The sequence below is a fragment of the Chloroherpetonaceae bacterium genome, from assembly GCA_033763895.1.
GTDB lineage: Bacteria > Bacteroidota > Chlorobiia > Chlorobiales > Thermochlorobacteraceae > JANRJQ01.
In genome coordinates this window covers 1-115,343 of the sequence record JANRJQ010000011.1, presented here as the reverse complement: position 1 = coordinate 115,343, position 115,343 = coordinate 1, and the positions used below count along the sequence as shown (strand labels likewise).

Annotated in this window: 95 protein-coding genes and 1 tRNA gene (1 of these 96 running past the window's edge); 44 read left to right on the top strand and 52 right to left on the bottom strand. The window is 40.5% G+C overall.

From position 1 onward, the window contains the following. The 3 genes from SFU91_12825 to SFU91_12815 all read left to right on the top strand — a co-directional run. A protein-coding gene (locus SFU91_12825; protein MDX2129909.1) for a sugar transferase crosses the window boundary here: on the top strand, positions 1-922 show its 3' portion. The gene continues 665 nt to the left of window position 1, outside the view; 922 of the gene's 1,587 nt are visible here — the last part of the coding sequence; its start codon lies off the left edge, out of view; its stop codon occupies positions 920-922. 120 nt (positions 923-1,042) lie between these two features. Beyond that, on the top strand, positions 1,043-2,503 hold the full coding sequence (locus tag SFU91_12820; GenBank protein MDX2129908.1) for a hypothetical protein: 1,461 nt from the start codon (positions 1,043-1,045) through the stop codon (positions 2,501-2,503). Between the two features lie 357 nt (positions 2,504-2,860). Further along, entirely contained in the window at positions 2,861-5,401 is a 2,541-nt protein-coding gene (locus SFU91_12815) for an ATP-dependent Clp protease ATP-binding subunit (GenBank protein MDX2129907.1), read from the top strand. A gap of 76 nt (positions 5,402-5,477) precedes the next feature. On the opposite strand, the gene SFU91_12810 is transcribed toward SFU91_12815, so the two are convergent. From SFU91_12810 to priA, 4 genes are all read right to left on the bottom strand, one after another. Further along, positions 5,478-6,032 (bottom strand): hypothetical protein, encoded by a 555-nt coding sequence (locus tag SFU91_12810; protein MDX2129906.1) that lies wholly within the window; start codon positions 6,030-6,032, stop codon positions 5,478-5,480. 20 nt (positions 6,033-6,052) lie between these two features. Beyond that, entirely contained in the window at positions 6,053-7,093 is a 1,041-nt protein-coding gene (locus SFU91_12805) for an AAA family ATPase (protein MDX2129905.1), read from the bottom strand. A 28-nt stretch (positions 7,094-7,121) separates the two neighbouring features. Next, on the bottom strand, positions 7,122-10,781 hold the full coding sequence (locus SFU91_12800) for a type ISP restriction/modification enzyme (GenBank protein MDX2129904.1): 3,660 nt from the start codon (positions 10,779-10,781) through the stop codon (positions 7,122-7,124). An 83-nt stretch (positions 10,782-10,864) separates the two neighbouring features. After that, positions 10,865-13,336: a primosomal protein N' gene (priA, locus tag SFU91_12795; protein MDX2129903.1), complete on the bottom strand. Its 2,472-nt coding sequence runs from the start codon at positions 13,334-13,336 to the stop codon at positions 10,865-10,867. Positions 13,337-13,458: 122 nt separating this feature from the next. Here priA and SFU91_12790 point away from each other — a divergent pair, with 122 nt between their 5' ends. From SFU91_12790 to rpoN, 9 genes are all read left to right on the top strand, one after another. Continuing rightward, on the top strand, positions 13,459-14,214 hold the full coding sequence (locus SFU91_12790) for a Fe-Mn family superoxide dismutase (protein ID MDX2129902.1): 756 nt from the start codon (positions 13,459-13,461) through the stop codon (positions 14,212-14,214). Continuing rightward, positions 14,189-14,863, top strand: coding sequence for a glycosyltransferase family 39 protein (locus SFU91_12785; GenBank protein ID MDX2129901.1), 675 nt, complete (start codon positions 14,189-14,191; stop codon positions 14,861-14,863). Before SFU91_12790 ends, SFU91_12785 begins: the two co-directional genes overlap by 26 nt. Before the next feature lie 356 nt (positions 14,864-15,219). After that, positions 15,220-15,780, top strand: coding sequence for a hypothetical protein (locus SFU91_12780; GenBank protein MDX2129900.1), 561 nt, complete (start codon positions 15,220-15,222; stop codon positions 15,778-15,780). A 17-nt stretch (positions 15,781-15,797) separates the two neighbouring features. Continuing rightward, complete coding sequence (locus tag SFU91_12775) at positions 15,798-17,624, top strand: DUF5723 family protein (protein MDX2129899.1); 1,827 nt, start codon at positions 15,798-15,800, stop codon at positions 17,622-17,624. 39 nt (positions 17,625-17,663) lie between these two features. Further along, a complete protein-coding gene (locus tag SFU91_12770; GenBank protein MDX2129898.1) occupies positions 17,664-19,736 on the top strand; it encodes a hypothetical protein in 2,073 nt (690 codons plus the stop codon). A gap of 35 nt (positions 19,737-19,771) precedes the next feature. Continuing rightward, positions 19,772-20,908: a tRNA guanosine(34) transglycosylase Tgt gene (gene tgt, locus SFU91_12765; GenBank protein MDX2129897.1), complete on the top strand. Its 1,137-nt coding sequence runs from the start codon at positions 19,772-19,774 to the stop codon at positions 20,906-20,908. Between the two features lie 18 nt (positions 20,909-20,926). Beyond that, entirely contained in the window at positions 20,927-21,838 is a 912-nt protein-coding gene (locus SFU91_12760; GenBank protein ID MDX2129896.1) for a hypothetical protein, read from the top strand. A 109-nt stretch (positions 21,839-21,947) separates the two neighbouring features. After that, a complete protein-coding gene (locus SFU91_12755) occupies positions 21,948-22,541 on the top strand; it encodes a DUF3109 family protein (protein MDX2129895.1) in 594 nt (197 codons plus the stop codon). 24 nt (positions 22,542-22,565) lie between these two features. Beyond that, positions 22,566-24,143: an RNA polymerase factor sigma-54 gene (gene rpoN, locus SFU91_12750; protein ID MDX2129894.1), complete on the top strand. Its 1,578-nt coding sequence runs from the start codon at positions 22,566-22,568 to the stop codon at positions 24,141-24,143. Between the two features lie 77 nt (positions 24,144-24,220). On the opposite strand, the gene SFU91_12745 is transcribed toward rpoN, so the two are convergent. From SFU91_12745 to SFU91_12730, 4 genes are all read right to left on the bottom strand, one after another. Then, complete coding sequence (locus tag SFU91_12745; protein MDX2129893.1) at positions 24,221-29,044, bottom strand: PAS domain S-box protein; 4,824 nt, start codon at positions 29,042-29,044, stop codon at positions 24,221-24,223. Positions 29,045-29,177: 133 nt separating this feature from the next. Continuing rightward, the gene (locus SFU91_12740) at positions 29,178-30,452 is read right to left on the bottom strand and encodes a response regulator (protein MDX2129892.1); all 1,275 of its coding nucleotides are present in this window, start codon (positions 30,450-30,452) and stop codon (positions 29,178-29,180) included. A 38-nt stretch (positions 30,453-30,490) separates the two neighbouring features. After that, a complete protein-coding gene (locus tag SFU91_12735) occupies positions 30,491-31,186 on the bottom strand; it encodes a hypothetical protein (GenBank protein ID MDX2129891.1) in 696 nt (231 codons plus the stop codon). Between the two features lie 38 nt (positions 31,187-31,224). Continuing rightward, a complete protein-coding gene (locus tag SFU91_12730; protein MDX2129890.1) occupies positions 31,225-32,445 on the bottom strand; it encodes a DUF6588 family protein in 1,221 nt (406 codons plus the stop codon). A 127-nt stretch (positions 32,446-32,572) separates the two neighbouring features. On the opposite strand from SFU91_12730, the gene SFU91_12725 reads away from it, so the two are divergent. The 4 genes from SFU91_12725 (at position 32,573) to SFU91_12710 (ending at position 36,046) form a co-directional block, all read left to right on the top strand. Next, a complete protein-coding gene (locus SFU91_12725) occupies positions 32,573-33,319 on the top strand; it encodes a response regulator (protein MDX2129889.1) in 747 nt (248 codons plus the stop codon). Between the two features lie 159 nt (positions 33,320-33,478). Next, entirely contained in the window at positions 33,479-33,946 is a 468-nt protein-coding gene (locus tag SFU91_12720) for a single-stranded DNA-binding protein (GenBank protein ID MDX2129888.1), read from the top strand. A 73-nt stretch (positions 33,947-34,019) separates the two neighbouring features. Then, positions 34,020-35,369, top strand: a complete 1,350-nt coding sequence (locus SFU91_12715) for a hemolysin family protein (GenBank protein ID MDX2129887.1) — start codon at positions 34,020-34,022, stop codon at positions 35,367-35,369. A 449-nt stretch (positions 35,370-35,818) separates the two neighbouring features. After that, entirely contained in the window at positions 35,819-36,046 is a 228-nt protein-coding gene (locus tag SFU91_12710; protein ID MDX2129886.1) for a hypothetical protein, read from the top strand. 12 nt (positions 36,047-36,058) lie between these two features. Here SFU91_12710 and SFU91_12705 read toward each other — a convergent pair whose 3' ends face one another. Beyond that, positions 36,059-36,523 (bottom strand): hypothetical protein, encoded by a 465-nt coding sequence (locus tag SFU91_12705; GenBank protein ID MDX2129885.1) that lies wholly within the window; start codon positions 36,521-36,523, stop codon positions 36,059-36,061. Between the two features lie 86 nt (positions 36,524-36,609). Between SFU91_12705 and SFU91_12700 the strand changes: the two genes are divergently transcribed. The 4 genes from SFU91_12700 to chlG all read left to right on the top strand — a co-directional run bounded on the left by SFU91_12700 (position 36,610) and on the right by chlG (position 41,317). Further along, positions 36,610-38,337 (top strand): ATP-binding protein, encoded by a 1,728-nt coding sequence (locus SFU91_12700; GenBank protein ID MDX2129884.1) that lies wholly within the window; start codon positions 36,610-36,612, stop codon positions 38,335-38,337. Positions 38,338-38,423: 86 nt separating this feature from the next. Beyond that, positions 38,424-39,290 carry a response regulator gene (locus SFU91_12695; protein ID MDX2129883.1) on the top strand — a complete coding sequence of 289 codons (867 nt, stop codon included), beginning with the start codon at positions 38,424-38,426 and terminating at the stop codon, positions 39,288-39,290. Positions 39,291-39,302: 12 nt separating this feature from the next. Next, complete coding sequence (gene nuoH / locus SFU91_12690; protein MDX2129882.1) at positions 39,303-40,319, top strand: NADH-quinone oxidoreductase subunit NuoH; 1,017 nt, start codon at positions 39,303-39,305, stop codon at positions 40,317-40,319. 11 nt (positions 40,320-40,330) lie between these two features. Next, complete coding sequence (gene chlG / locus SFU91_12685) at positions 40,331-41,317, top strand: chlorophyll synthase ChlG (GenBank protein ID MDX2129881.1); 987 nt, start codon at positions 40,331-40,333, stop codon at positions 41,315-41,317. A gap of 3 nt (positions 41,318-41,320) precedes the next feature. Here chlG and hemG read toward each other — a convergent pair whose 3' ends face one another. Both hemG and SFU91_12675 read right to left on the bottom strand, forming a co-directional pair. Next, positions 41,321-42,694 carry a protoporphyrinogen oxidase gene (hemG, locus tag SFU91_12680; GenBank protein ID MDX2129880.1) on the bottom strand — a complete coding sequence of 458 codons (1,374 nt, stop codon included), beginning with the start codon at positions 42,692-42,694 and terminating at the stop codon, positions 41,321-41,323. A gap of 102 nt (positions 42,695-42,796) precedes the next feature. After that, entirely contained in the window at positions 42,797-44,311 is a 1,515-nt protein-coding gene (locus tag SFU91_12675) for an FAD-binding oxidoreductase (protein MDX2129879.1), read from the bottom strand. Positions 44,312-44,784: 473 nt separating this feature from the next. On the opposite strand from SFU91_12675, the gene SFU91_12670 reads away from it, so the two are divergent. Continuing rightward, entirely contained in the window at positions 44,785-44,967 is a 183-nt protein-coding gene (locus SFU91_12670; protein ID MDX2129878.1) for a hypothetical protein, read from the top strand. A 5-nt stretch (positions 44,968-44,972) separates the two neighbouring features. Further along, positions 44,973-45,668 carry a response regulator transcription factor gene (locus tag SFU91_12665; GenBank protein MDX2129877.1) on the top strand — a complete coding sequence of 232 codons (696 nt, stop codon included), beginning with the start codon at positions 44,973-44,975 and terminating at the stop codon, positions 45,666-45,668. 82 nt (positions 45,669-45,750) lie between these two features. On the opposite strand, the gene SFU91_12660 is transcribed toward SFU91_12665, so the two are convergent. The 4 genes from SFU91_12660 to SFU91_12645 all read right to left on the bottom strand — a co-directional run bounded on the left by SFU91_12660 (position 45,751) and on the right by SFU91_12645 (position 48,534). Next, a complete protein-coding gene (locus tag SFU91_12660; GenBank protein MDX2129876.1) occupies positions 45,751-46,698 on the bottom strand; it encodes an LD-carboxypeptidase in 948 nt (315 codons plus the stop codon). Between the two features lie 25 nt (positions 46,699-46,723). Beyond that, on the bottom strand, positions 46,724-46,990 hold the full coding sequence (locus tag SFU91_12655; protein MDX2129875.1) for a F0F1 ATP synthase subunit epsilon: 267 nt from the start codon (positions 46,988-46,990) through the stop codon (positions 46,724-46,726). A gap of 36 nt (positions 46,991-47,026) precedes the next feature. Continuing rightward, on the bottom strand, positions 47,027-48,421 hold the full coding sequence (gene atpD, locus SFU91_12650; protein ID MDX2129874.1) for a F0F1 ATP synthase subunit beta: 1,395 nt from the start codon (positions 48,419-48,421) through the stop codon (positions 47,027-47,029). Between the two features lie 40 nt (positions 48,422-48,461). Continuing rightward, positions 48,462-48,534 (bottom strand) — tRNA-Thr (locus SFU91_12645). Positions 48,535-48,935: 401 nt separating this feature from the next. Here SFU91_12645 and SFU91_12640 point away from each other — a divergent pair. Then, on the top strand, positions 48,936-50,252 hold the full coding sequence (locus SFU91_12640; GenBank protein ID MDX2129873.1) for a UDP-glucose/GDP-mannose dehydrogenase family protein: 1,317 nt from the start codon (positions 48,936-48,938) through the stop codon (positions 50,250-50,252). 85 nt (positions 50,253-50,337) lie between these two features. Further along, complete coding sequence (locus tag SFU91_12635; GenBank protein ID MDX2129872.1) at positions 50,338-50,922, top strand: Yip1 family protein; 585 nt, start codon at positions 50,338-50,340, stop codon at positions 50,920-50,922. 27 nt (positions 50,923-50,949) lie between these two features. Here the strand turns inward: SFU91_12635 and aroA are convergent, their stop codons facing one another. The 5 genes from aroA to umuD all read right to left on the bottom strand — a co-directional run bounded on the left by aroA (position 50,950) and on the right by umuD (position 55,399). Next, positions 50,950-52,281: a 3-phosphoshikimate 1-carboxyvinyltransferase gene (gene aroA, locus SFU91_12630; protein MDX2129871.1), complete on the bottom strand. Its 1,332-nt coding sequence runs from the start codon at positions 52,279-52,281 to the stop codon at positions 50,950-50,952. Between the two features lie 77 nt (positions 52,282-52,358). Next, entirely contained in the window at positions 52,359-52,556 is a 198-nt protein-coding gene (rpsU, locus tag SFU91_12625) for a 30S ribosomal protein S21 (protein ID MDX2129870.1), read from the bottom strand. Positions 52,557-52,594: 38 nt separating this feature from the next. Beyond that, entirely contained in the window at positions 52,595-53,311 is a 717-nt protein-coding gene (locus tag SFU91_12620) for a hypothetical protein (protein MDX2129869.1), read from the bottom strand. A gap of 121 nt (positions 53,312-53,432) precedes the next feature. Further along, positions 53,433-54,815, bottom strand: a complete 1,383-nt coding sequence (locus SFU91_12615) for a pyridoxal-phosphate dependent enzyme (protein MDX2129868.1) — start codon at positions 54,813-54,815, stop codon at positions 53,433-53,435. 158 nt (positions 54,816-54,973) lie between these two features. Next, positions 54,974-55,399 (bottom strand): translesion error-prone DNA polymerase V autoproteolytic subunit, encoded by a 426-nt coding sequence (gene umuD, locus SFU91_12610; GenBank protein MDX2129867.1) that lies wholly within the window; start codon positions 55,397-55,399, stop codon positions 54,974-54,976. A gap of 212 nt (positions 55,400-55,611) precedes the next feature. On the opposite strand from umuD, the gene SFU91_12605 reads away from it, so the two are divergent. The 4 genes from SFU91_12605 (at position 55,612) to SFU91_12590 (ending at position 61,641) form a co-directional block, all read left to right on the top strand. After that, positions 55,612-57,921: a TonB-dependent receptor gene (locus tag SFU91_12605; protein MDX2129866.1), complete on the top strand. Its 2,310-nt coding sequence runs from the start codon at positions 55,612-55,614 to the stop codon at positions 57,919-57,921. Between the two features lie 136 nt (positions 57,922-58,057). Beyond that, positions 58,058-59,203, top strand: coding sequence for a histidine kinase (locus tag SFU91_12600; protein MDX2129865.1), 1,146 nt, complete (start codon positions 58,058-58,060; stop codon positions 59,201-59,203). Further along, on the top strand, positions 59,200-60,114 hold the full coding sequence (locus SFU91_12595; GenBank protein MDX2129864.1) for an NAD-dependent epimerase/dehydratase family protein: 915 nt from the start codon (positions 59,200-59,202) through the stop codon (positions 60,112-60,114). Before SFU91_12600 ends, SFU91_12595 begins: the two co-directional genes overlap by 4 nt. Positions 60,115-60,159: 45 nt before the next feature. Continuing rightward, on the top strand, positions 60,160-61,641 hold the full coding sequence (locus SFU91_12590) for a tetratricopeptide repeat protein (protein MDX2129863.1): 1,482 nt from the start codon (positions 60,160-60,162) through the stop codon (positions 61,639-61,641). On the opposite strand, the gene SFU91_12585 is transcribed toward SFU91_12590, so the two are convergent. The 9 genes from SFU91_12585 to SFU91_12545 all read right to left on the bottom strand — a co-directional run bounded on the left by SFU91_12585 (position 61,642) and on the right by SFU91_12545 (position 68,562). Next, positions 61,642-62,319, bottom strand: a complete 678-nt coding sequence (locus SFU91_12585) for a DUF4159 domain-containing protein (protein MDX2129862.1) — start codon at positions 62,317-62,319, stop codon at positions 61,642-61,644. 23 nt (positions 62,320-62,342) lie between these two features. Continuing rightward, positions 62,343-62,666, bottom strand: coding sequence for a YciI family protein (locus SFU91_12580; GenBank protein MDX2129861.1), 324 nt, complete (start codon positions 62,664-62,666; stop codon positions 62,343-62,345). A 57-nt stretch (positions 62,667-62,723) separates the two neighbouring features. Next, positions 62,724-63,131 carry a methylmalonyl-CoA epimerase gene (mce, locus tag SFU91_12575; GenBank protein MDX2129860.1) on the bottom strand — a complete coding sequence of 136 codons (408 nt, stop codon included), beginning with the start codon at positions 63,129-63,131 and terminating at the stop codon, positions 62,724-62,726. Next, complete coding sequence (locus SFU91_12570; protein ID MDX2129859.1) at positions 63,125-64,132, bottom strand: GNAT family N-acetyltransferase; 1,008 nt, start codon at positions 64,130-64,132, stop codon at positions 63,125-63,127. Before SFU91_12570 ends, mce begins: the two co-directional genes overlap by 7 nt. 39 nt (positions 64,133-64,171) lie before the next feature. Continuing rightward, positions 64,172-64,777 carry a bifunctional nuclease family protein gene (locus SFU91_12565; protein MDX2129858.1) on the bottom strand — a complete coding sequence of 202 codons (606 nt, stop codon included), beginning with the start codon at positions 64,775-64,777 and terminating at the stop codon, positions 64,172-64,174. 216 nt (positions 64,778-64,993) lie between these two features. Further along, a complete protein-coding gene (locus tag SFU91_12560) occupies positions 64,994-65,959 on the bottom strand; it encodes an electron transfer flavoprotein subunit alpha/FixB family protein (protein MDX2129857.1) in 966 nt (321 codons plus the stop codon). Positions 65,960-66,033: 74 nt separating this feature from the next. Next, a complete protein-coding gene (locus tag SFU91_12555) occupies positions 66,034-67,806 on the bottom strand; it encodes a 2Fe-2S iron-sulfur cluster-binding protein (GenBank protein ID MDX2129856.1) in 1,773 nt (590 codons plus the stop codon). A gap of 36 nt (positions 67,807-67,842) precedes the next feature. After that, positions 67,843-68,163, bottom strand: coding sequence for a hypothetical protein (locus SFU91_12550; protein MDX2129855.1), 321 nt, complete (start codon positions 68,161-68,163; stop codon positions 67,843-67,845). A 57-nt stretch (positions 68,164-68,220) separates the two neighbouring features. Continuing rightward, on the bottom strand, positions 68,221-68,562 hold the full coding sequence (locus tag SFU91_12545) for a hypothetical protein (GenBank protein MDX2129854.1): 342 nt from the start codon (positions 68,560-68,562) through the stop codon (positions 68,221-68,223). 131 nt (positions 68,563-68,693) lie between these two features. Between SFU91_12545 and SFU91_12540 the strand changes: the two genes are divergently transcribed. From SFU91_12540 to porV, 4 genes are all read left to right on the top strand, one after another. Next, positions 68,694-69,368 (top strand): response regulator transcription factor, encoded by a 675-nt coding sequence (locus SFU91_12540; protein MDX2129853.1) that lies wholly within the window; start codon positions 68,694-68,696, stop codon positions 69,366-69,368. Between the two features lie 71 nt (positions 69,369-69,439). Then, positions 69,440-69,580 (top strand): hypothetical protein, encoded by a 141-nt coding sequence (locus tag SFU91_12535; protein MDX2129852.1) that lies wholly within the window; start codon positions 69,440-69,442, stop codon positions 69,578-69,580. A 42-nt stretch (positions 69,581-69,622) separates the two neighbouring features. Continuing rightward, entirely contained in the window at positions 69,623-70,906 is a 1,284-nt protein-coding gene (locus tag SFU91_12530) for an S-adenosylmethionine:tRNA ribosyltransferase-isomerase (protein MDX2129851.1), read from the top strand. Between the two features lie 192 nt (positions 70,907-71,098). Beyond that, complete coding sequence (gene porV, locus SFU91_12525) at positions 71,099-72,271, top strand: type IX secretion system outer membrane channel protein PorV (GenBank protein ID MDX2129850.1); 1,173 nt, start codon at positions 71,099-71,101, stop codon at positions 72,269-72,271. A gap of 399 nt (positions 72,272-72,670) precedes the next feature. Here porV and SFU91_12520 read toward each other — a convergent pair whose 3' ends face one another. The 5 genes from SFU91_12520 to argJ form a co-directional block, all read right to left on the bottom strand. Then, entirely contained in the window at positions 72,671-73,429 is a 759-nt protein-coding gene (locus SFU91_12520; GenBank protein ID MDX2129849.1) for a FecR family protein, read from the bottom strand. 18 nt (positions 73,430-73,447) lie between these two features. Then, a complete protein-coding gene (locus SFU91_12515; GenBank protein ID MDX2129848.1) occupies positions 73,448-74,530 on the bottom strand; it encodes a hypothetical protein in 1,083 nt (360 codons plus the stop codon). A gap of 472 nt (positions 74,531-75,002) precedes the next feature. Next, positions 75,003-76,637 carry a chaperonin GroEL gene (groL, locus tag SFU91_12510; GenBank protein MDX2129847.1) on the bottom strand — a complete coding sequence of 545 codons (1,635 nt, stop codon included), beginning with the start codon at positions 76,635-76,637 and terminating at the stop codon, positions 75,003-75,005. 26 nt (positions 76,638-76,663) lie between these two features. After that, positions 76,664-76,951: a co-chaperone GroES gene (gene groES / locus SFU91_12505; protein ID MDX2129846.1), complete on the bottom strand. Its 288-nt coding sequence runs from the start codon at positions 76,949-76,951 to the stop codon at positions 76,664-76,666. A 243-nt stretch (positions 76,952-77,194) separates the two neighbouring features. Then, positions 77,195-78,397 (bottom strand): bifunctional glutamate N-acetyltransferase/amino-acid acetyltransferase ArgJ, encoded by a 1,203-nt coding sequence (gene argJ / locus SFU91_12500; protein ID MDX2129845.1) that lies wholly within the window; start codon positions 78,395-78,397, stop codon positions 77,195-77,197. A 171-nt stretch (positions 78,398-78,568) separates the two neighbouring features. Here argJ and SFU91_12495 point away from each other — a divergent pair, with 171 nt between their 5' ends. Continuing rightward, the gene (locus SFU91_12495; GenBank protein ID MDX2129844.1) at positions 78,569-79,669 is read left to right on the top strand and encodes a WD40 repeat domain-containing protein; all 1,101 of its coding nucleotides are present in this window, start codon (positions 78,569-78,571) and stop codon (positions 79,667-79,669) included. Between the two features lie 63 nt (positions 79,670-79,732). On the opposite strand, the gene rimO is transcribed toward SFU91_12495, so the two are convergent. Further along, the gene (rimO, locus tag SFU91_12490; protein ID MDX2129843.1) at positions 79,733-81,064 is read right to left on the bottom strand and encodes a 30S ribosomal protein S12 methylthiotransferase RimO; all 1,332 of its coding nucleotides are present in this window, start codon (positions 81,062-81,064) and stop codon (positions 79,733-79,735) included. Positions 81,065-81,666: 602 nt separating this feature from the next. Here rimO and SFU91_12485 point away from each other — a divergent pair. The 11 genes from SFU91_12485 to SFU91_12435 are packed head-to-tail and all read left to right on the top strand — an operon-like array spanning position 81,667 to position 92,753. After that, a complete protein-coding gene (locus tag SFU91_12485; GenBank protein MDX2129842.1) occupies positions 81,667-82,917 on the top strand; it encodes a hypothetical protein in 1,251 nt (416 codons plus the stop codon). Further along, the gene (locus SFU91_12480) at positions 82,917-84,443 is read left to right on the top strand and encodes an O-antigen ligase family protein (protein MDX2129841.1); all 1,527 of its coding nucleotides are present in this window, start codon (positions 82,917-82,919) and stop codon (positions 84,441-84,443) included. Before SFU91_12485 ends, SFU91_12480 begins: the two co-directional genes overlap by 1 nt. After that, positions 84,440-85,375 carry a glycosyltransferase gene (locus SFU91_12475; GenBank protein MDX2129840.1) on the top strand — a complete coding sequence of 312 codons (936 nt, stop codon included), beginning with the start codon at positions 84,440-84,442 and terminating at the stop codon, positions 85,373-85,375. The genes SFU91_12480 and SFU91_12475 overlap by 4 nt, the downstream gene beginning before the upstream one ends. Continuing rightward, positions 85,354-86,667: a flippase gene (locus tag SFU91_12470; GenBank protein ID MDX2129839.1), complete on the top strand. Its 1,314-nt coding sequence runs from the start codon at positions 85,354-85,356 to the stop codon at positions 86,665-86,667. Before SFU91_12475 ends, SFU91_12470 begins: the two co-directional genes overlap by 22 nt. Further along, positions 86,664-87,734 (top strand): glycosyltransferase family 4 protein, encoded by a 1,071-nt coding sequence (locus SFU91_12465; protein MDX2129838.1) that lies wholly within the window; start codon positions 86,664-86,666, stop codon positions 87,732-87,734. Before SFU91_12470 ends, SFU91_12465 begins: the two co-directional genes overlap by 4 nt. Next, positions 87,731-88,522, top strand: coding sequence for a methyltransferase domain-containing protein (locus SFU91_12460; protein MDX2129837.1), 792 nt, complete (start codon positions 87,731-87,733; stop codon positions 88,520-88,522). The genes SFU91_12465 and SFU91_12460 overlap by 4 nt, the downstream gene beginning before the upstream one ends. 14 nt (positions 88,523-88,536) lie before the next feature. Then, entirely contained in the window at positions 88,537-89,451 is a 915-nt protein-coding gene (locus SFU91_12455) for a glycosyltransferase family 2 protein (protein ID MDX2129836.1), read from the top strand. A 13-nt stretch (positions 89,452-89,464) separates the two neighbouring features. Beyond that, complete coding sequence (locus SFU91_12450; GenBank protein ID MDX2129835.1) at positions 89,465-90,406, top strand: phytanoyl-CoA dioxygenase family protein; 942 nt, start codon at positions 89,465-89,467, stop codon at positions 90,404-90,406. 3 nt (positions 90,407-90,409) lie between these two features. Continuing rightward, a complete protein-coding gene (locus tag SFU91_12445; GenBank protein MDX2129834.1) occupies positions 90,410-91,624 on the top strand; it encodes a glycosyltransferase family 4 protein in 1,215 nt (404 codons plus the stop codon). Then, entirely contained in the window at positions 91,621-91,986 is a 366-nt protein-coding gene (locus SFU91_12440; GenBank protein MDX2129833.1) for a phage holin family protein, read from the top strand. The genes SFU91_12445 and SFU91_12440 overlap by 4 nt, the downstream gene beginning before the upstream one ends. 26 nt (positions 91,987-92,012) lie before the next feature. Then, positions 92,013-92,753, top strand: a complete 741-nt coding sequence (locus SFU91_12435) for an SDR family oxidoreductase (protein MDX2129832.1) — start codon at positions 92,013-92,015, stop codon at positions 92,751-92,753. Between the two features lie 68 nt (positions 92,754-92,821). On the opposite strand, the gene SFU91_12430 is transcribed toward SFU91_12435, so the two are convergent. The 17 genes from SFU91_12430 to SFU91_12350 all read right to left on the bottom strand — a co-directional run bounded on the left by SFU91_12430 (position 92,822) and on the right by SFU91_12350 (position 115,213). Continuing rightward, positions 92,822-94,375, bottom strand: a complete 1,554-nt coding sequence (locus SFU91_12430; protein MDX2129831.1) for a pyruvate kinase — start codon at positions 94,373-94,375, stop codon at positions 92,822-92,824. 13 nt (positions 94,376-94,388) lie between these two features. Next, positions 94,389-95,939 (bottom strand): solute:sodium symporter family transporter, encoded by a 1,551-nt coding sequence (locus SFU91_12425; protein ID MDX2129830.1) that lies wholly within the window; start codon positions 95,937-95,939, stop codon positions 94,389-94,391. A gap of 94 nt (positions 95,940-96,033) precedes the next feature. Next, a complete protein-coding gene (gene purN, locus SFU91_12420; protein MDX2129829.1) occupies positions 96,034-96,624 on the bottom strand; it encodes a phosphoribosylglycinamide formyltransferase in 591 nt (196 codons plus the stop codon). A gap of 68 nt (positions 96,625-96,692) precedes the next feature. Further along, positions 96,693-97,592, bottom strand: a complete 900-nt coding sequence (locus SFU91_12415; protein ID MDX2129828.1) for an RNA polymerase sigma factor RpoD/SigA — start codon at positions 97,590-97,592, stop codon at positions 96,693-96,695. A gap of 94 nt (positions 97,593-97,686) precedes the next feature. Continuing rightward, entirely contained in the window at positions 97,687-97,980 is a 294-nt protein-coding gene (locus tag SFU91_12410; GenBank protein ID MDX2129827.1) for a EutN/CcmL family microcompartment protein, read from the bottom strand. 119 nt (positions 97,981-98,099) lie between these two features. Further along, the gene (locus SFU91_12405; protein ID MDX2129826.1) at positions 98,100-98,369 is read right to left on the bottom strand and encodes a EutN/CcmL family microcompartment protein; all 270 of its coding nucleotides are present in this window, start codon (positions 98,367-98,369) and stop codon (positions 98,100-98,102) included. A gap of 9 nt (positions 98,370-98,378) precedes the next feature. Next, positions 98,379-100,088, bottom strand: coding sequence for a diguanylate cyclase (locus SFU91_12400; protein MDX2129825.1), 1,710 nt, complete (start codon positions 100,086-100,088; stop codon positions 98,379-98,381). Positions 100,089-100,368: 280 nt separating this feature from the next. Then, entirely contained in the window at positions 100,369-100,761 is a 393-nt protein-coding gene (locus SFU91_12395) for a TraR/DksA C4-type zinc finger protein (GenBank protein MDX2129824.1), read from the bottom strand. A 382-nt stretch (positions 100,762-101,143) separates the two neighbouring features. Next, on the bottom strand, positions 101,144-104,386 hold the full coding sequence (ileS, locus tag SFU91_12390) for an isoleucine--tRNA ligase (GenBank protein MDX2129823.1): 3,243 nt from the start codon (positions 104,384-104,386) through the stop codon (positions 101,144-101,146). A 628-nt stretch (positions 104,387-105,014) separates the two neighbouring features. Continuing rightward, positions 105,015-107,711, bottom strand: a complete 2,697-nt coding sequence (locus tag SFU91_12385; protein MDX2129822.1) for a hypothetical protein — start codon at positions 107,709-107,711, stop codon at positions 105,015-105,017. Between the two features lie 291 nt (positions 107,712-108,002). Beyond that, positions 108,003-108,461, bottom strand: a complete 459-nt coding sequence (locus tag SFU91_12380; GenBank protein MDX2129821.1) for a hypothetical protein — start codon at positions 108,459-108,461, stop codon at positions 108,003-108,005. Then, on the bottom strand, positions 108,461-110,224 hold the full coding sequence (locus SFU91_12375) for a hypothetical protein (protein MDX2129820.1): 1,764 nt from the start codon (positions 110,222-110,224) through the stop codon (positions 108,461-108,463). The genes SFU91_12380 and SFU91_12375 overlap by 1 nt, the downstream gene beginning before the upstream one ends. Continuing rightward, complete coding sequence (locus SFU91_12370) at positions 110,217-111,329, bottom strand: hypothetical protein (protein ID MDX2129819.1); 1,113 nt, start codon at positions 111,327-111,329, stop codon at positions 110,217-110,219. The genes SFU91_12375 and SFU91_12370 overlap by 8 nt, the downstream gene beginning before the upstream one ends. Further along, a complete protein-coding gene (locus SFU91_12365) occupies positions 111,326-111,628 on the bottom strand; it encodes a hypothetical protein (protein MDX2129818.1) in 303 nt (100 codons plus the stop codon). Before SFU91_12365 ends, SFU91_12370 begins: the two co-directional genes overlap by 4 nt. Then, positions 111,628-114,027 (bottom strand): hypothetical protein, encoded by a 2,400-nt coding sequence (locus SFU91_12360; protein ID MDX2129817.1) that lies wholly within the window; start codon positions 114,025-114,027, stop codon positions 111,628-111,630. Before SFU91_12360 ends, SFU91_12365 begins: the two co-directional genes overlap by 1 nt. 5 nt (positions 114,028-114,032) lie before the next feature. After that, on the bottom strand, positions 114,033-114,788 hold the full coding sequence (locus SFU91_12355; protein ID MDX2129816.1) for a hypothetical protein: 756 nt from the start codon (positions 114,786-114,788) through the stop codon (positions 114,033-114,035). A 5-nt stretch (positions 114,789-114,793) separates the two neighbouring features. Continuing rightward, positions 114,794-115,213 carry a hypothetical protein gene (locus SFU91_12350; protein ID MDX2129815.1) on the bottom strand — a complete coding sequence of 140 codons (420 nt, stop codon included), beginning with the start codon at positions 115,211-115,213 and terminating at the stop codon, positions 114,794-114,796. Positions 115,214-115,343: the final 130 nt, after the last annotated feature.

Genomic DNA, 115,343 nt, shown 5'->3' with positions numbered 1-115,343 from the left:
TTTACTTCAAGCTGACGAAAATCGTATCCCGACCCAAGCCTTACCCCAAAAAATTCATCCCTTAAATGATTCGCTTTCAACCCTAAAGGGCGAATTGAACATCTTAGGAACCATCGACGACCTTGACTCTCTTGTCTCAAAAGAAAGAATCAAAGAAGTCTTAATCGCGGCCGAAACTGCTTCCCATCACGACTTGGTAAAAATTATCGGCAAATGTGAAGGGAAAAATCTTGGTATTAAAGTTCTGCCCGATATGTATGATGTGGTGGCAGGGGTTGTGAAAACCACCCAAATTTACGGGACACCCCTTTTGGATTTAACACCACCGCTTTTATCTCCACTTTCTGAAAATCTAAAAAGACTTTCGGATATCCTTGTGTCTTTACTTGTTTTGATTTGCGGAAGTCCAATTTGGTTGATTATTTCACTCCTTGTTCGATTCGACACAAAAGCTTCTACTTTTTATAAACAAATCCGAATTGGCCTTCACGGAAAAGAATTTTATATCTATAAGTTTCGAACGATGCGTGCCGATGCTGAGAAGGATGGGCCAAAATTGACCACAAAAGATGACCCACGAATTACACCACTTGGCAAACAGCTGCGAAAGTACCGAATTGACGAATTCCCTCAATTTTGGAATGTATTAAAAGGAGATATGTCGCTTGTTGGTCCAAGGCCTGAACGACCACATTTCATAGAACAAATCACGAAGGTTGCCCCTCAGTATCGGCGGCTTCACAGAGTGAAACCGGGAATAACAAGTTGGGGACAGGTAAAATATGGTTATGCCGAAACCGTCGAGGAAATGCTTGAACGGATGAAGTATGACCTTTATTACCTTGAAAATATGAGCCTAAAAATGGATGTAAAAATTATCTTAGCCACCGTATATGTGGTTGTTACGGGAAGAGGCCAATAGTGTGAATCGTATCACCCGCTCGTAAAAATGAATTTGTGGCACACCATTGAACGTGTAACTTTCAGAGTTTCAGAATCACATCATTCACTCAGCATTTCATTTAAATACTAAACCATCGTTATGTCAAAATTTTATCGGAATCAAAAATCATTTAAGCGACTGACCTCGCTACACCTCTTGTTTTTCTTTGCCATAAGTGTTTACTCTCAAACCCTTCCCCCTCCCGGGCAATCTGCATCACCCGAAGCAGGAGTAACTTCATCAATGACTCCGTATGATGCATTTGGTGTGTTTAACGCCGTTTCAAATCCTCAAGCATTTGTTGGAGGGCTTGGAATTACCACCTTTGGAGATAAGGTTTACTATACATTTAACATGTCGCCGGATATTGGCTTAGGAAAGATTGGGATTGGGTTTGACCTTAATCTTCGATTTGGAACGGATGGAACTTTGCGTGCCGAGGATTGGGAAGATGGAATTTCAAGCTATTTGCGAATAATCCGCTATGTTCGATATGGGCTAAAGGATCAAGATTCACTTTATATTCGAGTCGGACAATTAGACGCCACTCGCTTAGGGCACGGAACAACCGTTTTTATGTATCGCAATAATGCAAGTTATGATGCAAGAAGAATAGGAATTGAATTCGACCTTGATTTAGGCAACTTTGGATTCGAATCCTTTATTAATGATGTGAGCACTTTTGGCTTAGTCGGATTCCGAGGATTTTATCGACCTTTGACATCATTATCAATTCCGATTATCAAAGACTTGGAAGTTGGGGCAACTTTTGCGGGAGACTTCAGAAATCGTACCAATTTAATCACCAATGGTATTTCTAATCGATCTCAAATTAACGGTCAAACACCCTTCAATTTCATTACAGCAACGGACAACGGTTCCTTTATTGCCTATGGCGTTGACCTTGGCCTGCCCCTACTTCGATTGCCAATGATTTCATCAGATCTATATGCAGACTTTGTGAAATATGCCAATTATGGAAGCGGCGCTGCTATTGGCGTTAATGTATCGATAAATGCAATTGCTAATGTCTTGGTACTCAGTTCTCGATTTGAACACCGTGTGATTGGCAATCAATTTCAATTTGCCTATTTCGATGCGCTTTATGAACAAGATCGTTTTAGAGCCACAAGTGGCGATAGCGTTGGGGTTACTAGAGCGAATGAAATTGCCGCCCTTGTTTCTCCGGGAGATGGATTTTATATCGATCTTGGCGGCTCAATCTTAAATACAATTCGATTATTAGGAAGCTACCAACGCCTCTATAATTCTGGTCGAGGAGGCCAATTACACCTTGCCGCAAGACTTGATCAAGCCATTCCGAATGTGGTGTTGAGAGCCGATTATTATAAAAGAGATTTGGGATTTGAAACCGAAATCTTTACCCTAGACGACCGCAGCCTCGCCACAGCGGAACTTGGTTACATGCCAATGCCATATTTGCTTGTTTCACTGTTTTACAGTTGGACCTTTGAACCGATACGCGATGGTAGCTCAATAATACGATATGATCCGATTCGTCGCTTAGAACCGAGGGTCACTTTTAACTTTACATTCTAAGTCAATACAGTTTTCTCAGAGATAAAGCCGCCTTATGGGCGGCTTTTTTTCGTTGACTTTGAAAAAATCTCCTTTGGAAATCCCTATTCTTTTGGTTATCGTATATTATTGGTAATTCCGATATGAAGTCTATAAGAATTAATTGACCGATAAGTTGTTGGGCGTGTATTTACTCATAAAACGTTAAGAAAATCTGAACCGTTTTATTAGAAGTCTTACTTTTCAGGCAATTCAACGATTGATAATATCGAATTCACCCTTGAAGAAGTCTATCATGTTATTTCAAACACTTTTTTTTAACCCGCGTTCAGAGTAATAATTAAAGATTTTAAGTTTTCCGCAATCATACAACACTTTATGGAAGGCAATTTTTCAAATAGGGTTCAAGATGTTATTCGATATAGCCGTGAAGAAGCTTTGCGCCTTGGTCACGAGTATATTGGTACCGAGCATCTTTTATTAGGGATTATTAGAGAGGGGGAAGGTATCGCTGTAAGAATTCTGAAAAATTTAGGCTGCGACCTTTACAAACTCAAACGATCAATTGAGGATACGGTTCGCTCAACAGGCGGAACACTTACTTTGGGTAATGTTCCATTGACAAAACAAGCCGAAAAAGTATTAAAAATTACTTACATCGAAGCGAAGATTTGCAAATCTGATATCATCGGTACAGAGCATTTACTTCTTTCACTTTTAAAGGATCAAGAAAATGTGGCGTCACAAATTCTTTCAGCACACGGAATCATGTATGAAAATGTGCGTGAGGAACTTGAGAACATCATGAGCGGTAAATCCGGCAGCCCTCTCACGACCGCTGTTGCAAGCGGCGCGCAAGGAGGCAGCGGGGGACAATATCAACAACAACAAGAGGCACGAAAAATGGAAAAATCAAAGACACCGGTGCTCGATAATTTCGGGCGTGATTTGACCAAGCTTGCAATGGAGGATAAGTTAGACCCCATCATTGGTCGCGAAAAGGAAATTGAACGCGTCGCTCAAGTTCTTAGCCGCAGAAAAAAGAATAATCCGGTACTCATCGGTGAGCCCGGCGTTGGTAAAACCGCTATTGCCGAAGGGCTTGCACTTCGAATCGTTCAACGAAAAGTCTCGCGAGTGCTTTATGACAAACGCGTTGTCGCTCTTGATTTGGCGGCACTAGTTGCCGGTACAAAATACCGTGGCCAATTTGAAGAACGGATGAAAGCCGTAATGAATGAGCTTGAAAAATCAAAAGATGTGATTCTTTTTATCGACGAACTCCACACGATTGTTGGTGCCGGCGGAGCCTCGGGTTCTCTTGATGCCAGCAATATCTTTAAGCCTGCACTTGCTCGTGGCGATCTCCAATGCATTGGTGCTACAACACTTGATGAATACCGTCAGTATATCGAAAAGGACGGCGCACTTGATCGCAGATTCCAAAAGATTATGGTCGAGCCGACAAGCGTTGAGGACACCATCGCTATTCTTCAAAACATTAAAGAAAAGTATGAGTCTCACCACAATGTTCGTTATAGCAAAGAAGCCATTGAATCGGCGGTGAAACTGAGCGACCGTTATATCACCGATCGTCACTTACCCGATAAAGCCATTGATGTAATGGATGAGGCCGGTGCACGAGTTCATCTTTCAAATATTCATGTGCCAAAGGAAATTTTGGAACTCGAAGGGCGAATTGAGGATATAAAGTCACAAAAGAATCAGGTCGTTAAGTCTCAAAATTTTGAAGAAGCGGCACGGCTTCGCGATCAAGAAAAGCGATTAATTGATTCACTTGAAAAAGCAAAGCAGGAATGGGAAAAATCAACCTCCGAGAAGATTTATGATGTTGCGGAAGAAAATGTCGCGGCCGTAGTTGCAATGATGACCGGCATCCCTGTTTTGAAGGTCGCTCAATCTGAATCGGATAAGCTTTTGAAGATGACTGAAATCTTAAAGGCAGAAGTTATTGGGCAAGATGAAGCCATTGAGAAAATATCAAGAGCAATTCAGCGTACGCGTGCGGGCTTGAAAGATCCGAATCGCCCGATTGGTTCTTTTATCTTCTTAGGACCAACCGGTGTTGGAAAAACAGAACTTGCCAAAGCTTTAACTCGGTATCTCTTCGACTCAGAAGATGCAATGATTCGAATTGATATGAGTGAGTATATGGAAAAGTTCTCCGTCTCTCGCCTTGTCGGCGCACCGCCCGGTTATGTTGGGTATGAAGAAGGTGGTCAGCTTACAGAAAAAGTTCGCCGCAAGCCATACAGCGTGGTGCTATTGGATGAAATTGAGAAGGCGCACCCCGATGTCTTTAATATTCTATTGCAGGTTCTCGACGACGGCATTTTGACCGATGGTTTGGGAAGACGGGTGGACTTCCGTAATACGATTATCATTATGACCTCGAATATCGGTGCACGCGATATTAAGAATATGGGAGCCGGAATGGGCTTTTCGAAGCCGGATGAAAAGAGCCGTTACGACAATATGAAATCAACGATTGAAGATGCCTTAAAGCGCGTCTTTAATCCGGAATTCTTAAATCGTATTGATGATGTGGTTGTGTTTCATCAACTTGAAAAGGAACACATCTTCCGCATTATCGATATCACAGCGGATAAGCTTTTCAAGCGTATTCGTGAAATGGGAATTTCGATTGAGATTACAAAGCCGGCCAAAGAATTCCTTGTCAACAAAGGATATGATCAACAGTTTGGCGCACGGCCGCTTCGTCGGGCGTTACAAAAGTATGTTGAGGATCCAATGGCAGAGGAATTGCTTAAAGGAAAATTCACAGAAGGCAGCGGTATCAAAATCAAATACAGCAAGAAAAACGATAACCTTGTGTTTGTGGATGTCACGAAGGAAAACAGTGAGAAAGAAACCGATGAACCGGTGGAAGAAAAGTAACCGAATCACTCTTCTTAAAATGAAAAAGGCGCGGAGAAATCCGCGCTTTTTTTTGTTATAACATTTAAGGTGCCACTCAACCGAATTCGCTTATTTGATTCAACCCTTGTTGAAAATCTTTCACACCCGAGATTCTGCTTAGAATTCTTTCCTTACTCACTTGTGATATATATTCTTTTGCATCAATGGTTTCGATATAACCCTTTTTTAACTTCATGCCAAAAATTCCCCTTATTGCTTTCTTTGGTTTCTGAATTTCTTCAAAGTTTCTCTCCTTTTCTAAACAGCCTGCCAAGAGTACGCTTTCAAGATTTTTCCGAATCACTATCCAAAAAACTCTATTATGGAAATCTACTGGTATTGACCTTTTCATTTTCTCAATGTTTTCGTTCATTTGTTCTTTACTATCCTCTTCGGAATCAATATGAACAAATACATAATCTGCAGAATAAACTTCAAACGACGATTTTATCTCTTTTGGAAGTATTCTCGTAAACCCTCTTTTTCTTCCACCATAGTCGTTGGCGTTGACTTCAAATTTTTTCGTTTTCAGAGTTTGAATTTCTTCCTTTAAAAGAACCTCAAAAGATTCTTTATCTGAAATTCCTTCGAAAAGGAGATTAATTTTCATAAAGGGTTTGGTGGAAAAAATTAACTTTTTTCTTCAAATTTACCCGTCAGCCATAAATCGGATAACGAATACTCATAGCTTTTTAGCAATTGCTCCAGTTCTTTTTTATCGGACGGGCGAATAAACTTTGTTTTTCCATCTTCCCTTTCTAAAGCTACCACATCTTCCAAGTCAAAATAATTCAGAAGTTCCGGTGAATGAGTGGTGATAATGACTTGGCTTTCTTCCGACTTATTCTTTATCATTTCTGCAAGAATGGGTAATACTCTTCTTGGATATAACCCCAATTCAGGTTCATCGATACAAATGAGTTTTGGAGGCTCAACAATGGAATTGGGCAGTAAAATTGCACACAAACAAAGCAGCCGAAGTGTGCCATCGGAAAGGTCGCTTGCGTATAAGTCTCTCTCCAAATTCTTTTCCTTCCAAGTAATGTTGATAAAGTTACCAACCACTTGATCAACATAAATATTCATAAAATCCGGGTTTACTGCTTTCATGATTTTTTTTAATTCACTTCGAAAGGAATCGTCATTAAAATACTTCAGTAAAATGTTAGCTAAATTACTTCCAACATTATTTAGGTATTTAAATGGTGCGGCACTTTGTGGCTGACGAATTGGGGATTGTGAATTTGTATGGATATCCTTGTAGCATAAAATCGGAGAATATAATGGCTTAAAATACCCATAAAATAATTCTCTTATTACAGCCTTAGTAACAGAATCATACTGATATGCTTCCAATTTGACAGGTTCATTTTTGTTATTTTGTTGATAATTAATATCCCATTGCAAGTTTAGACTTGTATTGATACTATCAAATTCTGATTCTAGAAGAATTGATATTTCCGAATTATTCCTTGAAGTACTTCTAGCAATTAATGATGCATCTTCCATAATATATGTGGGATGTATAAAATACTTCCCAACCAATTGAAGTATCTCGATTATATTTGATTTTCCGCTCATATTCCCGCCAATAAGGATATTTCTTTTCCCTAAAGTCAGTTTGCAATCGTGAAGAGTTTTGTACCCTTTAACTGAAATACTTTTAATCATTTGCCATTTCTTTTATTTTTATCGCAATTTACTCTGCCGAAGAAGGCATTCCTTGAACAATCTTCATTGTTTCTACACTTACGGTTGTAACACGCTGCAACAAATCGATGACCTTTTCTTTATACGTTGCAAATTGATAGGTATTGAATTTTTCTGCAATGGTTTTATCTTTTGGGGTTGATTCTTTGTATTGGTCGCAAATCCATTCAAGCGCGCTGCGATTCCCCAATTTATACTCCCACGCTTCTTTTGGAACTCCGGTTAGGGTGGTTTCATCATCGATGATGATCCAACCTCGCTCTTTATCGACCTTTAATTTGGGCTTTTGCTTTTTGGAAGCATCATCACTTTTTACTTCCATTCGTTTAAGGCCAAATGAAGGAGCGGTTTCAAAATTTATATGGAGTTCCATTAAGGTTTTTCCCCAATTCTCCCATTTCCAAAAGTCTTCATAAAATGGCAAGCGCGGAAACTCGCGCTTTAAGTTCAGTTCGTATTTCTTTCGGTAAGCGGGATGATGTAAGACAGCGTAGGTGTAGTGAAAGATGGCTTCTTTGGTGATTGTTTTGCCCTCTCCTAAATCCTCTTTAGAAGGAATTTCACTTGAGACTTTGTCGCTACTCCTGAATTTGCCCTCTCCTAAATCCTCTCCCAGAGGGAGAGGACTTGGATTGCTTACGCTTCTTGAATCATCTTCACTCAGGAGAGGACTAGTAATAATTGGACTTTTTTCCAAGTGCTCAATTATGTTCATCAATACACCTTCGGTATTCGTGAATACTTCGTTATTCCAAAATCGAATCACTCGAATCCCATTTTGGTTCAGCACTTCAGTTCTTGCGGCATCGTACTCGGCCTGATTTTTCTCGGCATGTTGCCCGCCATCGAGTTCAACGCACAGTTTTGACTCGTGACAGTAGAAGTCTAGGATAAAACGTCCAAATGGGTGCTGTCGGCGAAATTTATATCCATTCAGTTGCCGATTCCTTAGCAACGACCACATAAGTTTTTCGGCATCGGTTGCATTTTTGCGAAGTTCTCTTGCTGTTTGGAGTAGATTTTCGGGCAACTTCCTCTTTTTGCCCTCTCCTAAATCCTCTCCCAAAGGGAGAGGACTTGAAATGCTTCCGCTCTTACTCCCTCTCCCGGAGGGAGAGGGCTGGGGAGAGGGTTCATAATGCGCCCGAAATTGTGCCAACCCCCAATCCGTAATGTTATCAACCCGCTCGCCGCTTTCGGTGTAACGATAGAGAGGAAGACATTGTGTTTTTTCTAATAAATCAAGACCGCTTAATGTTTGTGAGGCAATACATGAAAATGGTTTTGAACTTGCTGTACCTGATATACAAATAACCTTGTTATCCTCTCTCCTTCCAATTGGGAAAATCACGTTATTCTGATATAAACGATGCGTGATGATTCTATCGTAGTAAGTGAATTGCTTAACAAATGGGCGGTAAAGCGATTCCCGAATCATTTTCTTATCTAAGTGTAATTCAGAGCCCCTTTCAAGATGCGCTTCAAGTTCTTCTGTCCACTTGATTGTTCTATCCACAAAGTCGTTGAGTGGTAGTTTTTTGTTGGAGCGCTCCCAACGTGCTTTTTCTTTTTCATAAAACTCGCAAAAGAACTTCACTTTTTTTTCTAGATCTTTATCATCAAAATCATACACCCATTCGTCGCGGTTCGTTACCACGCCAAGCGAAAAGAGTTTAAAGACGGCTTTTTCTTGCTTTTTTTCTTTAGCGAGTTTGGTGTTTTTATCGGCAAGAGGCAAGAGCGTGTCGAAATCGGTATCGGCGAGGTTTATCCAATTGCCGTTTTTATCGGGAGAAACCGTTTCAAACTGAATTTTCTCAAATTTATTTTGGCGTAGCCAATCTAATTTTTCTTCTTTTCGCCAGAAGTCATCCAAAGCGACATAATAAATTTTGCAATTGCCGGATTGCTTGTCTTTGCGAACCAAAAACATAATGGCCACGCCGGTTTGGATTCCGAAAACATTATGTGTTGTTCCGGCTATTTTAGGGTTAGCTCGAACATCGCTCTTTGTATCAATGATGTAACACTCGGCAAAGTCGTTCTGTACACATTTCCGAAACCCATCGAATGTTCGGCTATCGATAAAACTGCGATTCGTGATAAAGGCAATTACACCTTTCGAGGTAATCCTATTCATAGCCCAACGGTAAAACCTTGCGTACATATCGTACACTTTGGTTTTTTGTGCTGTGCTCTGTTTAATAAATGTCTCTTTAATTTCTTTATCAATAAAGGGGTATTCACGATTCTTATTGTTGTCATTTTCATTTAATTGATTGGCATTGTAGGGTGGGTTACCAATCACTACCGAAATCTTTTTACTGTTCTGCCGTTTTATCCGCTCTGAGTTTTCGCTGCTTAACGCGAATAAATTATTTTGCTGTTTATTTCCTTCATAGCTCAAAGCCCCAATGTTATCGAGCGTATCGACAAAACATAAATTATTGAATTCTTCGTAACGACCTGTTCGCTGTTTGTAGGTGAATTCGATATTGAGGTTGGCGATGTAATAAGGAAGAATCGCGACTTCATTGGCGTGGATTTCGTGCTTGTATTTATACTCTAAATCGCGGAGCGGAATATGGTCAATCAGCGCGGTAATGAAAGTCCCTGTACCTGTTGCGGGGTCTAAAATTTCGACATCACGATCTGAGAGAGTTTTTCCGAAGTGTTGAAAGAGCAACGCGTCGGTGCTTTCGATCATAAATTTCACAATTTCGTTTGGGGTGTAAACCACACCAAGCTTATCGGCAGCCTTCGGGTTATAGACTTTGTAGAAATTCTCATAAAGCACCTTTAAGAATTTCTGCTTTTCATGATGATCTGAAATGCCGGCAGCGGCGGCGTTGATGGCATCGTAATAATGCTCAATTTGCGTGAGAAGGTTTTTGCGTTCAGTGCGAGAAAAAAGGAGTTCGATGAGCTTTTCGAGTTCACGGGCGATGTTGTTATGTCGATGGAAATCGGCATCGTCAAAAATTTTGTTGAAGATATCGCTCGTAAGAATGTGCTGAATCATCATTTCACGGATATCCGCTTCGGTGATATCGGGGTTAATTTCTGCTTGACAAAGTACAAGGAATTCTTGCCCTGCCTTAAGGAAGGGTTCATTATGTCGGCGTGCTGATTCTATTTTTTCGCGCAGGGCTTCAACAATTGCGGGAATATCGGCTTTGAAATTTTCAAGCGCGGTTTCAAATTGCTCGATGGTTTCATTTTTGAAGGTGATAAATCGCGTTAGTAATTCATCAAGTTTTGTTTCATTGCTAATATCAATGCGCATCACCTCTTCTTGGTATTGAAAGAGAATCGCCGTCGATGAATCTTCGAAGAGAATATTTGAGAAGGGGTAGCCTTTTTGCCGTTTCACCTCGATTTCAGCATCGATATCGTCCTTCTCGTCCTTGCTTTCCCAAAGACCGATATCGATTCCGAATGAGTTTTTGAGGATGCCGTCGGGGCGAACTTGCTTGCCTTTTGTGCCCAAACATGCGGCTTCTGGAATTACTTCGAAATTGCTTTTTTGTGCGTATCCATTCAGGAGATTCCAAAAATGATTTCGGATACTGGTTTCATTGGTGGTTTTCCCGAAATGACGAACTCTTTCAAGATTTTTGTAATAGGTTTGGATGAGGAGTTTCGACATACTTGCAATTGGTTCAATCTGCTTTTTATCCTTTTTTCAATTTACCCTTTCGCTCTGTTATTTCACTTTCTCTGAAGAAAAAGTTACATCATACTCTGTACATCGACATCGATGGCGATGGAGACTTTCCACGGGTTGCGTTCGTGATAAATGCGGTGTACGGCTTTAAAACTCTCTTTTTGAATTCGTGCACCGTCTGTTTGTTTGATAAGAAGTTGATAACGGAATTTATTATTGAGTTTTTCAAGAACCGCGGGAACGGGGCCAAGAAATTCGAATCGTGGGTCGGTGTTTTGCGCGTGAAGGTCGTAGCTGAATCGCTCGGCAACGGTGCGAACATGCTGCTCCACAAGCCCTGAAAACTCTACTTTAACCAATCTCGAAAAGGGTGGATAGCGAAGTTCAGATCGAAGTTTTTTTTCAGCTTCGTAAAAGCTCTTGTAGTCATTTTCTAAAAAGTGTTTAAAGACCGGGTTGTATAAGTCAAATACTTGTAAATACACTTCACCACGTTTCTCCGCGCGGCCGGCTCTTCCGGCCACTTGAGTAAGGAGTGAATAAAGCCGTTCACTTGCTCGGAAATCGGGCAAAGCTAAACCAATATCAGCCGCAAGAACGCCAACTAAGGTTACATTCGGAAAATCCAATCCTTTTGCGACCATCTGCGTGCCTAAAAGCAAGCGCGATTTCCCTTCGCGAAAATCGGATAAAATTTTTGCGTGTGAGCCTTTTTTCGAAGTGCTGTCTAAATCCATCCGAAGAATTTTTTCACTTGGGAAAAGCGAGGCGAGTTCAGTCTCGATTTTCTCGGTTCCGCTTCCTTTATAGAGCAAGTTTTCTGATTTGCAACGCAAGCATGAACGAATCATTGGTTTCACCGCACCGCAATAGTGACATTGCAATTGATTTTGGGTTCGATGATAGACAAGCGGAACATTGCAAGCATCGCAAGTATGAATGTGACCGCAATCGTAGCAGGATACTGAACCGACAAAGCCTCGTCTATTTTGAAATAATATGACTTGCTCATTCCGTTTCATCCGCTCAAAAATTTGATTAAAAAGCGTCTCGGAGATGCTCGGCGTCAATTTTTTTTCACGCGGCATCCAAATGAGTTTGAGTTCCGGCATCTCTGCACCGTCTGCTCGCGTGGGAAGTTCTTGATAGTGATACTTCGATTGCTCGGCATTGAAGAAGGATTCGATGCTTGGGGTTGCGGAGCCTAGCACACAAACGGCCTTTTCGAGTTTAGCTCGAACAAGTGCGACATCGCGGCCGTTGTATCGCGGTGCTGGTTTATCTTGTTTGTATGACCCCTCGTGCTCTTCATCGACAATGATTAATCCCAAATTTGCCAATGGAGCGAATATGGCCGAGCGAGGGCCGAGCGCAATGCTTGCCTTACCGGTTCGCAAGTTTTCCCAAGCGTCATATTTCTCACCATCGCTCATTGCGCTGTGTAAAACTCGGATAAGGTCGCCGAATTCTGCACGAAATCGCGCGGCAGTTTGAGGGGTGAGTGAAATTTCCGGAACAAGGATAATGGCAGATTTACCCTCACGAAGCGCAGACCTTATTGCTTCGATATAAACCCAAGTTTTCCCACTTCCTGTAACCCCGTGTAATAGAATGGATCGAAATTCATTTTTTTCGATTGCATTTGAAATTCGATTTACCGCCTCGCGCTGAATTGATGAAAGCTCAAAGTTTTTTTTGGATTCATAAAAGCCTTCTTGAAAAGCCCGGTCAAGCTCAACCTTGATTTCTTCAAGTACGCCGTCTTTAACCAAACTGCGAAGCAGTGCAGACTTCAAGTTGAGCTGTTCTGGGAAGTAATGGGTGAATTCAAGAGACATCAATTTCTCAAGGGCTGCCGTTTTTTGTTTACTTCTTTTGAATCGTTTGAGTGCTTCGGCCATCATGACTTCAGTTGGTGTTGAAGAATTTGTCTGGGTAATGCGATAAGCCGATTTTGTTTTAGGTTTACCTTTTTGGAGATGGGTTTTTTCGATTTCGATTTCGCCGATTCGCTCAAGTTCAGAGAGGGCACGGCGCAGATTTTTTGAACCGGTCTTTTTTTCAAGTTGGCGTATCGTAAGGCTCCGATTTTTTTCAAGTTCAGAGACAATTTTTCTTCTTAGTTCGGTTTTCACGATAGATTCATCGGCCGAGCTTAGTGTAAATTCTTTCAATCGAACCGTTTCCTTCGGTTCAATCCGTAGCGCCGCGGGAAGCATAGCCCCTAAGGATTCGCTTGGGGAGTTGATGTAGTATGCAGAAATCCACTCCGAAAGTTCAAACATTCTCGGTGAAAAAACCGATTTGCCATCATCAAAAACATCGATGATTTCATCAAGTGAGGTTTCTTCTTGCTCAGAGTGTTCTATACTTCGGATAAAGCCTAAGTATGTTTTGTCGGCCTTCCCAAAGGGAACAAGTACCCGACTACCGACTTGAATGAGCTCGTTAAAATGAGTTGGTATTCGATAGCGAATCGGCTTTTCGAGATAAGGCTGATCGAGATAAACAAAAGCTGTTTTCATGATTCGTTTCATTCGGGAGAACGATTTGTTTATTGATTGCTATTAAATTTATTTTATACCTCATTTGAAAGACTTGAACTTAATCGAATTTCATCTATCTTCAATCAGATTCATAAACCAATCGCCACAAGCCTATGACAAACCGCCGAACATTTTTACAAACGTCTGCTGCAGGGGCAGTCGCATTTGCGTTCTCGGGCACTATTCCAAGTGCGTTAGCAAGTACTTATGAACCCTTCTTTCTTCAAAGTGACTTAGTTGATTCAAATGGGAAATACATTTTGCCCGGATTACCTTATAAATACGAGGCATTAGAGCCGGTTATTGATCGAAAAACGGTAGAAATTCACCATAGCAAGCATCATAAAGGATATGTGGATGGTGCCAATATAGCCGAAGATAACCTTCGTGCAGCGCGTGAAGCAAGTGAGCGTGATTCAAATGCGTTTGCTCTTGTAAAACATTGGGAGCGAGAATTGGCATTTCATGTTTCAGGTCATGTATTACACTCGATTTATTGGGAAACACTACGGACACCTCAAGAAAGCAACCGACCCAAAGATTCATTTCTCAAATCCATTACAGAACACTTCAGCAGCTATGAACGCTTTTGGATGCAGCTTGAAAAAGCCACGATTGCTGTTGAAGGTTCCGGCTGGGGGGTTCTTGCTTATCAACCTTTTTCAAAAAAACTGACCATATTGACCGTAGAAAAGCATCAGGATGTTTTTTCAGTCGGTGCGATTCCCTTATTGGTGATTGATGTTTGGGAACATGCCTATTACCTCAATTACCAAAACCGCCGAGCGGATTATGTCAAAGCGATTCAAAAGATTATCAACTGGGAGAATGTTTCCTTAAGGTATGATTATACCAAAAAATTGGGGTGAAATGCCGTTTACTGCTCGGCTGGATTTTTTGATTAGAGTCATCCTTCTATTATTTGGAGCAGGGTTAGCAATCAATCAGTTTTTGTTTAATCGCAGCATTTGGGGAGACGAGGGTTATTTAGCACTTAATATTATTGATAAATCTTACTTTGAGCTTCTTGGTCCTTTAGATCATTATCAGGTTTCTCCTCCCCTTTTTTTAATTTTATCCAAATTTTTCTTCCGAATTATTCCTCAGCCAGAAATGGCATTAAGATTTCTCCCTTTGATTTTTTTTATCAGTTCTTTGGTTCTTCTTTTTTTCCTAACTCAACGCCTATTTGAAACCCCATTCACTCGAATTGCAACGCTCTCCCTCTTTTCCTTTTCTCATGCACACATATACTTCGCGACAGAGTTTAAGCAATATATAGGCGATGTCTTTTTTGTTTTGCTTGGTATTTATCTTGTGCTTTTTCCCTTTCGATTTCAGAAAGTCAAGTTTTTTTCACTTGGGCTTTATGGCGCGTTTTTTTGTTTGTTTTCCCATAGTTCATTTCTCTTTCTCCCTACTTTAACTTTGTATTTAATCGTTGAGGATTATTCAGAAGATAGCCGGGAAAATTTGAAACCCATTTTTTTCTTGGCGCAATTTGGCTTTCAATTCTAATGTCTATTTATTTTTTACAGGCATTGAATCACCCCTCAACGGATTTCATGAATAGCTTTTGGTCTAACAGAAATGGTTTTCTAAATTTTTATCCTTTTTCAGAGGCAATCGACTTTTTTCAATATCATTTGAAGAGTTTTTTCCTTACAACAGTTTTTTTCTCATCCGTTTTCGCACTGAATATTTTGATTTTCTTAGGGATTCACTTTTTTGGTATTTTCCAAATTTATCTTAAAGGACAAACGAAACTTTATATCCTTTTTTTCCTTCCCTTTTTTCTTAATCTCTTTTTATCAGCTTTCGATAAAATTCCAATTGCCCAAAGAACTGTTCTCTACGCATCTTCACTTTTTTTCTTGTTTTCCGGTTTTGCAATTGAGTGGTTGGAAACTCAAGTTAACAGGCATCAGAAACTCCTACCTAATGTTGCTTTTCTTATTTTAATTATTCCGTTATTTCTTTCTTATCGTTTTTTTACAAAGCCTTTTATTTTAGAGCGGAGTTCGAAAATCAATAAATATCCTTTTCAAAGAGAAGAAATAAAGCCTGCTTTAGAATACTTAGCAAAAAATTCCCAAAAAAACCAAAAACTGTATATACCATATCTTTCAAAATGCAGTTTTTTGTTCTACCAAAAGACGAATTTCAATTATGGTGGTCTTGAATTTGAACTAATGCCTTTACTTACCGGACGATACCGGACAGACCGAATGGATACCAATTTAGTCAAACCCTATTTTGAAAAAATAAATGGTAAGATTTGGGTTCTACTTTCACATACCACTAACACGGAATGTAAGTATGTTGAAAAATACATCGGTAAACGGGGTAAAGGAGGATTAGTATTCGATACTACCAATACTTTTCTGTATTTTTATGAGATTCCTGTGTCTTCAACACAAATAGCCTCCAAATGATAAATGTCAAAATTTTCATGAGAACATCGCTAAAATCGCTTTTTTTTTGCTGCTTTTACTTTCTACTGTATTCCTTTTGTTACTCTCAAATTTCTTCGTTTAATGGTGTCAATACCGGTACACTTTCAAGTGGTTCGGCTGTTCTTACCGGCATTCAAGCCTTGGAGGTTAACCCGTCAAGACTTTCAGCGAAAGACGATTTCAATAGGCGACTCACCATTTTATTTCCTTCATCCACCGCCTATTTAACCAGCAATTCATTTTCCATCTCACTCTTTAATCGCCTTTTTGGCAGGTCTTCCCGCGGTCTTATTGGTGATGAAAATGTGTGGACTAACGAGGACAAAGATTTAATTCTAAACTCGATTGATAAAAGCCTCACACTTGGACATCAAGGAAAAGTTAGTTTTGGTTTTGCTTATGATATTTCAGATCATTTTGGTGCCGTTGCTTTCCTTGTCAATCAAAATTGGGGTGCACGAGGTGAGGTGAATGAAGACATCATCGATTTTGCCCTTAATGGGAATGATAAGTTTTTAGGTCGCGAGGTGCTGTTTGATAATTCCTCCTTATCGGGCTGGTGGAATAGAGAGTACGCTTTGAGCTATTCACGCTTTCTTAAAATTGGAGAAAAATCTGAGCATACGCTCTACTTTGGTTTAACACTTAAAGCAGTAGAAACCTTAACTCATTTCGACGCCCGATTAAACAGCTCGATTTATAACTCTCCTACTGGCGATAGTTTGGCAGCGAAAGTTAATTATCAAACGGTCACCAATGGCGGAAATTCGCTTGGTAATTTCTTTGATAACATTTTCGGATTAAATAATTCAACGGCGGGTTTCAGCTTTTTTCCGGAGGTGGTAGGAAGCGGTTTTGGGGCAGATATTGGTGCCTCACTTGACCTTAAAAACGGAATTCGGTTCGGGGTTTCTTTCCTTGATCTTGGCTCGGTGTCGTTTGACGGAACAGATTTGGTTCGCAATGCCGATACCACCATATCATTTGTGGGAATTACAAACCCTTTGCGTGAAACTGAACGCGAAAATCAATTCGATAGTTTGAAGGCCATTGCTGAATATCAAAATCGGTTCTATCAATCTTCGAGCATTGCCCTGCCAACAAGAATGAGAATTGGTGCTGGGTTTGACTTTGAAAAGTTTAATCGATTCCCCCTTATCCTTTCATTTGATTTATCCTTGGGCTTTAATGACAACTTTGGGAATGGAAATCACTTTCTTGCGCTTTTTGGGGCAGAGTATCGACCTCTTAAATCATTTCCAATTCGAGCCGGTCTTGGAACAGGAGGTGATTTAGGGTTTCGTCTTTCGCTCGGTGCGGGGTATGAAGATCGCAGCATCGCAATAGATGTCTCAACGATGCATTTCCCTTCGCTGGTTTCGCTAACGGGAACCAGTTTTGTTTCTGCTGCCGTCTCATTTCGCTTCAAAGGAATTGACCGCGTAGAACCTATTCTTTTAGAAGATTTTGTTCCGATAGAAATGACGCCCATTCCTGCTGTTCAACCAAAACCGACTATCAAGGTTGATTCGAATTCTACACCAAAACCGGTAGCGAAGCCTGCACCAAAAATTGACCCTGCTCCTGAAAAACCAATTCCGCCACCGACACCGGTGCCTAAGGCGGAAGTGAAAACTGAGCCTGCTCCGACGCCAATCGTAGAACCGAAAGTTGAATCGCAACCGAAAGTTCTTCCACAACCATCGTCGAAATCAAAAGCAACGACATCTAAGAAGGCAACTTCAAAATCGAAAAAAAACAGTTCAGGAACGAGTGGAACATCTCAAACTTCAGGAACACCAACAAAACCTCAAAAAAAATAAGCAAGTCAAATGATGATGATGTTAAAAACGATGACTTCAATGATTCAAAAAATTGGTTGGTTCAGAGGGCTCGCTCTTGGGCTTCTAGCGTTTGGGTCTGTCCATTTTTATTTGGGTTGCGGGCTGATTGAAGAACCGGTTTCGCCCTCGTGGCAAGTTTCGAATACTGTGCCTCTTGTCCGTGCAAACTATTCAATGTCTGAACTTCTTGATAAGCTTTCTGACGATGCCTTTACGATTTTACCGACAGGAAACATTGAATACAACTATCAACGAAGGTTTACGAATCTTTTTTCATTAAAAGATTCACTAAAAATTTCGTTCACCGATATTTTCGAAACTAATTTAGGAACAAGGCTTACCATTCCTTCTTTTACAAGGCAAGCCACTTTTACGATTGGGGATATTGCATCGGCGTCTTCAAGAACCATTCCAACCGGAACAGGAATAAATGTTTCAACGGCGATTACCGGTTTGCAGTCTCCAAATCTCTCGTATAATCTTGGCAGTTTGATTGATAGCGTTCGTGTAAAAGAGGGCAGCCTTATTCTTGACATTCAAAACAACACGGGTCTCAATTTTACTTCAATTACAATTGAATTAAGAGACAGCCTTCAAAATAACTTGTTGCTTTCAACGGGAACGCTTTCTGCTTTGAATAGGAATTCAAGTGGATCAATCACTTTTTCACTTAATAACCGACTTTTCCGCCGTGTAATTCGTGCGCGGATGACCGCATTAACGATTCCTACACAAAACGGCGTAACTGTCGCGACCTCACAGCAACTTGTGACCACTTTAAGACGCGGTGCAACAATGACCTTCAGTTCCGCAAGAGTGTTACCTGAAGCAATTACTTATACCGATTCCGATTCACTTCGAATTAGTGCAGGAAATGTCGAAAAGGTTCGTGAAGCAGAGATTAAAGGCGGAAAAATTCGACTTCAGATCACAAACCCGTATAACATAAGTGGAACCGCAACGGTCACGATTCCCAGCTTAACCCAAGAGCAAACGGCATTCACGCTTGCAATTCCTGTACAAGCCAGCCAAACCACATCCATCCTTTCTCCAAGTCTCTCTGGTTGGAAACTGACGACCATTGGTGATACCGCAATTCGTTACACGGCGCAAGTTTCAACCAATGCCGCAACTTCCTTTGTTAATCTCTCGGAATCGATGCCGCTTCGCGTTTCGGTGATTACCGATAGCTTGAAGCTTTCTTCTCTGACAGGCGTGGTGTGGAATAAAGATCAAAATAAGGCCTTAGACTTTAACATTCGCCTTGACCCCTTACTCATTTCGGGTATTTCAAAAATTTTGAAAGCAAGTGCGACCATCAACCCAACAGCCGTTGTGAACCTTCAAAATTTTCTAGGCTTCGGCGCATTGGCAAATCCAATTTTAACCACATACAATGCTAGAAATAACCAACAAGTGGTTCTTCGAAAAAATAACCAACCCCTTTCTTACACCATCGCTTCAAATGGGCAAGTCACTGATGTTTTTCAAAATTCAAATAGCAACATTTCACCGTTTATTCTCTCACTTCCTGATTCAATTGTGGTTAGTGGAAAGGCGACGTTAAATCCAACGCGCGCATTTGGAACCGTAACCGATACGAGCAGTGTCTCATTTTTATTGGATGTGAAAATGCCATTTTCATTTACAATTGACACGGTATCGGTAGCTGATACATTTTCTGTAAATGATCCGAATTTGGGGACACTGAAATCAGGAACCTTAGAGATGCGATTGACCAACGGCATTTCGATGAACTTTAGCACCAAAATGATTTTTCTGGATACAGATTACAAACCGGTTTATCTTGATACTGTTTCTAAAACCCGTGCATTTGTTTTGCCACGAGCGGATTCTACTTGGCAAATCAGGGCCGCAGGGGTGAATTCGAGTACAGGGCAATCTACCGGCTCAGTGCAAAGTTTGGTTTCTCAAAATCTTTTTACAGAAGAAATTGAAGCCTTGAAGCGTACAAAGTATGCGAGAATGATAATCACCATTGATACAAAGCAATCCGGTTCTGCGCGCTCTGTCATCATTCGAGAAGAGGATCTACTTAATATTCAGTGCGTTGCGAAGTTCGTTTATTGATTCTTCGATTTTTGTTTAACGAGTGAACCATTGCTTTGAAATTTACTTTAATCAAAACCGATATAGATTCTGATGCTCGGGTCGGTGAACTTGAAACTGATCACGGAATAATCGAGACGCCAATTTTTATGCCTGTCGGTACGCGTGCAAGCGTAAAAGCAATTGAACAGCGTGAACTTTATGAAATTGGGGCGCAAATTATTTTAGGCAACACCTATCACCTTTTTTTGCGTCCCGGAATGCCACTCATGAATGAGGCGGGTGGGCTTCACCGATTTATGAATTGGAAGCTTCCAATCCTTACCGATAGTGGTGGATATCAAGTTTTCTCTTTGTCAGAGCTCCGCGAAATTTCTGAAAACGGCGTTGTGTTTCGATCTCATCTTGATGGTTCAAAACATCTTTTCACCCCCGAAAATGTTATCGATACTCAGCGTATTATTGGCAGCGATATTATGATGGTTCTTGATGAATGCCCGCCACATCATGCCGAGCGCTCGTATGTCCAAGAATCCTCAGATCTTACAATTCGCTGGGCAAAACGAGCACAAAATCACCTTCGAGTTACTGAGCCATATTACAATCATACACAAACACTTTTCGCAATTACCCAAGGCGGGACTTTTTTAGACCTTCGCAAAGATTGCACAAAAGCCCTCGTCGATCTCGATTTTGAAGGATATGCCATTGGAGGATTGGCTGTTGGCGAGCCCTCAGAAAAAATGTATGAAGTCATTGAGGTCTCGCACCCCATTTTACCAAAGCATAAGCCCCGATATTTAATGGGCGTTGGAACTCCTGAAAACATTCTAATGGCAATTGAGCGCGGTATTGATATGTTCGATTGTGTAATGCCAACAAGAGAAGGGCGCAATGGAAGGGTTTATACCCGCGAAGGTCCCATCAATCTTCGCTCTGCGAAATTCGCTCGCGACTTTAATCCAATTGACGAAGGATTTGAAAATTATGTATGTCAGAATTTTTCGCGGGCTTATATTCGCCACTTATTGAATGTGGAGGAAATTTTAGGGCTTCAACTTTGCTCTCTTCACAATGTTTCATTTTATTTGTGGCTGACAAAAACTGCTCGCGAAAAAATATTGGACGGCACATTCACCACTTGGAAAAATGAATTTTTAGATCGGTTTTCTGCCGGAAAAACATCTTCTTGAACAACAAAAAAGTTAATCGTGAATTTTCTTACGCTATTCCAAATCGAACTCATCAAAACAACCCGTAGAACTGCCTTTTGGGTAACTAACGGCGTCTTCTTTCTTCTTGCAATTATTGTGCTTTTAGTGATGACAAGCGGCAATGTTCGGGTAAATGAAGAATCTACAACCTTCGCTCTCCCGGAGGGGTGGAGCTTGATGATCAATAATTTTTTCAAGGTATTCAGCACTTTCTTTTTGCCAACGGTATTGATTCTGATTTCCGCCTCGGAATTCACCTTTAAAACCGCACGTCAGAATATTATTGATGGACTTTCAAAAGAAGAGTTTTTTTCTGCAAAGGTTCTTTTAACTTTTGCTTTGGCCTTTCTTTATTTTCTCTTGTACTTCATTCCGGTTTTGCTTTTTGGTTATTTCACAAAAACTGACTCTGCTTTGGTTGAAACTTCGATGATTCGACTTTCAGACCTGACCCTCTTTGGTGCCTTTTTTACTTTTCTTCTTGGTTACGGTTCTATTGCCTTATTCTTTTCATTTCTTATTCGCTCATCTGGTGCAGCGCTTGGGGTGAGTTTGCTGTATCTTTTGGGTGTAGAAGGCGTTTTCCGTTGGATTCTTGCTCTTAAAGATTCCTTGCGCCCTGCAACGAATTACTTTCCTACGGCTATTTTTGAAGACCTCTTAAAACCGCTTCGATACGATACCGAAAAGGCTGAGAAATTAACCCAACAAATCGCAACAGCCCGTGAGCAATTAGAACAAATGAAAGAAGCCGCCCCAGATCAAGCAAAAATGATGGAATTAAGCATCAATAATGCATCACAATCTTTACCCAACACCAGCACAACAGAAGCTTTTCTTTTAGCTTGGGGGATTATCGTGCTCATCTTTTTTGTTACTTACATGATCTACAAAAAGCGCGATTTGTAATTCTTTTTCTGATTAATTTTTTCGTTGCAACTGAATAACCTATACTGAATTTCTTGTAATCTTTATATACAGTTGATTATTTGAATGATCATTTTATCCCTTTTGAGCAATGCTAGAACCTTTCATTGCATACGGCGAAAAATTAATTAACCCTGAAATTCTCACCTCAAAATTTCAGTGCAGTTTGAATCACTGCAAAGGCGCTTGCTGTGTCAGTGGCGAATTAGGCGCGCCGGTAACGGAATCGGAAATCGCTGAAATTGAATCAATCCTTCCGAAAATTCTTCCCACTTTACCTCACATCAACCGAGTTACGATAGAAGCAAATGGCTTTTTTGAACAGGTTCAAGGTGAATTATTTCTTACTGCGGTATCAGGCCGTGAGTGTGTTTTTGCTCAAATTGATGAAAGCGGCATCGCAACTTGCAAACTTGAAGAAGCCTTTTTAAGAGGGGAAACTTCATTTCAAAAGCCCCTCTCTTGTCATTTATTTCCAATTCGTATTAAAAAGAAATTTGGTCAAGATTATCTTACTTATGTCCAAATTTCAGAATGTTCTAGCGGAAGAATCTGTGGCGAATTGGAACATCGATATCTCTCGGATTTTCTTTTCACAGCGCTCAAAAGAAAATATGGCGAAGCTTGGGCTCAATCGTTTTCTCATTTTTGTGAGCGACATCGCGGCGATATCGAACAAGTTTAATCACTCTCAACGATTTTATAACCTGTGGGTCTAAATCTCAGTCAACAGCAAACACAAACGCTTCGGCTTTCACCGCAACAGATTCTTTACACGAAACTGTTGCAGCTTCCACTTTTGCAATTGGAGGCAAGAATGAAAGAAGAGCTTGATATTAACCCAATGCTTGAATTGGAGAGTGAAACCGATGAGGAAAGTAATTCATTACCCACTCTTGAGCCTTCTCCGGATGTACCCCTTTCTTCTATTGAAACGATCAATGCAGAAGTTGAATCTCTTGATTTGAAACAAAAGGAAAAGCCTGCTGAGCGCGATGAACCAGACCCTAATCCAACTGAGAAAGCACTCCAATCCGAAGACCGTGAGGTCGACATTCCGGATTATGGTGTTGATGACGATTCCTATTCACCACCAACTTCATCTTCATCACGAAATGAGGATTTTGAATTTCAACAACCAACGCCGAAAGATTTTTTTGCTTCACTAGAAGAGCAGATTTCATTTCTTGACTTGAGCGAGAAGGAAGTGGAAATCGCCAAAGAAATGATCGGTAATTTGGAAGATGACGGTTATTTGCGTTGCCTATTCACTGATATTCAGGAGGGACTGTTTAACCGGGGGATTTTAATCATCGAAGAGGAATACTTGAAAGTGCTGAAACAGCTTCAAAGTTTAGAGCCCGCCGGAATCGCTGCCCGTTCTCTTCAAGAGTGTCTTCTCATTCAATTGGAACGGTTAATTGGTGAGGATGACGGGGAACATGAAAGCGAACTTGAACTCGCTCGACTGATTCTTCAGAAGCATTACGACGATTTTTCTAGCATGCGTTATCCAAAACTTGTTCAATCACTCTCCGTTTCGACACAAGAAATAAAAAAAGCGCTCGATCTTATCAAGCGCTTAAACCCCAAACCGGCTTCATTTGAAAGCGGAGATACCACAGGTTACGTTCAGCCTGACTTTCAAGTATATTATGACGGTACCTCGTTACAGCTATTTACAAATGATCGTGCCTTACCTGCCATAAGACTTTCTTCTAAATACAAGGATATCTTAAACGATAAATCACAATCAAAGGAAGCAAAGGATTGGGTCAAACAGAAGGCTGACTCTGCAAAAGCATTTATTACCGCAATTGAGATGCGACGCTATACGATGCAGCGTGTTTTAGAAGCCCTCATGAAAAGGCAACATGATTTTTTTATCGAAGGACCTTCGAAACTTCGTCCAATGATTTTGAAAGACATTGCTGATGAAACCGGACTTGATATCTCAACCATCAGCCGTGTCGTCAACGGAAAATATGTCAGAACCGATTTCGGAGTATTCGAATTGCGCAGCTTTTTTACTACAGCAGTTGAAACAGAAAGCGGCGATGAAATTTCAAATCGGATTATCAAACAGACCATCAAAGATTTTATTGAAAAAGAAGAAAGCGGGAAGCCGCTTTCGGATGATAAGCTTGCCGATTTGCTGAACTCAAGGGGGTACAAATTGGCAAGGAGGACAGTTGCGAAATATCGCGAGGAAATGAACATTCCCGTTGCACGCCTCCGAAAGAAATTTGATGCAGAGCCGCGCGAAGATTCTGAAATCATTTCCTGAAAAAATTGATTTCTAAACCGAGTTGCTTAAGCCGGCTCAATCCAAATCACTTTCGAAATCCGATGAATAAACGAGTCCTACTTCTTCTTTATCACCCGCTTCGGTTTTTTTTCTTTCTCTGATTTTTTTTCAGAAATCGATACCGTTGAATTCTTTTTTACTTCTTCTTTTTTTTGCGCGGATTTTAATGGGGCTTTGACAAGATTTTTTTCTTTTGTTTTTTTATCAATTGATGCCCTCCTTGACTTCGTTTCATTTTCATGAAGACTAGGCCGAGAAAGAACTTCGCGAATAATCTTAGAAACCTCTTCAAATTTAAAGGGTTTCGGGACAATGATAATTTTCTCTTGAAGTAATTGATTCTCCTTTTCCAAGTCCATATAACCGGTCATCACAATCGCCCGAAGTTGGGGGTTGATTTTCTTCAATTCCATCAAGAGTCCGAAACCATCTAAAGTGGGCATGCCCATATCGGTTAATACCAAATCGATGGAATCTTCATTTTCTTGATAGACTTGGATGGCTTCCTGACCATTCGACGCTTCAATGATTTCATATCCTTTTGAGCGCAGCATTCTTGAGAGCATTCCTCTCAGATAAGCCTCATCTTCAACTATAAGAATTTTTTCATTACCGCCCGGTTCTAAAGCGACAACCGTTTCCTTGTGTTTTTTTGTCACATTCTCGACAAGAGGAAATTGTAAAATAAAATCTGTTCCTTTTCCAATCGTTGATTCTACTTCGATTGATCCCCCGTGATTCATTACAATACCGTGAACAATCGCGAGCCCAAGTCCAGTCCCTTTACCAACCCCTTTTGTGGTAAAAAAAGGTTCGAAGATTCTTGCTTTTACCTCTGGTGAAATCCCTGATCCTGTATCAGACACCGTTACGCGTAGATACTTAAGGTTATCACTCTCAATTATTTCCGATTTGAACTCAAGTTTTCCTCCGTTGGGCATTGCATCACCTGCATTGATTCCTAAATTAAGAAACACTTGATAGAGTTGCTTGTCATTGGCATCAATCCACGCTTCATTATTTAGCGGAATGGTATCAACCTGAATATTCTTCTTTAAAAGTTGGCGAAGCGTGTGTGAGATTTCATCGATAAATCTCATGAATTCAAGGGGTTCCTTTTCTTTGTACTCCGAGCGTGAAAAATCAAGCAATTGACGCGCAATATGCGCGCCACGTTCCACTGTTTTTTGAATGGTGCTGCTGTTTCGATCGATATGAAGGGCATCTTTATAAATTCTCATTTGCTCATTGGCAAGCTCAATGATAGCCAAGAGATTATTGAATTCGTGAGCGATACCGCTGGCCAAAGTTCCTAATGATTCCATTTTTTGAGCCGCGAGCATCTTCTCTGTAATTCGCTTACGCTCCAAATCAATCTCCTTTTCAAAACTGATATCTTTCATTGCACCAAGCAACTTCACCGGTTTCCCACTTCGATCGCTTCGGTAAACACCATTATCTTCAACCCAAAAATAAGTCCCGTTTTTTCGTTTGTATCGATACTCGGCTTTGAAGTCGCTTCCGGTTTGCAAAGTTTGATTCAGCTTTTCAATAACCTTTTCTTGGTCTTCAGGGTGAATCAGCGTTTCCCATTCATTAAGATCAACCCGGTATTCGTCTTCCTCAAATCCGGTAATCTGTTTGATTGCACCGCTCCACTTGATTAAACCTGTGGTTAAATCGGCATCATAGACCAATTGGCCGGTTTGTTCCAACACGGCTTGATGCCGTTCTTCCTTTTCTCTCAGTAATTTTTCTGACTCAAGCCGATCGGTAATATTTTGCATAACAACCAGTACTTTTTCTATTTCGCCATTTTCTTCATGAATGGGTGAAATGAGATAGTGATAGCTGCTTTCCAAAACAGTTAAATCAAAATTTCTGGGTTCTCCCTTAAATGCTTTTTCAAAATTCTCTTTTATGATTTTGAGGGATTCAGGTAGGTAAATCTGATCGATACGCATTCCAATGATTTCTTTTGGATCGAGCCCATACCGTTTGAATTCCATACCATCGGTAAAAAGCAATCGAAATTCTCGATTGTATATCCCAATCGCTCCATTAGGGTAATTCTCTGCAATCGCACGATAAAACTGCTCGCTTTCACGTAAGCGCGCCGTGCGCTCTTGTATTTGAGCTTCTAGCGATTCGTTTAAAACAATCAGCTTGTTTTCTAATTTTTTGTATTCACTGAGGTCACGAGCATAAAGCCCAACTTCGACAACATTGCCGTTTTTATCGAAAATTGGATTGAGAATATTTTCAAAGTAATAATCACCAAAGTGTGCGGTTGTTACTTTTGAAGATTCTCCTTGAAATGCTTTATCAATGAGAGGTTTCCAAGTGGATTCAGGAGAAATAATCTTAAATAAATTATCTCCCGTTACCGGAGTAAATCCAAGGTCTTTTCTGGTTTCTTCAATAACTTTTTTGCTCAGTAACTGAATCGTGTAGTCTTTTGCAATGGAGAAAATGTAATCATTTGAACAATCAATGACGGCTTTGATACGATCGCGATTTCGCTCCAATTCTGTCTCAAGTTCAATCCGCTCAGTTATATCCTGAAGTGTGGCAACCGCTTGAAACTCTTGATGATCGTCTCCAAAAAATATCTCCGTTTTAAAGACGTAGATATATCGGGTTTCTCCGGAATCAGCGCGTTTAATTCGAAATACAAAAGGGTCATTGGATTCTTGATTACGTGCGTAGGCATCCGATACCTTCTGAATACCGCTTTTTAGAATCTTGATATCTTCCGGATGAGTATATTGACCAATATTTTCAACTTTCATCCATAGACCGCCACCCTTTTTTTCTTGAAGGCCAATTAATTCAAGAACACGATTGGTGTAGAATAACCTTTGATTTTTTATGTCAAAAAGTACCGCGCCAATTTTGGCGATTCGAAGTACCTCATTAAGCTTATTTTCGGTGTTTTTTCTTTCGGAGATATCAAGAATTAATCCTTCAACAAAATTTTTCCCGCCTTCAAATTGTCGCGGTGTAGCGAAAATTTCAACCCAATTAACACGGGTTCCGATAGCGGCACGCCCTTCCCAACGGTAAGGCTTTAGTTGCCGCATCCCTTCCTTTGCGACTTCCCGAAATCCCTCAATGTCATCCGGATGAAATAAGAGCTCTTCTATATTTTCTTTACCAACAAGCTGATCCTGCATCAAACCAAATTCCTGCAACCGTCCTCCTGCAAATGTCAGTTTGCCAATCCCATCGCGATTATCCTCCGATTGGAAAATGAGTCCGGGCAAATTGTTCGCAAGCACAAGCAGCCGCTCTTCATTTAGAATTGCCCGTTGCTCTTCGGCTGCATCAATGCTAACGGCAATTAAGCCAACTCGCTTACCCTTTAAATCTTCAATTGGCTGCAAATAATGTTTGTATGCATGAATCTCACCGCCTATAATATTAAGTGTTGAAAACTCGCGTGTTTCGCCCTCAAGTGCGCGCTTTACATTCTCCATAAACTCGCGATTTTCGCCGTAAAGCGATTCAACCGCAATTCCCACAACCTGACCCGGTTTAAACCCCATCTTTTTCAAACCCCGACCTTCGGAGAGCGTGAATCGACCTTCTAAATTCACCGACCACAGCACAATCGGCGCATTTTGAATTACCAATTTCAGTTGCTCCGAAGATCGCTTGATTTGATTTTCAGCTTCAATTCTTTCTGTAACATTAAATTGAATTCCATCCCAAACCGTATTTCCATTTTCAAGCTTTCGTGGAGAAGCAAATGCTTCAACCCATACTTCTTCTTGATGATGAATGACTCTGCCAAGCCAATAAATCGGACTTAAATCCATTTGAGATTTTCTCAATGCCTTCACAAGCCGAGATAAATCTCTGGGGTGAATGAAACGCAATATCTTTTTTACTGAGTCGAACTCTTCAAACAACGAAATGCCAAATACTTCCTTTGACTTTTGGCTGAGATGGCTGAAATAATAATTGCCGTCGGGCTCAAGGATAAACTGGAAAGCAATTCCGGGAAGATTCTCTGCAATTGCCTGCAATCGTGATCTTGATTCAATCTCCCGTTCCTTCGCCAAAACTTTTTCAGAAATATTATGCGTAACGGTTAAAATTTGCTCAATTTTTCCCTTTTCATTTCTAAGTGGCACCGCCACATTTTCATAAAATTGATTTAAATTCTTGAATTCAAATCGCTCGGTGCTTCCTTCAAACACTTTAGAATAGGCCGCCTTTGTTTCGGTCAAATCCTTTCCTACAAAAATCTCTTCAAGGGTTTTTCCAATCAACTCTTTAGGGTCAATTTTGAAACGGGTGTATTCTTCGCCATCTGTAAATACAAGCCTGAATTGCTTATCAAGTACATTGATTGCACCATTCGGAAAATTTTTTGCTATTGAGCGAAAAAGCTCTTCACTTTCTTTGAGGCTTTGTTGAGATTTAAGCAGATCTTCTTCGATTCTCTTTTGTTCATGAAGCAGTTTTTGAAATTGATCTCTAAGTGCCGTCAGTTCACCCTGTAAGAGTTCTCGTTTTGGGCTTGTTTGTTGCTCCGTAATGTTTTTTATCAGCACAAGGAGTCGCATTTCACCTGCCCAAAGCTCATCATGAAAAGAAATTTCAAGGATAATACTTGAACCATTTTTTCCGAGAAGAGCAAAATGAATGGGGCTTCCAAAATCTGTGGTGAGTGCTTTTTTTATAATCAGTTCCGCCTCAGTTTGTTTATCGGAAGGGAATAAAGACCATAAGAAGGATTGGAAATTCGATTCGGGGACTCGGCTAAAAAGCTTTTCAAACGCCGAGTTATGCCAAAAAACAACTCCCGAACGATTGATGATTGCAATCGCATCCGTGCATTGATCATAAAATTTGGCACGGTTATTCTCCATAGCAATTGGTATTCAAAAATTTAAGTAAAAATTCATCTCAGCAGTGATGACTAACGCTTTATTTTAGTGATTAAAACACCAATTTGAATAACCTTATGATAAGCCTTAAATAAGTTTTGAGTGTTGATCAGATTTAACCTTTCACTCGTGAAGCGATAATCGGCGGCAATGGCGCATCAAGCAATTTTTGAAATGCCGCTTCGGCTTGCTTGACAACGCGCTTTGCCTCAGTGTGGCGGTTTTGAAGTATAAGTGAATCGATTAGGAGAAGGTAGGCAGGCTCAAATAAAGCATCAAGGGAAATCATTTTTCTCGCATAGAGCGCGGCTTCATCAAATTGACTGGCTTTTTTTGAATATTCACCTAAATTGGACAAAGCGGTTAGCGCCGTGTCGCGAAGTTTTTCGCGGTTAAACGAACTCCATTCATCGGCTACATTATTGGCTAAAAAATCATCACTGTAAATTTCTACTGCTTGTTGAAATAACGCATTATTTTTTTCATTTCTGGCTTGCTTAATTAGCTTTTCGAAATGCTCAATGTCATAAAAATAATCAGTTCCGAATTCACCAAAATTGAGCTCATAGCCATTTTCATGACTTATAATATATTTTGATTTTCTCCCTGACTTCAACTCGGGTTCTAATAATCTCCTGATAAATGAAATCGCTGTAAATACCATTACTTCGGCACTTCTGAAGGAAGCACCTTTTCTTAAAGACTCGATGAGCGACTCTGTGGTCACCACTTTTTTATGATTCATTAGCAATATCTTCATCACACCGCCGTTCATAGCATTTTGCCAATCCCGTTCAATAATCTCCCGACCATTTATCATAATTCTCAAAGGGCCAAAAGCCTGCACGTGAATAGGAAGAGATTCGTTGAGATATCCTTTCTTTTTGGAATCCCTCTTCTTGTCTTCTCCATTCTTATTCAGATTAGTTTCAACCCGCCGTGCTGCCGCTTCAAGAACATTGAGAAGTGTGTGAATCGATAGCGGCTTTGGTACAAAATCAGATGCGCCAACACGAAGCGCTTCAATAACCACATTCATATCACCCTCACCTGTAATGAAAATGATCTCTGCTTCCGGGTTTTTTTTCCGAAGGGTTTTTAACAAACTAAACCCATCTAAGTCCGGAAGGTTAATGTCAACCAAAGAGATATGCGGTTTATTTCGATCGAATTCTTTGATTGCATCTTTCGCTGTTCCGGCTGTTGACGGCATATACCCAGAAAGCGCCAAATTTTGAGAGAGTGTTTTCCGAATGAGTTGATCATCATCGACAATTAACACACGGTATCCATTTGGCTCATTGGGTTCGATGCCTATCATCGATTCCCTTTCTAAATTCTTTTCAGAATTCTTCTTGGCTGAAGGTTTTTTTAACAAGGGTCTTTTCATAATCTGGTGGATTAAAAAACTACGACTTGATTTAGCGTTTATTCTTCAAAAATAATGATCAATTTACAATGCCCATCATCAACCACAACTTCATTTTTTTTATTCATGTCTCTAAGTATTCCAATTTCTTGAATCATTTGAGTAAAAATCGCCGAAGAATTTCCAAATCTGTTGCATTTCAAACTGACACGAACATCTTTCTGGAATTGCTTTGTTACAATCTTAACTCGAATCGCCGTGTTCACTTTCGATGTGGGGTGTAAATATTGTTCAGTTATCGCAATAAGTAAAAATGCCCACATCCGATACATCTTTTCAGGAAGACATTCAAGAATGATTTCTTTTTTACATTCGAATGTTACTTGAACTTTATGCTTTCTTAGAAAAGTTTGAAATAATTCAAATACCGCTTCAAATGATTTTTGCAATGAGATTCTTTCTGCTCTCATTTCACTTGAAGTAAAGTAATCTAGAACTTGAACTGAACGCTTATACCGAAGTTCTGCCTCCTTCATTTGTACGGAAAGATCTAAAAGCTCTCGTTTTATATCCGTTGCTTTCCGATGTTCAACTTGCTGAGCAATCAATGAAAGACTTGAAGCCGTGAACCCAAAAGCCGTTATGGCTTGATTAAATTCATGAATTGAAGAACGGAGAGCCGGCTTCAGCCAATCTCTTGGTTGAGACTTTCCGGCATTTGAATTCAATTTTCTTTTTGGTCTTTTTTCCTTCATTGTCTTTTTCGTTATAAAGCGGCTAGTCTCACGTCCTTTTACTTTTCAAAACTCAAATTGGCCATTATTCCTGCTGTGATTGAATTGGTGTTGGCAAAATTATAGTCAACATGAATACTCATTAATAGAAATCGAATACTAAGTCCCACAGTCCATCGTTGAGTATTTCCTCCATCCACTTCAAAAAACACCGGAACCTTAAGCGGCTGCGCTTGAAATGGAACATCAGTTTCGAAATCGTATCCAAATTCGGTCTTGGCTGTTTCTCTTAAATACCCAACATAAGGCACAATATTGAAAAGCGTCATTCCAAATGCCTTGCTAATCATTCCTCCGTAGGCTGTCGATGTCGCCTTTAAGCGCACCGTTCCTGAAGTGACTGCAGAATTTGATTCAAAGGTGATTTTTTGAGTAAAGTAACCAACAGAAATTTCAAATGGAAGGTTAACCCCTAAGGGCGTCAGCCAAACGGCCGGATTATGTTGAAAGCCGTATCCTAACATATCATATTTACCTAATGCTTCTACCCCTTTGATTTGTGGGATATAACGTACAGTGACTTGTGTTCCTAATATTGTTCCAATGGAAACTTGTGGTAAAACTAATGGAAGGCGATTGAACGGTAAATCATTGGGTGAAAGAACACCGCCAAAAGGAAGCGGGATAGTTGATCCTCCAAGTGAAACGGTTGAATCCTTTCTCTGATTGGTTAATGGATCGCGATATGAAATGGTCACCGGTCTTCCTGATAAAGTGATTTTCAAGGAATCATTCTTATCACCAAAAATTGTAGCACCTGAAAAGCCAATGTTAAATGTTTGTCTTGCAATGCTCACCAAGGCAGAGTCAAAAAATTCTCTTTGAAAAGAAGATTGAAAATCAGTCCCTGAGGGCCGACTTAATCCTGATCCTGTTAAAATTGTCGCAGTTTGAATCGAGTCAAAACGAAAAGTACCCGCGGCAGAAAAACGGCGATCGATGTCACGAATGTCGGAGAGCATTCCAACCGCGCCGATTTCAAGAGTGAATCCTAAAAACTTTGCTTGTGGCGATCGGTCGAACCAAGCTCCGTTCAAATTCACGCCTAGGTTTTTTGCAACCGGTCCTGCATATGCCTTTGCGCCATCATTGCTTAATTGAGGTAATACTTCACCAATCGTTTTTGCTTCTTGTGCATGAAGCGATAAATTCAAGGCTGTGAAAAAGAATAAAAATAGAATGAAGGTGCAGTATTTGCGATTGGTAACGATTTCTCTCATAATATATGGTTTAGATTTATGTTCAATCAATACCATTTAAAGTAGTCTTTTTTATCATAAAGCAAGTTTAATTCCATCACACCAAACTGACTTTTTCTGAAAGTTCTTCTTCAATAAATCAAAACTTATGCTTCGCTGTCTTATTGTTGACGATGAACACTTGGCCCGTGAGCGCTTTATCTCGCTCTTAAAGAAAACAGATTTCGAGATTCAAGTCGTTGCAGAGGCAAAAAATGGATCAGAAGCCATTGAACTTATTGCCGCGCATTCTCCTGACCTCATTTTTCTTGACATTCAAATGCCCGGAATGTCGGGCTTCGACGTTTTAGACTTGCTTCCCAAGCCCCTTCCAATGGTAATTTTTGTTACTGCTTTTGATGAATTCGCAATCAAAGCTTTTGAGATTCACGCCATTGATTATTTAACGAAACCCGTCCGATTAGAGCGACTCATTGATTCATTAAATCACGTTTTCGAAAAAATCGCCTCGAAAGAAAATCCCATTCAACTTGAACAATTAAAAAAATCAAGAGAAAACTCCCCGCTTTCAAGGCTTAGTGTTTCGGTAGGAACCAAATTAAAGGTGATTCATCTTGCGGAAGTCATTCGAATCGAAGCCGAGGACAAATTGGTTTATGTCTATTTGAAAGAAGGTAAATTTAGAACAGACTTTACACTGGACGAATTGGAACTTCGGCTTCAAAGCTCCGATTTCTTAAGGGTTCATCGGAGTCATATTGTTCAAATCAATAGCGTCTCTGAATTGATTCCTTGGTTTAATGGAAACATGATGCTAAAACTTTCGGATGGTTCTCAAATTCCAATTGCACGCCGAAGAACCGCTTTCGTTAAAAGTATTTTTGAAGGGAAATAAAACATCCTTCAATTATTCCTTTTGATTAAATCAGGAGATAGTTCTGCGAGTCAATTTGGATGAATGCACTTCAAATTGTTATTTTAATTTGTTACAATTAATTTTTTTTGATAATTACATTAATCTTTTTCCACTTTTAATCCTCTTTCAAAATCAATTATGGCGCGAGACCTGAATAAAGTAATGCTCATCGGCCGCTTAGGCGCCGATCCTGAAACACGAGTCACCCCGAGTGGCTCAACTGTCGTTAATTTCAATATCGCCACCGGAGACAGTTACAAGGATAAAAACGGTCAAACCGTTGAAAAAACTGAGTGGCACCGGATTGTGGTGTGGGATAAACTCGCTGAAATTTGTAAGCAATATCTTACCAAAGGCAAACAAGTTTATATTGAGGGTAAACTTCAAACCCGCTCGTGGGACGATAAAGAGACCGGAAAAAAGAACTACATGACCGAAATCGTTTGTACAGATATGCAAATGTTAGGCGGTATGGGCGGATCAAGCCAACGAGAGTCCTCATCAATGTCTTCGCCGGACGAAGGATTTTCAAAATCATCTTCAAAACCGAAATTTAATCCGGATGATGTTCCACTGGCTCCCGATAAAGATGATCTCCCATTCTGAAGCATTATTTTTTGTGCCAAAATCTAAAAAGGTCACTTTGAATCGTGGCCTCCATTTGGCTAATTAAACGGAGATAACCATCGAAATTATTCTGCAAAACACGCTGATATTATGGGCGGTACCTTTACTACTTGTTTTATCAGCGTTTTTTTCGGGTTCTGAAGTTGCCCTTTTTTCGCTCACCCAAGAAAATCTCAAAATTCGCCTTCGCGAATCCCCTGAAGATCGCTCCCGAATCGAAATGCTTTTGGATATGCAACAAAATCCAAAGAGAATTTTGGTTACACTTTTAATTGGCAATACACTTGTTAATGTCGGTATTTCTGTCATAATGGCAAGTTTTACCCATTCCTTGATTCAGTACTACACGCTTTCTCCCGTAGCCGCATATCTGACGGATATCTTAGGAGTCACCTTTATTATTTTAGTTTTTGGAGAAATCGTCCCAAAAGTTGTTGCCGTTAAGCATTCAGAACGATTCGCAATGATTTCAGCACGAGGCGTTTTGTTTTTTCAAATCTTATTTTATCCTCTTTCAGAAACCGTTTTACTTCTCACCTCTTTTGTTGAAGGGTTTATACTTCGAATTCGCGGCGCTGAGATTCTTGCCGAAAAAACACTCTCAGAGGATGATATAGAAACCATCGCAAAAATTGGCCTTGAACGAACAAACCTTGAAGATACTGAGAAAGAACTCCTAACAAACTTGCTCGATTTTCGCGAAAGGCAAGTCCGTAAAATCATGACGCCAAGAACAGAAATCGTAGCAATCAGTGTTGAAGATTCACTTGCTGAAACGCTTGATATCATTATCGAGCAAAAGCGATCTCGCCTTCCCTTATATGATGGCAATTTGGATAACATCGTTGGGGTTGTGTATGCAAAAGATCTCATTAAGTTTTTGAATTCAAGAAAGAAATTCACTAAAGACGATTGGTTGAAAATTGCACGACAGCCCATTTTTGTCCCCGAAACGCAGCATCTCGACGATGTATTACGAGAGTTCCAAAAACGGAGAATGCACTTGGCAATTGTTGTTGATGAATATGGCGGTACGGCCGGTCTTTTAACACTTGAAGATGTAATACTGACCATCATCGGCGAGGGTGACTTTTCCCCAAATTCACAATCCGCATCACATAAACTTATGCCAGACGGCGCTTTCTGGCTCGATGCATCACTGTCTATCTCAGAAGCAAATGAACTGATCGGAAAATCAGTTTTTCTTGAAGAAGCGGAGGATCAAAGCGGAGACTATACCACCGTAGGAGGACTTGTTTTACATCTTGCCGAAGATATTCCCGACGAAAAATCGAAAATTGATTACCAAAATTATGAAATCGAGATTGAAAAGGTAGAAGGAAATAGAATCGTTAGTATTCTATTGCGCCAAAAAAACAATGCCCCCAACGAAACGGCTTAACATCTTATGCCGATATTTCAAAAATGAAAAAAATCGCCTCTTCCCCTTTTTATTTCACTTTGCCATCCCTTATTCAATTGATTTTTTTGTGTGAATTCTTTTACCCTCATATTCTTCAATCTCAAACTTTTAAGATTAACAATTCAATTGATTTTTCAAGTCAATGGCGAATTCAATTTGCTAACAACCGCTCCTCGAATGATTTCATTGAACAAACCAACAGTGAATTTTCTTCATTAAACATATTTTTAACTCCTGTTTTCACTTCTTCTTCAACTCACTCATTTCATTTTTCACAACAGTCTCCCCTGATCTCCTCAACGCCTACTTTGGACTCAAATTCAATCTCAGTAATAAGTATTTTTCGGCAACCAAACATAAGCTCACTAAAAGTTACCCTTTCACAAAATGAACAATGGCTGGGCACTGATAAATTAAAGCACTTTGGCTTGAGTTTTTTGATGACGCTTGCGGGATATTACTCTGCAAAATCAGCATTATCATTACCAAATAACGATGCGATGCTTCCTTCCGCTGGCGCAACCTTAATGATTGGCTTTGGAAAAGAAATTGCCGATGATTTATCTCCCACAAATATTTTTAGTCTTAAAGATCTTTTTGCCGATATTCTTGGAATTTTATCTGCGATTCTCATTCTTTCCATAATTCACCCATAAATTGAAACTCATTTATTCAAATTGTACATCCCCATAAGTAATTAGCGCCCCGCTTCCATCATAGAAACGCAGCCTAAAAATCTTTCCCTTGAGTTCTGCAAGATTTCCTGTTGCGCTTAAAGATTGCAAATTGAAGGTGTAAAATTGTGTCCCAAAACTTGGCGTATTAAATGATCCAACGAGAACCGGTGTATTTGCAGTAGAAGTAGATAAAATATCTAAACGAATAGGAGAAGGAAGTGAATACCGAATCCCTATACTAACAATTCCATTTGAAGTTGGATTTGGATAAAGTGGGTCTAGACTGATAAAGCCGTTAAAGTTTCTCTGTATTCTCCAATCGTCGGGGTCTTGTTGCAGAACCCTCCCTTGTGCATCCGTTCTAGTGATGCCGCTTACCTCAGAAGTAATTTCGTTGGAAGCAGGTGAAGCACACCCATTAATCAGAAAAATTAGATAAAATAATTTGTATGTCATTTGTCAGTAAGTTGATGCTAATTCGTGAAGTTTTTTCATTTAAGACCTTCTTAAAAATATCCCTTTCTTATATTAGAAATCTAAAAATGAGCATAACTGGATTATCAAAACGAACGCTTTTTAGCGCAATTGAGTCTCAGCATATCGCTCCTCTTTTCAAGATTAAAACAATTGATACCACTATGACTGACTTCAAGAAACTCAAAAAGACCCTCAAAAAAGCACTCAAAGCCGTTGAACAAATGGAAATGATTGATATGATGATGCGCTTTCAATCTGTAGGACAGCTTCCGACAGGTGGGCTCAATTATTTAATGTCCGATTTCCAAAATGCGCTAAATCAATTTCAACAACAGTTAGGTCAAGGCTCAAATTTATCTGAAGGTACCAAACCCGCGCAAATTTCCGGGGGTTCATCTGCCCCACCCCCAATGAATTATGATGAATGGTTGCAAAAACTTGCAAGCCGAAGTGGGTCGCCCGCGACTTCTGCTCCAACGGCACAACCTTCAGCACCTTCTTTAAATTCTGCAAACGCCGATGACGCGGTTCGTCAAAGTGAATCTCGACTCAGAACCATTATTGATGCAACGCCTCTTGGAATTTGTATCACAAATGAAAGTTGTGTTCTTGAATATGTCAACAAAGCTTATAGTGATATTTACGGATATTCCGCTCAGGAATTGATTGGGCAACCCTTCACGAAAATTGTACCATCCGATAAACGTGATTTTTGGATTGATTTACATCAAAAGTACCTCGATGGCTATAAAGAAGTTCGTGGGGAATGGCAAACCGTTCACAAAACTGGAAAGCCGCTCTATATTCTTGCAGATGCAGCACGGATTGTCGGTTCGGACGGTAAGCGCAAAAAGGTGACCTTCGTAATGGAAATCACTGAAATGATGAGCCTAAAAGAGAATGCACGAAATACCGAAGTTCAACTGATGCAAGCAGAAAAAATGTCATCCTTAGGACAAATGGTTGCCGGCTTAGCTCATGAAATGAATACACCACTCGGATTTATACGTAATAATGTTGATCTTTTAGAAACTAAAAATAGAGAAGTCAAAGATTTGGTTGCTGCGTATGATAAACTTCGCGGTCAAATTATGTATGGAAGCCCAAGTGATGTTGCAATGATGCTTTCGCAAATTGATTCGCTCTCCCAAAAAGTTAAAAATCGCGTTTATAATGAATCAGAAAATCTATTTAAGAGTACCCTTGAAGGGATTGACCGAATTCAAGATTTGATTATCAATCTTAAAAATTTCTCTCGGTTAGATGAAGCAACCTTCAAACTAACAAACATTAATGATTCGTTAGAATCAACCTTGAAAATTGCGGGTCACTTGTTCAAAGGCGGAATTTCCATTGAAAAGCACTTTTCATCAATCCCTGATGTAATGTGCTTTCCGGCTCAAATGAATCAGGTTTTTCTCAATTTGGTGACCAATGCTGTTCAAGCCGTTGATGAAAGATCCGGTCGAATCATCATTAAAACGGCTCACCAAGCGGATAAAGTGATAATAAAAATCGCTGATAATGGCGTTGGAATTCCACCCGAAAACCTTAAAAAGATTTTTGAACCTTTCTTTACCACAAAGGAAGTAGGCAAAGGAACCGGTCTAGGCTTATCCATTGTTTTCAAAATTATTGAAAAACATAAGGGCACAATTCATGTTCAAAGCGCGCCGGGTAAAGGCACGGAATTCACAATTGAACTTCCTGTGGCCAACTCAGCCAATCAAACGACAGCATCATCAATCAAACCATTAGCAAATTCTGATTTCGATTCTCCTTTTGCCGAGTAAAGAGAAATGCCCTGTTCAGCATACAATCTGAATAGGGCGTTGCCTTCTCAGTACTTTTTAGATCATCACCACTTTACTGTCTGTATATGAAAGATCACAAAATTCTGTTTCTTGATGACGAACCATTAATTCTTCAATCGCTTGAATTGCTCTTTGATGATTATGATGTATCCACTGCAACACGTGGTGAAGATGCTATTGCAAAACTTAAAACCCATTCGTTTTCGGTTATCGTCAGTGATCAACGTATGCCTTCAATGACAGGCGTTGAAGTTCTAAGAGAGGTTAAAAACCTATCTCCAAATACGATTCGCATTTTAATGACAGGATATGCCGATTTGGATGCGGTTGTTCAATCGGTGAATGTCGGCGAAATATTCCGATATATCAATAAACCTTGGCAGTCCGATAAACTGCGAGAAACCGTTCGATATGCTTGTTCTATTTATAGCCAAAGAACTATGATGAGTACAAATCGTAGCATCCCTGCGGCTTCGGTTTTAGTTCCTCCAATATCCTCCCTGAATCAAGATCTAAAATCTGAGTTTGAACTTATTTTTATTGATAATAATCCCGCTCACTTAAGAGCTTATCATGATTTCTTTTCATCGAAATATACTTGCCGTATTACCTCATCCCCGGAAGAAGCCTTTCAGTGGCTTCAAACCCATTCAATTGCAGTTGTAATCAGTGATATGAATGCTGGAGAAATGGATGGTTCTGATTTTTTAATTTCAGTTAAAAATACATTCCCAAATGTAGTCACTGTTTTAATGACTTCGGCTAAAGATGCCTCTCTTGCAATAAGAATGATAAATGAAGGAAATATTTACCGATATTTGCTTAAACCTTTTCCAAGAGAATCATTGAGGCTCACGATTGAATCAGCAGTTATTCATTATAAAATTCATCGTGATACGCCTATTGTTCCCTTGCGTTTTCCGAAGCGATAATTTTTTTGAAGTATGATTAATGAATTTTTCTTGACGCTTACATTCTTAGACCGGTTAATGGTTTTAGGAATTGTTCTCTTTGTTTTGCTTACCTCGGTTGCATATACCGTTTACGCTGAACGCCGAATTGCTGCGCTGATTCAACACCGTATCGGGCCGAATCGTGTTGGGCCGGCAGGTCTGCTTCAACCGATTGCAGATGTGGTGAAGTTGCTATTCAAAGAGGATATTGTTCCCGCCACTTCCAATCATTTTTTTCATTTACTTGCCCCTATGATTTCGCTTTTTGCTGCCCTAACAACCATTGCCGTTGTTCCTTTTTCAAAAGGCGTTTCGATTGCAGATATCGGTGTTGGGATGCTCTACATCCTTGCCATCACTTCTTTAGGAGTGTATGGAATAACCATTTCAGGATGGTCTTCAAATTCGAAGTACTCCCTTCTCGGAGGACTTCGCTCTTCTGCACAAATGATTAGTTACGAGGTATCAATGGGGCTTGCCGTAGTGAGCGTGGTGGTGCTTTCAAATTCGCTTTCATTGCTTGATATCGTTGAGTCTCAAACAGCCAATCCGCTTCTTTGGAATTGCAGCCGCAATTTCCTCGGTTTTATTGTTTTTACGGTTGCTGCATTTGCGGAAACTAACCGCGCACCTTTTGATTTACCCGAAGCAGAGCAAGAACTTGTCGGTGGATACCATACCGAGTACTCGTCAATGAAATTTGCGCTTTTCTTTTTGGCTGAATATGCCAATATGATTGTTGCTTCAGCCGTCATCTCTACTTTATTTCTCGGAGGATATCAAGTTCCATTTTGGAGTGATGCACCGTGGTATCTTCAAACTGCCGCTTTTGTGACTAAAACCTTATTCATGATTTTCGTTTTTATTTGGGTTCGATGGACAATCCCACGATTCAAATACAATCAATTGATGGATTTAGGTTGGAAAAAACTTTTTCCACTTGCACTATTTAATCTACTCTTCATTTCTGCGGCTGTCCTTATCTATGATTCACTTACAAGTCATTAATTTGTAAGACAATGCCCGAAGTAAATGATTCCAGCCCCCTTCAGGGATCCTCTTCCAATTCCTTTGAATCCCGCTTGTCCGATGCCTCTGGTATTCGGAGAGACAAAGGCGATACCGAACGTCGAAAGCAAAAACCAATTGCTTTGCTGCTTAAATTCCTAAAGCCTATCACTTGGATTCCAGTGATTTGGAGTTTTGTGTGCGGCTCTGTTGCAAGTGGATTATTCACTTGGGTTAACCTTGCTGACTGGAAATTTTGGTTAGGTGTTTTACTTACCGGACCCTTAGTAACGGGCACTTGCCAGATGCTGAATGATTTTTTTGATAGGCACATTGATCAGATTAATGAACCTACTCGACCATTACCGGCTGGCGATATCTCCCTTACTAATGCGGTTTTACTTATCGCTGTATGGTCTCTCCTTTCCATCTTTGCTGCTTGGCTAATTCATCCGTTCGTTGTCACTCACTCGATTCTCGGAATTATCAATGCGCATTTGTACAGTGCAGAGCCAATAAAACTTAAAAAGCGTTTATGGTGGGGCAATATCATTGTCGCCTTCTCTTACTTGGTTTTTCCTTGGCTCGCGGGTGAAGTTGCTTATCGAGGTGAAATTACTTTGCCTTCCATATTGATATCTCTTTTTTACGCGATTGCCAGTACAGGCACAATGACTGTAAATGATTTTAAATCGACTGAAGGAGATATTCGAGTTGGGATCATGACTTTGCCCGTTGTTTTTGGAGAAAAAAAAGCCGCTGTTATCGCATCAATTCTAATTAATGTAGGACAGGTAATGGCAGCGCTTTATCTTTTATTTCTTGGCTTTCCTATTCATGCAATGCTGGTCTTTTTTATGATTTTACCTCAAATTTTCCTTCAAATTAAATTCGTTGAAAACCCGAAAGAGCGCGATGTGTGGTATAATGCAATTGCTCAAAATTTTCTTGTTGGCGGAATGTTTATATCTGCTTTAGCAATTGCTTCTCAACATTAACTTTTATGAGTGGATTACTTTTTTTTCGCTTGATGAATTGAATTTGGCAACTGCTTTATTTGCTGTTCTGATGGCCTCTGCTATCGCATCAGGAACTGAAATTGCACCCTTCCAATTTCCACAAAAGTAAATTCCTTGATAGTCTTCTTCGAATTTTTCGACTTCTTGTAGGGTTTCACGATAACCCACGGTGTATTGTGGTATCGCTTCTCTCCATTGAATACTTTCAGTTTCTTTGGGCTTTGCAGCAAACCCCAATATTCTTTGAAGTTCAGTTAAGGCCAACATTTCTAACTCATCCTTTGCAAGTAAGGCCAAATGCGGCTGCCGTGAGCCTCCAATAAAGACAGATATAACTGTGTTTGAATATCTCTCAGGAAATACATGAGAGTTAAATACCGCTCCTAATATTTTCGCATTTTCATTTTCAGGAATTAAAAATCCAAATCCTTTTTGAGGTGTAAATTCAATTGGATTAAATGAGAAGAAAACTTGTGCAACGGGAACTGTGGCTGTTTGTGATAGTTTTCTTAAATGCACTTCTTTTCCAAAAAGCGATGCCGCTTCTTTTGCCGGTGTTGCAATAATTAAACTCTCTAAATCAATTTGCTTGCTTTTGCCCGCTGCGCCATAATGTAGGGTGTAATACTTTGAGTGGAGATCAATTTTTGATACCGTTTGATGCAATTGAATAGAGTCTCCTAAATCTTCCCCCAGCCGTTCGATAATTCGGTAAATCCCATTATCAAACGAAATCATTTTGCCACTGTATCTCTTTTCGATAAACTTTTGCTTTTTTGCATCTTGGATAAAACCCTTTATGATGCTTCCATACTCACGCTCCAGTGTTTTCAAACGCTTGAAAAGACCTGCCTCAACACTTAATTCTTCCGGTCTTGAGGCATAAGTACCAGCAACAAAAGGATTGATAACAAGTTCAACCAGTTCTTTGCTAAATCGCCTTTTAAAAAAACCAGCAACGCTCTCTTCTTCAGATACTGGCTTCTTAAAGGGTTCAGTTAATATTTTCAGTTTGGTAGAAATCGAAAAAAAATTTCCGAAGAGAAAGGAAAGTGGATTGGTTGGTAATGCTTTTAATTTCCCTTTTGATAAAATAAATCGCGTTGCTGCGCTTTCATCAGCTTTTATTTTTGAATTGTTTAATCCTAATCGTTCAATTAAATCAACGAACTCATTGTTGTTCTCAATAACCGTATTTGGGCCAACATCATACGCGTATTTATTTTTCTTTATTGTGTGAATCTTTCCGCCTAAATGCTCTGAGCTTTCAAAGAGTATAACCTCAAAGCCGGCGCTTTTAAGTTGATACGCCGCCGTAAGTCCCGATATCCCCCCACCAATAATTCCGAAAGTCATTGGCCTGTTCTCCATTATTTTGATATTCTCTGTTTTGTCTATAGAGACATTCCGGTTTATTTTCCTTATCGAAAAATCTGCTGTTCCAAAGTATTAACCCCGTCACCCTAACGAATAAAATCTCTCTGGAATCAAATTCCCAATGTTCATAATTAAATAGGGGTCGAAAGCTTTTTTTAATGCAACCATTTCTTTAATTCCCTCTTCACCGTACATATCTACAAGGAATTCAGATTTTAACTTTCCTACACCGTGCTCAGCAGATATAGTTCCTTTCAATTCAAGGGTCAATTTGATCAAAGTTTTGTAGAGTTCTTTTGCCTTTAGAGCCTCCTCTTGATTTTTTGGTAAAATATTGAGGTGTAGATGTGCGTCACCAATGTGACCAAAAAGAATGTAATCGAAACCCTGATTTTCGCAACCCGTTTTATATGCATTCATTAATTTTGAGAAATTCGCGTAGGGCACTGCCATATCGGTACTGATTTTTCTTTGGCGATACTTCGCATACCACTCATTGACAAGTACAGGAAGCGCATGCCTAAAATCTCTTATCTTCTGTTGTTCATCAGGCGACATCGCGATCCAAGATTCATCGATCATTGCCTCGTGAATTTGCATCAATGAAAACCAATTCTCAAGAAGAGAATTTTCATTACTTGAATTGGTTTCTTGTTCAAAAAAAACTGCGCCTTCAGCTTTCTCAGGAATTTGCGGATACTTCTTTCTTAGAAAATTTAGTGCGTTGCGATCGAAATATTCAACCGCTCTTGCATCAACCTTTTTTTCTCCATCAATTTTTCTTGATTCCTCAACAACTTGTCCAACAAAGCCTAAAAGGTGTTGATCTGAATCGAAGTAAATCAAACCGCTAAAAAGATTATCAGGCTTAGGAAGTAATTTCAATTGTGCTTCAACGATAATTCCAAGCGTTCCTTCAGACCCGATGATAAGATCAATCAAGTCGGTCCGTTTTTCGACAAAATACCCAGCCACATGCTTTGTCGTCTTAGGCATTTCATAATGAGGAACTTGACATACAATTTGTCTTCCATTGTCAGTTTCAAAAGACATAACCCCTCGTTCATCTGAAAAAACTTTTCCTCTTTCAATCGTGAGAAGTTCTCCGGTTGGCAATACGCATTTCAATTGCAATACATATGGCCGTGTTGCGCCATACTTGAAAGTTCGTGCACCTGAAGAGTTATTGGCAATTGTACCGCCAATAAAACAATAGCGCTCAGTAGGGTCAGGCGTATAAATCATTCCTTGCCTTTCAACTTCCGCTTGAAAATCATAAAGCAATACCCCTGTTTGAACCCGAGCAGAGCCACTGCCATCGGGATGTTTCTCTATCGAAATTATTTTATTGAGTTTATCTGTAGCAATGACATAATCGCCATAGGGAATTCTGCCCCCTGTCGTCCCAGTACCATTTCCCGAAAGCGTAATTCGAACCTTCTCACGCGACTTTGCTCGGTTAACGCAATTTTTAGTGATTTCTACCAAATCATTCTCATTTTCAGGGAAATAAACTCCGGCAGCGTATCCATCATAAATGGCACTTGAATCTTCAAGGTAAGATTGTATCTCTGTTGACTCTGTTTTGAAAATCATATTTTTTTTGAATTTGAACTGAAATTTAATTTTTATTTAAGTTCCTCACTACATATTTGTAAGCAATACAAAATTTCTGCTCGCACCCTCACTTTTTTCCACATATGTTTACCCTTTTCTTGCAAATTAAATTTCCGCTCCCTTCCGAAGAAAATGATGAATGCGAATTAATCCAAATGACAAAAGGGCTGATTTTAATTGTTAAGTCTCTAATTTTCTAACATGTTAATAAATATATATTATATTGAGTAGATTGTTATTTATTTTTTTTATTTTCTTCTTCGTTGCTTGAAATAGTAAAAATTGCCGTTATTTCCAGATAAATGAGGAAATCACCTGTTTTTCTTCTTAAATCTTCACTTAACCGTTTGTTAATCTTGAGTTAATGTGTATATTTGCATCGAAATTGATGTTAGATAAAAAAAGACTCAGTTCGTTCTATTTTCTTGAATCAATTTCAAATTAGTTCAATCGTGCCGAAACTCTCCATACAGCAGAGTTTTGCCAAGAGCCTTCCAGTCAGCAAGGAAACAGCGTGGTACGCGATTGGTTCATTATATCATCAGAGAATTCAAGCAGTTCGATTTAATCATCATAGCGAGTTTACATACAGCGTAAGCCCAAAAAGCGTTTTTTATACTCAAACAAACACATAACGATTATGCAAGCGAAAACGATATTAGTAGCGGATGACGAAATGACTTATGCCTCACACTTAAGAACCAATCTTGAGAAAGAAGGCTATAAAGTCATTTGGGTTCAAAGTGCATCCGAAGCAATCAATAAAGTTGGCATTAAGCCTTCTGCACTCATCGTTGATTTAATGCGCCGCGAGCAGGCAGGCTTAGATTTGTGTCGTCAACTTCGGTCAATGCCTGAATCAAAGCATATGCCCATTATTATCCTCACCAGTAGAGATGAGGAATCCGATGAAGTAGTCAGTCTTGAAGTCGGTGCCGATGATTACATTCATAAATCAGCAAGCCCACGGGTTGTGAGTGCAAGACTTCGCAACATTATTCGCCGCTATAACTCACTTCCCATTCAAGCTGAAGAAAGTGAAACCGAAGTTAAAATCGGACCACTTGAAATTGACCGTAAATCCCATACAATTACGCTCGGCGGAAAAAATGTTTTTATGCCACGAAAAGAATTTGAACTTCTTTGGATGCTCGCCACAAATAAAGGAAAGGTATTTTCTCGCGAGATGCTTTTAAGACGCGTTTGGGGTGAAAATATCTTTGTTACCGATCGAACGGTTGATGTGCATGTTTGCAAAGTGCGTCAACGACTCGGAAAATTTGGTCAAGAAAACTTAGAGACCATTAAAGGGGTTGGCTATCGGATCAAGGTCTAATTGTTTTTGGTCACGAATAAAAGGCGGCATTTAATGCCGCTTTTTTTTTACTTGATTTCAATGGCTTGATTTATTTCTAATTTTACTGAATCACAGACTCTTTGAGTTCGAAGTTTATTTTTCCTCGATACGCTTTAATCAAAACTTTAGCACCAATAGGTAAAGTTAATTTCTGACGAATATGACCGTAAGATAAATTTTGAATCGCGGGTTTCCCTTTTCGTAGCATTTTAGCATAATGAGAAATTACTTCATCCATTGATAGAGTTGGCCCATCATCATCGGGTTCACTATCACTAAACTGACCTAATGCAAGGCCATTTAGTTTTTTGAATATTCCTCCATTATACAAATGAGAAAACATTCGATCGATTCGGTAAGGCTCTTCTCCAATATCTTCGAGAAGTAAAATCGCGTTATTGAGTTGTGGCAGAAAAGGGGTTCCGATAAGGCTTGAAACTAAAGAGAAATTGCCACCAATGAGTTTTCCGGTTGATTCACCGGCGATCACAGCTTGCGGTACATGTGCATCAAAGTTTCTTAAGCATCGCGCAGCGACTTTTTCGGTTAACATACTCCAGAAATTTTCTTGTGTGTAGTCATCCGGATGAGCCATATCAGAAGCTATCATCGGCGCTGAAAATGTAATTAGTCCGGTTTTGGTATAAATGGCAAGAGAGAGTGCCGTTATATCAGAGAATCCGGCAAGGATTTTTGGATTTTTTGCGATTACTCGATAGTTGACTAACTGAAGCAGTCGAGGTGTACCATAGCCGCCACGAAGACAGAAAATAGCCTTTACATCTTTATCGGCAAACATCGAATTGATATCATCTGCGCGCTCTTCATCGGTTCCTGCCAAATATCCATAAGTTTTTAGTGTGTTCGCACCGAACTTAACTGAAAACCCAAGCCGCTCAAGAAACTTCACAGCTTGGGTTACTTTTTCTTCCGATGAAACAGGACTAGCAGGGGCGATAACACCGATGACATCCCCGCGTTTCAAACGCTTTGGTTTAATATTTGGCATTTACTCTTCTGAGAGAGAAAAAGAGCTACGCGTTGCCTTCCGTAAGAATTACGGCTTTATTGGCATTGACTTCAAAGAAACCGCCGTCTATTGAAAAACTTTGCTTGGTTTTATCGGTCAATTCGACGGTAACTTCGCCCGAGGTTAAAGAAGATAAATAGGGAGCATGATCTTTTAGGACTTGAAATAAACCGTCGAAACCGGGGGCTGTTACGCTTATTACATCACCGCTGAAAACTTTTTTTGACGGTGAGAGAATTTCAAATTGAAACGGTTGCAACTGTTGAGCCATTTTTTGATTCGTTTGGTGTCTATGTGTTACCCAATATTAGTTACCCAAAGTTTTGGCCTTTTCAATTGCGTCTTCAATTGTACCTACAAGGTGAAACGCCGCTTCAGGAAGATTATCGTGACGGCCTTCCAAAATTTCTTTAAAGCTGCGGATAGTATCTTCAAGTTTAATATACTTACCGGGCATACCTGTAAATTGCTCGGCAACAAAGAATGGTTGAGATAGGAATCTCTGAATTCTTCGTGCTCGATTAACGGTTGCTTTGTCATCGTCAGAGAGTTCATCCATCCCCAAAATGGCAATAATATCTTGAAGATCTTTGTAACGCTGAAGAATTAGTTTCACCCCTTGAGCAACTTCATAGTGCTCTTTTCCAAGAATATTGGGGTCAAGTATTCTTGAGGTTGAATCGAGCGGGTCAACAGCAGGGTAAATCCCCATTTCAGCAATTTGCCGTGAGAGCACGGTTGTCGCATCAAGGTGAGTAAAAGCTGTTGCAGGTGCCGGGTCTGTTAAGTCGTCTGCAGGAACATAAATTGCTTGAACAGAAGTAATTGAGCCCTTATTCGTGGAGACAATTCGATCTTGCAAAGCGCCCATTTCTGTAGCGAGGGTCGGTTGATAACCGACAGCGCTTGGCATACGACCAAGCAAGGCCGATACTTCAGAACCTGCTTGAGTAAAGCGGAAAATGTTATCGATAAAGAGAAGCACATCCCGATTTTCTTCGTCTCTGAAATATTCACAAATGGCTAATCCCGTCAATGCAACTCTTGAACGTGCACCCGGTGGTTCATTCATTTGACCAAATACGAGCGCTGTATTTTTAATAACATTGGATTCCTCCATTTCAAGCATCAAATCATTTCCTTCGCGTGTACGCTCACCAACTCCGGCAAATACTGAATAACCATTATAAAATTTAGCAAGATTATTAATTAACTCTTGAATGATAACCGTTTTACCTACTCCCGCACCTCCGAAAAGACCCGTTTTTCCTCCTCTTGAATAAGGAGCCAAAAGATCGATCACCTTAATTCCGGTTTCAAACATTTGCACACTTGTGGAAAGGTTTTCGAACAAGGGTGAAGGACGGTGAATCGAATATGATTTATCGGATTGAACAGGACCTTTTCCATCAATGGGTTCTCCAACGACATTCAGCAATCTTCCTAACACTCCGCTTCCGACCGGCGTACTAATTGGCTTACCGGTGTTAATCACTTTCATTCCCCGAACCAGTCCTTCCGAGGCATCCATTGCAATGGTTCTTACGCGCTCTTGACCCATATGCTGTTGAACCTCTAAAACTAATTTTTCACCATTAGGCCTGTTTACAACCAAAGCGGTTAGAATTGATGGAAGATCTCCATCGAGAAAATCAACATCGACAACCGGGCCGATAATTTGGGCAATGACACCTTCTTGCATAAGAATGATTCAGTTTAAATAAATTTCAAAACTTTACTTGAGCCACCCAAGGGACTTGAACCCTCGACCTGCTGATTACGAATCAGCTGCTCTACCAACTGAGCTAGGGTGGCATTTGAATCCCGAAAATCAAGCCTTCAGTTGTTCGGGAAAAAAACCTTCCCCACCCAAAATCGGGAATCGTGAAAAAAACAGGGCACAAAAATAGACTTTAAGCGTCTCTTTTGCAAATAAAACCAAGCCTCCTTTACCCTAAATCGACTCTATCCAATTTCTGAAATTTCTCCTTTTTCTTAGGATTGATTCCCGTTTTGTAACTGATATCGGCTCAATTGATTTATTTATCGGCACTTTATGCCGTTTCATCGATTCACAAGCGCCAAGGGAGAATTTTTCTCGGATATTTGCACATGTTCATTTGTGAGTCATATCGCATTGATGTTTCTCGAATTCCTTATCTTTGCGGCTTATTAAAACTCACCCGTAAGTTTTTTCAAACTATTTAATTCATTTTATGGGCTTAAATGTTGCTGTTATTGGAACCGGTTATGTTGGATTAGTGGCCGGTACCTGTTTTGCCGAAACCGGAAATAATGTTATTTGTGTTGATGTCGTGAAAGAGAAAGTTGAAAAGCTTTCGAATGGTGTCATTACAATTTTTGAACCGGGTCTTGAAGTTATTTTCAAACGCAATCTTCGTGAAGGGCGCTTGCATTTTACGACGGATTTAAAATCGGCCGTTGAATCCTCACAAGTCATTTTTTTAGCGTTACCGACGCCTCCGGGTGAAGATGGCTCAGCAGATTTGAAGTATGTGCTTACTGCCGCTCGTGATATTGGGAAAATCATGAATGACTATAAAGTCATCGTTGATAAAAGTACGGTTCCGGTTGGTACCGCTGAAAAGGTTCACAAAGCGCTTTCAGAGCATGCCAAAGTAGAATTTGATGTGGTTAGCAATCCTGAATTTTTACGAGAAGGGGTAGCTGTTGATGACTTTTTAAAACCTGAGCGGGTTGTCATCGGGAGTTCCTCGGAGCGCGCAATTGCGGTTATGAGAGAATTGTATGAACCCTTTGTCCGCCAAGGCAATCCGATTTTGGTGATGGATGAGCGAAGCGCTGAAATGACAAAATATGCCGCAAATGCGATGCTAGCATTGCGCATATCGTTTATGAATGAAATTGCGAATGTTTGCGAACGCGCCGGCGCTAATGTTGATCATGTTCGCCGAGGAATCGGTACAGATTCAAGAATTGGAAAACAATTTTTATATGCCGGAATCGGTTACGGAGGAAGCTGTTTTCCTAAAGATGTTCAAGCTTTGATTAAAACCTCTGAAGAGTTTCATTATGACTTTAGAATTCTGAAAGCCGTAGAAGATGTGAATTATGCACAGAAGCACTCAATTGTCACAAAACTTGATCTTCATTTTGGTGGCAAAGAAAATCTGAAAGGAAAGCACATTGCACTTTGGGGATTAGCCTTTAAGCCAAACACCGATGATATTCGAGAGGCACCGTCTTTGGTAATTATCGATCATCTTCTTGAACGAGGCGCCAAGGTTTCTGCTTACGACCCGGAAGCAGCGATGAAACATGTCCAAGGGATATATGGCGATAAGGTTCAGTTTGCATCGAGCGACTATGAAGCCCTTGAAGGTGCAGATGCATTGGTGATTGTCACAGAATGGAATGAATTTAGAAACCCGGACTTTTCAAAAATGAAATCGTTGATGAAAGCTCCGGTAATTTTTGATGGTAGAAATGTCTATGATCCTCAAAAAATTAGATCAATGGGATTCATTTATTCAAGTGTAGGAAGACAGTAATTCATCATCCCCCAATTCCCCTTTTTATGAATCGCAAAGACTTGTAACTGGGTTTAGACTGAGTTCTAAATTGAAATAGAATGAAATGAAAGTAAGAGAGCTTTTTGGCAGAGTTTTTACGATTTTATTTCGGTCGAATGTGGCTTGGAAAAAAATTCATGAGGAACCGGTTTATGATTCTCAAGACCTTCTGCGTGATTACGCCCTTCCATTGATATTTACGACCGTTTTTTTTCGGCTTGCGTTTTATGGCGGTAGGTATCAAATTTCCTTAAAAGCTGTTATTTATACCCTGATTGCATTTGTGATTTTGATGCTCTCCCTCTTTGTCACAAGCAGTTTTATTCATCATCTCTCTCCAAGGTTTAGATCTACTTTGGATCGATTAAGCGCAACAAAACTCAGTGTTTATGGCTCTACCCCGATTTGGGTAATCCTTTTCTTTTCAGGAACCTCACCAGCCACTTTAGCAGGGTGGTTATTTATCCCAATCGGTTTTGTTTATTCTCTTTATCTATTCTCAACTGGGGTATCAATTATGATGAACACGCCAAAAGAGCGCGAAGCCGGATTTTTAGGAGCGATTTCCATTACCCTTGTTACCATTTATGCAATCTCTTTTTTGCTTCTCAAAGGAGCATCTCGGGCTTTGCTTGAATTTCCGATTTAAATTTTACTTTGTTTGCTCTAACATCAGTTAAGCAACCTTCAATTTTTTTATGACATTAAAAAAGTTTGGAAAAGAAACCGGGATGCTGGCCGTTTCAGATAAATCAATTAATTCACTTTTCGCAACTTTAATAATTTCAAACGCCATTGCAATTCTATGGTCGTGAAAAGTATTAATGGCTACACTTGTTTTTGGTTCTCGATCTCTTTTGATGACCTCGAATCCCTCCGGCCACTCATTACAAATGAATCCCATCGCTTGAAGATTTTGAACTAATGCAGAAATTCTATCGCATTCTTTTGCGCGCAATTCTTTTGCATTCGTTACAAAAAAGGAGCCCGTTGAAAATGCTGAGAGAACTGAAAGCATTGGAATTTCATCAATCACATTAGCTACTTCTGTAGGGTCTTCAAGCCTTAGAGGAGAGGCGATTTTTTGATTTGAAATAATGATATCACCAACCTGTTCTCCAGATTCAATCCGTTTGTTTTCGAAGGTCAGATTAGCACCGCCTCTTTTTACCACTTTTAGAAATCCGGTTCGGGTTTGATTGAGACATACATTACGAATTGCGATATGAGCTTGTGTGGCAAGCAAACCTAATGCAACAAGAAAACATGCAGCAGAAGGATCTGCCGGAATCTTAAATGGCTTCGCTTCAATTTGAAACGGACCTTGAATTGAAATTATTGGCGGTTCAATGGGTGAATCATTTTGATCATTTTGATTGATTTGGTTTTGAATCAGTCCCAACATCAGTTCCGTGTGATTTCGGGTTTGAAGTGGTTCTTGAATTCGTGTTTCACCCTCAGCATGAAGTGCTGCAAAAATAATTGCCGATTTCACTTGTGCAGAGGCAATCGGAAGATTGAATTCTGATGGTATGAGATTTTTTGTGCCGCAGACTTGAACCGGTGCTGTTCCGTTGGGAGAGAGTGAGATTTGAGCACCCATTTGCATCAAAGGCCCTTGAATTCGTTTCATCGGCCGCTTCATCAAAGAGGCATCGCCGACAAGCGTTGTACAAAATGGTTGGGCAGAGAGAATTCCGGCGAGCATACGAATCGTTGAGCCGGAGTTATTGCATTGTAGATATTTTTTTGGCTGCTTAAAGGACCAAAGCCCTTCGGAGTGGATTTCAATGGAATAAGGCTCTTCGGGGCTTGAGAGATTTCGATATTCTCGAATCGTTAGTCCCAATTCTTGTAAAACAGTTAAAGTGGTTTGATTATCCAAGCCTGTCGAAAATCGCTCGATATGTGTCGTACCTTTTGCCAATGCTGCGATTAGGGCAGAGCGATGGGAAATTGATTTATCGGAAGGGAGATCAAGTATTTCTCCTTCAAAACGGTGTGACATTTTCTGAAGTTGTGAATGAAATCTGTAAAAAAAAAGTCCCGTTCGAAGCGGGACTTTTTAACCATTAAGTAAAGAGCTTAAGAATTTGCTTCTTCATTTGCCCTTTGAGCCCTCCGCTTAGAGCGTGAATTCTTGAGGCGAGATTCCACAGAATCTTTTGTGAAATAAGTTCTTTTACGAAATTCTTTCAAAACTCCGGAACGCTCGTACTTCTTTTTGAAGCGCTTGAGCATTTTATCGATAGTTTCGTTATCTAGGATTTGAACGCCGACCAAGTTAGCACCTCCTTTCGAGTCTATTTAATATTAATAATTTATCGTTTCAAAGTTCGTTTCAATTTCAGGCGTTTTTTGCTTTCACCGTCATCTGAAGCTGCGCCACCACTTCGTGGCACATTTTCTAAAAATTGTTTAAGTCCTATTCCTTCGAATTGAACCATAATAGTATGTGATCCACTTGCAGTGGTTTGCTTTGAAGTTACCACGCCGATTTTATCAAGCGCTTTGTGATAAATTGCATCACCTACTACATAAATCCCTTGAGGGGAATAAGCGACACAGTCTTCGGGCTTCAATTCTTCAAGCTTTTTACTGCGGTCCACTTGAATTCTCCATTCTTCAAAAAGCTGAACTTGCCCACAGACTTGACACTTTAGCCAGTACTTCTTATCCTGAACCTCAGTTGTTTCAACTTCATGATCTTTATGCTCTGCCGGTTTCCACTCACCCACGTAAGTTCTTGGGGTTGGTGCGTTGCAAATATCGCAGTACAACGGTTTCACCTTTCCGGCTAAAATCCACTCCTTCTTATCCGATTCTTTCGAAGATTTGGAGCGCGATTCGTTCACTTTCGCTTTAGCAACCACTTTGCCTTCTGACGATTGCGGTTTCGATTTTGAAATTTCTTTGGCTTTAATTGCTTTAACTACAATTGATTTTTTTTGCTGACCATTTGAGTTTGATAATGCCAATTTTTTTGGCGATTTATCCTTCAACTCTTTGGATTCCTTTTTTGAAATTACTTTTTTCACGGTTTGGTGAGTCAAATAATTGAGACTGCCCTCCCCTACGATAAGTAAAAGGGCGTGAATATACAAAAAACCTTACTAAAAATTTGAATTATGACAAGTTCAGACAGAATTTGAATTTCGCTTACGCGGTTATAGCTGCAATTAGATCGGAACGGGTCAAAATGTGAAACTCGTGTGAAGCAAAGTCGCCGATTAATACGGCATTTGTTTCACGGCTAAGTTCTTGAGTTAAATCTGCAAGTAATGTTTCTGGGGCATGAATAGGGAAGGCCTTTTCCATATACCCAATAACCTTGTTATTTTTGGCAGATTCATCGCGAAGTAAAATGTTCAAAATTGTTTTTTCGGAAATGCTCCCGATAGGCGCGCCATCTGATATGACAGGAACTTGAGAGATTTCATGATGCTTCATGAGTTCAAAAGTTTCGAAGAGCGGCGTTTCCGGGGTAACATAAATTAAATCAGCAACTTTTTTTGCTCTAAGAATATCATAAGCGGTCAATTCCGATTTACCGGAAGCAAAGGGCTGAATAAAGTTGTTTTCTTTCATCCATTGATCGTTGTACATTTTGCTAATGTACCTTTCTCCTGAATCGGTAATCATAGCAACAACTACTGCAGAACTTGGAAGTGACTGTGCGATTTGCAGCGCGGCAAAAAGCGTTGCGCCGGACGAGCCTCCTGCGAAAATTCCTTCCATTCTTGAAAGTTTACGGCCGCAGTTAAAGGCATCGAGGTCGCTGACTTGCATTACGTCATCAAGAACGGAAAAGTCAATTGTTTTTGGAATCTTTGATCCACCCATTCCTTCAACTTTGTAGAGACCCATTTCCGCGGGCATTTTTCCTGATTTAAAGAATTCGCGATAAGCTGAGCCGATTGGGTCAACAGCAATGACTTTGATATTAGGGTTTTTTGATTTAAGGAATCGTGCAATCCCTGTTGCAGTTCCCCCTGTACCTGCCGCGGCAAAAACGTGCGTCACCTTTCCTTCGGTTTGTTCCCAAATTTCACGACCGGTTGTTTCGGAATGAATTCTTGGATTTGCGGGGTTTTCAAATTGATTAGGATAAAAGGCGTTCGGAACTGTTTTTGCTAGATGCTCAACAACACTGTACACACTTCTTGGGTCTTCAGGCTTTACGGCTGTTGGTGTAATAACAACTTCAGACCCCAATGCTCTGAGTAAATCAATTTTTTCTTGGGAAACCTTATCGGGCATTACAAAAATGGACTTATATCCTTTTACGGCGCAGACAAGCGCAAGACCGATTCCTGTATTTCCGGCTGTCCATTCAACAATTGTGGCTCCCGGCTTTAAGAGGCCCTTTTGTTCAGCCTCCTCAATCATCGAAACTGCGATACGATCTTTGATACTGCCACCGGGGTTTGTGGTTTCAATTTTTGTCAAAACGGTTGATTGAAATCCTTTGGTAATTCGATTTAATCGGACGAGGGGCGTATTCCCAATAGTTTCTAAGATGCTATTATGCCACATTGTCATTGTCTTTTTCGGTACTGCTTTCAGTAGGTTCGATTCAATTTGAACCAAAGGCAGAAAGTTGTGTAAATGTCTTGTGAGTTAAGAAAAGTCGGGCTTTTATGCAAATCTCTATTTCGAATTATGCAATGAATCAAATGGGGAAACTTTTCATTCTTTTCTTACAATGCTTTTTTGATGACATGCGTTACTACTCCCACAATACGAAAATCCATTTCGTGATCGATACGAATCGGGTCATACTTCGGATTTGCCGGTAGAAGGAACATTTCAGTGTCTTTTATCATCAAGCGTTTGACGGTAACCCCATTTTCAACTGAAGCAATAATAATTTTTCCGTTGCTTGGCTCTTCTTGAGTATCTACAATCAGAATATCGCCTTCAAAAATTCCTGCATTCACCATTGAATCTCCTGAAACTTTGACACAGAAGACCCCTTTCGAATGCTTAACAAGAGAAGCATCGAGAGAAAAGAAAGTATCGACATAGTCATCGGCAAATTGCGCGGCACCGGCTCGAACCAAAGAGGCAAAGAGTGGCACCTCTACGATTTCAGAACTGAATTCTAATTCATCAACAATTTTCATATTAGTCGGGTTTTAGTTTTAAGAAGATAGAGTTCCTTTTGCGCAACACCAAATTCCTAGTGAATTGCACTAGAAAAAATTCTTTACCGTTCAATCTCTCTTTACTACCGTTCATCCAAAAGATTTGCCGTTCAGGCTATTTGCACAAGAAAAATGATTTCTGAGCGTGATTTTTGTTCGCGGTTTTATTTCGTTAACCAAAAAAGAAGATTATGAAATATTTCATCAGTTTGTTTGTGGCATTGTTTATTTCGGGAGCGATTTTTGCGCAAGAGACGGGAGTTATTGAAGGGCAAGTTCTTGACCGAGATACACAGCAAGAAATCATTGGAGCAAAAGTTGAAGTTGTTGGAACAAAACTTGGAACCATCACCAACGCTTTCGGTACATTTCAGCTCAAAGGTCTAACTCCGGGTACCTATCGATTAAGAGTAACAGCACCTGAATATAAATCCACAATACGGAGCGATGTGCGGGTTGGAAGCACACAGAGCACAAAACTATCAATTGAATTAAAGATTGATTCTTATGCGCAAGGTGAGGTGGTTATTACAGCGACGCGTTCCTTCGAACAAAAGGAAGACACCAGAGTGAGTTCGAATGTGTTGACACAAGAAGAAATTCGCCGTGCGCCCGGGTCTGCGGAGGATGTCAGTCGAATGGTACAAGTTTTACCGGGAGTTGTATCGGGTTCTGATGCAAGAAACGATATTATCGCGCGGGGGGGGTCGCCATCTGAAAATTTTCTGATGGTGGATGGAATTGAGGTTCCTAACATCAATCATTATGCGGCACAAGGTGCTTCCGGCGGGCCGATTGGAATGATCAATGTTGATTTTTTAAACGATGTCAATTTTAGTGCCGGAGGATTTGGTGCGAAGTACGGCGATCGGCTTTCTTCCATAATGGATATTAAGTATCGAGACGGCGATAAGCGCGATTTTCACGGCAAGTTTGATATGGGGCTCGGCGGATTTGGGGCAATTGTTGAAGGCCCGATTCAAACTGAAAAGAGCTCTTTCCTTTTTTCAGCGAGGCGGAGTTATTTGGATTTAATTCTTGGAGGAACCGGATTAACCGGCGTGCCTAATTATTGGAATTTTAATTTAAAGGGAACCTTAGAACTTTCTCCAAATCATCAACTTGCTTTAATTGGGTTGGGTGGTATTGATCAAATTCGATTTAAAGATTTTAGCAGCGATAATGTCGCCGCGGTTTCGAATCAAGATTTGAATTACGACGCGTGGCAATTTGTCGCAGGAGTTTCTCATCGCTGGTTGATTAGCAACACCACTTTTGTGCGAACTTCTGTTTCGACGAATACTTACTATCGTGATGTTCGCGGAGATAGTGTTTCACTGAATGCTTCAAATGAAGAAATTGGGCGAACGCTTGACTTTCGTAATGAATCAACCGATCGTGAAAATGTCTTGATTCGTTCAGATTTCTCGCATCGCATTTCTCCGCTTGACCTTGTGGAAGTTGGTTTGGTGATGAGGTCGATAACAAGCAATAATGATATTTTTTTAAGGGCCGGAACTGATGCGTCCGGTTTCAACCCCAATATTTTTATCAACCAAACGACCAATGCATTTAAGGCAGGCGCTTATACTCAGTACACGAGAAATTTTGGTACTCAATTCAGCGTCACAGCGGGAGTAAGATGGGATTACTTTGATTACATCAGTGATCAGCATGCATTCTCACCGCGAATTTCAGCAACTTATGAAATCAGCGAAAACCTAAGGTTCAATGTGGGAGGAGGTTTATATCAACAAGCTCCTTCGCTTTTTTGGCTCATTGCCGACGAGCGGAATCGTCAAGTTGATTGGATGAAAACTTATCAAGCTGTTGCGGGTTTTGAATTTTTCCCGGACGAAGATCTTAAAATTTCGGTGGAAGCATACACAAAAGAGTATCGTGACTATCCTATTAGCGGTGTAAATCCGCAGTTCATTTATTCAAGTGCCGGCGCCGGATTCGATAATCGATTCGAATATATTTTTACCGGTTCAAACGGTTATGCCCGCGGGATTGAATTTTTTATTCAAAAGAAATTAACCGACAAGTTTTATGGGATGCTCAGTTACGGATTTTCAGATATTCGCTTCGTTGATGGCTTCGGTACGGAGCGTTCAAGTGCTTTTGATTACCGTCATGTTCTTACCGCTATTGGAGGATATAAAATTACAGATGCGCTTGAAGTCTCGGCGAAATTCAGATTTGCAGGAGGCCGTCCATACACGCCTTTTGATTTAGCGCAATCTCAATCCTTAAATCGTGGTATTTTAGACTACGCCAATACAAATTCCGCGCGATTTAATGACTATCGGCGGTTGGACATCCGTATTGATTATCGTTTCAATTTAGTCGGTTGGAATATGCTATTCTTTATTGACTTACAAAATGTGGCAAATTTTGAAAATGTTGAGCAAATTATCTGGAATAACAAACAAAATCGCGAAGATCGATTATTACAGTGGCAGTTTTTACCTGTTGGCGGTTTCAAAGCGGAGTTTTAATTCAATTCAAAGGCAATAAAGACGAGTTATTCTTTTAAGAACCCTTGCGATAAAGCGATTGTGGTTGCAAGCTTGGGTCACGTTTCATCTTGTAAGACAAATTCATCGTTTTCAAAATCAACTTCAATCAATTTTTATGTTTGAAAAGAAAGAGAATCAAGATCGCGTCGAAAGAGAAAGTGACCCTTCTTCCCACTTTCTCCTTTTTCCAAGAACGGGTCGGCAATGGTTAATAGCCGTGTTTGTAATGCTATCAATTGCAATTTTAGCTAATGGTTCGATAAATCTTATCAAATGGATTTACGGTGTAACAGATGATACCGACCCAATGTGGAAGGGTTTTCTGATGTCCATTGAATACACTGTCATTCTTTCGATGATGCAGTTAATCACAGGCGAGTTAGCATCAAAGTACTTTCCGCTCCGAAATCGTATTCATGTCATTTATCACATTTTGATTCAAATTCTTTCTACTGTCGTATCCATCTATATTGCACGTGAAATTGAAATTATTTTCATAGGCTCTTGCGTCCTTCCGGCTGAAGTATTTACAGCGGTAATGTCTGTTTCCGTGATTTTTTCCATCATTGGGAATTCTGTCTATTATCTTATTTATTTTTACCGTGAAGCTAAAGATGCGCGACAGCGTGCATTGGAATCGGAGTTAAAAGCACTTCGAGCTCAAATCAATCCGCACTTTTTATTTAATACCCTCAATTCTATTTCTGCACTTATCACCTTGAAACCGGAGGTTGCAGAATCGGTTACACAAAATTTAGCTGACTTATTCCGTTACAGTCTTCGCTCCTCTAAGCATCCCTTAGTTTCACTAAAAGATGAAATTGATTCTGTTCATCTTTATTTAGACATCGAAAAGGTTCGATTTGGGGAGCGACTCCGTTCGTCTGTGATTGTTGATCAAGATTTAGAAAATGCATTGGTTCCAAGCCTCATTTTGCAGCCACTCGTGGAAAATTCAGTTAAGCACGGTGCAAATAAAACGGAAGGGCAATTTTTTATCCACCTTACGGTTTTGAAAAAAGACTCTGAAATTGAAATCATCGTTCATGATTCCGGTGAAGGATTCGACCTGACTTCAAACATCGATTACTTCTCTAAAGGCACCGGACTTCAAAATGTTCGTGAACGACTCCGATTGACTTATAAGGGTGAAGCACGCTTCCATCTTGAAAAAAATGCGGTTATTCTCAATTTTCCATTTATAGAAATTTCTTCAACATCTCCCGAATTAATTTCTACACTTAAATCCACTCCTTTATGAATACCATTTTGGGCGCCGGGGGTTCGATTGGAATTGAACTTGCAAAAGCATTGGCAAGTTATTCCGCCCCAATCCGTTTAGTTTCGAGGAATCCAAAGAAGGTTAATCCAAGCGATACGCTGATGACTTGCAATCTGCTTGATGCAAAACAAACCGAGGACGCCATAAAAGGATCGACGGTTGTTTACCTTACCGTAGGGCTTCCCTACAAGACCTCGGTTTGGCAAGAATCTTGGCCATTGGTGATGAAAAATGTGATTGATGGATGCAAAAAGCATCGTTCTAAACTTGTCTTTTTTGATAATGTTTACATGTATGGATGGGTGGAGGGGAAGATGTCGGAAGACACGCCGTTTAACCCTTGTAGTAAAAAAGGTGAGGTTCGGGCAAAAATTGCCACAATGATTCTTGATGAAATTAAAGCTGGGAATCTTACGGCTTTAATTGCAAGATCGGCTGATTTTTTTGGGCCGAATGTTCAGAACAGTTTATTGCAATCGATGGTCATTGATAACTTCAAAAGGGGAAAACCTGCACAGTGGTTTTGTAATGCAGAGGTCAAGCATGTATTCACCTTTACACCCGATGCCGCTGTCGCGACGGCATTGCTTGGAAATACGCCTTCAGCCTTTCAACAAACGTGGCACTTGCCTTCTCCTGAACCTATTTCCGGTAAGGCGTTGATTAATATCTATTCCAAGGTTATGCAAGCTCAACCGAAAATCACCATTATTGGCCCAACGATGACGTCCCTTTTGGGATTCTTTATCCCAATTCTCAAAGAATTCAAGGAGATGCTTTATCAATATGAACACGATTATTTATTTGACAGCACAAAGTTTAAGCAATCCTTTTCTTTTCAACCCGTGACTTACGAAGATGGAGTCCGTTTAAGCCTTAAGAATTCTTGAGGTAAATTGAGAGGTACAAAAGTTGTTTGCTTAACCAATTGTTTTATGAATTTATACTCTCATCTTCTGCTGATGCGTTCTCAACGCGTTTATTTTTCGGTTCTGATTTTTTTCATTTACACCTTCACTCCGTTATTTGCTCAAGAGTCGCTTGAGACAAAACTTCAAACAGGGAAATTGCTTCTTGATAGAAATGCTTTTCAGGAAGCAATTCAGGTATATTCGGAAACTCTCTTAAGAGATAGCAGCGTTGTAGAGGCTTACCTGAAAAGGGGCTTCGCCAAACAGCGGATTATGGATTCACTTGGCGCACTTGAGGATTTTAACCAAGCCATTCGATTAAAGCCCGAATCTGCAGATGGCTACTTTTACCGCGGTGTTTTCTATCTCGAACGAGCCTCCTACTTTGCTTCATTAGCCGACTTTGTAAGAGCCTCAAAGCATCAACCCAACAACCCAAATATTTGGTACTATCAAGGTTTTCTTAATGCTCTTATTGGAGACCACTCGATCGCTATTGAAAATTTTAAGAAAACGATTTCTCTCTCTCCCGATTTCACCGGCGTTTATTTTGAATTAGGACTCTCTTTGCTAAAGCTATTGCAGTATGACGAAGCCTACGTTGCCTTTGAAACCGCAAACCAAAAAAAAACTGATGCGGAGAATTACCTTTATCTTGGGTTAATTTGTTATGGACAAAAACGGTATGAAGAGTCTATTCAGAATATCTCAGAAGCCATTCGATTAAAACGGCGAGATGTGTACTTTTATCATCGAGCGATGTCTAAAATCAGGCTAAAAAAAATATTCTCCGCTCTACCCGATCTTGACAGTGCCATCATCTTAAACCCCCGCTATGCCGTCGCATATTTTTACAGAGGAAGTGTCAAAATTGAAATGAAATTGATAAACGAGGCCTGTAAAGATTTTGTAGAATCTCGTCTTTTAGGGTATGTCGCCGCTGAAACTCTGCTTGATGAATATTGCAGTTCAGAGGGAAACCCTATTGTCTCGAATTCATCATCAAGCTCTTCAACCAATGAATTAAAGGATGGCGAATATATTGTTCGTGCAGATCCTGCGGCATTTCAAGAAGCCGTTGCGATTTCGAAAAAGATTACAAAACTTGGTTTCAATGTTGTTTCAAATGCATCAATTGCCCTAACCAATGGAAATATCGGTTTAGCACGATCCCGGCAGGCGGAAAGTGTTTTAATCACACCCGATCTTTGCAATTCATTTATGCTAAACACGATGAGAAGTGGACAGATAACACTAGCTTGCTTGAATTATATCCTTAAGCAACAGGCATTGGTGATGAGAGATTCAACCGTTTCAGAAATATCGCTTGAGATTAATCAACGGGTTCAGGAATTCGAGTATATGGGCATTGGCACAGGGCAGGATTCAAACTTTGCTCGCCGTAGAGAGTTACTTGGCGAAATTAATTCCTTTTTGTTAAGGCTTGATGGCTATTTAAAGAAACTTAATACCATATCCGGATCGGGTGCTGTTCCCAAGAAATGATTAGTATGAAATCGCGAAGAGGATGATATTCGTGCCTATTCGAAAGGCTTCTTCGCGCTTTTCGGGAGAGTCGTTATGAACATCAATGTCTGCCCACCCGTCACTCGGGTTACTTTCATACGAGTAAAAAATCACCATTCGATTTCCGATAAAAGCCCCCATTCCTACGGGGGCTTTGCCGTCGTGCTCGTGAATTTTCGGAAGTCCGTTCGGAAACTTGTAGAACTTGTTGTAGATAGGGTGAGTGTAAGGAATTTCAACCAAAGGGCTTTCAGGAAGAAGCCGTTTCATTTCACGCCTAAAGCTCTTATCCATTCCGTAATCGTCATCGGCATAGATAAACCCTCCTGCATTGAGGTATGCACGCAGATTAGCAAGTTCAGATTCAGAAAATTTGATATTCCCGTGCCCGGTCATAAAGAGAACGGCGTATTGGAATATTTGCGGACTTGAGGCATCGACCGTTTCTTCCTTTTCCGGCGTAACGACACCTGTTTTTTCTCGGATAAATCGCATCAAATTTGGCACTGCCGAGGGGTCATTATACCAATCGCCCCCACCGGCATACTTTAATCGAGCAATCCGAAATGAAGAAGGTATTTTTTGGGAAAGCCCTAAACTCACATTGAGACTCAAGAGTAGCAGAAAACCTATGATAAAGCGGCCCCAGTTCGGCATGAGCTTATTCAGTCCACCCATTATTACTTAATGGCTTTTTTGAAAAATGCATCGAATTCCGGCGAGCGGCGAGGAAAGTCTCCGGGCGTAAATTCGATAAGCGAATACCGTGCAATTCCAAGATGGACTAAGGGATCTTCTTCGAAAAGTGTGGTTGCTTGGGCCAGAGAACTGGCTTTCGCCAAAATTAACCCTCCTGTCGGTGGAAACTGGCGACCCGATGCTAAAAAAGCACCGGATTCATAATTTCTAACAAGCCACTCACTATGTTTTGAATAATGAGCTTCTACCTCAGAAAGTGGTTTTAAATATTCGCCTACGGCAACAAACATTTTTTGATCACTCATAACCTTTGCAATTGAATTTTGAAGCCAACTTTTTTTGCCAATTCTAATTCCAATAGGTTACCTTGGATCGCCAACCAATTCAATCAAAACCCGGCTTGTCCCTTTCGGATTAATAAAACTAACGACTTTTCCTTCAGCACCCGGGCGTGGTTCATTTAGTACTTCAAATCCTTTACTTCCAATTCGTGTCACTTCTTGATGGATATCGGTTGTCTCCAAAGCAAGGTGATGAAGCCCTTCACCTCTTTTTTCTAAAAATTTTGCAACCGTACTTTCCGGTGAAAGTGGTTCAAGAAATTCGATTTTTGTATCGCCAATGGTCAAAAAAGCCACTTTAACTTTTTGAGCTTCAACGACCTCTTCACTGACATGAGCCACGCCTTCATCGATGAGCATTTTGTAGGTTGAAAGTGTTTCAGCAATGCTTTTCACTGCTATCGCGATATGATCAATTCTTTTTACCATAACTTGTTACTCCTGTCAGTGTTATTAAAATGCTTGATAAATGTGCTTCTGAGTATTCCGGTTGAGCAGAATTTTTCTTTGAATTCGATTAGTGAATATGCCGGTGTCATTTGGTTTTCTGCGGCGGTATTTTGAGAAACACCAATATCAACGTAACGAAATTTTCGTTGAATTGCCCACTTGGTCACTTTATCCATCACATAGTGGATCGGGTGTAGATAATTGAATTCGTAAAGCAACATATTGTAAAAACAAAGGGTCACCTGTTCATTACTATCAAAAAGCAACGAGCCACCGATCGCTTTTCCTTTATAGCGAACCAAAAATAAGTGAATGGAATTGGGGAAAAATTCTTTGAGTCTTAAAATTTCTTCAAAAGTGTGGGTGGGCTTTGCATTATGTCGGGCCTTATTTTCGAGCAAAATTGGATAGAACTCCTCAAATCCCTTTTGATTTTGAGCAAGTTCAACAATGAGGTCTTGATTCCGCTCACATTGATGAATATAGCGCCGTGCTGTTGGTGAAAAATGCGCTGTAAAGTCAGACGTTTGCTCAAGGGGAATAGCATGAGAAATATAATGACGCTCAAAGTGATATCCTTTGTAAGCCAAAGCATAATCGAGGTTTTGGGTCAGTTTTTTTTGGTAGATAAAGGGTGCAGTGGTTAATCGAATCTTTGTTAACCCGCTACTCACCGCATAGTTTGTGAGAGCATCGACAATCGGCTCGTGCTCATGATACTTCATATCCTTCACCACCAACCCGCCGTAACTTGCCCCAATGGGTGACTCTAGGCAAGTATTTTCTTCGGTCAAAGCCGCGGGCAGAACGGCAACAAGTTTTTCTCTTTGAAAGAAAAGCAAATGATGAAACGCAAAACGATTTTCGGGGTGATAGTCTAAAAACTTAAGTCGATGAAATAAGGTACCGTTATTTGACTCAGCGACAAAATTTTCCCAAAGTTCGTAATACTCCGGGCTGTAAGGAACGACACGAATCATTTGGTACTGACTACAATTTTGAGGATTAATCCTTGGCGGTTAATTGGCTTCTCCACCGAGTTTTTTGATTTCATCTCGAATTCGGGCGGCTTTTTCGTAATCTTCCTGTTGAATCGCCTCTTTGAGTTGTATATTTAATTCGTCAAGTTTATTGGTATTGGGTGCAGGGGTTGTAAGTGCCGGAGTCCCTGATTTCCGCTCCACGCCAATCCCAAACCCTGATTGCGATTCTCCTTTTTCATCAATTATTCCTGCTTCGTTCATGACTTCTTCTGAAACGAAAATTGGGGCGTCGCACCGAACGGCAAGCGCGATTGCGTCGCTTGGGCGAGCATCAATTTCATGAATCATTCCTGAAAGTTCACAAACCACTTTAGCGTAAAATGTTTCATTACGAAGTTCATCTATCATCACCTCCGAAACGGTAATGCTGAAGGTTTCCGTTAAGGATCGAATTAAATCGTGTGTGAACGGTCGAGGAGCTTTAATGTTTTCAAGCTTCAAGGCGATTGCTTGAGCTTCAAAGCCGCCGATAATGATCGGGAGTTTTCTTTTCCCTCCAATTTCAAATAAAATAAGTGCATAAGCCCCTTGGTTGTGGGGGCTTGTTGAAAGCCCCAAAATATCAACTTGGATTTTCTTCATAGGTAAATGTTCAAATCGTCACCAAAATCGATGAATCAATTGAACGGATAAGTTACTTAAGGAATCGCTAAAATGGAATCTGAATTTCAGCCCGATTTTTTCTTCACTTATTGAATTCAAAAACGAACTTCTTTAATGGTAAAAAAGCCAATCTTAATTGTTTCTCTGAATTTGACATAACTCGTTAATCTAAACCAAAGAAATTCGTTTCGTCAATCAGTTTTGCAAAATTTTCTTGAATTCTTCGGTCAGGGCAGGAAGCACTTCGAGCGCATCGCCGACGATTCCGTAATCCGCGATTTGAAATATTGGCGCATCCTTATCTTTATTGATAGCTACAATAACCTTCGAGGCAGTCATTCCCGCAAGGTGTTGAACAGCACCGGAAATTCCCACTGCAATGTACAGCTTTGGAGAAACCACTTTTCCAGTTTGCCCCACTTGCTCTTCATGAGGTCTCCATCCTGCATCGACCACCGCCCGACTTGCACCAACCGCCCCACCAAGCGCATTTGCTAAATTTTCAACCAGCACAAAATTCGATGGTTCCTTTAACCCGCGGCCGCCACTGACGACAATATCCGCTTCTGAAACATCAAGCTTACCCGACGATTCGATAATTTCCTTTACCATCTCTTTCAAATCGGCAGTTTCAGGGTTAAAAGCAGAAACTGTGATCTCAGGCTCTACCGGTGTTTCAACTTGTGGAAATACATTCGGGCGAAGGGTATAAATTTTTAATTCAGATTTCAATTCAACTGTTGCTATCGCTTTTCCCGAATAGGCATAGCGTTTTGCCTGTACATTTCCATTGGTCATGAGTAACTCGATACAATCACTTGCCACACCGGCACCCAACCGAACGGCAACCCTTGGCGCCAAATCCTTCCCAAGCGATGTTGAGGCAAAAAATAAATCGGTTGCACCGGCTTCCAACATGACTTTTGAAACCAGCTTTGTGTAAGCTGAAGCGGCATAAAGTCTGAGCGTTTCATTTTGAAACACATTGACTTTCTTTGCACCATATTTTCCAAGCAAATTTGCCTGTGCCTCAATTCCATTATCGCCAATCAAAATAGCAGTTACATTACCTGATGAGAGTTCGCATGCTTTTGAAAGTGCTTCGAGCGAGGCACTTTTAATTTTTCCGCTTCTTTGTTCGATGAATACACAAGCTTTCATAAAATTTCGTTTTTCAAATTGTCATAATGATATAAAAAAGTCTAAATGTTCTAATGTCCATTGCCTTTGAATCGTTAAACAGAAACAGTCGCTCCTGATCCGTTTACTGATTGAAGTTTTATTCCATATTTTCCAATGAGTTTATAGTCTAACCCATTCAAGGCCGAATACTTTTTAGCCATACTTGCGAAGATTTCACGAGCGGTTTTATAATTAAACTCTCCACCAAGCCCAATGATGAGTTCACCGAGAATTTCCCAAGAAGGGCGAGCATCAATTTTATTTGACTCATTATTCCAGTGGTCAAATTGGGTGACATGCCGATCTCCGCGAGCCATTGCCATCTCTTTCATTAATTCGCGGTTTTGAGACTTCAACGCTTTTGCCGGCTTTGAAAGTTGAATCACACCTTCAAAATTGACATATGCCCCGATGCTTTCAGCAAAGGTTGCGGCAGGCAATACCACCGAGGCGTGTGCGGTTAATTTCGTGAGGTTAAATGGAAGTAAAATTAAAGCGTCGAGCTTGAGTGCCGAATCAAGCGGAAGAATCGATTCCATTTCATCTTCAATGCCAATGACACACTTAATTTTTCCGACTGAAATTGCTTCTGCAAGATCATCGACGCCCACACCATTTTCTTGTGGGGCAATTCCCAAAAGTCGGCACCCTTCACTGTTTGGCGTTTTATCTGCGCGGATAAGAAGCTGATCATCCTCTCCTTGGTCATGTCGAATGAAATCAAGATTTGGCGTTTTCAATATTTCAAGAGCAAGCTTTTTCGCAGTATAGTTTACTTCAAGCGGGGCTTTTGCTGAAGCTATAACGGCCACTTGCTCTGGCTTGAATTGCCTCAAAAGATGGGTCGCTTTTAGAATGGCATTTTTCCAACTGACTTTTTTTTGTGCATCCGATTCATGAATCGAAGCGCCATTTGCTCGATTTTCATTAATCCACTGAATGTTCAACCGATCTTCATCTGGGATAAAGTAACCATTTACATTTGGGTTGAAGCGTGAAGTCACGCGCATCACCTTATTATCTCTAACCCAGATGGTAATACTGTTACATCTGGCATCATTAATCGAAATGGTATCTGTGGCAGACATTTCCCAAACCCGAGATTTAAATCGGTGACTGGTGCTTGTCAGCGCACCCACCGGACAGAGGTCAATCACATTCATTGCATAAGCGTTATCATTCAGACGCGCTGGCTCAGGTGGATATGGATAATTATTCCAACCGCGTTGAACAATTTCAAGTTCATGCGATTTCGTGTATTCATCGTAAAACCTCACACAACGGGTGCAATTGATACATCGCTCTGCATCGAATGTAATTTTTTCGCCCCACGCTTCACGCTTTGGTTTGTGAACTTTTTCAAATTCATATCGGGAGCCTTCAGGCCCGTATTTGTAAGTTGTTTGCTGGAGTGGGCATTCTCCGGCTTGGTCACAGGTGGGGCAGTCAAGAGGATGATTAATCAAAATAAATTCGAGAACGCCTTTTTGTGCATCTTTCACCATTTGTGAGGTGTGATGGGTTTTAATTTGCATTCCATCTGAAATTTCAGTTGAGCAGGCTGTGATTGGTTTTGGAACCCACATTATCACAGGCTTTCCGTCTTCTCCCAATACCGGTGATTTTGTAGCGGGGTCGATTTTCGGTGTACCCATTTCAACCAAACACATTCTGCAATTTCCCGCAACTGGCAGTGCAGGATGGTAGCAAAACCTTGGAATATCGACTTGTTCGATTCCGCCTAAGTTCATTCCATCTGCAATTTGAATGATGGTCTGCCGAGCTTTGGCTTCAAATTCTTTTCCGTCGATAAATACTTTTGGCATAATTGTACTAATGAATTGAAAAAGCGGCTTCGAACCTTAGTTTCCGGTTCGAACAGAAGTGAGTTCAATAAAAAGACCCCAATTGTTTTCGATATCAAATCTGACTCTTCCTGAAAAAGTCACTCTTAGGTTATTAATTCTGTATTGATTTTCTAATGAGTCCGGGTAATAATTTTGGCCGTTATCCGATTGTAACCCGTAAAAACTTACGGAATCACTCGAAACTAAAACCACCTTACCAGATGTAGTTATGGTTTGTGTAAAAATATCATCTGATTGAAGCAGGCATCCCGCCAGCCCAAAAGAAAATAACACAATAGCCAACACAGTGGCTTCTTTCTTAAAGAATTTCTTCATAATGAAATGCCGGGAAAGTGACTCAAACCGAACAGTTCTAAACGTACAAAAAACCTTTTAATCAATTGAACAATTGAATTGCGTCACACGGTACTTCTGTGAAATCCTTTGACATTCTCTGGCAAGCCGCTCCGACAATCGCGTAAGGCTTGAAGTTTCAAGAAACCCGTGCTTTTCTTCCGTTGTTTCCAATTGCCTCTTAAATTCAAGTTTCATCTTTTCTTCCAATAACCTCAAGATCGTACTTGCAAACGCTTCTTTATCATCTTCATTCATCCCGCTTTCAACCTCAAATTCCACTTTTGCTATATACATACTGGGCTGATACCGCGTTTCTGCTTGAAATTGAAGCCCCTTCCAGCGTTGTTCTGTTCTCAAATACACTTGCGTTTCTTTCATAAATTCTTTGCAATGGATGAAACCGAACGAGGTACCAATTAAATTTCAATTCTTAAAATAACACAAATGTGTCATTGTAAAACGAATCAGGATTTGCAAACTTACTTTTTCATTTATTTAACTATTGTAAAATGCAACCTGCAACGCCAGTAAAATCAAAATCAGAACGAAAACCTTCTGATAAGCTTCGTGTCGCAGTTATTGAAGATCATAAAGCGTTTCGTGAAGGTCTTTCAGAGCTTCTTTCAATTTCAACAGGATTTTATTGCGCCGGAACCTTCAGCTCCATTGAATCTGCTCTACTTGATTTAACCGATGCCGATGTTCTTTTGCTTGATATTGGGCTTCCGGGGAAATCGGGAATTGAAGGAATTCCTTTACTGAAAGAAAAATTTCCTTCACTTCAAATTGTGATGATGACGGTATTTGAAGATGATCATCACATTTCTCGCGCGATTATGGCAGGTGCAAACGGTTATATCTTAAAACGCACCCCAGCCTCGCAAATTTTGCAAGCTTTAAAAGATGCAAATAGTGGCGGCATGCCACTTACACCCATTGTCGCAAAGCGTATTGCACTAATGTATCAACAATACGCGCCAACAGCACCAGCGACAACACTTTCAACACGCGAATTAGAAGTCCTTCAACTCCTCTCCCAAGGGCTCAAAATCGGTGATGTGGCTGAAAAGCTTTTTTTAAGCCCAGAAACCGTTCGGAATCATACTCGTAACATTTACGAAAAACTTCATGTCCATTCAAAATCTGAGGCGGTTGCAAAGGCAATTCGTCAAGGACTGGTCTAATTTCTTCCTCTTTTCTTGACACCACTCGTTTTATTGAGTTTTTATAAATTGGATAAATTAAATGAAGTGATATGACTGATCCATTTTATAAACCCTCGCCGAAACCCCCGGTAAAACCGTGGCAACGTGCACGCTCTTGGTTTTACCGAATTTTTGTTTTAATGATCACAATTCAAATATTAATGGCAATATGGAAATGGATTTCATCTTGATTTGCTGTTGTATCATAGAAATTCCTTTTTCCGTTTGATGATATGTCAATAGAAATGCCTTCTTTCCCTCATCAGCTCTTAATGAGCGATTATTCTTATGAACTTCCGCCACAAAGAATCGCCTTAATGCCTCTTGAAAATCGGGATCACAGCAAGTTGTTGCTTGCAGATGCCTTTTTACAAAAACTCAACCATCATTCCTTTTTCGAACTCCCGCAATTGCTACCGCCCTCAAGCTTATTGATTCGAAACAATACTCGTGTCATTTCTGCGCGTTTGATGATGAATAAACTATCGGGTGGGCGAGTAGAAATTTTATGTACTGAGCCCGTACTTCCTTCAACCGACCTAACCCAATCGCTTTTTGCCAAAGGCACTGTCAGGTGGAAAGCCCTTGTGGGAGGCAAAAAGATATTTACGGGTGCTAAACTTTCTGTGGCTTCAACAATTAAGCTAGCTGATTCCGAAAAGCCCCTATTTTTAAAGGCAGAAATTATTGAAAAGAGCGGATCGGATGCGGTTATTGATTTTGTTTGGTCTCCTGAAAGCTTGCCTTTCGCTGCCATTTTAGAAACATTGGGTAAAATCCCTTTGCCGCCTTACATCAAAAGGGAAACTACGGATAGTGATACCATTCGCTATCAAACTGTTTACGCCGTAAACGAGGGCTCTGTTGCTGCACCTACTGCAGGGCTTCACTTTACAGATCGAGTTTTTGAGGGGTTACGCGCGAAACACATTGAAATTCAAGACCTCACTCTTCATGTCGGACTTGGCACCTTTAAACCGGTTGAATCCAATGATGTTTTACAACATGTCATGCACCGTGAAAAAATTTCTATCCCAAAATCAACAATTGAATCCCTACTTCAATTTCTTGAACGCCCCTTAAGTGAGGAACGCCGGTTGGTTGCTGTTGGTACAACCTCAGCGCGAACCCTCGAATCATTGTATTGGTTTGGTACGAAATTGATTTTTAGAACGGGATTGAAAGACACTGAAATCTCTCTTGGTCAATGGGAAGTCTATAAATTAATGCAAGAAAAACCTGTTCGAGCTAGTGCTGCATTCGATGCGGTTCTTGAATGGATGCTTAAACATCAACTTGAATCTGCAGTAGGAGAAACTCAGTTATTCATTCTTCCGCCATATGAATTTAAGGTCTGTAATGCACTCATTACCAATTTTCACCAACCCGAGAGTACATTGATGTTAATGGTAGCAGCCTTTTTAAGAAATAATTTCTGGCGAGAGGTTTATCATGAAGCGCTCGCTAAGGACTATCGCTTTTTAAGCTATGGCGATTCTTCCCTTCTCTTGACTTAACAAACCTTTGGGGTATGCTTTCTGCTCTTGAAAAAACACCCTCTCGCCTTATATTTGCCGCTCATAATTTTACGCACCAGCGTGTTTTATTTCACAAGGGCAATGTTGAGGGTTTTTTCCTTAATCCCTTTTTCTAAACTTATTGTCATCTACAATAGCCTTTTAATGATTTTTTGAATGAATCCTTTTCGTATGCAAAATCTTTTCGGCCAAGCCAAAAATTCGGTTTTTTCTTTTGCTTTGTTACTTTCAATGATCCTTGCTTCAAGTTCCGTTTTCGCTCAAGACGATTCCGAGCCGATAACACAGCCTAAAACGATTACTACCGCAGTTCCATTTCTACTCATCAGCCCTGATTCACGCGCCAATGGAATGGGAGAAGCCAATGTCGCGATTGCTGATAACGCAAGTGCAATGTTTTGGAATCCTGCCGGACTCGGATTTCAACGAGGTATCGATGGGAACATCACTCACTCAAATTGGTTGCCCGCCTTTAACGCAGATTTATTCTACGATTATTTTTCAGCGAAAGCTCATTTTGAAGATATAGGCACTTTTGGCCTTGCGGTTACTTATCTCAATTTGGGCACCAGTGAATTCACCGATGAACGAGGTAATTCACGAGGCTCCTTTAAAAGTTATGAATTTGCAATTACCGCCTCTTACGGGGTTGAGTTAGATCCGTCTTTGGCCGTTGGATTAGGAATTCGCTTTATTAATAGTGTGCTTACCCCGCAAAACGTTAATGTTGGTGAAGAAGTAGGTACCGGACAAGGGCGTCAACTTGCTTTTGATTTAGGTGTACTTTGGAAACCGGAGTTTGGATTATACCTTGATAACCAATTCCGTTTTGGATTGGCGCTCGCAAATATTGGGGATAAGATGACCTACATTGATCAACGCCAAGCTGACCCTTTGCCCACAACACTTCGACTTGGCATTGCAATGACTTTAGTGCAAGATGATTACAATTCAATGATTTTTGCAACCGACTTTACCAAACTCTTGATCAATCGTAAGTTCATTCTTGATGCGAATGGTGAGTTTACCGGTGACCCGCCTATTGTCGATAATGTATTTAAAGCTATGTTTACCTCTTGGGGTTCAAGTGGTGGCGGATTTAGCTCAATAACTATTGGTACGGGATTTGAATATTGGTATGGAAAACCCAAGCTTTTTGCCATTCGCGGTGGGTTTTTTTATGAAGATGCCAATTACGGCGGAAGACAATATTTTACCTTTGGCGCAGGTCTTCGTTATGACGCCGTCGGAATTGATTTCAGCTACCTTTCATCCATCGGTCAGCAACAGCCACTTGAAGGCACCGTTCGCTTTTCAATTCTTGTGAATTTAGAATCTCTTTAAGTCTAGTTTTGATTTCAATCCCCGGCAACTAAGTGAATGCTTTACAACAAAAGGGCGTCGAAAAGACGCTCTTTTGATTGCCCGTATCTCTTATTCTATTCTTCTTGAGAATCAATTTGAACAAATGTCGAAAAGTACTTTATTGAAATGGGCCTAAGAATTCCTCCAATTTCTTAAAAAGTATAAACACATTTTCACAATTCAGACCGTAACCAACCATCAAAGTGGAACGCTCTTTTGGTCAATGAAATTATACGCTGTACTGATTTGACCCCAATAAATAGGACTAAAATGAGTCTTCACACACCATTGATGTAGAGCTCAAGCAAAATGCCTTCAATTTTAGACAAAAAAAGGCAGCCTCTAAGACTGCCTTTCTTTGAATCTATGTTTATTCGATTACTTTTGCTTTGGTGGAACTGGAACTTCGATTTCCTGTATATTTCCGGCTTTATCGCGGAATTTCAGTTTTACTTTATCTCCACCTTGTGAGAATGATTCAGCTAATTTCTTTTCGTTTGCTGTAGCATCGCGAACGGTAATTGAACCATCAGCATTTACGATACCGATCTTTCCGACACCAACCTCTTTCTTCTCCTTTTTGCCATTGGAGGCTTCCAAATCAGCGTTTCCTTCAAGAATTAATAGCATTGTACCTGCGCCGCTTGACATAAACATTCCTGATGTTCCTTTGATCGAAGCGACAGAAGTCGGAGAGGTAAATCGGAACTGCTCTCCCGGTCTTTTACGGACATCAAAACCAAGGCGTCCGGCGTTGAGTTCGACATTTTTTTGATCATAACGCATTGATTGTGCGTTTCTTTCTCCGCGAACAACAAGTTTTGAATTTTCTTGTACACGAATCACGGTTCCTCCATCATTGAACTTAATGACTGAGAATGACGCGTCTTTGGTTTCAACTTCATCTCCGGAGTTTAAGCTATAGCCACGATCAATCTTTTTCCAACCTTCTTCGCCGCGCTTTGTTTGTACTTCACGCACAACGCGAAGCACAATAGCAATATTGGCATCGGCAACGGTCGGTTTTCCATTGAGTGGCTTTTCTTCAGAAGCAAAAGCAGAATCTGCGACTAACCCGGCAATCACCGTGAAAGCGAGAACTCGCTTTAGAAAACTAAAAATATTATTACGGTTCATGAGTGGTTTCCTCCGGTATTATCGTTTTAAGATGTTAATCAGAAAGTTTAAGTCATTGCTATTGAGAATACCTGCTCCATCAACCATTCCGCTGAAAGAGACAAAACTGGATTCATCAAGCCAAGGCGCACTGACACTATATTTGTCTTTTAAGAGACGCTTAAGTTCGTCGATCCCCGTCGCGGTTTCATTGCCCGACATGCTTCCGACATAAAAGAAATTTGGAGTTGAGCTTACGGTGTAAGACTGAGTCAGCGATACAACTTCAGCCGTTACTTGCCAAAAATACATCTTACCTTCTTGCAATTCACGGCCACCTGAGCCTGTATAATCATAAGTTGGGTTGCTTGTTTTAGTATCAACAATTGGATTTGTGTTAATGACATCGGTGAAATTGCCGGTTCCTCGAGGGTCTTCCCAAATCTTGATTCGGAAACCCCCAGTGGCATCACTTGTCCAATTAAATACATTTCTACCTTTTTGAATGGTGTTTTCAGCATTTCGGGCTTTTGATGTGCCTACAGGTACGCCGGGACCGATAAGCTGAACAAATCCTGTTGGATTTGTAAGGGTCATTGCCGCTTGTGTTTCTTGAATGTCGGTATTGGTTGAGGCATCAACTAAAGTCCATAACAAAACATAAGACCCTGCAGGTAAGATTGTGGTTGGAAAATTTGTTGAAGATCCAGACCCAGAAAGCGATTGGAAATCGCTTTGACCAAACTTAAATCCGCGAAGTTTGTATGGAGCGCTCGAAAAACGATTGGCATCAAGTACAGTTGTACCTGAAGGAACTGTAAAATTGCTTGATCTACCAACACCGCCTAATTCACGACCATTGTAAGAAAATCTCATTCTGAGATAAACGGATTTTGGTGTTGCGGTTGGGTTGGTTATTGAAACGGTAAAAAGTGGACGGCTAAGCGGCCTTTGGCTTTCTGCATTTTCAGCTAGCACCATCATTTCAGAAATGAATACAACCTGCGGATTTCCAGCAAAACTTGCATTTATGGTAAGTTGCTGAGCGAACGAAGTTCCAACTAGCAGAACGAACGCCACCAACACCATCGATGACCGAACAAGTGCTTTTGATTTGATCATAATTTGAACGATTTTAGAACTGTTAATGAATTAGAATTCTAATGTTTTGAAATTGTTTTTCTTAAAGAAACTTATGTAATAAAATTTTTCAAACTTAACGGGTTAACCGCAACTTAGTTTAATCCAACCATACATCGTGTGATACAAGTTCAAGTAATGTTCCCAGCGCACAACGATTGATTTCAACACCCGAAAATTCTGATTACCCAAATGCGAGGAGTCTTGCCTAATTCACTAAGTTACTCAAAGAATTAGCGACTTGCTGGGCGTTTTGTTTTGAAATGATAGGCTTATTCCCTCAAAGATAGGGATTGTTTGACTAATTCATATTAACCGCTCCAACTCGACTTGAGTGTGATAATTATCACATGTAAGTATAAGTACTGCTGCTCACAAAATAAAAAGCGGCTCGTTTAAGGAGCCGCTTTTTCGAACAAAGTGCCAATTCAAATAAGCAAATTGTTAGGACTGCTTAGTACATTCCGCCCATTCCGCCGCCCGGAGGCATTGCCGGTGCTTTTTCTTCTTCTTTCTTTTCACAAATAACGGCTTCTGTAGTGAGTAATAAGCTTGCAACAGAAGCTGCGTTTTCGAGTGCAGTACGAGTAACCTTAGTTGGGTCAACGACACCAGCGGTGATTAAGTTTTCGAAGACTTCGGTACGAGCATTGAAGCCAAAGTCATCTTTGCCTTCTTTTACTTTTTGAAGGACGACAGCACCATCGATGGTTCCGGCGTTTCCAACAATTTGACGAAGCGGTTCTTCGATCGAGCGACGAATAATATCAACACCCGTTTTTTGATCGAGATGATCGGTCTTTACATTTTCTAATGCTTTAGCCGCACGGAGAAGTGCAACACCGCCGCCGGGCACGATTCCTTCTTGAACCGCTGCACGTGTCGCATGTAAAGCATCTTCTACGCGTGCTTTCTTCTCTTTCATTTCAACTTCGGTGCTTGCGCCGATATTGATAACTGCTACGCCGCCTGAGAGCTTAGCCAAGCGCTCTTGAAGCTTTTCTTTATCGTAATCAGAAGTAGCTTTATCAATTTGCATCTTGATTTCGCTGATACGTGCTTTAATCATATCGCCTTTGCCTTTTCCTTCGACAATGGTTGTATTGTCTTTATCAACCGTAATGCTTCCGGCTTGACCAAGATAGGCGAGTGTCGCATTTTCGAGCTTGTAACCCTTTTCTTCGCTGATGACAGTGCCACCGGTGAGAACAGCAATATCTTCGAGCATTGCCTTGCGGCGATCGCCAAAGCCCGGAGCTTTTACGGAGCAAACTTTAAGTGTTCCGCGAAGTTTATTAACCACCAAGGTTGCGAGTGCTTCACCTTCAATTTCTTCGGCAATGATGAGCAATTCGCGGCCGGTTTGAGCAATTTTTTCAAGTACGGGAAGAAGATCTTTCATTGTCGAAATCTTCTTATCGTAAATAAGAATGAAAGGCTCCTTTAATTCGGCTTCCATTGTTTCGGCGTTGGTAACGAAGTAGGGTGAAAGGTAACCGCGGTCGAATTGCATCCCTTCGACAACCTTTAATTCGGTTTCGGTTCCTTTGGCTTCTTCTACGGTTATAACGCCATCTTTACCTACTTTTTCCATTGCTTCCGCAATGAGATTTCCGATTTCGCTATCGTTATTGGCTGAAATGGTTCCAACTTGAGCAATTTCTTTCTTTGAAGAAATCGGGCGGCTAATTTTTTTGAGTTCAGCAACGAGCGCTGTAACGGCTAAATCAATTCCACGCTTGAGCTCCATCGGATTTGCACCGGCGGTTACATTTTTCAAGCCTTGGGTAAAGATTGCTTGTGCAAGAACGGTGGCCGTTGTTGTTCCGTCACCGGCGACATCGCTGGTTTTGGAAGCTACTTCTTTCACCATTTGCGCCCCCATATTTTCTACCGGGTCTTCAAGTTCAATTTCTTTGGCGACTGTAACACCGTCTTTTGTAACCGTTGGTGCGCCAAATTTTTTGTCGATCACAACGTTGCGACCTTTTGGGCCGAGCGTTACTTTAACTGCATCGGCAAGTTTATCAACACCGCGCTTTAAGGCTGAACGCGCGTCAACATCGAAATGAATAAGTTTTGCTGCCATTGTATTAATGAATTTGAGTTAATGAATTAGTTGAGAACCGCGAAAATATCGGATTCGCGCATAATGAGATATTCTTCTCCGTCAACGGTGACTTCGGTGCCGGAATATTTTCCATAGAGCACTTTATCGCCTACTTTTACTGCGGGCTTAATGACGGTGCCATTATCGGCGGCTTTGCCTGCACCAACAGCAACGATTTCTCCGTGCTGTGGTTTTTCTTTTCCAGTATCAGGAATGTAAAGACCACCCTTGGTCTTTTCTTCGGCCGGAGCGGCCTTGACAACAACGCGGTCTGCGAGCGGTTGAAGTTTCATGATTAATCCTCCAGTTTTGTATTAAAAAATTGATGTTTAAGATTTCGAATGACAAACAACTAACGACTCCGGAGATGGATTCGTTTCAAATTTTTAGCACTCTCTTATGGGGAGTGCTAAAAATTTTGTTGCAAATATACACGCTTCATTGAAAAAGTCAAGGGGTATTTATTTGCCTGCTTTAGGCTCATTGAAGGGAATATGGAATGTCGAGTTATGGAAAAAAGGGTGTCAATAACGTCATTAAGACCGATAGCTGCCATTGATTTCGACATACTTTGCCGAGAGATCACAGGTCCAAAAAGTTGCGCTTTGATTTCCTTGATTTAGATTTATAAGGAGCGTGAGATCCGTTTTTGAAAGTTCGGCTTTTGCTTTTGATTCATCGAGTACGATTTCGAAATTTTTTTTAAGAATCGGAATTGCGCCAAAGGAAATTTCAACTTCTTCAGGTTTGAATTGTTGTCCGGCATACCCGAGTGCAGCCATTATTCGCCCCCAATTTGCATCTTCGCCGTGAAGTGCTGTTTTCACCAAACTTGATTCTGCAACCGTACGCGCAAAAACTTCAGCTTCAGCTTCACTCTCCGCGCCTGTTATTATGATTTCCACAAACTTTGTGGCACCTTCACCATCCCTTACAATTTTTTTCGCGAGATCCGTCATCACGGCTTCGAGGGCGGTTTCGAAAATTATATAGTCAACTGTTTCCGTTTCGATGATTTCATTTTTGGCCATACCGTTCGCTAAAACCAACGCCATATCGTTCGTACTTTCATCGCCATCGACACTAATTCGATTAAAGCTTTTGGCATTTGCCGTTGAAAGTGCTTTTTGGAGTAGGGGCTGGGAAATTGCAATGTCTGTGGTTATAAAGGCAAGCATCGTTGCCATATTTGGTGCAATCATTCCCGAGCCTTTTGCAACGCCTCCGATTAGAACTCTTTTTCCGCTGATTTCAATTTCAACCGCACATTCCTTTTTTACAAGATCGGTGGTCATGATGGCCTCTGCCACATCATCGGATGCATTTTCACTCAGCAAAGAAACAAGGTCGGGAAGTTTTCCTTTCATTTTTTCAAGAGGAAGAAATTGACCAATCACGCCGGTAGAGCCTATTAGAATTTCATTCGGGTTTATCGAAAGCAGTTTAGCAGTTTCTTGAATCAATGTCTCACAATCTTTCACTCCTTGTTCACCGGTACAAGCATTGGCGTTTCCGCTATTGACAAGAATTGCTTTGAAGAGCGGGCTTTCATCAAGATGCTTTTTGCACCAGTAAATCGGTGCTGCCATCGCTTTATTTTTTGTAAAGACACCTGCCGCGCATGCCCCTGAATTTGAAAAAATCAGTGCTAAGTCTTTTTTTGGCTTGCGGATTGGAACAGAAAGAGCCGATGCCTTAAATCCTTGTGGTGCGCAAATAGAACCATTTACAAATTTCATTTTGATGCGTTTTTGTTCCGAATTCAAGAAATTTTTCCTAAGTTCAATGGAATTGAAGAATTACTCCAAAGGAACAAAAGTAAACGATTCGGTTCGATTATTCCCTTTTCATTTTTTAGAAAAGGAATAGGTCGGTTAAATTTCCTTCTTCATCAAAACTTTCTAGCACTTATGGCCACATTTCATTTTCCTGCAACCTTTTATCAGCAGCAGGTTCCCAACCTTGGGCATTCGCTTCGAGTCAACTCAATTGTATTCACCCCTGACGGGAAAAAAATTATTTCAGCAAGTTGGAAGATTGTTATCACAAGTGCTGAAACTGGCGAAGAAATCAAAACGATATTACTTGGTTCATCTTCAAGGGATGTTATTGATTCTTTAGCAGTTGCGCCGGATAGTAAGACGATTGCGGTTGGCATGAGACAAAATCACTTGATTCAAATTTGGGATGTTGAAAGTGAAAAAAACTTAGCGACACTCGTTGGACATAAAAAAATGATTCGCTCGCTTTTGTTTACAAGTAATGGTTCACAATTGATTTCAGCGGGATATGAAGGCAAGATTTTTGTGTGGGATATGAAAACAATGAAACTAAACACCACACTCAAATCCTCTCGAAACGGGGTAACGGCTGTTTCAATTGACCGTGAAGGTCGGAAATTGGCGGCAGGAAGTCCGGATGGGGAAATTAAACTATGGCTCTTACCCAAAGGAAAGTTAGTTTTTAGCTCAAAGCAGCACAAAAATTTGGTCAGTGCCCTTACATTCAATAAAGATGGATCTAAGCTTGCCTCTGCAAGTTGGGATACGAACATTGGGGTTTGGAATACTGAAACCGGTGAGTGTGAAACCGTTCTTTCGGGTCACAAAAATGGCGTTGATAACATTGCCTTTTCACAAGATAACAAGGCCTTGATGTCGAGCAGTTATAATCGAATTGACAAGCTGGGCACAATGATTTTTTGGCAACTTTTGACAGGCAAGCCGGTTCACACTTTGGTCGGTAATTTTTACCGTCAAACACTCAGTCCCGATAGTTCTACAGTTGTATTGGTTAGTGCAAATGGCACCGTGAAAACGCTGCTCAACGCAACGCCAGAGGAATTTCTGGAAAGTGAGATTCGGAGAAGAGAACGCAGGCTTGATGAGCGGCGCAGAGGCGAATTGCCGTTTCAAGGAAAAGACCGACGCGAAACGGTTGCCGATGATCGCAGAAGAGGCTCCCGAAGAACGCCGAAAACGCCTTCGGATACCAAAATCGAAATCGAATAGTGTTTTACTTCTTTCAACAAAAAAAGCCCTGTATGGGCTTTTTTTGTTTTCTGACTTTAATGGTCAAAGTTTCCGTTTGATTTCACCGAATAAATCGAAGGGTTCGCAATCGGTAATTTCCACTTCATAAAACGCTCCTTCAGCAAGTGATTTCATTTCAAATCCCTTTTCTGCACTTTGAAGAATCACTTCGTTATCTACTTCAGGTGTGTCAAATTCTGTTCTTCCATATGCGACACCGTTTTCGATTCTATCGATAAGTACTTTCATTTTTGAGCCAATGAGCTGTTCATTTTTTTCTTTTGAAATTCTTTCTTGAATTTCCATCACTTCTTTAACCCGTCGTTTCTTTTCTATTAAGGGAATATTATCGGTCAATTCGAATGCAGATGTGTTGTCTTCGTGGGAGTAAGAAAAGCACCCCAAGCGGTCGAAAGCTATTTGGCTTACAAATTCTTTCACTTCTTCAAATATCTCTTCTGTTTCATTTGGGTAACCGAGAATCAATGTGGTTCGGAGCCGAATTCCGGGGACTTCCGCTCGGATGGTTTCAATTAATTCTATTGTTCGTTTTTTGGTGATGCCTCTGCGCATTGACTTGAGCATTGAATCATTGATGTGCTGAATCGGCATATCGAGATACTTACAAATATTTTCTCTTTCTCTGATCACTGAGAGAATTTCTTCAGGGAATTTTGCAGGGTAAGCATAAAGAAGCCTAATCCAATCAAATCCTATATCCGACAACCTTTTGAGCAGTTCGTCAAGCAACCGTTTTCCATATAAATCAAGTCCGTAATAGGTCAGGTCTTGACCGATAAGGATAAGTTCGCGCACGCCTTTTGCTTTGAGGGAGCGAGCTTCATTTTCCAAAAACTCAATTGGCTTGGTTTTATGTCCTCCACGCATCAGAGGAATCGCACAAAATGAGCAGGGGTTATCACACCCTTCAGAAATTTTCAAATAAGCAAAGTGCTTCGGGGTTGTTAAAGTTCTTTCGCCGAGCAATTGATGTTTATACTCTCCGCCTAATTCTCGCATAATTTCGGTGAGGACTTCGCCTCCCAACCCAATGGTACCAAAGTAACGATCGACATCAGGGATTTCCTTTTCTAAATCTCTTTTATAACGCTCAGAAAGGCACCCCATCACCAAAAGCTTTTTCAAATCTCCCTTCTTTTTGAGTTCAACGCCCGCGAGAATATGATTAATTGATTCTTGTTTAGCTTCTTCAATAAAGCCGCAGGTATTGATCATGAGAACATCGGCATTTTTTGCCTCTTCCGTGACAAGAAAATCGTTGGCGCGTGCTTGAGCCATTAAAGATTCTGAATCGACGGTGTTTTTTGAACAGCCGAGCGTTAGAACATGAAGTTTAGGAAGCTGCGTTTTCACTGGGTTTACTTTAGTTATAGATTAAATTTTCGGAGCAATTTTGTAAAAAGAACCGCGAAATTAATAAATAAATCGGCTTCTTCTTCTTTACGATTGATCGCCTTCATTTTTTTGTTGTTTCTTTTGGAGGAAAGAAAAAGGGAAATGGATTACGGATAAATTTTCTTATCACGATTTGGCTAAGGAGACGTGCTTGTTGAAAGTTCGCTCTTCTTGAACTTAGGGCCAATGAAAGTGCAAGCCCGAAACTCAGCAAAAAGTTTACAAATCCAATTGTGAAGATACTTGAAAGCACTAGGGCAAATTTTTTAATGGAAATAAAGAATACTTATTCAGCACTTAGATTATGGATAGCCTCGTAATTCAATAAATTTTTTTGATTTTCTATGGTGCATTTCTTTTAAACTTTGAAACGAAATCAACAGGGAACAAGGGAAACCTTAAAACATTCGAGAGGGCAATTAACGCATAACATTTATTTTCTTCATCTATCGACGCCCCTTTTCTTTCATTTTTTGAACCATATTGCTTTCTTATCTTCGTTGCCCTTTGTTTATTGGTTTACGTCTTTTTTAAATGGTTTAATTTGTCGCTGCGTTTCAATGGAACATTTGCCGCTCAAGAAAAATGGAAGTTCACCGCCCGAGACCTCAGAGAGTCCTTTTTGGGTTGTTTATCTTGATATGATTGTTCGATGGAAACGATTTATTTTTTGGACAACCATCGGTTCTACCCTTGTTGCTTTAGTTATCAGTTTTCTTTTACCGATTTGGTATCTCTCATCCTCCACGATATTGATGGAACAGTCTTCAAGCATGTTTGATGTATCCAAACTGATTGGCTCAGCGGGTGGAATTGCAGGAGATCTTCTTGGGAAAACAAAATTGAGTGAGGATGTTGATCGGTATGAAGCCATTTTTAGAAGTGAGCGACTTCGCTTGGCAGTCATCGACAAATTCAATCTTTTACATGAGTATGAATTTGATGAGCCTGATACGAAAGAACCGCTAAAAAGCACCCTTAAAGAACTGGCTCAGAATATTTCCTTTAATGATAATAAAGACGGCACAATCACAATCTCGGCTTATTACAAGCTTGACTCGGTTAAAGCTGCTGAAATGACCAATTTTATCGTTGCAATGATGGATTCGATTAACCGTCAATTAGCGACAGAATCAGCGAGGAATCAACGTGTATTTATAGAAAAGCGATATTTGCAAGCCTTAGAAGAGCTTGCTGTTGCTGAGGTGAAGTTGACGGAATTCCAAAAGGCGTATAAAGTAGGAGAATTAAAGGAGCAAGTCAGAGCAAGCCTTGCGGCATCTGCTCAAATTGAAGCATTGGCAGTAGAAAGTGAAGTTGAGTACAATATTCTGCGCCAGAGTTTAGGTGAAAACCATCCTCAAGTTTTTCAAGCGAAAAATAAGTCCTATGAATTTCGACGGCAGGCGAAAAAGTTTGAGACCGGCGGGTTGAATTCCGATATGATTATCCCCCTTGATAAGATGCCCGAATTAGGGATGGATTACCTAAGATTTTATCGATCGGTATTATTGCAGACCAAAATTGTTGAATTTCTGGTTCCACAATATGAGCAAGCAAAAATTCAAGAAGCCAAGGACACCCCGACCCTTCTTGTCTTAGATCGAGCACGGGTTCCGGAGTGGAAAGCAAAACCAAAGCGGGTTTTTATTGTTCTTGGCGGATTTATAGCAGCGCTATTATTGAGCGTTTTTATTGCGCTTGTGACTGAACTGTTTAATCAATACAGCCTAAAGAAACCTGAGGAGTCGGGGTATATTCGCTCGGCACTTAAGCAACTGACCGACTTTAAGTCCTACACTCAATCTTAATGGTATTAAAAGGCGAATTGACCCATTCATCTCAGATTCCCACACTTGAGCAAAAGAGAAGTCGCTCTCGGCTCTTTTTTCTAATTTCAATTTCTATTATAAGCGGAATTGGAATTGCTGTGGCATTTGAATCTTTACCCCTTTTTATTTTTGCATTGATTTCAATTTCATTTCTGTTTTTTGCTGTTCGAACTGCCCATCATTTCGGTTTTTTTGCGATTCAATTTGTTTTTGTGGCGTCTTACTTCCTTTTTTCAAATGGATTAGATTCTTCTCCTTTGTATTCTCTTATTGGTATTGCGGTTCAATCGGGGTCGATCATTATCTTGATGATTCTCTTTTTCTATTATTTCACTCAGTACCTCTTTTTTCCTTCCTCATTATCTCTTTCACAATATCGGATTCATTTTTTTTCATCTTCCAATTGGGGCACTCGATTTCTTTGGATTTGGTTTGTGTTTGTTCTTTTTTCGATGCTTTTCATACATCAATCCGCTGGAATTCCTCGAAGGCTGTTTTTTGTATTGAGTGTCGGGGCAATTCTTGTTACATTTTTCCACTATTTGCCAGAGCTTTTAATCGTCCATAAGTTTTATTCAAAATTCATCGTGCTTTTGCTTTCGTTAGGTGCATTTTTTGCGGGTGCCGGAATCTTTTTGATGCTTCTTGGGATTTATCAAATTCCACTCTTCGGTGGTTTTTTGGGGCTTACGTCCACGGGATTTGCAAGCTACCCGTTAATGGTATCCACCTTCGGGTCGCATCCGAATCTAAGCGCACTGACTTATCTCGTTTCAATTCCTGTTGTATTGGTGATTATTACTTCTCCAGAATTCAAGAAACTTCCGATTTCGATTCGGCTTATTTTATTCTTCATTACGGGTCTGATGGCTTTTGCATTAATTTTTTCTTATAGCAGAGGCAGTCTTTTAGCGGTTGTTGCAGCCTCAGCATTTCTTTTGTATTACCGCTCGCGCAAGAGTTTCATTTGGATTTTTGTCGTAATTATTCCCATCGCCTTATACTTTGCATCGAGTTTTTTGACTTCGAAGGGGACGGCGAGTACGATTTCGCGGGGTGTCCTGTATTTCATCTCATATAAAATAATTACCTCTTCACCCACGAATTTGCTCTTTGGTACCGGGTTAGATGTTTACACTTTATTCACTGCCCAACGAGAAGAATTTGGCTTAAAGGATACAGCCCCCTCACCGCATAACGTGTATGTGTTTTTTATGATTGAATTTGGATTAATCGGTGCAACGCTTTTTTATGCATTCCTGATTGCGACCATCGTTCGTTTAGTTCGGTGGCTTAAATCAAACCGAAGTTCCCAATATTTTGAAGTGATGATTCTCTTCGGTACGATTCTTTTTGGAATCTCAATCCACCAACTCTTTGAAGACACGATTGTACTTTTTAATAATTTTGTTTGTGTTTCTTTTTTTATCGCATGTGGGGTTATTCATTTAATCAGTTCACGAAAGTTCGCTGAATTTGATTCTCAAAAGGAACTCAAATTGTGATATCCATTCTCATTTGTAGCATCAAGCCCGACCTACTTGAAAAGGCAAAGGCCAATTTCACCGATACGGTTGGCTGCGAGCATGAAATCTTATTTTTCGATAATCGGCTTCCAAAACTTGGAATTTGTGCAGTTTATAATCAACTGACAAAAGATGCCAAATATCCCCTCATCGCCTTTATGCATGAAGATGTTGAGATACGAACCAAGGGATGGGGAAAAGAGGCGATTGATTTTTTTCAGTCCCATCCAAATGCCGGGCTTTTAGGACCAGCGGGAATCACATTCGTGGGACATCGAAATTTTAATCATGTCAACCCTTATACAACCGCGATAAATCTTGTTCAGGAAGATCTAAAAAGTGGAATAAAGCATCATTCTTGGAAGCCGGATGGCGTACTCGATTTTTTTCGCGTTGCTGCGGTGGATGGCTGCTTTATGATTGCGCCAAAAGAGGTCTGCCTTCAGCACCCGTTTGATGAAAAAACATTTGATTTTTTTCATCTATATGATATGGATTTTTCAATGCAAGTGTTGAAGACTCATCAAGTTTTTGCATGTACAAAGTGGGATGTTACCCATTTTTCTTTCGGCAGCTACAATACTGATCAGAAGAAATATCATCTTCGGTTTATTGAAAAATGGAAGCATCACCTCCCTGTTTTTTTTCCTCTTTTTCCTCATCATCGAAATCATATCATCGATACAAAAGTGATTGAGGTTTACCGTTACATTCAACATCGTCTCTTTGAATATCTGCCTGTGTATATTCGGTTTTTGATGAAGGAATTTTCGTTGCTTTCCGCGCCTTTCGAAATTTTCCTCTCCCACCTTCGGCTCATAAAAGATCTGTTTCAATCATTTCGAAGGAATGCATTGAAAAAGTTTTTACCTGTAATCCTCATCACCTTATGCTTTTCCTCCTTTTTATGAATCTGAAATCCCTCCAAAAAAAATTATCTGAATTTCATGTCAGATATCAAAGCCTTATCGAAAATGCAGGCGCCCTTTTCTTTCTTCAAATGGCAGGATATGTACTCCCCTTTGTAACCTTTCCCTATTTGACGCGCGTTTTAGGTGCTGAAACTTTCGGTGTTTTTGTTTTTGCACAATCGGTCGTGCAATATTTTACTTTGCTTACCGACTACGGATTTAATCTTTCGGCAACCCAACAGATTTCGATTCAAAGGGAAAATTCGACCGCTCTTTCAAAAATTTTTTCGACAACGATTGCAACAAAGTTTCTTCTCTTCCTGATGAGCGAAGCATTGCTCATTATACTCATTCTATTTCATCCCAAACTTTCGCTTTATCGCGAAGTCATTCTGCTGACTTCGCTCTCACTTGTTGGGTCGGTTTTTTTTCCCATTTGGTTTTTTCAAGGAATCGAAAAAATGCGCATCATTACCTTGCTCCAAGTATCGGGTAGAGTTTTATATGTTGTTTGTATTCTTTTTTTTGTTCAAGAGCCTTTGGATGTTCGATTGGCGTCTCTTTTTTTTAGTCTAAGCAGCATTATTCCGGGCGCTTTAGGGTTTTATTATTCATTTAGGTTAAAACCCCTTTCGATTATTTTACCGAATTCGACCGATATTTTTCAAGCCTTGCAAAAAGGGAAAGTGGTTTTCTTTTCAATGGCCGGGGCATCTTTGTTTAACAATTCAAACACATTCATTCTAGGCCTTTTTGGGTCAATGGAGCAGGTTGGGTTGTATTCCATTGCAGAGCGAATTGTTCGTGCTTTTGTTATGCTTTCGACGCCCATTACACAAGCCATTTTTCCTCACTCTGCCCGTCTTTTTTCGAATTCGAAAGAGAGTGCGCTTCAATTTTTAAGAAAAGTCTTAATCGGAGGGTCAATTTTCTTTTTCTCTCTTTCAGTAATTGTATTTTCTCTTGCGGAGTGGATTGTCTATTTGGCAACCGGAAATTTTATTCCAGAAGCTGCTTTACTTCTTCGAATTCTTTCTTTTTTACCCTTCACCATATTTGCAGATAATATCTTCGGAACTCAGATTCTATTAAACATTGGTCAAGAGCGCACCTTTACGAAAGTTATTTTTGCATCGGGGATTTTCTCATTGGTTTCTTCATTAATTTTTGTGCCCTACTTTTTTGGACTCGCGACTGCCTGTATTTACTTCATCACAGAAGTTATTGTTTTCGTATGGTTTGCGATTGCGGTAAAGCAATTTGGTTTCTCGATAAAACTTTTTCGCCAATGAAGATTCATTTTTTATTGCCCAATAGCGGTGAGATTCCCATTGGCGGCATTATGGTGGCTTATGAGTATGCAAATCGATTGGTCAAGCGCGGTCATGAGGTTACGCTTTATCATACACCGGATATGAGTGCCCCATTTCATTGGCGATTTGCACATTTTCTGACACGCTTGATTCATTTAAAAGGGACCTATCAACCAAGTGGATGGTTTCAGATTTCTCCGGAAGTCAAATTAAAATGGATTCCTTTTTATCATTTCCTTTTTATCTCAAGCGCCGACGTCATTATCTCAACATACTGGCAAACCACAGAAAAGGCCTCTGTTTTTCCTCAAAGCAAAGGCAACCTTTATTATTTGGTCCAAGATTATGAATTGTACCGTTCAGCTTCTCCGTTACTTAAGGAGCAGATGCAACAAACATTTCGCGGCAAGCAACATAATCTTCCCATTTCGCCGGCTTGCGAGACTATGATTTTAGAATCCGGAGGTCGGGTTTTTGCGATGCAGCCCAATGGAATTGATTTAACTCTTTTTCGCTTAAGAAATCCCGTGAATGCTTTATCGAGAAATGCCATCGGGTTTCCGTTTCGACCTGAATTGTTTAAGGGAACCCGTGATGCGATTGCTGCACTTATAGAAATTCATCGCGAATTTCCACATATTCCGATCTGGGCTTTTGGAAGCACAAAATCACCTGATTTGCCCAATTGGGTTCACTATCACTTTCGACCCGACTTTGAAACTTTGGTAACCCTGTACAATCAATCGATGATATTTGTCACCGCCTCACATTTTGAAGGTTGGGGATTGCCGGGTCTTGAATCAATGGCTTGTGGCGCGGCTCTTGTATCGACGAATCACGGGGGAATCGCGGCTTATGCGGAAGATGGGGTCAATGCGCTTTTATCTCCGATTCAAAACCCTCATCAGCTTACGCTTCAAATCCGAAAGCTTATATTGGATTCTTCATTTCGCTTTTCTCTCGTGGAAAATGCCTTGAAATGCATTTCAAATTTTGATTGGGAGCGCTCTGTTGAAAAACTCCTTGAAAACATTTCAAAAGTATGAATTCTATTGATCGGATTTCGCTTCTGCTGAAAAATCAAGGTCTTTCGGGTGTCTATCAAAAAATTTTAACTAAGATATTTGGCAAAGCCATCTTGCCAAATTTCAAGGAACATCTCGGTTATTTCCAAGGAAAGTCGGGAATTGAAATCGGCGGCCCAAGCCAAATCTTTCGACCCAATGAACCACTTCCGATTTACCCGCTTATAGGTGGTTTGGATGGTTGCAATTTCTCATCCGAAACAATGTGGGAAGGTGCGCTTTCCAACGAAAAGCCTTATCAATTTCATCCCGGCCGAGAAGGGAAACAATTTATTTCTGAAGCGAGCGATCTCACCCATATTTCAACGCAATCGTATGATTTTCTTATTTCATCAAATTGCCTTGAGCATATTGCAAATCCGATAAAAGCCCTTAGAGAATGGATTCGTGTTGTGAAACCCCAAGGCGCGATTTTAGTTGCTGTTCCAAATAAAGATTACTGCTTTGACCACCGTCGCCCCGTTACTTCATTTCATCATCTATTACAAGATGAGGCCGCGAATATGCCTGAAACCGATATGACACACTTAGAAGAAATTCTTTCTCTGCATGATCTCTCCCGCGATCCCTTAGCCGGAGATTTTGCTTCCTTCAAAGCGCGAAGCGAAGCCAATTTTACTTATCGTGGGCTACATCATCATATCTTTGATATGGGGTTAATGAAAGAACTCTTCAATTACCTTCAATTGCGAATTGTCTTTACTCACAAAGGTGGGCAAGATCATGTCATTCTCGGAATTAAAAGTTAAGTCGTTGCTTTTGTATGAAGCCTAAAGTCGCCGTTCTTCTTTCGACATACAATGGGGAAAGGTTTCTGCTTGAGCAGTTGAACAGTATTCTTTCTCAAACATATACCCCAATTGATATTTTTATCCGTGACGACGGCTCGAGCGATAACACGCTTTCCCTTCTTGAATCGTTTTCTTCAGAACACTCTCAGACAACATTATTTCAAGAACAAAATCTTGGCGCGGCTCAAAGTTTTTTTTCTCTGCTCGCAAAGCCTCTTGACGAGTACGATTATATCGCCTTTTCAGATCAAGATGATGTTTGGGATCCTTTTAAAATTGAAGACTCGATTCTTAAGCTGAAAGTTATTCAATCTGATACGCCGGCGATGTATTGCTCTCGCTTTGAGATTGTCTCCGAGTCGCTCACGCACTTAGCATTTTCTCCGGTTTATCATACCGTAGGATTTCATAATGCTTTGGTTCAAAACATAGCAACCGGATGTACGGTTGTGATTAATCAAGCAGCGCGTCAATTAATCTTGAGCCAATTGCCTGATCAAGTCATTATGCATGATTGGTGGATTTACTTGGTTGTTTCTGCTTTTGGAAAGGTGATTTATGACCCGCAAAGTTATGTGAAGTACCGACAGCATCAGTCGAATGTCGTTGGAACAACATCAACATTTATCGGTAAAATGAAACGGCATTGGAAGAGTTTTAGAAATGGCAAAAGTGTTATTTTTAAGATAAGCGGGCAGGCAACGACATTTTACAGTATTTTTGGTTCGCGCCTTATGCCTGAAAACAAGCGCCTTCTCGAGCTTTTTCTCTTAGGCAAAAGCAGTGTTTTGGGTCGATTTCGATTACTCTTTAATCGGCAATTAAAACGCAATTCTATTATTGATAATGCAATCCTTCGAATTATGATTTCCTTAAATAAATACTAAGCCAGTTGAATTAATGCCGCCGATTACACCGAATATTCCTCTCACCGATTTACCTGAACCGTTGTTTAGCCGTGCCCTTGAGGCATTAAAACTCAATGACTCTCAAAATTCTTTAATTCGTGAGTTTGCTCAAAAAGGATTTCTTGTCATTCAACCTGAAATCGATTTGAAGACGATAGAGGCAGCAATTGAAGCGACAAAAGTAGCTTGCGTTTCTTCGGAAGGAAAAATTCTTGAACGACGCGTAATGGATGCTTGGCGTAAAAACGCCTCAATCAAAGCGATTGCTGCAGCACCCAAAATTATGGAGGTTCTACGCCTCTTGTATCAGCGCCGTCCGATTCCTTTTCAGACCCTTAATTTTCCAATTGGAACCGAGCAAAAAACACATAGCGATACCATACACTTTAATTGTTACCCGCGTGGTTTTATGTGCGGCGTTTGGGTTGCTTTTGAAGACACTGATTCGGAAAACGGCGCATTGCACTATTATGAGGGAAGCCATCGACTCCCGGTTTATGAAATGTTTGATATTGGGCGTGAAGGCCGAGCCATTCAACATTCATCGCAGCCTGAGCATTATGGCTATTACGAGTCTTTTATTGAATCATTTATTGACCATCAAGGCTTTGCCAAAAAGGAACTCCACCTCAAAAAAGGCGAGGCTCTCATTTGGGCTTCGAATTTATTTCACGGCGGCAATCCCATTAAAAACCCTTCTCGAACTCGGTTCAGCCAAGTGACTCATTACTACTTTGAAAACTGTATGTATTACACCCCTCTCACTTGCGACCCGTATCCGGGGAAAATTCAACTCAAGCCACTGATTGATATTGCCACAGGGGAATCCATTTCCAATCAATTTAACGGGAAACCCGTATCTATTTATTTGGGACAAGATTTTGTTTCAGGGTTCAAACAATTGGGCCGAATTCTTAGAAGCCGTTTTCGATAATCAATGACCAATCATTCAGCAGCACCTTCACCGAAAAGAATCCTACAGATTATTACCGTCTTTAGTATCGGCGGGGCAACGGCTTCAATGATTAATATCGCTAGTGGATTAAAACTTCGCGGGTACGAAGTAGAAATTGTTACTGGAAAAAATATTTCTTCCGAAGGGGATTTGTTTCAAGAAGCAAATGCTCGCGGCTTAAAGGTAACCGTACTTCCCAATTTTGTAAAGGAAGTTTCCCCAATTAAAGATCTCCTCACTCTTTTTCAACTGATTCGTTTTATCAAAAGCGGCTCTTTCGATGTGGTTCATACCCATACTGCAAAAGCAGGAATTTTAGGTAGGCTTGCAGCCTATATTGCCAATGTTCCAACCATTTTTCATTCTCTTCATTTACTATCCTTTCACCGGTTTCAGCATCCTATACTTCGATTCGTTTTCATATTCTTGGAAAGGTTGGTGATCCGTTTCACCACGAAAGTGATCAGTGTATGTCAAACAATGATTAATGCTCATCTTTCTGCAGGGATTGGAAAACCTGAGCAATACACGGTTGTGTTTAATTCAATTCAAAATAAATTTTTCTCTCATTCACTAGATTCAAAGGAAAGATTACGCGAGAAATTCGGAAATAGTTTAGGTATTCATCAGAATGATGTGGTCATTACCAATGTCTCCCGAATTACTGAATTGAAAGGGCAAGCGTTTATTCTGCAAGCTGCCCCAAGTATTGTAAAATCGCATCCTGAGGTAAAATTTCTTTTTGTTGGGGGAGGCGATTACTTACCTAGGATTAAAGAAATCGTCACAAAAAATAATCTCTCCCAGCATGTGATTTTAACTGGTGTTGTGCCTCCGGAGCGGGTTGTGGAGTTGCTACAGCTCTCCGATATTATATGTCACACGTCACTGCACGAGGGACTTCCAACTGTGTTTCAAGAAGCAATGGCACTGAAAAAACCCTTGGTTTCTTTTAATCTTGATGGCGCTGCGGAAGTCATTTCTGATGGGTTGAATGGGTTTCTAATTCCCGCCTCACCGGTTAACGATGAAACAATTTCAATTTTAGAGGCTCGTTTGATCTCGCTTATCGAAAATCCCTCCCTTCGTATTTCTTTTGGGGAACAAGCATACCATAAAACGAATCCGTATTTTACGCAGTCATATATGACAGACAAGTTCTTAGAAATTTATGATTCAGCCTTTCAAACTAAATGACCCGCATCTTACTTCATTGGCTCGTTAGTGCCTCGGCCATTTATATCACTGCACTTTTCATTAAAGGCATCGAAGTTGATAACTTTTGGGCTGCGATGGCAGTAGCCTTTGTGATGGGCCTCTTCAATGCAATCGTTCGGCCAATTATCCTCTTCTTTTCTATGCCTCTTGTGATTCTTTCGCTTGGTCTGCTTATTGTCATCATTAACGGAGCTTTTCTTTACTTTGCATCGGCAGTTATTGAAGGATTTCGCGTTCAAAGTTTTTGGACTGCCTGCTTTGGCTCAGTAATAATTAGTGTTTTCTCTTTTCTCTTGGGTTGGCTGATAGGGCTGGGGAAGAGTGATAAAGAAAAAAAATAATTTTTTTAATTCATCGAACTACAACTATGTCTTCACAAAAAATCGCATTGGTTACCGGGGCAAATAAAGGCATCGGATTAGAAACCGTCAAGCAACTTGCAGAAAAGGGCGTCAAGGTTTATTTAGGCTCTCGTGATGAGGCGAGAGGTCAGAAAGCCGCGGAATCGCTTCGCGCCTTGGGTCTTGATGTAACATTCGTTCCACTTGATATGACCAACCCAGCACACTTTTCTGCACTCAAATCAATGCTCGAAAGTTCACACGGAAGACTTGATATTCTGGTTAATAATGCCGGAATCCAAATTGAAGATCACACTTGGTCAAAAAATACGACGAGCACGATTTCACAAGAAATACTTCGTGAAACTTTTGAAACCAATTTTTTTGGCCTTGTTCATCTAACTCATACTTTGCTTCCACTCATTCGCAAAAGCGACGCCGGCCGAATTGTAAACCTTACCAGCATTTTGGGTTCTTTAACTTTACATGCAACCCCCGGTTCACCGATTTATGAAACGAAGACTTTTGCTTATAACACTTCCAAAGCTGCATTAAATATGTACACGATTCATCTGGCTCACGAACTTCAAGGAACCAATATCCGTGTTAATGCAGCACACCCGGGTTGGGTAAAGACTGATATGGGAACCGACGCCGCCCCGATGAATGTCACCGAAGGGTCAAAAACAAGTGTCGATTTAGCGCTTGCAGGAAAAGACTCTCCCAATGGGAAGTATCTTCATTTAGAAAGTGAGCTTCCTTGGTAACAGGTGAAGTGCAAAAAAGAAAAACGGGCGAAAATCACTCGCCCGTTTTGATTTATTTTCTCTTCGGGTTAATTCCTCCAAGAATAGAGTTCGCGAAGTTGCGGCATTTTTTTGGTTTGATGCTGACCCATTCTCATGAGCACATTGTCCAAAATTTCAATCGCTTCTAGAATGTAATCTCCCTTATTCAACATGACGCATTCGGCTCGTTCCGACATTGCGGCATCCGTGATTTCAGCGCGAGATGGAATCCCTTTTTTTACCAAACTCTCAAGCACTTGTGTCGCCCAAATGACCGGAACATGAGCCGCTTCACATAACCACAGCAGTTCTTCTTGAATTTCAGCAATTCGTTGATACCCAATTTCGACGGCCAAATCGCCACGAGCAATCATCACTCCAAATGGTTGATTACCGGCACCTTGAATAATGATTTCAGGAAGATTTTCGACCGCTCTTTTGGTTTCGATTTTGGCAATCATACCAATCGGTAACATGTTGTTCTTTTTTAAAATCTTCCCGTTTCGCTTTGCCTGATGAAGTCGTGTTGAAATTTCATTTTGCAAAGCCAGCACATCTTCTGCAGATTGCACAAAAGAGTAGTTTATTGCATCTGCATTTTTGCAGATAAAATTAAGGTCATTGAGATCTTTGGAGGTTAACGGTGATATCGAGAGCGTTGAATCGGGGAAGTTTAATCCCTTATCTGATTTAACTTTTCTTCCTTTGGCCTCTACATTCGTAACACGTAAAATCAAACCTTCATCCCTTTTCTCTTCAACCACACTTCCAATATGACCATCATCAATCCACACTTGATGACCTACTCCAATCGAGGGCAAGATTTCGGGGATTGCACATGCCACTTGCAGGGTTTCATTGTTCTTAGCTCTTGGTTTATTCCCATATAGAAATATAAGTTCTCCTTTCGCGATGACATCCTGTTTACCCTTATCACGCGTTCGTTTATCAACGATTTCTCCTGTTCTCACTTTCGGTCCACCTAAATCCATAAAAATTTTGCAAGTGAGCCCAAGCGATTTCTCAGCACGGCGTATATGCGCAATCATTTTGCTCCATTCTTCCTCTGAATCATGTGCGCAGTTTATACGAGCAATATTCATCCCCTTTTCAAGAAGTTTGGAAACCAATGAATAGTTTTTAGCTGCGTCGGATGGGAGCGTAATCATCATTCTCACATTCCTGCGATCCGGTGCCTTACCAAGAATGTCGTCGGCATTGGCTTCAAGCCTTAAACTTCCTTTTAGAAAATCTTCTTGCTTTGGGGCAGTTAGCGCATTAGCCTTTGAAATCATTGCAGAAAGTGCCGCGATAACCGCTTCAAGATTTGGCATTACCCGCGCTTCACTTCTCCCTAATGAGGAAAGGCCTAAGGGGATAAGCGCTGCTTGAAGATGACGCAAATCTCTTCTGCGAAGCGCTAAATATTCTGCAAAATTTTTCGCGCTGAATTCAAATTCCTTTCGATGAATGGTTGGTTTCCATTCATTAAATTGTTTTCTTCCTTCTTTGCGAACTTCGCTCTGCAAACGCTTTAGCGCTTGAAGAATTAAACCCGGAGATTTTAACTTTTCAGAAATTAAGTAGTCGTTTCGGTTCATCGCTTAACTTCTTTTACCAAAAGTACAAATAGAGCGCGCCGATTACCCCAAGCACCAGTAATGCGCTGATGTTAAAAACCCCGTCTGTATTGAATGTTTGAGGATTGATTCGTATGGCTTTTTCATCATTTCCCCTTTTTTCAAGAAGCGTGATCATCACAATGACAATTGCTAAGGCTAAAAACACAATTCCCATTCGGTTCAAAAAGGCTAATTCAGGGAAAAGAATTTTAAATCCAAGCGATAACGGAATGGTAAGCAATGCCGCCCACCGAGCAGAGCTGGAAGTGGCCTTTTTCCAAAACAATCCAAAAAGGAAAATCACCACAACGCCCGGTGTTACAAAGCCAGTGTACTCTTGTATGAACTGAAAGGCTTGTGATAGATTTTTTAACTGCGGAGCCATTACGATGGCAATTAAAAGAACAGACGCACTTACCACTCGGCCAATCCAAACCAATTCCTTTTCACTTGCGTCCTTCTTAAAGTTTGATTTGTAAATGTCAATTGTAAAAAGCGTTGCCGCACTGTTTGTCATCGAATTGAGTGAAGAGACGATTGCAGCAATCAATGCGGCAAAAATTAACCCAACGGCCCCTGAAGGCGCAAGATTTTTTACCAAAGTTGGAAACGCTTCGTCGGGCTTAGCAATTGTATTGCCATAAAGTGCAAATGCTATGATACCGGGCAACACTACAATAAGCGGCATAATAATTTTTAATACCGCAGCAAGGATAATCCCTTTTTGAGCCTCCTTCAGGCTTTTGGCGGCAAGTGTTCTTTGTGTGATGTATTGATTGCACCCCCAATATCCGATATTAGCCATCCACATCCCTCCAATAAACACACCAATCCAAGGCAATTCTGGATGGTTGGCTTCAAGCACCATATGAAATTTCTCAGGTGCAGATTCTAAAAGTTTTCCAAAACCAAATATAATGCTCCCGTCACCTAAAGTGTTTAAACCAATGAGCGTAATCAGCAATCCACCCGAAACAAGAAACACTACTTGAATTGCATCAGTCCACGCTGCAATCGCGAGCCCGCCATAGATGGTATAAAGCGCTGAAAGCAAGGCAAGTCCAATGATTCCCATCATTAAATCTATTCCTAAAACTGTTTGCATCGTGAGCGCACCCAAATACATCACGCTGGTAAGATTCACAAATACATACACCATCAGCCAAAATCCAGCCAGTCCTGTGCGAACCGTGTGATCAAATCGTAACTCTAAAAATTCAGGCATCGTGTAAATCTTCTTTTCGAGGAAGATGGGGAGAAAATATTTTCCAACAATCAAAAGCGTAACAGCCGCAAGCCATTCATAGGAAGCAATGGCGAGTCCTGATGCAAACCCACTGCCCGACATGCCAATAAATTGCTCTGCAGAAATATTTGAGGCGATAAGTGAAGATCCAATCACCCACCACGGCAATGACCGCCCTGCAAGAAAATAATCTTCGCTGTTTTCGTTTTTCTTAAACTTCAAAACCGCAAGCCCGGCGCCAATGATGACTAAGAAGTAAAACCCAAAAACGAAATAGTCAAGTGTCGATAACTGCATACTTTGTTGAATTTAATTGTGTGATAAATATAGGAGATTCCTTTTCGAGAAAAAGTTTCAAGCTTCGAATCGGAATTTTATTTCAGAGATTTCTCTATTGATGAAGTGTTACTTTTTCAAGAGCTTGAATATATATGCGATGCTCAACTTTAAGAACTCTTTCCGCAAGACTTTCCGGCGTATCCGTCAACTCGACATTGACCTTTTCTTGCAAAATTATTTCTCCTGTATCATAATCGTTATCAACAAAATGAACCGTTGCACCGCTTTCTTTTTCGCCTGCAGAAATGACAGCTTCATGAACTTTCAATCCATAGAGCCCTTCTCCCCCAAATTTTGGCAGCAGGGATGGATGAATATTTAAGATGCGTTTTGGAAATTCTTTGACCAATTCAGGAGTAATTTTCTTCATATAACCGGCCAGAAGAATCAGATCAATTTGAAGTTCGGACAATTTTGAAATCAATGCACGATTGAATTCCTTTGGGTCGGGGTGCGTTTTTGAAGAAAGGTGAATGGTATGAATTCCCTGCTCTCGCGCAAACTGCATTGCTCCGCACTGAGAATTGTTTGAAACACACACTATAAATTCAAATGGCAATTTTTTTTCTTTTGCTTTTTGAAATAGCACCTTAAAGTTGCTTCCTGCACCTGAACAAAAAACTGCAAGTCTTGTTCTCTTCACGGTTTGGTTTGGTTTAAAAGCAAAAATACACATCGCATGATGTGTATTTTTGAACTGTTTACTGATTTTTAGCCGCCTATGTATTCTTTCAAAACACTGTGATACTGTGAGTGTCTTAGCCGTCGAATCGCTTTTTCTTTAATTTGACGAACTCGCTCACGGGTCAACTTAAACTTCTCTCCAATTTCTTCAAGCGTTAATGGATTGTCCATCCCGATTCCGAAGTAAGCGCGAATTACTTCGGCTTCTCGAGCAGTAAGAGCCGAGAGTGAACGCTCCACCTCAACTTGCAGCGATTCTTGTATCAGCCTGTGATCGGGGCGTGCGGAGTCGTTTTGAAGCACATCCAAAAGCCGATTATCATCTCCTTGCGCAAACGGCGCATCAACAGAAATATGACGACCCGCAATCTTAAGCGTATCATTGATTTCCCCTTCATTCATTTCGAGCACTTTGGCAAGTTCTTCAGTGCTTGGGTCACGCTCATATTCTTGTTCTAATTGGCTGAATGCTTTACCGATTTTATTCAACGTCCCCACGCGGTTCAAAGGCAACCGCACAATACGTGACTGCTCTGCCAAAGCTTGCAAAATTGATTGGCGAATCCACCACACCGCATATGAAATGAACTTGAATCCGCGCGTTTCGTCAAATCGCTTTGCCGCTTTGATAAGACCTAAATTTCCTTCGTTGATTAAATCGCCAAGTGATAGACCTTGATTTTGATATTGCTTTGCAACTGAGACAACAAATCGAAGATTCGCTTTGATTAGTTTCTCAAGCGACCGCCGACCTTCCTTGTATTCGCGGGTATCGACCGGCTTTCCATCACCTTTTTTTATCTTTCTTGTCAGATCGATTTCATCCTGTGGGGTTAAGAGATCAAATTTCCCAATCTCTTGTAAATAGCGGTCGAGCGAAGCGCTTTCGCGATTCGTAATCTGACGGCTAATTTTTAATTGACGCATCGCCATAAGGTTACTGACTCTCCAATTTTTTTTTGGTTATAAAGAACTTATCCTGTCTTGCAGGAATCTATTGCACAAAACAAAGAACAAGAGCTTAGGATATTGAAACACTCACGGTGTCTATGCGATCCACAATTCCCACAATTGTGGCGTCAGTTGCAACCATTGCTCTATTTTTTCGATACTTAAGCGGAATTGCCGCTTCTGTCGAAGTTGTAAATAATATAATTTCACCATTGCCCGCTCCAATTGAATCGCAAGCAATTAAAGGCATCCCTTGCTTTTCTTTGGAGGCTGTTATTGGCTGAATAACTTTTAAAAATTCTCCTTCAAGAGATTCATCTTTGCGTGTTGCCCACACCGAACCAATAACCATTCCAAAATTCATTTCTCGACCTTTTTCGTTTCATCACCCTTTTTAAGTTTGAGCATCAAGATTTGAGTGCTCAATTGATTCAAAACTCGGGATTTACGCAAAAAATAAAGCTGAAAACAATGAGTATTTAATTAATCCGCCACATCCAGTTTATCGACAATCGCCATTATCACGGCATCGACCGGTTTATTTTTGGTTTGCTCCGTTAAACGCGCAGAACTTCCACTCGCGATAAGAACAATTTCACCAACGCCCGCCCCAACCGAATCTACAGCAACAATAAAATTGTCTTTCGGTTGCAAATCGAGCCCAACTTGTCGAACAATCTGCAATTTCATTCCCACTAAACCTTCATCTTTGCGCGTAGCCCAGATTGTCCCAATTACCTTACCGAGTGTCATACCTTCATCTTAAAAAGCTTTAACAACATTTCCGCCCGACTTTACCGCCAATTCCAAAGCTCGTTCCGCACCTGAAAAAATCATTGAAGCTAAGTCTTCTCCCGTATCTTTTGATCGAATATCAAATTCATAACTAGATAGACCAATACTCGGCGTGGCTAAAATGGTTTTGTATTCATCTTCAGTTCTGAATGTTTCGTCTAAAATTTGTTCGCGAATCTTTTCACACCAAAATCTCCCGTTATGTGCCGACATCCCATAAAGGCAAATCCCAAATCTTAACGGCCCAAGTCGCCCGACACTGTCATAATTGCGGACATTATTTTCTAACAGCCGCATCGTTGATTTCATCAGCGAAAGCAACCCCTTCCCTCCGTAACGCCTTTCTAAACCTTCCGCATCATCAAACTGAAGCATCACAAAAGTAATCTTGCTTTCATTGCGTTTGCATCGATTCACTTCTAAACGCAGAATGCGGTGAAACGCCGATTGAGTCAGTGCACCGGTTTCTTCATCTTGAGGCGTCGCATGTTTCAAGCGATCTCGGAGAAGAATGGTTTGAAGTGAAAAAGCGAGTGATTGAACGAAAAATCGTGCTTTCGAAAAATTATCCTGATTGAAATAATTCTTTTCCCCAACTTCAAGTACCACAGCGCCGGAACACATTTCACCGATTCGAATTGGTAAAATGAGCATCGAGCCATTCATCGGAAGTTCCATATCTCCGCTAAAAAATCGTGATGTTACTGCAAGTTGAGAGAGATCGTCAATAGTTCCCTCTTCACCATTCATCAGCGAAATGCCCACGGCGGATGTTTCCAAATCAATGACAGCACCTTCCGGAACATATCGCGCTTTGCTTACCGTTTTCTTAACCACAAATTCTGACTTAGCATTTAAGAGCGCAAGCGAAAGATGATCAAAATCGAGCGCTTGCTTTATGGAAATGCAGAAGTATTCGATGATGCTGTCAAGGCTTTGCTCTTTATGAAGCTTTCGCATCAATTGAATTGACGGCTCAATGAATCGCAAAGATTCTAAGTTGCTGTATTTCGTAGCATGAGTATCGATGCTAGCGGCACAAATTTTTGCAAATCGAAGCAATACACGAATATGCTTTGGTTCAAATGCTTCAATTTTATCACTATCCGCAATGATGACTCCGCACACCGAATTTTTCATTACAACGGGGACACCAGCAAATGCCTTTGTACCGGTCAGCTCTGTATAATAACGAATAAACATTGGCTCATCTTCAGTGGTGATCTCGCTGTAAAGCACCGGATTTCGTTTTCTAACCACCTCAGACATAATATCTCGGTCATCGTAATCAAGTTTCACTTCAGTCGTAAATCGCTTTTCATCGGTCGCGTGTGCGGCATAAATAAACCTTTTCCGACTCGCACTTGCCCAGTAAAAAGCAGCCGTTCTTGCGCCTATGGCTTCTTTGACCGTACTAATGATATCGGCAATTTGTGCGTTGAGCTCTTGTTCTATTTCTGTATGGTTTTGTGCTGAACTGATTTCAGTTTTTGAGGGCTCATCAGGAAAATGCTCAAGCTCAACCCTTGAACTAATTTTCGGAGGCGGTTGATGTTGAGATAATGTTGTTGAAGCGGAATTCGACGGCTTGGTAGGCGTGTATTTGCGCACATTAACCACACCCTCACTATCATCATAGCCAAATTCGGTGTTATCAGGTCGTCGTGCGTCCAACATTCGTTTATATTACGATGGGTAATTTTACAAACAGCAAAGAAAGGCTCAAGCGGCTTTTAATAGCAATGCGCGGTTCATCCCCGAAAAAGGGCAAAATCGCGCAATTGAACTTTCAATATAGTAAAAACCTCGCGCCTCTTCAAATTTGGTTCACAAAATCATCTGAATTTTTGAACCCTTCAAAGGCAGTAACAATAAAGGGCGAAAATCGCCCTTTATCAAAAAAATCAGGTTAGCACAGAAAAATTAATGCTTAAATCAATCTCGAATCAAAAAGGATTTATCGTTTGTTTTTGTACTCAATGCGAACAGTTGTGTGAGGAACGGCTTCTAACCTTTCTCTCGGAATTGGTAACCCTGAAACGGAGCAAATACCGTATGTTCCGTGTTTGATTCTTTCAAGCGCTTTATCAATATAACTGAGGTACTTTTCATCCCGCTGGATAAACATAAAATGCTGTTCTTTATCCATCGTTTCCGTACCGTGGTCAGCCATATGCATCGAGTAACTTGAGTTTGAATCTTCGCTGTTTGCTTCGTCAAGCATAGAGCGCATAATTTCTAAATCCCTCAAGACTTCACTTCTTTTTTGAAGTAAAACTTTTTCAAAATGCCTCAAATCGTCTTTTGTAAGCGGAGATTTCGTGAGTTTTTGTGGAGCAGGTTTTGAAATTCCATTGACCGCTGCCGTTCGTTCGGCGGGGCGGGATGATGTTTTTACAACAACTTTACCTTTGCTTTTGGTAGCAATTTTACCGGATTTCTTTTCAGCCGTAACCTTTACCAATCCGCTTAACTTCCCAAGCGGTTTATCAGTTTTTTTTGCGACTTTACCCTTTTCGCTTACAACCGCTTTAGAAACGACCTTTACAACCTTAGCGCCAAGTTTGGTGCTTGTCTTCGAAGCCTTAGCAGCCATTTTTTTCTTCGGGGCGGCCGATTTCTTTACAGCCTTTGTAATTTTCTTAATCATGTGATCCGGTACAAATAAAAAAATTCTAATAGACTAAAGAACAACAAAAATTTGAGCAGTTTTAACTCAGTGAACTTCTTTACTAAATCTTTACAACAGCGATAATGCAATTCTCTTCCCCAATAATTTCTTCTTTACGAACACTTTGATGACCGTTAATTTCATAAACTATTTCGGAAGCTAATGTTTCATGCATCACATATGGCTTGTTCTTTTCTATCGCTTCTTTGATCTTTAGCCCTGCTTCTAAATAAAGCACAATTCGATCGGTGATATCAAGAGACAATTCTTTTCTCAAATTTTGAATTCGATTTACAACCTCTCGGGCCAAACCTTCTAAAATCAATTCCGAATCTAAATCGGTATCAAGCGCAATCGTGGTTTTCGATTGGTCATCTGAAGCAACAAGCCAGCCTTCAAGATCTTCATGTAATACCTCGGCATCCTCAAGCGAGATTTCAATCTCCTTTCCAGAAAGATCAAGCCTTAATAGGCCTTCTCGCTCCAATGTTGAAATTTGATTAGCCGCTAAACTACGCAAAAGATTCGCAACAGCATTAACCTCTTTCCCAAATTTTTTACCAAGTGTCTTAAAATTGGGCTTTACTTTTTTGCTTACAATTCCAGAATCATCATCCACATACTCAATTGTGCGAATATTGAGTTCCTCCAAAATTAATTCCTTGACCTTTTCAATTTCTCTTCGAACTTTGCTTTCTGTAATCGGAACTAAGATTCGGCGCAAAGGCTGTCGAACTCTAATTTCAGCGCGTTTCCTAAGCCCAAGACCTAATGAGCAAATCACTTGCGCTCGCTTCATTCTTGCTTCCAACTCTAAATCAATTGCAGTTTCTTCAACCGTTGGAAAAAAAGATAAATGCACCGATTCAAACGGCTCTAAACCGGTTAATTGGTTTAGATTAAGATAAATCTCATCCGCTATCATTGGGCAAAAAGGTGATGCTAATTTGGCAAGCACAATTAAGCACTCATATAAAGTTTGATACGCCGAAATTTTATCAACCCCGCCTTCTTCAAGCGATCCACCCTTCCAAAAACGCCTTCTTGAGCGGCGAATATACCAGTTCGAGAGTTGGTTCACCGTAAAATCTTCGATAAATCTTGACGCAGCAGTGACATCATACGCTGCCATTGCTTTATCTACTGAGCGAATAAGTGAATTGAGCGAAGAAAGTACCCATCGGTCAAGTTCCGTTCGTGAATCAACCGAAATTCTCGGCATTTGATAAGAAAATTGATCCACATTGGCATAAAGCGCAAAAAACTTGTAGCTCTCAATAAATGCTCGGAAAAATTTCCTTTGGGCTTCAGCGAGTTCCTCTTCATTAAACTTCTTTGAAAGATGCGGTGGGCTCATTGAAACCAAATACCACCGGAGTGTATCGGCACCGTATTTATCCATCATCAAAAAAGGATCAACCACATTTCCCTTTGATTTCGACATCTTTTCACCGTTTTTATCTAAAAGATGTCCATTGACGATTAAATTTTTATAAGCGACACCCCCAAAAATCATAGCGGAAAGCGCATGTAAAGTATAAAACCAACCTCGAGTTTGATCGATTCCCTCCGCGATATAATCAGCCGGATAATGCGATTCAAATCGCTCTTTATTTTCAAAGGGATAATGAAATTGCGCCCAAGGCATTGAACCGGAGTCAATCCATACATCAATAAGCTCAATGGTTCGTGTGAATCTTTTCCCGTCTTTTATGAAATAAATTTTATCGACAAAGGGGCGGTGAAGATCAAGCTTAACCAAATTTTCGTCCAATGCTTTTCCTAACTGAACCGGCGTTCCGTTGAGATCAATGAATCCTTCGCGGAGTTCAGCAATTGAACCGATGCAAAGCATTTTGCCCGACTTGTAATCATCACCGGCTTTGAAATCGTCACTGACCCAAATCGGCAGTGGGGTTCCCCAAAATCGCTCACGGCTTATTGCCCAATCGCGATTTTCCTCAAGCCAATTTCCAAATCGACCCGTTCCGATTTCGGGAGGAACCCAATTGATTTCTTGATTGAGTGCAATCATTTTAGAGGCGATTTCAGTCGTTCGGATATACCAAGAATCGCGAGCATAGTAAATAACCGGTACACCGTAACGCGGAGAGAATGGATATTCGTGTAAGTAGGTTTCTCTCTTAAATAGTTTGCCGTCTTTCTTTAGTACATCGATAATTGGTTTATCGGCATCCTTAAAGAAAACGCCTTCAAACTCAGGGACTTCTTTGGTAAAGCGACCATTCCGTGCAATGGGTTGAGCCATTGGAAGGCCATATTTTTTCGATACTTCATAGTCATCGGCACCGAAGGCAGGCGCACAATGAACAATTCCTGAGCCATCGCTTGTGGAAACAAAATTACCAAGTACAACATAAAACGCTTTTTGAGAAAAGTTGAGATAGGGTAATAGCTGCTCATACTCTTGATGCTCAAGCGCTTCTCCTTTGAATTCTTCTAAAATCTCGATAGGATTCGCCTCAGAGGCGGCGCCCAAGACAGCGAGCCGCTCTTTGGCCAGAATAAGGATTTCATTTTTTGCCCGAACTTTGACATAATCAATCTCTTTTCCAACAGCCAGACAGACATTTGAAACCAAAGTCCAAGGCGTTGTTGTCCAGACCAAAAAGAATTCATTAGCATTTTTTCGTTTAAACTTTACATATACGCTTGGGTCTTGGACAGTTTTATATGCGTCTTTTAGTTCAGCTTGCGAAAGAACTGTTTCAGATTGCGGGTCTTGCGGAACAACTTTATAATCTTTGTAAATTAGCCCTTTATCAAAGATTTGTTTAATTCCCCACCAGACGGATTCGATGTATTGATTGGTACAGGTGATATACGGATTTGCCATATCGCACCAATAGCCCATTTGATCGGTGAGTTTCTCCCAACTTTCCGGACTGTTTTCAATATGATAATATACAAGGTCTTTCGCTTCTCGATTAAACTGTGCGATGCCAAAGCTCTCTACATTCGATTTACTTTTCAAGTCTAATTTCTTTTCAACGGCAATTTCTACCGGAAGTCCGTGGGTATCCCAACCGGCTTGACGTCGCACTTGAAACCCTTTCAGTGTTTTATACCGGCAAATCAAATCTTTCAATGTTCTTGAAAAAACATGATGAACCCCCGGCTTCCCATTGACTGTTGGCGGACCTTCATAAAAGGCAAAGACTCTTCCCCCTTCTCGAGAGGTTATGCTTTTTTCAAAAATATCCGCCTTTTTCCAGAATGCTCTGACTTCTGATTCTAAGGCTGCATAACCCGCGTCAACTGAAAGATCTCTAAATTTATTCATGCTTGATTGATTCAAACCCAATATCCGATGACCAAAGCGCATTTACCACTGATCGCGACCTTTTCAAAAAGAATCATCGAGAATTGTCACTGTTAAGACCAAATTTCCTGATTTCCACACCAAAACGATTGATTCATTTCCTAGTCCATTCTTTGAAGGGGAATGATTCACAAACTTGTTGGTTGTGAAAAATAGGGTGCAAAAATACAAACTTGAACGCAGAATCCACGCGATTATTGTCAAATCACAACATCATTAGTAATTCAATACCCTATTCTTGACTTGACGAAACTCTCCGATCATCTTATTGACATGTTTCGACGGGAATCAAAAGGGTGAAAATGGTAAGCGCTGTGATTGGGGAGAAAATTTGATTTAAAATAAAAAAACCGGCAGGCAAGCCTGCCGGGCGTAACAGATAGACGTCCCCCACACCGTCTACCAACCTATACAAGGCGTATAGGCTTTGTTACTAAAGATGACGAGGTGCGTCCCCCATCCACACCTCATACTTCACAAGGCGTGAAGTATTTGTCATCGTTAATACAAAGATAAAACGCGATTTTCTTATTTGCAAGTTTTACGGACAAAAAAGTTTGAGAAATTCGCTTTAATAGTTTGAGAAAGCTTATCGAAGGTTTTCAAGGCCTTTACGGCGGTCTAAAAGACGGTTTAATTCTACACCATCAAGCTCTGCATTAAAAGACTTTCTCTGTATAGCTTTTCTTGTACTCCGCAACTCATCAAGCAACGGTTCTGAATCGAATGAAATAGACGAACCTTGAGGCATTAATGAACCCAGTATCTTAGGAAGCTCATAAGATGCATTTTTATTAGAAACCACACGCGAATTTGAACCCCCAACAAGCAATTCAGGCCCCTTCTCTCCAACAATAGAAACTCTGCCATAAGGCGGACGACCGCCTTCAGAAAAACCTAAAGCCGAAATTAATCCGCCAGCAACTGGAAGAGGGCCGCCAACCATCATTGTTAAAAGCTTCAAAATACCCCTTTGGATAAGTTCAGCCAATAGCCTTTGGCCAAAGTTTGACGCGACCTGACCAAGAGCATTGCCTAATTGCATTTTGGCTATGGTGCCTGTACGGAATAATTCATTAGAAATTGAATCCCCGAAACTCAATGCAATGTCTGAAAAGACAAGCTTAATCTGCTCAGAGTTCTGAGAAATACGGTCAGACATATTAACAAGTTCTTGAGATGCTTCTCGCGCGAGGTTAAGAGCCTCCCTGTATGTTTCAACATCTTCATTTCGCTTGGCTTCATCAGCTCGTTGAAGCTCTTTATCTCTTAATCCAGTAACAGCCGAAAAATCAAGTCTGGAGGATGATGACTGTAAAGATCGATTAAAGGAATACCGATAATCACTAGAGGCTTGACTTTTATCCACTCTCTTAAAAGCATCAGAAATTTGCATTCTATTTCGAAGCCTTTCCTGAACTTCCTTTACATCATACCCCAATTGCAATTCAATCCAAGCTTGTTCATCAAAATCACTTGTATCAAATGCAGCTTTAATTGAAATAGTTGAATCCTTCTTTTGAGAAGGCGTTTCTAAACCTAAAACCTGCCGGAGTTTTTGTCTCTTTTGGATTGCATTAAGCAAAAGACCTCTATTACGAATCGCTCTACTTGATTTCGGCGAAGTCTCTTTCTCCTGTTTCCTTGTCAATTCTCGAATTTCCTCATCAATTTTTTCTAAAACTGAAGGTTCGACAGTTGACTCTACAAGGAGTTCTTTAGAAACCATTTTTCTTTTGGGAGTAAGCGAGGTAATCTCTCTGTCAATATCTTGAATATTTCTAGCAATTAGGGAAATGAAGTAATTTGCATTATTAATTTTTCCATTAAGTTCTTCTTTTTCAGATTGAGAGAGTCCGTCTGAAAGAAGTTTGCTTTTATTAAGATTTACAGATTGCTGGTATTCAGAGATTTCCTTTTCTTTCGAAGACTTACTCTCTTTTAATATTCTAATGCGATCAACCGAATCCTTACCCTTTAAAATTCCGGCTTCAAGGTCTGAAATGTTTTTTTGTTCTTCTTTCACCGATCCAACCGCTTCGCCATCCTCTATTTTTTTTAATCTTTCTTTTGCATCAGCCAATTGCCTAGTTTTCTCTACAATATCGGCTAGAACAGGTTGCTTCTCTTTTAGTCGCGCTAATTCGACATCGTAAGATTTACCTGTTAAATTTGAAATCCTTTCAACTTGTTCCATTTCCGATGAAAGCTTTGAATAAGAACCGGCTAAAGCAATAATTGCTGAACCAGCCGAACCAATGGCCAATGGAATCAAGCCGACACCACTTGCCGCCATTGCGGCTCTCAAACTAGTTAGAGCTAAATTTAACGCATAGATTGAACCAGTCAGTATAATAACCGAAGATGCAAAAGTTTTAAGTGAATCAGGGGCTTGATTTATAGCTAACATAAGAGGATTAATCACTCCAAGAATTCTCCCTAAAGTCACGTCAAATTCTTTACCTGCTTGGGCGGAAAACTTCTCAACTTCGACTGAAAACTGTTTCTGTTTACCCGCGGCAGTCTGAAGAGATAACGAGTATTGGCCATTCACCTTTTCTCCTTGTGTCATAAACTCATTTACCAAAGCTTGAGCCTTCTCTTGATCAGTTAAAGCGCCAGCGCTCTTCTTTATTTGGGCAGCATACTCCGAATATATTGTCGATGGATTTTTTTGAAAGAACTTATCTGTTCCTTCATCAATACCAAGAATAGCCTGACTAAGAGCAACCATCGCCTGCTCAGCGTTATAACCTTGAGCTGCGGAAAGGTCAAGGACACGGCCAAATAACTCGTTGATTTTCGCGGCTTCACCTGCTTTTGAGGCTAACTTTGAAATTGAAGCTGTTAGTTCATTTGCCTCCTTGCGACTCAAAGAAAACCTTTTCTCAGCTGTGGAAGCAGTATCTTCCAATAAACCAAAAGAAACACCCGTTAGCTTTGAGGATGCTTCCAATTTCCTTGCAGCCATTTCATACTCACGAGAGATAGCAATAAGACCTTGATAATGTTGAAGCAAACCGGTTATCGTGGCACCAACAGTAGCCGCAGAGGCTGCTAAGTCTATCATTGATACATTTGTTTTACCTGATTGATTGCTTATTTCACTTAAACTTTTATGAATGGTTTGAAATTTGTTTTGCAACTCATTAAAATCGGTTGTTGGCATCGAAAGCGAGGAAATTTTCGTTTTCAATACATCAAAATCTTTGCTAAGTTGCTTTAACGCGGTTGATGCGCTCGAACTGCTTGCATCTATTCCAATTTTAACTTTAGCTTCTTTCATATGCAAAACAATCCTTTTCTTTGGGTCTTAATGATTTTTGCGGTTGTAATATTTCCCGCTTTAGGTATATTTTTTTTCTTCTTAACTACTCCCATTTTATTGGTTTATTTTTTGTATCGCTTCTTAAATGATAAGAATGAAGACACCACTGAAGAACTAAGGAAAATCCGTAGAGGTTTCTAATAATTCAACCACCCTCTAATAGGGATTTGATGCGTTTATAAAAACCCCTTTTCAAAACTTCAGAAATCTTCATCTCATCAAATTCCCCACTCAAAACATAAAGTTTCTCTACCTGCGAGAGTTCTTCCCACGCCTGCTCTTTGACGCTTTTGATTTGGACTTCCTTTTCGTTGTAACCGTAAGCTGATTCAAAAGCGCGTCCAATTGCCCGACTAATTTTCTCATACTTCTTCTGTAATACTCGAGTAGATTCGATTTCTCTGCACACAGCATAAAAAAAAATACAGCAACTTCTCTAAGAAGAACACCATCAATTTCATCGGGTTCAACTGGTGTTTGCCCAACGATAAGCCCATTCAAGAAATCAGCTGACTTTTGTTTATCACCGTCAAAGCACAAAGTTAAACGAGCGTTCACCTCAGCTGAATTGAACTGAGAAATGTCATCGATGCGTAAGTGAGACATAAAGACCGCAAGGCGATCTACCGTTGGCGATTGCATTAAATAGGATTTTTCTCCTACTAAAATCGGAGCATTAAGTAAAGAAGCAGTTATTTCCTTTGTCATCAGAATTCAATGAGTTTGATTTTCATCTCGTCATTTGCATCATCAATGCGAGCGTAGATTAGATTAAAATTTGTTCCGTTTGCAGCAAATTCAGAGTCACCAGCTTGGTAAACTTCCCTAAATAAAAACGATTGCGACTTCGCGTTAAGCGTTACTGAAATACGAGGTCTCTCTTGATTGAGATATTGCTCGAAAATGATTCTAGGTAGAGATAAAGGCACTGTATCAACTCTATAAGCAATAATCCCGCTAATCAATCCGCCATTATCGACGTTCACAGAACACTCTCTATATCTGTTATACTGAAGGCCAATGTCTGCATTGTGGCCGGGAACTTGAAATTTCAATTGAAATGGGGTTTTTATAGTAATCTCTTCGGTAAACTCTTGATGTTGCAATTCTCCAAATAAGCCGCCGTCGTATAATACGTTCGGAACACTTGAGTAATCCCCATTAAAAAACGCTACAGTACGAGGATATGATCCGCCATTACCAAAAGCCAATCTTTTATCCACTGATACAACCAAATTATTTGAATCAAGCACAACAGAAATACCCTCAATGGCAATCGATCTCGCTTTTGTGACATACTCTTTCGCGAATTCGACTTCCAATAAATTCTCGTTAATGGCAATTGGGGTAGTCAAAACTTTGGACTTCAAAAAGAATTGGCCATCAGTATCGAATCCAACAGTGAGACCCAGAATGGCGCAAAGGTAATTGAGAACATCTTCAATTGTCTCACAACCATAAGCCCAATGAGGCTCAAAGTTTGGGCCGTGATAAAGGAAGTAAGAATCGTTATTGTTAAATGCGAGGTTAACTACAAGGCCTGAATATGATGCTTCAACTCGGCCAAATTGGTTATAGAAAAGCCCTGAAGGAATTGTAATTGATCTACCGACTAAATATGAGAGCAGGTTTTCAAACAAAGGTTTTAACTGCAAGTATTCTCTCCCACCATTCGCCGTAACAGGAGGCAGATTAAAGGGTTGCAAAGAAAGTATATTGCCTTCACTATCTCTGACCCGGCGATCGAGTTTACGGCGAATACCATTCTCAAATTGAAGGGTTAAGGAAAGATTTTTCTGTGAGCTGAATTCAAGTGTCAAATTACCTTCAAATATCACCTGACCATTGATTACATAAACAACGCTTTCAATAATCTTAAAGGCATTAGAAAGCTCACGTGAAACCTCTTTCGTATTCAAAAGTGACTCAAGCTCTATGCGAAGTGTTGAGAGAAATAAAAAAGGCGTCGGCTCAGGTTTAGCGGTATTCTTTCCATACTCCCTTTCAGCAATACCTTTCCATTCTAATAACTCAAACAAGTTTTGAGAGTTAACCGCCCCAGTGATACCGGTATTAATCTTAAAGCGCAATTCAGCTGTCACGGTATTCCCGTTCTTAGGAATAGAAGCCGTAAGCCTTGTTGATTTAAGCGAGAATTGAAGCGTAATATCTTCATCATCTCCATCAAAACTCACATTTACAACAACAGTAAAAGTAGAATCTGTTGAATAGGGAGGAGTTCCTGTAAGGGAGAAAAAAGAGACATCATAGTACGTATCGAGGAGAGAACCCGGAGAAGGCTGAAAAAATGAAATCCAACCGGGTTTAGAGACGACCGTAACCTCAGGATACGGTCCGGGTAAAAATGCCGGAGGAATTACAACCCCGTTTTCCCTGACATCAAAAACAACTTCACTTGCAAACCCCATTGAAAAAAAAGCTGGGCCTTCTATTTGAGTTACGCTAAACATTAATCGTCACCTCCTTTACATCTGTCCCAAGAGCTGTTACTGCTTTAAGCTTAGTGATACTTGTTCCTAATGGCGAAGAAAAACTATAAGCACCGTTAGATTCCGTTTTTGCAACATACCCCAATGGTGTAGTAAAACGCTTCCACACCAAATCATCGAGCACAAAAAATCGGCATTCAACCCCTTCAAGGTTAGTGGTTAAGGTAACAGTGGGATTTGAATAAATTAAGGTAGGCGCATTGTAAGAGCTTAAAGAAGAAGTTTGTATAGAAGCATCTACAAAACTCAAGGTAAACCCTTTGCCAGTAACAAGCTTTTCAATGACGGATTCCTTTTCAATATCATCATTTTCAATTAAAAGGCGCCGAAATCCACTGGATCCCGGAGTAAGGTAGTTGTAATCAATCGTTTCGCTTTCCGCGAATATATTCCACGCTTTTACAAGTATCGTTTGCTGAAGTAGAGCCGCCTCAAGAGATCGGCCTAAACCGAGTCGCTTAGAACCTTCCAGGGGTGCGAACTTAATCCGGAAGGTGCGGCGAAAACCGCGCACTCGCCGATACCTCGTTCTTGAAAGGGATTCAAACGGGCTCTGATCAAATTCTATTCCGTCATTTAATTCAACGGCTTTGAGCTTTATATCTTCAAAGGTTGTGGTTTGCCCATTGACAATCTCACGACGAATCCAAACGATGTCTCCGGCAATGGGCGTTCCATCACCGTCAATTACACGTGAAAGCTCAACAGAAAGAAGTGACTCTCCTTCCTCATTCTTATGAGTTAAAGAAGAGATCGTAAGGTCATCAAAGACAATGTTGTTGTTACCTGAGGTTTCAGCATCAAAGTAAACCGTTGCCGTAATATGAGAAAGAGAAAGGTTTAAGACTGAAAAATTCTTGTGTGTGGCTTTGGGTAGTTCAAAGTTTATAAACTCCTTGAAATGACCAGAGCTTGATGAACCGCTTGGGGTTGTATGGAGTAAAGCTTCCTTTCTGTAAAAAGCGTTTTGCAATGTGTCTGTAAAATCAAAAGAAATAACCGAGCCTTGGTAGGTAAGCGCAAGCAAGATGCGCGTGATAGGGATGAAGTTTTCTGATGTGTTCATTCTTCAAAAAAATTTACTTCGAATTTTCCGTCCACTTCAATTACAGTATCCCAATACTCCGTAAAACCTTCATACTTATTCAGCTTTCCATTTTGATAACCCAAAAGCGGGAAAACCCTCTTACCTTCATGAAATGCGCATAGCTCCGATTGAGTTAGATTTGAAATATCCTCAATTGAATTAGTAGTTAGCTTAAAAAGCTTGTTATCAAAGAATGAAGCTCTTATCCTTAGTAAAGCTTCAAACGCTTTTTCATTGTACGCATTAGCTTCTTCGTAACTATCAAACCTTACCTTCATTAGTTAATACTCCCTAAAGTTATACCATATTTGTCCTTTGCATACCTTTCAAATGATGTAATAAGTTGATCAGAAATGTAACTATCATTTTCAACAATAAAGCATTCAGCAATTTGCTTTACAGAATTTGCACCAAAAGTCGTAGCGTTATCTCCGCCAAGTGATAATCTGAAATTCTGAGAGTTATCAGACACACCGCTAAGCCCTTCAACATCACCAGTTGAACTTGTCAAATTGACGCCATTCACTCTATTAATCAATTTTACACCTATTCTACTAATATCAAAACCAAACACAAATGTCTTAAGATTATGAGATGCAGTAAGTAATTGAGATGGGCTACTTTCTAAAGTTTTAAATGATTCTGTTGTGTTCGCATCCTTTCTCATTATAAGTCTTGCACTGCCATTTACAAGTATCGAGTAATCCAAAACCGTTACATTAGAACCATTTGTTTTAACGTGCTCAAATAATGTTGTTAAAGAACTACTTCCAAAACTCGAAATAGAAGCAATCATTAAAACTAAAGCTGCTTTTTTCCCTTTGTTAAACGAAAGCGATGTACTTGTATTTGAAAGATTTTGATTATTCCCTGAGTGTTCTGAAAGATAGAATTGAGCGTTAGGATTAAAACCGCTTAGACCTGCCGTGATTAATCTGCGTCTCGGCTGTTGAGATATGGTAGATTGTGAAAGCGAAAAAGTGTCATTTGTTAAAGAATAAAAATAAACATTGAATCCGGCGGCGGCAGTGGTAATTTCTGTTCCTTCAACTATAATTTGATTTCCGGCACCGTTATCATTCCACACAACCAAGCGCGGCGTTGTACCTCCAGCTTGAAAAGAAACAAACTCACCTACTTTTGCAAGAGACGCCAATACCGATGTGTTAACGCCTGTTATTAAACGAGAATTACTCGAATGATAACCCTGTACATTATTCGTCGTATTATTTGCAATTGATACCGTAAGACCTGACAATCTTTGGAATCCAAAAACATTTTTACTTGGCGTAGTAAGATTGTGCCAAGAAAATGGAGTTACTTTTTTAAGTGATCTACTTAGCGAAACAGACTTATTTGAACCTCGAATTTTTGTTACTCTAATCGCAAAATTGCCGTTCAAATCTGAATTTATTTGATCGTATTCAAGCAAGAATTTCGGGGTTACATTTGGCTGATTACTCGGAGGGCTTGAAACTAAGAATTCTGTGATTGGTTGGCCAAAGCCCCCAACAGCCGATGTTTCAACCGAATATGAAGTTGCCCGAATATCGCGTTTAATTTCAACATACCGTTCTGTAATTAGCTCTGCTCCATCTCCAATTCTATCATCTGAAGACTGAAACTCGGCAACGCCAAATTGCTCAACTTGAAATTGCCTTGTAACATAAGTAGAGACAGCAAAAGCCGAACGAACGCGCAGCCGAACATAGTACATCACACCAAAGCTTTCATTTTGAACCACAATCTCATTAATGGTTACGTCATTGCCTTGTAACACAATGTTTGTATAGGTGCTATTCAAACTTACGACATAATCGAACCCGGTTGCATTTTGAAAGTTTACCAAAGCCGGCCATCCTATTATGATATTGCCAATCTGGACGTCTGTTGATAGATCGGCAGGCGTAGGGCTTACAAAACTTGGCGATTGAATAAATGTTGTAAAAAACCGAACACCCGAAACCACATCCTGAAGCGAAATATCCGGTGCAAGAGCCGTTACACGCCACCAGTACCTGAGCCCTTGCTGTAAACTCAGTGAATGTGTTGTGCCGTTTATAACACCATTAAAAGACGTTTCTGTAAGTGATTCATTTAAGAATACCTCTAAGCGGTATTGACTGTATCCCGAAAGTGACTGCCAAGAAAATGCGACTGAAGCAGCGCTATCTACGAGCGCTTGTGATGGCGAAATAAGAGAAAGTGAGGGTAAGCTTTCATATTTAAACTTCGAGAGATAAACCGCAGGCCTCATTCTCTCCGTAAAGCGGAAAGTCAAGCGGGATTCAACACCAACTTTAATCTGATCGGTTGGTATCAGTTTAACTGAAAGAAATTCAATTTTCTCTTTATTGATATTGGAAGCAGATTTGACTTCAAATTGAATCAGGACTTTACTCAAATTAGCCGCAGCAAAGGCGATAATTGCCCTCTCAGTATCCGATGTTTGCGCAAGTGTAATTGCAACCGAAATATCATAATACCGGACTTCTTCACGGCCTTTCGAATCGCGACGGGTTGCCGCTTCAGCTGTAACAATTAAATCGCTTTGGAACCCGATATCGTAATAAGAGGCTTGTTCTGTGTTTTGAGCAAAAAAAACCTTCGCTCCCCCGCGATAAAGTACATTGACCTTATCACGAAGAAGCGAAGCGTAGTTTTGCGAAGGGTTCATAATGCTTAAGCCTTTATCTCAAAAAGAAATGTCCCAAATGCCGCCATTTCTCCCTCTGCAATGGTGAGTGCAACAGCGTTGGCATCCGCTCCATCACTATCGGTCGATGTTACAATCACCAAATCAGAACCCTGAACAGGGGTAAGTCCATTGTACTTTCTTGCTGTAATACGATTTGTTCCGGTACGCCGCGAAATTAAATCGAGCGCGGCGGCGAGCTGGAGGTAAGTGATATTAATTGCTTGAGTATTCACCTCACTCATAATCGTGATTGGGTAAGTATGAAACTCTTGACTTGTTTCGTATGCCGGTGTATAGGGTAGCTTTCCGATTCCAATTGCAACCACATCAATTAATGGTAGAGAATTATTATGCTCCGCCATTGGGGCAATGAACTGGAAGCGTGTATTAGGGTTGGCACGGCAAAGCTCAACCGGGTTCTGAAGTAATGTTACCGAAAGGTTAACAGCATCAGTTTCCGTGGCCACAGATATGTTTTTCCCACCAATATCTTTTGAAACAATATCACGATTAGCGGGTTGAACTTGAATTTTATCAGTCAGAAAGCCCAAACCGAAATAGGTATTTGCACTAAAAGCTGCCGGTGATGCAGTGTATGGATTAACCCCACCCGATTGTAAAGCACCGGTCGTAGCATTTACCGGCGCAAACGATAACCTTGAGGTTTTTGGGCTTCTGCGTTGGAGCTCACGGCTTCTACGGTTATTGCTATCCGTAGTGAAATTGATTGTTGTTGGCATTTTTTTTAATCAGTTGAATTAATTGAAAATTGGTCTAAGATGATTTCATATTCTTGTATCCCAACCCAGTAGGCTTTTTGGAAGTTATAAACGACCGTTTCGTCAACAGGGATGAATGGCGCTCGATGTACTTCATAGCCAAACATTGCCGACTCAACTTCATCAAGCAGCTCATAGACAGAGCTTTCATCGCTACTCAGCCCGTGCGCGCGCACATTCACAAAAAGCCTTATACGCTTTGTTACTTTTGTGGGCTCAAAATTCTCACCATCACGAACAAACCCGCCCCAAAAAACACGGACATCTCCACGCGAATGCGAAAGAGGTTCATCGGGATTATCAGGCAGTGCAGATACTGAAGCATTCAGGTTTACTAAAGCTTGAAGTGCCGCATCAATAATTTCCTTTCGGCTTCCATCCCACATAGTCACCTTCCAAAAAGATAAAATAGAACCAGTACCACAACCGCAACCCCAACCCAAAAAGTGAAATCACTTTTTACTGATAAAGATTGATACTCTTCTTTCAGCGCGATGTATGACGCCTTTAAGGTGT

Coding starts and splice junctions, on each gene's coding strand:
- SFU91_12450 (MDX2129835.1), top strand. CDS start 89,465: ATGCCGCCGATTACACCGAATATTCCTCTCACCGATTTACCTGAACCG.
- SFU91_12465 (MDX2129838.1), top strand. CDS start 86,664: ATGAAGATTCATTTTTTATTGCCCAATAGCGGTGAGATTCCCATTGGC.
- SFU91_12745 (MDX2129893.1), bottom strand. CDS start 29,044: ATGGAGAATAACCGTGCCAAATTTTATGATCAATGCACGGATGCGATT.
- SFU91_12520 (MDX2129849.1), bottom strand. CDS start 73,429: ATGAACCGTAATAATATTTTTAGTTTTCTAAAGCGAGTTCTCGCTTTC.
- SFU91_12695 (MDX2129883.1), top strand. CDS start 38,424: ATGAAAGATCACAAAATTCTGTTTCTTGATGACGAACCATTAATTCTT.
- SFU91_12560 (MDX2129857.1), bottom strand. CDS start 65,959: ATGAAAGCTTGTGTATTCATCGAACAAAGAAGCGGAAAAATTAAAAGT.
- SFU91_12770 (MDX2129898.1), top strand. CDS start 17,664: ATGATTCAAAAAATTGGTTGGTTCAGAGGGCTCGCTCTTGGGCTTCTA.
- SFU91_12405 (MDX2129826.1), bottom strand. CDS start 98,369: ATGACACTCGGTAAGGTAATTGGGACAATCTGGGCTACGCGCAAAGAT.
- SFU91_12815 (MDX2129907.1), top strand. CDS start 2,861: ATGGAAGGCAATTTTTCAAATAGGGTTCAAGATGTTATTCGATATAGC.
- SFU91_12820 (MDX2129908.1), top strand. CDS start 1,043: ATGTCAAAATTTTATCGGAATCAAAAATCATTTAAGCGACTGACCTCG.
- umuD (MDX2129867.1), bottom strand. CDS start 55,399: ATGAAAATTGTTGATGAATTAGAATTCAGTTCTGAAATCGTAGAGGTG.
- SFU91_12735 (MDX2129891.1), bottom strand. CDS start 31,186: ATGAAGGAAAAAAGACCAAAAAGAAAATTGAATTCAAATGCCGGAAAG.
- SFU91_12360 (MDX2129817.1), bottom strand. CDS start 114,027: ATGAACCCTTCGCAAAACTACGCTTCGCTTCTTCGTGATAAGGTCAAT.
- SFU91_12460 (MDX2129837.1), top strand. CDS start 87,731: ATGAATTCTATTGATCGGATTTCGCTTCTGCTGAAAAATCAAGGTCTT.
- SFU91_12755 (MDX2129895.1), top strand. CDS start 21,948: ATGCTAGAACCTTTCATTGCATACGGCGAAAAATTAATTAACCCTGAA.
- SFU91_12370 (MDX2129819.1), bottom strand. CDS start 111,329: ATGAACACATCAGAAAACTTCATCCCTATCACGCGCATCTTGCTTGCG.
- SFU91_12705 (MDX2129885.1), bottom strand. CDS start 36,523: ATGACATACAAATTATTTTATCTAATTTTTCTGATTAATGGGTGTGCT.
- SFU91_12720 (MDX2129888.1), top strand. CDS start 33,479: ATGGCGCGAGACCTGAATAAAGTAATGCTCATCGGCCGCTTAGGCGCC.
- nuoH (MDX2129882.1), top strand. CDS start 39,303: ATGATTAATGAATTTTTCTTGACGCTTACATTCTTAGACCGGTTAATG.
- SFU91_12740 (MDX2129892.1), bottom strand. CDS start 30,452: ATGAAAAGACCCTTGTTAAAAAAACCTTCAGCCAAGAAGAATTCTGAA.
- SFU91_12640 (MDX2129873.1), top strand. CDS start 48,936: ATGGGCTTAAATGTTGCTGTTATTGGAACCGGTTATGTTGGATTAGTG.
- SFU91_12440 (MDX2129833.1), top strand. CDS start 91,621: ATGACCCGCATCTTACTTCATTGGCTCGTTAGTGCCTCGGCCATTTAT.
- SFU91_12600 (MDX2129865.1), top strand. CDS start 58,058: ATGTTTGAAAAGAAAGAGAATCAAGATCGCGTCGAAAGAGAAAGTGAC.
- SFU91_12790 (MDX2129902.1), top strand. CDS start 13,459: ATGACAAACCGCCGAACATTTTTACAAACGTCTGCTGCAGGGGCAGTC.
- SFU91_12800 (MDX2129904.1), bottom strand. CDS start 10,781: ATGTCGAAACTCCTCATCCAAACCTATTACAAAAATCTTGAAAGAGTT.
- SFU91_12355 (MDX2129816.1), bottom strand. CDS start 114,788: ATGCCAACAACAATCAATTTCACTACGGATAGCAATAACCGTAGAAGC.
- SFU91_12550 (MDX2129855.1), bottom strand. CDS start 68,163: ATGAAGAAATTCTTTAAGAAAGAAGCCACTGTGTTGGCTATTGTGTTA.
- SFU91_12665 (MDX2129877.1), top strand. CDS start 44,973: ATGCAAGCGAAAACGATATTAGTAGCGGATGACGAAATGACTTATGCC.
- SFU91_12400 (MDX2129825.1), bottom strand. CDS start 100,088: ATGTTGGACGCACGACGACCTGATAACACCGAATTTGGCTATGATGAT.
- SFU91_12595 (MDX2129864.1), top strand. CDS start 59,200: ATGAATACCATTTTGGGCGCCGGGGGTTCGATTGGAATTGAACTTGCA.
- SFU91_12590 (MDX2129863.1), top strand. CDS start 60,160: ATGAATTTATACTCTCATCTTCTGCTGATGCGTTCTCAACGCGTTTAT.
- SFU91_12415 (MDX2129828.1), bottom strand. CDS start 97,592: ATGCGTCAATTAAAAATTAGCCGTCAGATTACGAATCGCGAAAGCGCT.
- SFU91_12410 (MDX2129827.1), bottom strand. CDS start 97,980: ATGAATTTTGGAATGGTTATTGGTTCGGTGTGGGCAACACGCAAAGAT.
- SFU91_12470 (MDX2129839.1), top strand. CDS start 85,354: ATGCTTTTCCTCCTTTTTATGAATCTGAAATCCCTCCAAAAAAAATTA.
- SFU91_12495 (MDX2129844.1), top strand. CDS start 78,569: ATGGCCACATTTCATTTTCCTGCAACCTTTTATCAGCAGCAGGTTCCC.
- SFU91_12455 (MDX2129836.1), top strand. CDS start 88,537: ATGAAGCCTAAAGTCGCCGTTCTTCTTTCGACATACAATGGGGAAAGG.
- priA (MDX2129903.1), bottom strand. CDS start 13,336: ATGAAACGAATCATGAAAACAGCTTTTGTTTATCTCGATCAGCCTTAT.
- SFU91_12430 (MDX2129831.1), bottom strand. CDS start 94,375: ATGAACCGAAACGACTACTTAATTTCTGAAAAGTTAAAATCTCCGGGT.
- SFU91_12675 (MDX2129879.1), bottom strand. CDS start 44,311: ATGATTTTCAAAACAGAGTCAACAGAGATACAATCTTACCTTGAAGAT.
- chlG (MDX2129881.1), top strand. CDS start 40,331: ATGCCCGAAGTAAATGATTCCAGCCCCCTTCAGGGATCCTCTTCCAAT.
- SFU91_12700 (MDX2129884.1), top strand. CDS start 36,610: ATGAGCATAACTGGATTATCAAAACGAACGCTTTTTAGCGCAATTGAG.
- SFU91_12580 (MDX2129861.1), bottom strand. CDS start 62,666: ATGAGTGATCAAAAAATGTTTGTTGCCGTAGGCGAATATTTAAAACCA.
- SFU91_12350 (MDX2129815.1), bottom strand. CDS start 115,213: ATGTGGGATGGAAGCCGAAAGGAAATTATTGATGCGGCACTTCAAGCT.
- aroA (MDX2129871.1), bottom strand. CDS start 52,281: ATGTCACACCGTTTTGAAGGAGAAATACTTGATCTCCCTTCCGATAAA.
- SFU91_12480 (MDX2129841.1), top strand. CDS start 82,917: ATGGTATTAAAAGGCGAATTGACCCATTCATCTCAGATTCCCACACTT.
- SFU91_12660 (MDX2129876.1), bottom strand. CDS start 46,698: ATGCCAAATATTAAACCAAAGCGTTTGAAACGCGGGGATGTCATCGGT.
- SFU91_12485 (MDX2129842.1), top strand. CDS start 81,667: ATGGAACATTTGCCGCTCAAGAAAAATGGAAGTTCACCGCCCGAGACC.
- SFU91_12515 (MDX2129848.1), bottom strand. CDS start 74,530: ATGATCAAATCAAAAGCACTTGTTCGGTCATCGATGGTGTTGGTGGCG.
- SFU91_12545 (MDX2129854.1), bottom strand. CDS start 68,562: ATGAAAGAAACGCAAGTGTATTTGAGAACAGAACAACGCTGGAAGGGG.
- SFU91_12730 (MDX2129890.1), bottom strand. CDS start 32,445: ATGAGAGAAATCGTTACCAATCGCAAATACTGCACCTTCATTCTATTT.
- SFU91_12570 (MDX2129859.1), bottom strand. CDS start 64,132: ATGATTCGTGTCGTTCCTTACAGCCCGGAGTATTACGAACTTTGGGAA.
- groL (MDX2129847.1), bottom strand. CDS start 76,637: ATGGCAGCAAAACTTATTCATTTCGATGTTGACGCGCGTTCAGCCTTA.
- SFU91_12810 (MDX2129906.1), bottom strand. CDS start 6,032: ATGAAAATTAATCTCCTTTTCGAAGGAATTTCAGATAAAGAATCTTTT.
- ileS (MDX2129823.1), bottom strand. CDS start 104,386: ATGAATAAATTTAGAGATCTTTCAGTTGACGCGGGTTATGCAGCCTTA.
- SFU91_12565 (MDX2129858.1), bottom strand. CDS start 64,777: ATGAAGAAAATCCAAGTTGATATTTTGGGGCTTTCAACAAGCCCCCAC.
- SFU91_12805 (MDX2129905.1), bottom strand. CDS start 7,093: ATGATTAAAAGTATTTCAGTTAAAGGGTACAAAACTCTTCACGATTGC.
- SFU91_12555 (MDX2129856.1), bottom strand. CDS start 67,806: ATGCCAAAAGTATTTATCGACGGAAAAGAATTTGAAGCCAAAGCTCGG.
- SFU91_12445 (MDX2129834.1), top strand. CDS start 90,410: ATGACCAATCATTCAGCAGCACCTTCACCGAAAAGAATCCTACAGATT.
- SFU91_12540 (MDX2129853.1), top strand. CDS start 68,694: ATGCAACCTGCAACGCCAGTAAAATCAAAATCAGAACGAAAACCTTCT.
- hemG (MDX2129880.1), bottom strand. CDS start 42,694: ATGACTTTCGGAATTATTGGTGGGGGGATATCGGGACTTACGGCGGCG.
- SFU91_12635 (MDX2129872.1), top strand. CDS start 50,338: ATGAAAGTAAGAGAGCTTTTTGGCAGAGTTTTTACGATTTTATTTCGG.
- SFU91_12385 (MDX2129822.1), bottom strand. CDS start 107,711: ATGAAAGAAGCTAAAGTTAAAATTGGAATAGATGCAAGCAGTTCGAGC.
- SFU91_12615 (MDX2129868.1), bottom strand. CDS start 54,815: ATGACAATGTGGCATAATAGCATCTTAGAAACTATTGGGAATACGCCC.
- SFU91_12530 (MDX2129851.1), top strand. CDS start 69,623: ATGTCAATAGAAATGCCTTCTTTCCCTCATCAGCTCTTAATGAGCGAT.
- SFU91_12375 (MDX2129820.1), bottom strand. CDS start 110,224: ATGTTTAGCGTAACTCAAATAGAAGGCCCAGCTTTTTTTTCAATGGGG.
- SFU91_12785 (MDX2129901.1), top strand. CDS start 14,189: ATGATTATACCAAAAAATTGGGGTGAAATGCCGTTTACTGCTCGGCTG.
- SFU91_12365 (MDX2129818.1), bottom strand. CDS start 111,628: ATGAAGGTAAGGTTTGATAGTTACGAAGAAGCTAATGCGTACAATGAA.
- SFU91_12425 (MDX2129830.1), bottom strand. CDS start 95,939: ATGCAGTTATCGACACTTGACTATTTCGTTTTTGGGTTTTACTTCTTA.
- SFU91_12380 (MDX2129821.1), bottom strand. CDS start 108,461: ATGACAAAGGAAATAACTGCTTCTTTACTTAATGCTCCGATTTTAGTA.
- porV (MDX2129850.1), top strand. CDS start 71,099: ATGCAAAATCTTTTCGGCCAAGCCAAAAATTCGGTTTTTTCTTTTGCT.
- argJ (MDX2129845.1), bottom strand. CDS start 78,397: ATGAAATTTGTAAATGGTTCTATTTGCGCACCACAAGGATTTAAGGCA.
- groES (MDX2129846.1), bottom strand. CDS start 76,951: ATGAAACTTCAACCGCTCGCAGACCGCGTTGTTGTCAAGGCCGCTCCG.
- atpD (MDX2129874.1), bottom strand. CDS start 48,421: ATGCAAGAAGGTGTCATTGCCCAAATTATCGGCCCGGTTGTCGATGTT.
- SFU91_12435 (MDX2129832.1), top strand. CDS start 92,013: ATGTCTTCACAAAAAATCGCATTGGTTACCGGGGCAAATAAAGGCATC.
- SFU91_12655 (MDX2129875.1), bottom strand. CDS start 46,990: ATGGCTCAACAGTTGCAACCGTTTCAATTTGAAATTCTCTCACCGTCA.
- SFU91_12725 (MDX2129889.1), top strand. CDS start 32,573: ATGCTTCGCTGTCTTATTGTTGACGATGAACACTTGGCCCGTGAGCGC.
- SFU91_12535 (MDX2129852.1), top strand. CDS start 69,440: ATGACTGATCCATTTTATAAACCCTCGCCGAAACCCCCGGTAAAACCG.
- mce (MDX2129860.1), bottom strand. CDS start 63,131: ATGGTAAAAAGAATTGATCATATCGCGATAGCAGTGAAAAGCATTGCT.
- SFU91_12775 (MDX2129899.1), top strand. CDS start 15,798: ATGAGAACATCGCTAAAATCGCTTTTTTTTTGCTGCTTTTACTTTCTA.
- SFU91_12605 (MDX2129866.1), top strand. CDS start 55,612: ATGAAATATTTCATCAGTTTGTTTGTGGCATTGTTTATTTCGGGAGCG.
- SFU91_12585 (MDX2129862.1), bottom strand. CDS start 62,319: ATGCCGAACTGGGGCCGCTTTATCATAGGTTTTCTGCTACTCTTGAGT.